Annotated in this window: 108 protein-coding genes, 1 tRNA gene, 1 other RNA gene and 1 riboswitch (2 of these 111 running past the window's edge); of the genes, 57 read left to right on the top strand and 53 right to left on the bottom strand. The window is 55.0% G+C overall.

The features are described 5' to 3' along the window. The 6 genes from JOE25_RS17690 to JOE25_RS17665 form a co-directional block, all read left to right on the top strand. Window positions 1–166: the 3' end of an aminoimidazole riboside kinase gene (locus JOE25_RS17690; protein ID WP_209637392.1), read on the top strand. The gene continues 764 nt to the left of window position 1, outside the view; the window shows 166 of its 930 coding nt (coding positions 765–930); its start codon lies beyond the left edge, outside the window; its stop codon occupies window positions 164–166. 231 nt (window positions 167–397) lie between these two features. After that, window positions 398–1,807, top strand: coding sequence for a carbohydrate porin (locus JOE25_RS17685; RefSeq protein WP_209637390.1), 1,410 nt, complete (start codon window positions 398–400; stop codon window positions 1,805–1,807). 65 nt (window positions 1,808–1,872) lie between these two features. After that, the gene (locus JOE25_RS17680) at window positions 1,873–3,243 is read left to right on the top strand and encodes a sucrose-specific PTS transporter subunit IIBC (protein ID WP_209637388.1); all 1,371 of its coding nucleotides are present in this window, start codon (window positions 1,873–1,875) and stop codon (window positions 3,241–3,243) included. Further along, on the top strand, window positions 3,243–4,652 hold the full coding sequence (locus tag JOE25_RS17675) for a sucrose-6-phosphate hydrolase (protein WP_209637387.1): 1,410 nt from the start codon (window positions 3,243–3,245) through the stop codon (window positions 4,650–4,652). The genes JOE25_RS17680 and JOE25_RS17675 overlap by 1 nt, the downstream gene beginning before the upstream one ends. 21 nt (window positions 4,653–4,673) lie before the next feature. Then, entirely contained in the window at window positions 4,674–5,738 is a 1,065-nt protein-coding gene (locus JOE25_RS17670) for a LacI family DNA-binding transcriptional regulator (protein ID WP_209637385.1), read from the top strand. Between the two features lie 10 nt (window positions 5,739–5,748). After that, window positions 5,749–6,567, top strand: coding sequence for a shikimate 5-dehydrogenase (locus tag JOE25_RS17665; protein WP_209637383.1), 819 nt, complete (start codon window positions 5,749–5,751; stop codon window positions 6,565–6,567). A gap of 48 nt (window positions 6,568–6,615) precedes the next feature. On the opposite strand, the gene JOE25_RS17660 is transcribed toward JOE25_RS17665, so the two are convergent. From JOE25_RS17660 to exbB, 4 genes are all read right to left on the bottom strand, one after another. Then, window positions 6,616–6,897 carry a type II toxin-antitoxin system RelE/ParE family toxin gene (locus JOE25_RS17660; RefSeq protein WP_209637381.1) on the bottom strand — a complete coding sequence of 94 codons (282 nt, stop codon included), beginning with the start codon at window positions 6,895–6,897 and terminating at the stop codon, window positions 6,616–6,618. After that, window positions 6,897–7,157, bottom strand: a complete 261-nt coding sequence (locus JOE25_RS17655; RefSeq protein WP_209637379.1) for a type II toxin-antitoxin system ParD family antitoxin — start codon at window positions 7,155–7,157, stop codon at window positions 6,897–6,899. The genes JOE25_RS17660 and JOE25_RS17655 overlap by 1 nt, the downstream gene beginning before the upstream one ends. Before the next feature lie 138 nt (window positions 7,158–7,295). Further along, window positions 7,296–7,718, bottom strand: a complete 423-nt coding sequence (gene exbD / locus JOE25_RS17650) for a TonB system transport protein ExbD (RefSeq protein WP_037416623.1) — start codon at window positions 7,716–7,718, stop codon at window positions 7,296–7,298. 3 nt (window positions 7,719–7,721) lie between these two features. Then, on the bottom strand, window positions 7,722–8,696 hold the full coding sequence (gene exbB / locus JOE25_RS17645) for a tol-pal system-associated acyl-CoA thioesterase (RefSeq protein WP_209637377.1): 975 nt from the start codon (window positions 8,694–8,696) through the stop codon (window positions 7,722–7,724). Window positions 8,697–9,151: 455 nt separating this feature from the next. On the opposite strand from exbB, the gene metC reads away from it, so the two are divergent. Both metC and JOE25_RS17635 read left to right on the top strand, forming a co-directional pair. Beyond that, on the top strand, window positions 9,152–10,348 hold the full coding sequence (gene metC / locus JOE25_RS17640) for a cystathionine beta-lyase (protein WP_209637375.1): 1,197 nt from the start codon (window positions 9,152–9,154) through the stop codon (window positions 10,346–10,348). A gap of 153 nt (window positions 10,349–10,501) precedes the next feature. After that, the gene (locus tag JOE25_RS17635; protein ID WP_209637373.1) at window positions 10,502–11,164 is read left to right on the top strand and encodes a DedA family protein; all 663 of its coding nucleotides are present in this window, start codon (window positions 10,502–10,504) and stop codon (window positions 11,162–11,164) included. A 56-nt stretch (window positions 11,165–11,220) separates the two neighbouring features. Here JOE25_RS17635 and JOE25_RS17630 read toward each other — a convergent pair whose 3' ends face one another. After that, window positions 11,221–12,138, bottom strand: a complete 918-nt coding sequence (locus JOE25_RS17630) for an AraC family transcriptional regulator (RefSeq protein ID WP_209637371.1) — start codon at window positions 12,136–12,138, stop codon at window positions 11,221–11,223. Window positions 12,139–12,329: 191 nt separating this feature from the next. Between JOE25_RS17630 and yqhD the strand changes: the two genes are divergently transcribed. Both yqhD and dkgA read left to right on the top strand, forming a co-directional pair. Further along, window positions 12,330–13,493, top strand: coding sequence for an alcohol dehydrogenase (yqhD, locus tag JOE25_RS17625; RefSeq protein WP_209637369.1), 1,164 nt, complete (start codon window positions 12,330–12,332; stop codon window positions 13,491–13,493). A gap of 414 nt (window positions 13,494–13,907) precedes the next feature. Next, window positions 13,908–14,732 carry a 2,5-didehydrogluconate reductase DkgA gene (dkgA, locus tag JOE25_RS17620; protein WP_209637366.1) on the top strand — a complete coding sequence of 275 codons (825 nt, stop codon included), beginning with the start codon at window positions 13,908–13,910 and terminating at the stop codon, window positions 14,730–14,732. Between the two features lie 44 nt (window positions 14,733–14,776). Here dkgA and JOE25_RS17615 read toward each other — a convergent pair whose 3' ends face one another. From JOE25_RS17615 to JOE25_RS17600, 4 genes are all read right to left on the bottom strand, one after another. Next, complete coding sequence (locus tag JOE25_RS17615) at window positions 14,777–16,180, bottom strand: GH1 family beta-glucosidase (protein ID WP_209637364.1); 1,404 nt, start codon at window positions 16,178–16,180, stop codon at window positions 14,777–14,779. After that, the gene (locus JOE25_RS17610) at window positions 16,177–16,506 is read right to left on the bottom strand and encodes a PTS lactose/cellobiose transporter subunit IIA (RefSeq protein WP_020828661.1); all 330 of its coding nucleotides are present in this window, start codon (window positions 16,504–16,506) and stop codon (window positions 16,177–16,179) included. Before JOE25_RS17610 ends, JOE25_RS17615 begins: the two co-directional genes overlap by 4 nt. Next, window positions 16,503–17,822: a PTS sugar transporter subunit IIC gene (locus tag JOE25_RS17605; protein ID WP_209637363.1), complete on the bottom strand. Its 1,320-nt coding sequence runs from the start codon at window positions 17,820–17,822 to the stop codon at window positions 16,503–16,505. Before JOE25_RS17605 ends, JOE25_RS17610 begins: the two co-directional genes overlap by 4 nt. Window positions 17,823–17,908: 86 nt before the next feature. After that, window positions 17,909–18,220: a PTS sugar transporter subunit IIB gene (locus JOE25_RS17600; RefSeq protein WP_209637361.1), complete on the bottom strand. Its 312-nt coding sequence runs from the start codon at window positions 18,218–18,220 to the stop codon at window positions 17,909–17,911. A gap of 281 nt (window positions 18,221–18,501) precedes the next feature. Here JOE25_RS17600 and JOE25_RS17595 point away from each other — a divergent pair, with 281 nt between their 5' ends. After that, window positions 18,502–19,107, top strand: a complete 606-nt coding sequence (locus tag JOE25_RS17595; protein ID WP_209637358.1) for a transglycosylase SLT domain-containing protein — start codon at window positions 18,502–18,504, stop codon at window positions 19,105–19,107. Between the two features lie 559 nt (window positions 19,108–19,666). On the opposite strand, the gene JOE25_RS17590 is transcribed toward JOE25_RS17595, so the two are convergent. Further along, window positions 19,667–21,832, bottom strand: coding sequence for a YgiQ family radical SAM protein (locus JOE25_RS17590; RefSeq protein WP_209637356.1), 2,166 nt, complete (start codon window positions 21,830–21,832; stop codon window positions 19,667–19,669). Window positions 21,833–22,014: 182 nt separating this feature from the next. On the opposite strand from JOE25_RS17590, the gene JOE25_RS17585 reads away from it, so the two are divergent. Continuing rightward, a complete protein-coding gene (locus JOE25_RS17585; RefSeq protein ID WP_209637354.1) occupies window positions 22,015–22,884 on the top strand; it encodes a PfkB family carbohydrate kinase in 870 nt (289 codons plus the stop codon). Window positions 22,885–22,919: 35 nt separating this feature from the next. On the opposite strand, the gene JOE25_RS17580 is transcribed toward JOE25_RS17585, so the two are convergent. Both JOE25_RS17580 and xapA read right to left on the bottom strand, forming a co-directional pair. Further along, a complete protein-coding gene (locus tag JOE25_RS17580; protein ID WP_209637352.1) occupies window positions 22,920–24,179 on the bottom strand; it encodes a nucleoside permease in 1,260 nt (419 codons plus the stop codon). 80 nt (window positions 24,180–24,259) lie between these two features. Further along, window positions 24,260–25,081: a xanthosine phosphorylase gene (gene xapA, locus JOE25_RS17575; protein ID WP_209637350.1), complete on the bottom strand. Its 822-nt coding sequence runs from the start codon at window positions 25,079–25,081 to the stop codon at window positions 24,260–24,262. A gap of 131 nt (window positions 25,082–25,212) precedes the next feature. On the opposite strand from xapA, the gene JOE25_RS17570 reads away from it, so the two are divergent. Beyond that, complete coding sequence (locus tag JOE25_RS17570; protein ID WP_209637348.1) at window positions 25,213–26,151, top strand: LysR family transcriptional regulator; 939 nt, start codon at window positions 25,213–25,215, stop codon at window positions 26,149–26,151. Here JOE25_RS17570 and ftsP read toward each other — a convergent pair. From ftsP to parC, 3 genes are all read right to left on the bottom strand, one after another. After that, window positions 26,148–27,563 (bottom strand): cell division protein FtsP, encoded by a 1,416-nt coding sequence (ftsP, locus tag JOE25_RS17565; RefSeq protein ID WP_209637346.1) that lies wholly within the window; start codon window positions 27,561–27,563, stop codon window positions 26,148–26,150. The two genes, JOE25_RS17570 and ftsP, sit on opposite strands and share 4 nt — an antisense overlap. A 257-nt stretch (window positions 27,564–27,820) precedes the next feature. Further along, the gene (locus tag JOE25_RS17560) at window positions 27,821–28,555 is read right to left on the bottom strand and encodes a 1-acylglycerol-3-phosphate O-acyltransferase (protein ID WP_209637344.1); all 735 of its coding nucleotides are present in this window, start codon (window positions 28,553–28,555) and stop codon (window positions 27,821–27,823) included. 364 nt (window positions 28,556–28,919) lie between these two features. Further along, window positions 28,920–31,193, bottom strand: a complete 2,274-nt coding sequence (parC, locus tag JOE25_RS17555; protein ID WP_209637342.1) for a DNA topoisomerase IV subunit A — start codon at window positions 31,191–31,193, stop codon at window positions 28,920–28,922. Window positions 31,194–31,509: 316 nt separating this feature from the next. Here parC and JOE25_RS17550 point away from each other — a divergent pair, with 316 nt between their 5' ends. Both JOE25_RS17550 and JOE25_RS17545 read left to right on the top strand, forming a co-directional pair. Then, window positions 31,510–32,091 carry an NAD(P)H-dependent oxidoreductase gene (locus tag JOE25_RS17550; RefSeq protein WP_209637340.1) on the top strand — a complete coding sequence of 194 codons (582 nt, stop codon included), beginning with the start codon at window positions 31,510–31,512 and terminating at the stop codon, window positions 32,089–32,091. A 33-nt stretch (window positions 32,092–32,124) separates the two neighbouring features. Further along, window positions 32,125–32,433 carry a putative quinol monooxygenase gene (locus JOE25_RS17545; protein WP_209637631.1) on the top strand — a complete coding sequence of 103 codons (309 nt, stop codon included), beginning with the start codon at window positions 32,125–32,127 and terminating at the stop codon, window positions 32,431–32,433. 26 nt (window positions 32,434–32,459) lie between these two features. Here the strand turns inward: JOE25_RS17545 and JOE25_RS17540 are convergent, their stop codons facing one another. The 6 genes from JOE25_RS17540 to nudF all read right to left on the bottom strand — a co-directional run bounded on the left by JOE25_RS17540 (window position 32,460) and on the right by nudF (window position 37,903). Beyond that, complete coding sequence (locus tag JOE25_RS17540; protein WP_209637338.1) at window positions 32,460–33,356, bottom strand: LysR substrate-binding domain-containing protein; 897 nt, start codon at window positions 33,354–33,356, stop codon at window positions 32,460–32,462. A gap of 83 nt (window positions 33,357–33,439) precedes the next feature. Beyond that, window positions 33,440–35,335 (bottom strand): DNA topoisomerase IV subunit B, encoded by a 1,896-nt coding sequence (gene parE / locus JOE25_RS17535; protein WP_209637336.1) that lies wholly within the window; start codon window positions 35,333–35,335, stop codon window positions 33,440–33,442. An 80-nt stretch (window positions 35,336–35,415) separates the two neighbouring features. Beyond that, window positions 35,416–35,991, bottom strand: a complete 576-nt coding sequence (yqiA, locus tag JOE25_RS17530) for an esterase YqiA (RefSeq protein ID WP_209637335.1) — start codon at window positions 35,989–35,991, stop codon at window positions 35,416–35,418. Next, on the bottom strand, window positions 35,991–36,818 hold the full coding sequence (cpdA, locus tag JOE25_RS17525) for a 3',5'-cyclic-AMP phosphodiesterase (RefSeq protein WP_209637333.1): 828 nt from the start codon (window positions 36,816–36,818) through the stop codon (window positions 35,991–35,993). Before cpdA ends, yqiA begins: the two co-directional genes overlap by 1 nt. 27 nt (window positions 36,819–36,845) lie before the next feature. Next, complete coding sequence (locus tag JOE25_RS17520; protein WP_209637331.1) at window positions 36,846–37,271, bottom strand: DUF1249 family protein; 426 nt, start codon at window positions 37,269–37,271, stop codon at window positions 36,846–36,848. Then, complete coding sequence (nudF, locus tag JOE25_RS17515) at window positions 37,271–37,903, bottom strand: ADP-ribose diphosphatase (RefSeq protein WP_037416554.1); 633 nt, start codon at window positions 37,901–37,903, stop codon at window positions 37,271–37,273. Before nudF ends, JOE25_RS17520 begins: the two co-directional genes overlap by 1 nt. Before the next feature lie 283 nt (window positions 37,904–38,186). On the opposite strand from nudF, the gene tolC reads away from it, so the two are divergent. Both tolC and dhaR read left to right on the top strand, forming a co-directional pair. Further along, the gene (tolC, locus tag JOE25_RS17510) at window positions 38,187–39,698 is read left to right on the top strand and encodes an outer membrane channel protein TolC (protein ID WP_209637329.1); all 1,512 of its coding nucleotides are present in this window, start codon (window positions 38,187–38,189) and stop codon (window positions 39,696–39,698) included. Window positions 39,699–39,851: 153 nt separating this feature from the next. Next, the gene (gene dhaR, locus JOE25_RS17505) at window positions 39,852–41,798 is read left to right on the top strand and encodes a dihydroxyacetone kinase operon transcriptional regulator DhaR (RefSeq protein WP_209637317.1); all 1,947 of its coding nucleotides are present in this window, start codon (window positions 39,852–39,854) and stop codon (window positions 41,796–41,798) included. A gap of 8 nt (window positions 41,799–41,806) precedes the next feature. Here the strand turns inward: dhaR and dhaM are convergent, their stop codons facing one another. Genes dhaM through JOE25_RS17485 form a run of 4 tightly spaced genes read right to left on the bottom strand, consistent with a single transcriptional unit; the run spans window position 41,807 to window position 46,123 of the window. After that, on the bottom strand, window positions 41,807–43,240 hold the full coding sequence (gene dhaM, locus JOE25_RS17500; protein WP_209637315.1) for a dihydroxyacetone kinase phosphoryl donor subunit DhaM: 1,434 nt from the start codon (window positions 43,238–43,240) through the stop codon (window positions 41,807–41,809). 11 nt (window positions 43,241–43,251) lie between these two features. Beyond that, window positions 43,252–43,884 carry a dihydroxyacetone kinase subunit DhaL gene (gene dhaL, locus JOE25_RS17495; protein ID WP_209637313.1) on the bottom strand — a complete coding sequence of 211 codons (633 nt, stop codon included), beginning with the start codon at window positions 43,882–43,884 and terminating at the stop codon, window positions 43,252–43,254. 9 nt (window positions 43,885–43,893) lie between these two features. Further along, complete coding sequence (gene dhaK / locus JOE25_RS17490; protein ID WP_209637311.1) at window positions 43,894–44,964, bottom strand: dihydroxyacetone kinase subunit DhaK; 1,071 nt, start codon at window positions 44,962–44,964, stop codon at window positions 43,894–43,896. A 52-nt stretch (window positions 44,965–45,016) separates the two neighbouring features. Beyond that, window positions 45,017–46,123 (bottom strand): glycerol dehydrogenase, encoded by a 1,107-nt coding sequence (locus JOE25_RS17485; RefSeq protein WP_209637309.1) that lies wholly within the window; start codon window positions 46,121–46,123, stop codon window positions 45,017–45,019. Between the two features lie 354 nt (window positions 46,124–46,477). Between JOE25_RS17485 and JOE25_RS17480 the strand changes: the two genes are divergently transcribed. From JOE25_RS17480 to JOE25_RS17465, 4 genes are all read left to right on the top strand, one after another. Further along, complete coding sequence (locus JOE25_RS17480) at window positions 46,478–47,146, top strand: DUF1190 family protein (RefSeq protein ID WP_037416536.1); 669 nt, start codon at window positions 46,478–46,480, stop codon at window positions 47,144–47,146. Between the two features lie 3 nt (window positions 47,147–47,149). Further along, window positions 47,150–48,310: a glutathionylspermidine synthase family protein gene (locus tag JOE25_RS17475; protein WP_209637306.1), complete on the top strand. Its 1,161-nt coding sequence runs from the start codon at window positions 47,150–47,152 to the stop codon at window positions 48,308–48,310. 123 nt (window positions 48,311–48,433) lie between these two features. Next, on the top strand, window positions 48,434–48,997 hold the full coding sequence (locus JOE25_RS17470) for a glucose-6-phosphate isomerase family protein (RefSeq protein WP_209637298.1): 564 nt from the start codon (window positions 48,434–48,436) through the stop codon (window positions 48,995–48,997). Further along, the gene (locus JOE25_RS17465; RefSeq protein WP_209637296.1) at window positions 48,990–49,772 is read left to right on the top strand and encodes a glucose-6-phosphate isomerase family protein; all 783 of its coding nucleotides are present in this window, start codon (window positions 48,990–48,992) and stop codon (window positions 49,770–49,772) included. The genes JOE25_RS17470 and JOE25_RS17465 overlap by 8 nt, the downstream gene beginning before the upstream one ends. A 54-nt stretch (window positions 49,773–49,826) precedes the next feature. Here the strand turns inward: JOE25_RS17465 and JOE25_RS17460 are convergent, their stop codons facing one another. The 5 genes from JOE25_RS17460 to JOE25_RS17440 are packed head-to-tail and all read right to left on the bottom strand — an operon-like array spanning window position 49,827 to window position 54,178. Beyond that, a complete protein-coding gene (locus JOE25_RS17460) occupies window positions 49,827–50,648 on the bottom strand; it encodes a PTS system mannose/fructose/sorbose family transporter subunit IID (RefSeq protein WP_209637294.1) in 822 nt (273 codons plus the stop codon). Beyond that, a complete protein-coding gene (locus JOE25_RS17455; protein ID WP_153858933.1) occupies window positions 50,648–51,448 on the bottom strand; it encodes a PTS sugar transporter subunit IIC in 801 nt (266 codons plus the stop codon). The genes JOE25_RS17460 and JOE25_RS17455 overlap by 1 nt, the downstream gene beginning before the upstream one ends. A gap of 22 nt (window positions 51,449–51,470) precedes the next feature. Next, on the bottom strand, window positions 51,471–51,965 hold the full coding sequence (locus JOE25_RS17450) for a PTS sugar transporter subunit IIB (RefSeq protein ID WP_209637292.1): 495 nt from the start codon (window positions 51,963–51,965) through the stop codon (window positions 51,471–51,473). Between the two features lie 9 nt (window positions 51,966–51,974). Beyond that, window positions 51,975–52,403, bottom strand: coding sequence for a PTS fructose transporter subunit IIA (locus JOE25_RS17445; protein WP_209637290.1), 429 nt, complete (start codon window positions 52,401–52,403; stop codon window positions 51,975–51,977). 5 nt (window positions 52,404–52,408) lie between these two features. After that, a complete protein-coding gene (locus JOE25_RS17440; protein ID WP_209637288.1) occupies window positions 52,409–54,178 on the bottom strand; it encodes a class I mannose-6-phosphate isomerase in 1,770 nt (589 codons plus the stop codon). Between the two features lie 214 nt (window positions 54,179–54,392). Here JOE25_RS17440 and JOE25_RS17435 point away from each other — a divergent pair, with 214 nt between their 5' ends. Beyond that, window positions 54,393–55,418: a LacI family DNA-binding transcriptional regulator gene (locus tag JOE25_RS17435; RefSeq protein ID WP_209637286.1), complete on the top strand. Its 1,026-nt coding sequence runs from the start codon at window positions 54,393–54,395 to the stop codon at window positions 55,416–55,418. Window positions 55,419–55,432: 14 nt separating this feature from the next. On the opposite strand, the gene ygiD is transcribed toward JOE25_RS17435, so the two are convergent. Beyond that, entirely contained in the window at window positions 55,433–56,215 is a 783-nt protein-coding gene (gene ygiD, locus JOE25_RS17430; protein WP_209637284.1) for a 4,5-DOPA dioxygenase extradiol, read from the bottom strand. A 254-nt stretch (window positions 56,216–56,469) separates the two neighbouring features. After that, entirely contained in the window at window positions 56,470–57,123 is a 654-nt protein-coding gene (ribB, locus tag JOE25_RS17425; RefSeq protein ID WP_209637282.1) for a 3,4-dihydroxy-2-butanone-4-phosphate synthase, read from the bottom strand. 110 nt (window positions 57,124–57,233) lie between these two features. Continuing rightward, window positions 57,234–57,395: riboswitch (FMN riboswitch) on the bottom strand. 145 nt (window positions 57,396–57,540) lie between these two features. Here ribB and ubiK point away from each other — a divergent pair. Continuing rightward, window positions 57,541–57,819: a ubiquinone biosynthesis accessory factor UbiK gene (ubiK, locus tag JOE25_RS17420; protein WP_209637280.1), complete on the top strand. Its 279-nt coding sequence runs from the start codon at window positions 57,541–57,543 to the stop codon at window positions 57,817–57,819. A gap of 29 nt (window positions 57,820–57,848) precedes the next feature. On the opposite strand, the gene yjeH is transcribed toward ubiK, so the two are convergent. The 4 genes from yjeH to JOE25_RS17400 all read right to left on the bottom strand — a co-directional run bounded on the left by yjeH (window position 57,849) and on the right by JOE25_RS17400 (window position 64,939). Continuing rightward, entirely contained in the window at window positions 57,849–59,102 is a 1,254-nt protein-coding gene (yjeH, locus tag JOE25_RS17415) for an L-methionine/branched-chain amino acid transporter (RefSeq protein WP_209637278.1), read from the bottom strand. A gap of 122 nt (window positions 59,103–59,224) precedes the next feature. Continuing rightward, the gene (gene hldE, locus JOE25_RS17410; protein ID WP_209637276.1) at window positions 59,225–60,655 is read right to left on the bottom strand and encodes a bifunctional D-glycero-beta-D-manno-heptose-7-phosphate kinase/D-glycero-beta-D-manno-heptose 1-phosphate adenylyltransferase HldE; all 1,431 of its coding nucleotides are present in this window, start codon (window positions 60,653–60,655) and stop codon (window positions 59,225–59,227) included. Window positions 60,656–60,748: 93 nt separating this feature from the next. Further along, complete coding sequence (glnE, locus tag JOE25_RS17405; protein WP_209637274.1) at window positions 60,749–63,586, bottom strand: bifunctional [glutamate--ammonia ligase]-adenylyl-L-tyrosine phosphorylase/[glutamate--ammonia-ligase] adenylyltransferase; 2,838 nt, start codon at window positions 63,584–63,586, stop codon at window positions 60,749–60,751. Between the two features lie 45 nt (window positions 63,587–63,631). After that, entirely contained in the window at window positions 63,632–64,939 is a 1,308-nt protein-coding gene (locus JOE25_RS17400; RefSeq protein WP_209637272.1) for an inorganic triphosphatase, read from the bottom strand. 280 nt (window positions 64,940–65,219) lie between these two features. Between JOE25_RS17400 and JOE25_RS17395 the strand changes: the two genes are divergently transcribed. Then, window positions 65,220–65,840 (top strand): TIGR04211 family SH3 domain-containing protein, encoded by a 621-nt coding sequence (locus tag JOE25_RS17395; RefSeq protein WP_037416495.1) that lies wholly within the window; start codon window positions 65,220–65,222, stop codon window positions 65,838–65,840. Between the two features lie 124 nt (window positions 65,841–65,964). Next, window positions 65,965–67,209, top strand: a complete 1,245-nt coding sequence (locus tag JOE25_RS17390) for a multifunctional CCA addition/repair protein (protein ID WP_209637270.1) — start codon at window positions 65,965–65,967, stop codon at window positions 67,207–67,209. Window positions 67,210–67,248: 39 nt separating this feature from the next. Here the strand turns inward: JOE25_RS17390 and bacA are convergent, their stop codons facing one another. Together bacA and folB are read right to left on the bottom strand one after the other, a co-directional pair. Beyond that, entirely contained in the window at window positions 67,249–68,073 is an 825-nt protein-coding gene (gene bacA / locus JOE25_RS17385; protein WP_209637267.1) for an undecaprenyl-diphosphate phosphatase, read from the bottom strand. A 131-nt stretch (window positions 68,074–68,204) separates the two neighbouring features. Beyond that, window positions 68,205–68,564: a bifunctional dihydroneopterin aldolase/7,8-dihydroneopterin epimerase gene (gene folB / locus JOE25_RS17380; RefSeq protein ID WP_209637248.1), complete on the bottom strand. Its 360-nt coding sequence runs from the start codon at window positions 68,562–68,564 to the stop codon at window positions 68,205–68,207. A gap of 107 nt (window positions 68,565–68,671) precedes the next feature. On the opposite strand from folB, the gene plsY reads away from it, so the two are divergent. Beyond that, window positions 68,672–69,310, top strand: a complete 639-nt coding sequence (plsY, locus tag JOE25_RS17375; RefSeq protein ID WP_209637246.1) for a glycerol-3-phosphate 1-O-acyltransferase PlsY — start codon at window positions 68,672–68,674, stop codon at window positions 69,308–69,310. Between the two features lie 35 nt (window positions 69,311–69,345). Here the strand turns inward: plsY and tsaD are convergent, their stop codons facing one another. Continuing rightward, on the bottom strand, window positions 69,346–70,359 hold the full coding sequence (gene tsaD / locus JOE25_RS17370; RefSeq protein ID WP_209637244.1) for a tRNA (adenosine(37)-N6)-threonylcarbamoyltransferase complex transferase subunit TsaD: 1,014 nt from the start codon (window positions 70,357–70,359) through the stop codon (window positions 69,346–69,348). Between the two features lie 326 nt (window positions 70,360–70,685). On the opposite strand from tsaD, the gene rpsU reads away from it, so the two are divergent. The 3 genes from rpsU (at window position 70,686) to rpoD (ending at window position 74,841) form a co-directional block, all read left to right on the top strand. Next, on the top strand, window positions 70,686–70,901 hold the full coding sequence (gene rpsU / locus JOE25_RS17365) for a 30S ribosomal protein S21 (protein ID WP_001144069.1): 216 nt from the start codon (window positions 70,686–70,688) through the stop codon (window positions 70,899–70,901). Between the two features lie 136 nt (window positions 70,902–71,037). Beyond that, the gene (gene dnaG, locus JOE25_RS17360) at window positions 71,038–72,786 is read left to right on the top strand and encodes a DNA primase (RefSeq protein WP_209637242.1); all 1,749 of its coding nucleotides are present in this window, start codon (window positions 71,038–71,040) and stop codon (window positions 72,784–72,786) included. A gap of 219 nt (window positions 72,787–73,005) precedes the next feature. Continuing rightward, window positions 73,006–74,841: an RNA polymerase sigma factor RpoD gene (rpoD, locus tag JOE25_RS17355; RefSeq protein ID WP_209637240.1), complete on the top strand. Its 1,836-nt coding sequence runs from the start codon at window positions 73,006–73,008 to the stop codon at window positions 74,839–74,841. Window positions 74,842–74,906: 65 nt separating this feature from the next. On the opposite strand, the gene mug is transcribed toward rpoD, so the two are convergent. Next, entirely contained in the window at window positions 74,907–75,395 is a 489-nt protein-coding gene (gene mug / locus JOE25_RS17350) for a G/U mismatch-specific DNA glycosylase (protein WP_209637238.1), read from the bottom strand. A gap of 147 nt (window positions 75,396–75,542) precedes the next feature. On the opposite strand from mug, the gene JOE25_RS17345 reads away from it, so the two are divergent. Together JOE25_RS17345 and aac(6') are read left to right on the top strand one after the other, a co-directional pair. Then, window positions 75,543–75,619 (top strand) — tRNA-Ile (locus tag JOE25_RS17345). A gap of 440 nt (window positions 75,620–76,059) precedes the next feature. Next, window positions 76,060–76,500 carry an aminoglycoside 6'-N-acetyltransferase gene (aac(6'), locus tag JOE25_RS17340; protein WP_209637236.1) on the top strand — a complete coding sequence of 147 codons (441 nt, stop codon included), beginning with the start codon at window positions 76,060–76,062 and terminating at the stop codon, window positions 76,498–76,500. On the opposite strand, the gene JOE25_RS17335 is transcribed toward aac(6'), so the two are convergent. Further along, window positions 76,501–77,217: an HPP family protein gene (locus tag JOE25_RS17335; RefSeq protein WP_209637234.1), complete on the bottom strand. Its 717-nt coding sequence runs from the start codon at window positions 77,215–77,217 to the stop codon at window positions 76,501–76,503. It abuts the gene before it with no gap. A gap of 171 nt (window positions 77,218–77,388) precedes the next feature. Between JOE25_RS17335 and yfcF the strand changes: the two genes are divergently transcribed. Further along, window positions 77,389–78,027, top strand: coding sequence for a glutathione transferase (yfcF, locus tag JOE25_RS17330; RefSeq protein ID WP_209637232.1), 639 nt, complete (start codon window positions 77,389–77,391; stop codon window positions 78,025–78,027). A gap of 70 nt (window positions 78,028–78,097) precedes the next feature. On the opposite strand, the gene JOE25_RS17325 is transcribed toward yfcF, so the two are convergent. The 3 genes from JOE25_RS17325 to JOE25_RS17315 are packed head-to-tail and all read right to left on the bottom strand — an operon-like array spanning window position 78,098 to window position 82,133. Beyond that, complete coding sequence (locus JOE25_RS17325) at window positions 78,098–79,342, bottom strand: amino acid permease (RefSeq protein WP_209637230.1); 1,245 nt, start codon at window positions 79,340–79,342, stop codon at window positions 78,098–78,100. A 58-nt stretch (window positions 79,343–79,400) separates the two neighbouring features. Next, window positions 79,401–80,855 (bottom strand): NAD-dependent succinate-semialdehyde dehydrogenase, encoded by a 1,455-nt coding sequence (locus tag JOE25_RS17320; protein ID WP_209637228.1) that lies wholly within the window; start codon window positions 80,853–80,855, stop codon window positions 79,401–79,403. 12 nt (window positions 80,856–80,867) lie between these two features. Further along, window positions 80,868–82,133 carry a 4-aminobutyrate--2-oxoglutarate transaminase gene (locus JOE25_RS17315; RefSeq protein WP_209637227.1) on the bottom strand — a complete coding sequence of 422 codons (1,266 nt, stop codon included), beginning with the start codon at window positions 82,131–82,133 and terminating at the stop codon, window positions 80,868–80,870. Window positions 82,134–82,254: 121 nt separating this feature from the next. Here JOE25_RS17315 and JOE25_RS17310 point away from each other — a divergent pair, with 121 nt between their 5' ends. Next, window positions 82,255–83,721 (top strand): PLP-dependent aminotransferase family protein, encoded by a 1,467-nt coding sequence (locus tag JOE25_RS17310; protein ID WP_209637225.1) that lies wholly within the window; start codon window positions 82,255–82,257, stop codon window positions 83,719–83,721. A gap of 49 nt (window positions 83,722–83,770) precedes the next feature. On the opposite strand, the gene JOE25_RS17305 is transcribed toward JOE25_RS17310, so the two are convergent. Next, the gene (locus tag JOE25_RS17305) at window positions 83,771–85,390 is read right to left on the bottom strand and encodes an ABC-F family ATP-binding cassette domain-containing protein (protein WP_209637223.1); all 1,620 of its coding nucleotides are present in this window, start codon (window positions 85,388–85,390) and stop codon (window positions 83,771–83,773) included. A 349-nt stretch (window positions 85,391–85,739) separates the two neighbouring features. Between JOE25_RS17305 and JOE25_RS17300 the strand changes: the two genes are divergently transcribed. After that, window positions 85,740–87,761, top strand: a complete 2,022-nt coding sequence (locus tag JOE25_RS17300; protein ID WP_209637221.1) for an NADPH-dependent 2,4-dienoyl-CoA reductase — start codon at window positions 85,740–85,742, stop codon at window positions 87,759–87,761. 39 nt (window positions 87,762–87,800) lie between these two features. On the opposite strand, the gene rlmG is transcribed toward JOE25_RS17300, so the two are convergent. Next, window positions 87,801–88,940: a 23S rRNA (guanine(1835)-N(2))-methyltransferase RlmG gene (gene rlmG / locus JOE25_RS17295; RefSeq protein ID WP_209637219.1), complete on the bottom strand. Its 1,140-nt coding sequence runs from the start codon at window positions 88,938–88,940 to the stop codon at window positions 87,801–87,803. A gap of 230 nt (window positions 88,941–89,170) precedes the next feature. On the opposite strand from rlmG, the gene JOE25_RS17290 reads away from it, so the two are divergent. The 7 genes from JOE25_RS17290 (at window position 89,171) to sstT (ending at window position 94,932) form a co-directional block, all read left to right on the top strand. Beyond that, on the top strand, window positions 89,171–89,461 hold the full coding sequence (locus JOE25_RS17290; RefSeq protein WP_209637217.1) for a type II toxin-antitoxin system RelE/ParE family toxin: 291 nt from the start codon (window positions 89,171–89,173) through the stop codon (window positions 89,459–89,461). Between the two features lie 14 nt (window positions 89,462–89,475). Next, window positions 89,476–89,799: a HigA family addiction module antitoxin gene (locus JOE25_RS17285; protein WP_209637215.1), complete on the top strand. Its 324-nt coding sequence runs from the start codon at window positions 89,476–89,478 to the stop codon at window positions 89,797–89,799. Further along, complete coding sequence (locus JOE25_RS17280) at window positions 89,792–90,304, top strand: M48 family metallopeptidase (RefSeq protein ID WP_209637213.1); 513 nt, start codon at window positions 89,792–89,794, stop codon at window positions 90,302–90,304. Before JOE25_RS17285 ends, JOE25_RS17280 begins: the two co-directional genes overlap by 8 nt. A gap of 50 nt (window positions 90,305–90,354) precedes the next feature. Beyond that, window positions 90,355–91,335, top strand: a complete 981-nt coding sequence (locus JOE25_RS17275) for a Gfo/Idh/MocA family oxidoreductase (protein ID WP_209637211.1) — start codon at window positions 90,355–90,357, stop codon at window positions 91,333–91,335. 1 nt (window position 91,336) lies between these two features. Then, complete coding sequence (locus tag JOE25_RS17270; RefSeq protein ID WP_209637209.1) at window positions 91,337–92,068, top strand: glutamine amidotransferase; 732 nt, start codon at window positions 91,337–91,339, stop codon at window positions 92,066–92,068. A 385-nt stretch (window positions 92,069–92,453) separates the two neighbouring features. Beyond that, the gene (locus JOE25_RS17265) at window positions 92,454–93,431 is read left to right on the top strand and encodes a TerC family protein (RefSeq protein WP_280921279.1); all 978 of its coding nucleotides are present in this window, start codon (window positions 92,454–92,456) and stop codon (window positions 93,429–93,431) included. A 265-nt stretch (window positions 93,432–93,696) separates the two neighbouring features. Beyond that, the gene (gene sstT / locus JOE25_RS17260) at window positions 93,697–94,932 is read left to right on the top strand and encodes a serine/threonine transporter SstT (protein WP_209637206.1); all 1,236 of its coding nucleotides are present in this window, start codon (window positions 93,697–93,699) and stop codon (window positions 94,930–94,932) included. A gap of 74 nt (window positions 94,933–95,006) precedes the next feature. Here the strand turns inward: sstT and JOE25_RS17255 are convergent, their stop codons facing one another. Together JOE25_RS17255 and uxaC are read right to left on the bottom strand one after the other, a co-directional pair. Then, window positions 95,007–96,497 carry an altronate dehydratase family protein gene (locus JOE25_RS17255; RefSeq protein WP_209637204.1) on the bottom strand — a complete coding sequence of 497 codons (1,491 nt, stop codon included), beginning with the start codon at window positions 96,495–96,497 and terminating at the stop codon, window positions 95,007–95,009. 20 nt (window positions 96,498–96,517) lie between these two features. After that, window positions 96,518–97,930, bottom strand: coding sequence for a glucuronate isomerase (gene uxaC / locus JOE25_RS17250; RefSeq protein ID WP_209637202.1), 1,413 nt, complete (start codon window positions 97,928–97,930; stop codon window positions 96,518–96,520). Window positions 97,931–98,317: 387 nt separating this feature from the next. Here uxaC and JOE25_RS17245 point away from each other — a divergent pair, with 387 nt between their 5' ends. The 11 genes from JOE25_RS17245 to JOE25_RS17195 all read left to right on the top strand — a co-directional run bounded on the left by JOE25_RS17245 (window position 98,318) and on the right by JOE25_RS17195 (window position 105,818). Beyond that, window positions 98,318–99,616: an MFS transporter gene (locus JOE25_RS17245; RefSeq protein WP_209637201.1), complete on the top strand. Its 1,299-nt coding sequence runs from the start codon at window positions 98,318–98,320 to the stop codon at window positions 99,614–99,616. 115 nt (window positions 99,617–99,731) lie between these two features. Continuing rightward, window positions 99,732–100,508: a transcriptional regulator ExuR gene (exuR, locus tag JOE25_RS17240; RefSeq protein WP_209637199.1), complete on the top strand. Its 777-nt coding sequence runs from the start codon at window positions 99,732–99,734 to the stop codon at window positions 100,506–100,508. Window positions 100,509–100,694: 186 nt separating this feature from the next. Further along, window positions 100,695–101,129: a hypothetical protein gene (locus JOE25_RS17235; RefSeq protein WP_209637197.1), complete on the top strand. Its 435-nt coding sequence runs from the start codon at window positions 100,695–100,697 to the stop codon at window positions 101,127–101,129. 140 nt (window positions 101,130–101,269) lie between these two features. Continuing rightward, on the top strand, window positions 101,270–101,950 hold the full coding sequence (locus JOE25_RS17230; protein ID WP_037416416.1) for a DedA family protein: 681 nt from the start codon (window positions 101,270–101,272) through the stop codon (window positions 101,948–101,950). Beyond that, a complete protein-coding gene (gene mzrA / locus JOE25_RS17225; RefSeq protein ID WP_061807841.1) occupies window positions 101,950–102,321 on the top strand; it encodes an EnvZ/OmpR regulon moderator MzrA in 372 nt (123 codons plus the stop codon). The genes JOE25_RS17230 and mzrA overlap by 1 nt, the downstream gene beginning before the upstream one ends. Window positions 102,322–102,540: 219 nt before the next feature. Beyond that, complete coding sequence (locus JOE25_RS17220; protein WP_209637195.1) at window positions 102,541–102,912, top strand: DUF1090 domain-containing protein; 372 nt, start codon at window positions 102,541–102,543, stop codon at window positions 102,910–102,912. 164 nt (window positions 102,913–103,076) lie between these two features. Further along, window positions 103,077–103,382 (top strand): YqjD family protein, encoded by a 306-nt coding sequence (locus JOE25_RS17215; protein ID WP_037416411.1) that lies wholly within the window; start codon window positions 103,077–103,079, stop codon window positions 103,380–103,382. 2 nt (window positions 103,383–103,384) lie between these two features. After that, on the top strand, window positions 103,385–103,783 hold the full coding sequence (locus JOE25_RS17210) for a phage holin family protein (RefSeq protein ID WP_061807840.1): 399 nt from the start codon (window positions 103,385–103,387) through the stop codon (window positions 103,781–103,783). After that, the gene (locus JOE25_RS17205) at window positions 103,780–104,067 is read left to right on the top strand and encodes a YqjK-like family protein (RefSeq protein WP_209637192.1); all 288 of its coding nucleotides are present in this window, start codon (window positions 103,780–103,782) and stop codon (window positions 104,065–104,067) included. The genes JOE25_RS17210 and JOE25_RS17205 overlap by 4 nt, the downstream gene beginning before the upstream one ends. A gap of 294 nt (window positions 104,068–104,361) precedes the next feature. Beyond that, window positions 104,362–104,757, top strand: a complete 396-nt coding sequence (locus JOE25_RS17200) for a DoxX family protein (RefSeq protein ID WP_099062123.1) — start codon at window positions 104,362–104,364, stop codon at window positions 104,755–104,757. A gap of 74 nt (window positions 104,758–104,831) precedes the next feature. Beyond that, window positions 104,832–105,818, top strand: coding sequence for a glutathione S-transferase family protein (locus tag JOE25_RS17195; protein ID WP_209637190.1), 987 nt, complete (start codon window positions 104,832–104,834; stop codon window positions 105,816–105,818). A 37-nt stretch (window positions 105,819–105,855) separates the two neighbouring features. Here the strand turns inward: JOE25_RS17195 and JOE25_RS17190 are convergent, their stop codons facing one another. Continuing rightward, window positions 105,856–106,761 carry a LysR family transcriptional regulator gene (locus JOE25_RS17190; RefSeq protein WP_037416398.1) on the bottom strand — a complete coding sequence of 302 codons (906 nt, stop codon included), beginning with the start codon at window positions 106,759–106,761 and terminating at the stop codon, window positions 105,856–105,858. 187 nt (window positions 106,762–106,948) lie between these two features. Here JOE25_RS17190 and JOE25_RS17185 point away from each other — a divergent pair, with 187 nt between their 5' ends. Beyond that, the gene (locus JOE25_RS17185) at window positions 106,949–107,650 is read left to right on the top strand and encodes a pirin family protein (RefSeq protein WP_209637188.1); all 702 of its coding nucleotides are present in this window, start codon (window positions 106,949–106,951) and stop codon (window positions 107,648–107,650) included. 58 nt (window positions 107,651–107,708) lie between these two features. Here the strand turns inward: JOE25_RS17185 and rnpB are convergent. Both rnpB and rsmI read right to left on the bottom strand, forming a co-directional pair. Further along, an RNA gene (gene rnpB / locus JOE25_RS17180) (RNase P RNA component class A) lies at window positions 107,709–108,087 on the bottom strand. Window positions 108,088–108,128: 41 nt separating this feature from the next. Beyond that, complete coding sequence (gene rsmI / locus JOE25_RS17175) at window positions 108,129–108,992, bottom strand: 16S rRNA (cytidine(1402)-2'-O)-methyltransferase (RefSeq protein ID WP_037416395.1); 864 nt, start codon at window positions 108,990–108,992, stop codon at window positions 108,129–108,131. A 62-nt stretch (window positions 108,993–109,054) separates the two neighbouring features. Between rsmI and JOE25_RS17170 the strand changes: the two genes are divergently transcribed. The 4 genes from JOE25_RS17170 to dolP all read left to right on the top strand — a co-directional run bounded on the left by JOE25_RS17170 (window position 109,055) and on the right by dolP (window position 112,772). Continuing rightward, a complete protein-coding gene (locus tag JOE25_RS17170) occupies window positions 109,055–111,082 on the top strand; it encodes a penicillin-binding protein activator (RefSeq protein WP_209637185.1) in 2,028 nt (675 codons plus the stop codon). Next, the gene (locus tag JOE25_RS17165) at window positions 111,079–111,432 is read left to right on the top strand and encodes a YraN family protein (protein ID WP_209637183.1); all 354 of its coding nucleotides are present in this window, start codon (window positions 111,079–111,081) and stop codon (window positions 111,430–111,432) included. Before JOE25_RS17170 ends, JOE25_RS17165 begins: the two co-directional genes overlap by 4 nt. Window positions 111,433–111,596: 164 nt before the next feature. Next, on the top strand, window positions 111,597–112,187 hold the full coding sequence (diaA, locus tag JOE25_RS17160) for a DnaA initiator-associating protein DiaA (RefSeq protein ID WP_037416387.1): 591 nt from the start codon (window positions 111,597–111,599) through the stop codon (window positions 112,185–112,187). A gap of 9 nt (window positions 112,188–112,196) precedes the next feature. Further along, window positions 112,197–112,772 (top strand): division/outer membrane stress-associated lipid-binding lipoprotein, encoded by a 576-nt coding sequence (gene dolP / locus JOE25_RS17155; protein ID WP_037416385.1) that lies wholly within the window; start codon window positions 112,197–112,199, stop codon window positions 112,770–112,772. 40 nt (window positions 112,773–112,812) lie between these two features. Here the strand turns inward: dolP and mtgA are convergent, their stop codons facing one another. Both mtgA and elbB read right to left on the bottom strand, forming a co-directional pair. Next, entirely contained in the window at window positions 112,813–113,544 is a 732-nt protein-coding gene (mtgA, locus tag JOE25_RS17150; RefSeq protein WP_209637181.1) for a monofunctional biosynthetic peptidoglycan transglycosylase, read from the bottom strand. Next, window positions 113,541–114,179: the 3' portion of an isoprenoid biosynthesis glyoxalase ElbB gene (gene elbB / locus JOE25_RS17145; protein WP_209637179.1), read on the bottom strand. Its footprint extends 15 nt past the window's final position; only the last 639 of its 654 coding nucleotides appear in the window; its start codon lies off the right edge, out of view — the gene reads right to left on this strand; the stop codon is at window positions 113,541–113,543. Before elbB ends, mtgA begins: the two co-directional genes overlap by 4 nt.

Genomic DNA, 114,179 nt, shown 5'->3' with positions numbered 1-114,179 from the left:
CGGTTTGCTGGCGGCACTGGCACAGCTTGGTACTCTGCCACAAGAAGAACAGTGGTCAGCAGTCATCGCTCAGGCCCAGGCCTGCGGCGCACTGGCCACCACGGCCAAAGGTGCAATGACCGCGTTGCCACGGACCGACGAGTTGCAAGATTTCCTCCAGCGTTAGTCCGTTAAGCGTACATCCGGCCCCCAATCCCCTCGCCTGAACCATTGGCTCTGGGGGCCAGAGCACACCATTTTCATCATTAGGGTGTAATTTGCGGGTTTGATCACAATAGCTGAATCGGGTTAGCAAACTTGATTGCAAGCCGCCTTTCAACTCACTATCTTCCATCATGAAAAACCGGTTTAGCAATTTAGCAAAAATAATAACAACCTTCCCGGATGATAGAAAATCATGAAGAAACTAAGCTATCTGGCAGTAACAACAGGGCTCCTTATCTCTACCTCTGCGGCAGCAGCAGGCGCCAACGACAGTATCGAAGCGCGTCTGAATGCACTGGAACAACGGCTGCAACAGGCCGAACAGCGGGCCAGTCAGGCAGAAACGCGTGCTACGGCAGCGGAACGCAAGGCCCAGCAATTGGAGCAACGCACCGCCAACACCGAGCGGCAAACCGTGCAGGTGGCACAGCGCACCGCGACGTTGGAAACCCACGCCGCACCAGCCAGCAACCTGCAACTCACCGGTTTAACCGATCTGAAGCTGTACGGGGACGTCGAGTTCAACCTGGACGGAGCCAGCCGCAGCGGCCAGCTTACGTCGCTGAAAGGCAGCGACAATAAAGACTGGAAGCCCGGCAACAAGGAACGTTGGGATATCAACGGCCGTATTCTGGTCGGCGTTGACGGTTACCGCCGCAACCCGGACGGCAATTTCTCCGGCTTTAGCGTGCAGCCGCTGGCGGACATGACCGGCAAGATGAACCTCGACGATGCGGCCTTCTTCTTCGGCAACGAAAAGAACTGGCAGACCAAGATTGGCCGTTTTGAAGCCTACGACATGTTCCCGCTCAATCAGGACACCTTCATCCAGTATTCCGGTAATACCGCCAACGATCTGTACGCAGACGGCTTCGGTTATATCTACATGATGAAAGAAGGCCGTGGCCGCAGCAGCAGCGGCGGCAACCTGATGCTAAGCAAGTACGCCGGTGACTTCTACTTTGAACTCAATACGCTGGTGGAAGACGGCACCTCGTTGTTCCAGGACGACGCCTACCACGGCAACAGCCTGGATAAGAAGAAAAACGTCACCTACCTGCGGCCGGTAATTGCCTGGAAAAAAGACCAGCTCAGCGCGGCCGTCGCGATGGAAAGCAACGTGGTCAACAATGCCTACGGTTATCATGACAACCAGGGACAATTCGTCGATCAGTCCAAACGTAACGGCTACGGCATGACCCTCAGTTGGAACAACACCGCCACCCATCCAGACAACGGCGTGGTCGCCAACCTGAGCACCGCCTATCTCGACGCCTCTGGCGAGCAGGACTTCACCGCCGGAATAAACGTGCTGTGGCGCCGCTTTGAAGTGGGTTATATCTACGCCCACAATAACATCAAAGAGTTCAATACTGCCGGTATGGCGGCCGACATCAGCAACCCGCTGAGCGAGCCGGGCAAATATGACATACACACCATTCATACTTCGTACCAAATACCAAACATCATGAATATGAAGAACTTCAATTTGTATCTCGGCGCTTACGTTTCAATGCTGGAAGCCAATGCTGAGAACAAGATCGCCAACGCCAACAACGATCAGCGCTATGGCGTGCGTGCCAGATTCAAGTACTTCTTCTAACGCTGCTGAACTGATTTCCGCCGCGAAAAACCGCGGCGGTATTTTTATTGATTAAGGGAGTGAACATGGACATTACCGCAACCGCCAACGCGCTGTTGCCGCTACTCGGCGGCAAAGAAAACATTGCCAGCGCCGCCCACTGCGCCACGCGTCTGCGCCTGGTGTTGGTGGATGACAGCAAGGTAGACAAAGTGGCGATCGGCAAGCTGGACGGCGTGAAGGGCTGCTTTAGCAACGCCGGACAGATCCAGGTGATTTTCGGCACCGGTTTGGTCAACAAGGTACACGCGGAATTTATCAAGGCGGCCGGCGTCAGCGAGTCCAGCAAGTCTGAAGCCGCCGACATCGCGGCAAAGAAACTTAACCCGCTGCAACGTATCGCTCGCCTGCTGTCGAACATCTTTGTTCCGATCATCCCGGCGATCGTCGCCTCTGGCCTGCTGATGGGCCTGCTTGGCATGGTGAAAACCTACGGCTGGGCCGATGCCAACAGCGCTGTGTTCGTAATGCTGGACATGTTCAGCTCTGCGGCGTTTATTATTTTGCCGATCCTGATCGGCTTTACCGCAGCACGTGAATTTGGCGGTAACCCCTATCTCGGTGCCACACTCGGTGGCATTCTTACCCACCCTGCGCTGACCAACGCCTGGGGCGTCGCCGGCGGTTTCCACACCATGGATTTCTTCGGGTTGGAGATCGCCATGATCGGCTATCAGGGCACGGTGTTCCCGGTGCTGCTGACAGTGTGGTTTATGAGCATGCTGGAAAAGCAGCTGCGTAAAGTGATCCCCAACGCGCTGGATCTGATCCTGACGCCGTTCCTGACGGTGGTCATTTCCGGCTTCGTCGCCATGCTGTTTATCGGCCCTGCCGGCCGTGCGCTGGGTGACGGCATCTCCTTTGTCCTCAGCACGCTGATCACCCATGCCGGCTGGTTTGCCGGTTTGCTGTTCGGCGGCCTGTATTCCGCCATCGTGATCACCGGTATTCACCACAGCTTCCACGCCGTCGAAGCCGGGCTGCTCGGCAACCCGAATATCGGCGTCAACTTCCTGCTGCCGATCTGGTCGATGGCCAATATTGCCCAAGGCGGTGCCTGTCTGGCGGTCTATTTCAAAACCCGCGACGCCAAGATTAAAGCGATTGCGGTGCCTTCAGCCTTTTCCGCCATGCTCGGTATTACCGAAGCCGCGCTGTTCGGTATCAACCTGCGTTTTGTGAAGCCCTTCCTGGCGGCGCTGGCGGGCGGTGCGCTCGGCGGTGCCTGGGTAGTGGCCAATCACGTCGGTATGAACGCGGTCGGGCTGACCGCAATCCCGGGGATGGCGATCGTGCAGGCCAGTTCACTGGTGAGCTATATCATTGGCCTGGTGATCGCCTTCGGTAGCGCCTTTATTCTCTCATTACTGCTGAAATACAAAACGGACAGTGAATAATGGAAGAACACGACTTAATGAAACAGGCTGTTCAAGCCTTGATGAGCGGCATGCCAAAGGCGCTGCGCGACCCGCACCGCCCGGCGTGGCATTTGGCGCCTAGCGTCGGCTTGCTTAACGATCCCAATGGGTTCATTCAGCATAACGGCGTCTACCATCTGTTTTATCAGTGGAATCCGCTGGGCTGCGATCACCGCAACAAATGCTGGGGCCACTGGCAATCGACGGACCTGGTCAATTGGCAGCATCAGCCGGTAGCCCTGGTGCCGGGTGCCTGTTACGACAGCCACGGCTGTTATTCCGGTTCGGCGGTTGTGGCGGACGGCAAGATCACGCTGGTCTATACCGGCAACGTGAAATACGCCGAGGGTTCTCGCACCGCTTATCAGTGCCTGGCGCAAGAGAATACGCAAGGCGGCTACGACAAACTTGGCCCAGTGTTGCCACTGCCAGCAGGTTATAGCGGCCACGTCCGCGATCCAAAAGTTTGGCGCCATCAGGACGCGTGGTACATGGTGCTCGGCGCACGCGATCTGCAAGATCGTGGCAAAGTCCTGCTGCTGCGTTCCGACGATCTACGCAGTTGGCAATTGCGGGGGGAAATCGCCGGTTCGCAGCTTAACGGCATCGGTGACTTCGGCTATATGTGGGAATGCCCTGACCTGTTCACGCTGGACGGTGTCGAGGTGCTGATCTGCTGCCCGCAAGGGCTTGAAGCGCAGGCCGAACGTTACCTCAACGTTTATCAGGCTGGCTATTTCACGGGTAAGCTGGATTATCAACGGGCCACTTTTGACCATCAGGACTTCCACGAGTTGGATGCCGGATTCGAATTCTACGCACCGCAGACCACCCTGGCCGAAGACGGCCGCCGACTGCTGGTGGGTTGGATGGGCGTGCCAGAACAGGACGAGGATTATCATCCGACGCGGCAGTATGGCTGGATCCACACCATGACTTGCCCGCGCGAACTGTCATTGCAGAACGGCAAACTGTACCAACAACCGGCACGCGAACTGCAACAGCTGCGAGGCACAAGCCAACAATGGCAAGGTGCCGCCGACAGTGCGCCGTGCTTGCCTGTCGATAGCGCGGAGCTGCTGCTGACACCGCAAGGGAGGTTCAGCGCTAACGTCGGCGATGCCATTGTGCTGGACTGGGACGGTGCCTTGCTGCGGCTGACGCGTAACAACCTGCGCGACGGGCAGCCGGAACACCGCTACTGGCGCGGTGATCTGGCCCACTTGCAGATACTGTTTGACCACTCCAGCGTGGAGATCTTTATCAACCACGGCGAAGCGGTCATGAGTGCACGCTACTTCCCCGGCCCGCAACCGCTGTTGCAACTCGGTGGTGATGCGCACCTGGCGCTCGAACACTGGTCGCTGGCGCCATGCATGCTAGAATGACGCATCCTTCGATGAACTCAGATGCCGTCAGTGAAAAAAAATAAACGCATAACCATCAGTGATGTTGCCGCACTGGCCGGCGTGTCTAAATCGACCGCCAGTCTGGTGCTTAACGGCCGCAGCAAGGAATACCGGGTGTCTGATGACACCCGCGATCGTATCTTGGCACTCGCGGCCGAGCACCACTACCAACCCAGCTTCCACGCCCGTTCGCTGCGTTCTACGCGTAGCCATACGTTGGGGCTGGTGGTGCCGGAAATGACTAACTACGGTTTTGCGGTAATCTCACGCGAGCTGGAAACCCTGTGTCGCGAGGCCGGTTTGCAGTTGCTGATCGCCTGCACCGATGAGAATCCGGCACAAGAAATGATGGCGGTGAACAGCCTGGTACAACGCCAGGTCGACGGTCTGATTGTCGCCTCCAGCCAGCTCACCGATACCGAGTATCAAAAAATCAATGCTGGCCTGCCGGTGGTGCAGATGGACCGTCTGATTACTGGCTCCGACCTGCCGCTGGTGATCACTGACTCGCTGACATCGACCGCCACCCTGGTTGAAAACGTGGCGCGCCAACACCCGGACGAGTTTTATTTCCTGGGCGGACAACCGCGCATCTCACCAACACGTGACCGGCTGGCCGGTTTTCAGCTCGGCCTTGAACGTGCCGGAGTCGTCTGTAAACCAGAATGGATCATCAACGGCAATTATCACCCCAGCTCCGGCTACGAGATGTTCGCTCAACTGTGCGCACAGCTAGGCCGGCCGCCAAAAGCGTTGTTTACCGCCGCCTGCGGCCTACTGGAAGGGGTATTACGTTACCTGAACCAGCACCAGTTGATGGAAAGCGATTTGCATCTGTGCAGCTTCGACGATCACTATCTGTTCGACGGCCTAACGCTGAAAATCGACACCGTGGCGCAGGACTGCCGCGCGCTGGCACAACACAGTTTCGACATGGTCAGCGCACTGATTGACGAGCGGCCATTAGAACAGAATGCGCTATACCTGCCGGGCAGTATCCACTGGCGGCATGCCGGTTCTAAAGCACTGCTCGACCAGCACCCGGTTTTTCCTTTTCCCGGTTAAGGAGCTCAACATGAGCCGTGAGATTAATAAAGATACCCAGCTGTGCATGTCGCTGGCAGGCCGCCCAGGCAACTTCGGTACTCGTTTCCACAATTACCTGTATCAGGAACTGGATCTGAACTTCATCTACAAGGCGTTTACCACCCAAGATATTCAGGCTGCGGTGGGCGGCGTTCGCGCATTGGGTATTCGCGGCTGCGCGGTATCGATGCCATTCAAAGAGAGCTGTATTCCCTTCCTGGACGCGTTGGATGCTTCCGCCACGGCGATTGAGTCGGTCAATACTATTGTCAATGACAACGGTTTTCTGCGGGCTTACAACACCGACTATATCGCCATTGCCAAACTGTTGGCGCAACATCAGATCCCGGCAGAAACATCCTTTGCCCTGCGCGGCAGCGGCGGCATGGCGAAAGCGGTCACCGCAGCACTGCGTGACGCCGGTTTCAAAAACGGCCATATCATCGCCCGCAACCCGGAGGCTGGACAGGCTCTGGCTAGCGCATACGGCTACCAGTGGCTGGCAGAAGTGGGTGAGTTACAGGTGGATATGGTGATCAACGTAACGCCAATCGGCATGGCCGGCGGTGTAGAAGCGGAGCAACTGGCCTTCGCGCCAGCGACTGTCGATGCAGCGAAAATCGTCTTCGACGTCGTGGCGCTACCCGCGGAAACGCCGTTGGTTCGTTACGGGCGTGAACACGGTAAACGCGTGATTACCGGGGCAGAAGTGATTGCATTGCAGGCGCTCGAGCAGTTTGTGCTTTATACCGGCGTACGCCCAACCGATGAGCAAATCGCTCGCGCTGCGGCGCACGCTCGCGGCTAAAGGGTGTTGAACGTTAGGGGCTGAGCAGATGAGCCAGCGCTTAACGTTCTAACGACAAGCCAGCAAACGCAAAATATTCCTCGCACCGTGGAATACTCGCTGGATCCTGACGTTATGTTGCATCGCAGTAAAAACGATAAGGTATTTGCCATAGGCGCTAATCCTGACGTTCCGGCCAAGCTCAGGGCGCTTTTGATAGGTGTCCGGCGACTCGCCGATACGCTGGCATTGGCTATACAAACTCAGCGCACGCACCGGATTTTCCTGCGCAATAGAGTCGCCAATATTTTCAATGTCACATATCGCCGCCGACGATATTGTTAGCCCCATTAGCCACTTCCATTATCCACCATCCGTTGGTATTTAGTCCGTAAACGCGCAAATGCTTCCTCCGCCGGGACTCCCTCACCACTTTCGATTCCCTGCGCAATAGCGACTCGCAACTGTTCAATTTTCATCGCCCGCTCATGCTCTTCGAGCAGGCGTAGACCTGCTCGAATCACTTCACTGACGTTGCCATAACGCCCGCTGTCAATTTGCTCATGAACGAACCTTTCAAAATGAGGGCTTAAAGCAATGCTCGTTGGCATGTCCGACCCAGGAAAGTAGTGTTAATTACTATCTATTAGTATTTTCATGTGTTGAAGGCGCGTCATGCTCATGTACAAAATTCAGGCAATAAAAAAGGGCGCCTGAGCGCCCTTCCAGCCATTGGTGATGTCAGCCCGTTATTTGGCGGCGCCTTCCATCCCCACCAGCCCCACTTTCAGGTAACCGGCTTTACGCAGCGTATCCATCACGCTCATCAGCGTTTCATAGTCCACGCTCTTATCCGCCTGGAAGAAGATAGTGGTCTCTTTGTTCGCCTGCGTCCGTTGATCCAGCACCGACGTCAGTTGATCTGCACTGACAGCTTGCTCGCCAACATAGAGCTGTTTGTCCGCTTTCACCGACAGGAACACCGGTTTTTCCGGGCGCGGCTGCGGTTTGGCGGAGGACGCCGGAAGATCGACACGGATATCTACCGTTGCCAGCGGCGCGGCCACCATAAAGATGATCAACAGCACCAGCATAACGTCGATAAACGGCGTCACGTTGATTTCATGCAGTTCGCCGCTGTCGTCCAAATCTTCATTTAAGCGCATCGCCATAACTCACCCCACCCGCAGTTGGTGTGAATGCTGTGAACGTTTGGCTTCCGCCGTGGCGGCCAGATCCAAATCGCGACCCAGCAACAGCAGAACCTGCGCCGCTACGTCGCCAACCTGTGCACGGTGGCCGCTGATCACGCGGGCAAAGATGTTATAAATCACCACCGCCGGGATCGCGGCGACCAAGCCCAGAGCGGTGGCCAGCAGCGCTTCTGCGATGCCGGGTGCAACGACTGCCAGGTTGGTGGTCTGCGAGTGGGCAATGCCGATAAAGCTGTTCATGATGCCCCAAACGGTACCGAACAGACCGACAAACGGCGAAATGGCACCGATGGTCGCCAGGAAGCCATTGCCACGGCCCATATTACGGCTGTAGCCCGCTACGCGGCGCTCCAGACGGAAACCGGTACGTTCCTTGATGCCGTTGTTGTCGTTGGATGCCGCCGACAGCTCCAGCTCGTTCTGTGCATCGTTCAGCAATACGGAACTGATGCTCTCATCCGAGAAGCTTTGCGCCAGCTCAGAGGCTTCGTCCAGCGAGCGGACGTTGGCTAACGCCAACTGTTCACGGCGCAGACGGCGCTTGGCGCGGAACAGTTCGCTGCCTTTAGAGAACAAGATGGTCCAGGTGACAATAGATGCCAGCACCAAACCGATCATCACGATTTTTACCACGATGTCCGCATGTTGGTACATGCCCCAAACGGACAGGTCCATACCGCGGGTTTCTGGCGGTTGGATGGTCGGTTGTGGGTTCACCGGCGTGACATTTTCCGGCGTGGCTGCAACAGCAGGCGCCGCAGCCGGAGTAACGCTTTCGGTAACGGCTGGATTAGCCGCCGGTGCTGCCTGAGCGCTACCGGCCAGACCCACCACTAATACCATTGAAGCGATCAGACCGCGGCCGAATGCCTGGCCCCATTGCGCCCGGCCCTGACCGAACGATCCTTGATTTAAATTCTTGCCAGCCGTTTTCACGCTGTGCCTCCACCCGTTACCAATCAAAATTGAGGAATAATTCAGCGTGCGATCATATCAAACCACTCAGGGATTGATAGTAGTTCTCATTATTATTTACCAAATAATCGGGAAAATTATCGCCACGGCGTCCGCAACGCTCTCCCGCTAACCCATTCGCGACCTGTTCGGCCCTATAAGCACCTTTTATAAGGTTTTTCGTCACTTTTACGGCACAGGGCTGCAACAACGTCATCGTTTTATCGCATTTTGTCGTCACATCACGAATTTACCGATAAATCCGCTTGGTCATTGCGGCCCTGCAGAAGGATGACGTGCAGGAACAGCATCGGGCAGAGGATTGCATCCGTTTCTGCATTTGGCGGTTAAAACGTCTGGATGGCTATTAAATGTCATGCTAACGTAAGGACTCTCGTAAATGGCCCGTGAAGACCCAATAAGGTGAGCCCGCTCCCATGACGTCAAAGAACATCGAAACCACCCTGATCGGCGCCGGGCGCAGCAAGCGCTATACACAGGGCTCCGTCAATCCCGTCACCCAGCGCGCTTCTTCACTGGTCTTTGATTCCGTCGCAGCCAAAAAACACGCCACCGCCAAGCGTGCTCATGGCGAGCTGTTTTATGGCCGGCGCGGCACCCTGACCCATTTCGCGTTGCAAGATGCGATGGTCGAACTGGAAGGCGGAGCGGGTTGTGTGCTTTACCCTTGCGGTGCGGCGGCGGTTTCCAACGCCATCTTGTCCTTCGTCAGCGCTGGGGATCACCTGTTGATGACCGGTTCTGTCTATGAACCAACGCAGGATTTTTGCACCCATATCCTGAGCCGTATGAACGTAACGACGACCTATTTCGATCCATTAATAGGCGCCGATATCGCCGGGCTGATTCAGCCCAATACGCGCGTGGTGTTCCTTGAATCGCCGGGTTCGATCACCATGGAGGTTCAGGATATCCCGGCGATGGTGCAGGCTATTCGTGCTGTGGCGCCGGACGTGGTGATCATGATCGATAACACCTGGGCAGCCGGCGTACTGTTCAAGGCGCTGGATTTCGACATCGATATTTCGATTCAGGCGGGCACCAAATACATTATTGGTCATTCCGATTACATGCTGGGCACTGCCGTAGCAAACCCACGCTGTTGGGATCAATTGCGTGAATACTCTTATTTGATGGGCCAAATGGTGGATGCCGATACCGCTTATATGGCCAGCCGCGGGCTGCGCACGCTGGGTGTGCGTCTCAAACAACACCAACAGAGCAGCATTGAGGTCGCTAACTGGTTGGCCGACAGGCCTGAGGTGGCCGTGGTCAATCACCCCGCGCTGCCCAGTTGCAAAGGCCATGAGTTTTACCGTCGTGACTTCAGCGGCTGCAACGGCCTGTTCTCTTTTGTACTGAAGCAGCGTCTCAGTGACGTGCAGTTGGCCGATTACCTGGATAACTTCAACCACTTCAGCATGGCGTATTCCTGGGGAGGCTATGAATCACTGATCCTGGCTAACCAACCGGAAGAACTGGAAGCCATCCGTCCGGCGGGCGGCGTCGATTTCTCCGGCACGCTGGTGCGCCTGCATATTGGCCTGGAAAACGTGCAGGATCTGATCGCCGATCTCGCCGCCGGGTTCGAGCGTATTACCAACGCGCACTGATACATCGCCTGTTACAGCGGTAATTTTATTCGCCTCGTTTAATGTGTGCTTAAGCTATTAGCGGTACACTAGGCGGGTAACTGTCAGATACGGTCAACACCGCATCCTGGGGTACGTGGCTCCAGGCGCAACCGGCATGCAACAGGATATATAATGGATGTATTACGAGAGATTGTTCATGCGCTTTGGCAGCAGGACTTCATAGCCCTTGCCGATCCAAGCGTCATTTGGGTGGTTTATGCTGTACTTTTCACCACGCTATTCTTAGAAAACGGATTACTGCCAGCTTCCTTCTTACCCGGTGACAGCTTATTGTTGCTATCTGGCGCATTGATCGCCAAAGGCGTAATGGCCTTTGTGCCTACGCTGATCATTTTGACCCTTGCCGCCAGCCTTGGTTGTTGGCTGAGCTACCTGCAAGGCCGTTGGCTGGGCCACACTAAACTGGTAAAAGGCTGGTTGCTGCAGCTGCCCGCCCAATATCACCAGCGGGCGCACAACCTGTTTAACCGTCATGGCCTGATGGCACTGGTGATTGGCCGTTTTCTGGGCTTTGTCCGTACCTTGCTGCCCACCATGGCCGGCATCTCTGGCCTGAACAGCACGCGTTTTCAGTTCTTTAACTGGTTGAGCGCCGTAATTTGGGTGGGTGCCGTAGTTGGCCTCGGCTACGCCTTCAGCCAGATCCCGTTAGTGAAACGCTACGAAAGCCAGGTGATGACAGGGCTGATGATCCTGCCGCTGGTTCTGTTGCTGGCTGGCCTGCTGGGTGCCATGTTGGTTATCTGGCGCAAAAAACGCGCAGCCTCTTCCTGATGCGTTAACGGGCGGCAGTTGCCGCCCGTACAGTTCAATCCGCATTCACCTGCAATCTACCCTTCCATCATCAGCGGAGGGTTGTCGCGCAGCCGGGCCACTTCGTCGCTCGGCGTCACGCCGAAGAAGCGTTTAAATTCGCGACTAAACTGCGAAGCGCTCTCATAGCCAACGCGGATCGCCGCGGTGCTGGCCTTTAAACCATCATGCACCATCAGTAAACGGGCTTTGTGCAACCGATAGGATTTCACATACTGCAACGGCGAGGTATTCGTCACCGCTTTGAAGTTATGGTGGAACGCCGAAATGCTCATGTTCACCTCACCCGCCAGCTGTTCGACGTTGAGGCTGTCCGCGTATTGGTTCTCAATGCACCGCAGCGCCTTGGCGATTTGGCTAAAGTGGGTATGGCGATTAACCAGCTCCTGCAGCGACGCTCCACAGGCACCACGCAATATGTAATACAGGATTTCACGTACAATCTGTGGCCCCAGCACCCGCGCGTCGAGCGGTTTGGCCATCACATCCAACAAGCGTTCGGTGGCGCACAATAGCTCTTCCGATAATTCAGCCAGGTTCACCCCACTGCTTTCTCGGCGCGGTTTCATCAGGTAGTCATCGTCGCCGATGTCGATCAGCAAATCCTGCAGCATCTGGCTATCGATATTCACGGATAACCCCACCAGTGGCAATTCTGGGCTGGCAAAGGTTTCACATTCGAAGGGCAAGGGTACCGTCATCAGCAGATAATTACGCGGGTCGTATTGGAATACCCGGTTACCGCAGTAACCCACCTTGTGACCCTGGAAAATGATCACTACCCCGGGTTCGTACATCACCGGTTGACGTGGGCAATGGCGGTCGACGTAGAGGATTTTCACCAGTGGCACTGGCGAGGGCGTATAACCGTTACTCTCGGCAAAACAGGCTGCCTGGCGCGCCATGCGGCTGCGCAGCTCATCAATGTCACTCACAGAAACACCCTCTTACACTAAGAATAATCCGGCATAAATAATAGTTTAAAACTCTATTTTTCTACAACGCTTTGTAGAAATAGGCAAGACTCGGGCAGGAATGTGCATTGTGCTGCGGGGCCAAGTTACTGACAATACCCCTCAGATATTTTGCGCCACCGGCGCTTGTCTTATGCAGAAGAGAAATAACCATGCAAAACTTTATTCTTCATACCCCAACCAAAATTCTGTTCGGCCAAGACCAAATCGCGGGTCTGGCGCAACAAATCCCTGCCGACGCCCGCATTTTGATCACCTACGGTGGTGGCAGCGTGAAGAAAAACGGTGTCTTGGATCAGGTCTATGCCGCGCTGGCGGGCCGCAATGTCCTGGAATTTTCCGGCATTGAGCCTAACCCAACCTACGAAACGCTGATGAAAGCGGTCGAGGTCGTGCGTGCAGAAAACATCGACTTCCTGCTGGCTGTTGGCGGCGGCTCCGTCGTGGACGGCACCAAGTTTATCGCTGCTGCAGCCCGCTACACCGCAGATAACGATGCCTGGCATATCCTGAAAACCGTCGGCAGCGAGATCAAAGACGCAGTGCCTATGGGTTGCGTACTGACATTGCCGGCCACCGGTTCTGAATCCAACAGCGGCGCAGTGATCACCCGTAAAAGCAGTGGTGATAAGCAGCATTTCTTCTCGCCACACGTACAGCCTTTGTTCGCCGTGCTGGATCCGGTCGTGACCTATTCACTGCCTCCGCGCCAAATCGCCAACGGTGTGGTCGACGCCTTTGTTCACACCCTCGAGCAGTACCTGACCTATCCGGTTGACGCCAAGGTGCAAGATCGCTTTGCCGAAGGCCTGCTGCTGACCTTGCTGGAAGATGGCCCACGTGCGCTGGCTGAGCCGGAAAACTATGCGGTGCGCGCCAACGTGATGTGGAGCGCCACTATGGCGCTGAACGGTTTGATCGGCGCGGGTGTGCCGCAGGATTGGGCAACCCATATGCTGGGTCATGAACTGACCGCCATGCACGGCCTGGATCATGCCCAAACGCTGGCGATTGTCCTGCCTGCGTTGTTGATCGAGAAAAAAGCACAAAAACGCGAAAAACTGCTGCAGTATGCCGATCGCGTTTGGGGTCTGCGTGACGGTAGCGAAGACAGCCGCATTGACGGCGCTATTGCCGCCACTCGCGCCTTCTTCGAAAAAATGGGCGTGCCGACCCGCATGTCAGATTACCAGCTCGACGGCAGCTCAATCCCAGCGCTGCTCGATAAGCTGCACCAGCACGGTATGACCGCGCTCGGCGAACACCAGGACATTACCCTGGAAGTGAGCCAACGCATTTATGAAGCGGCGCGTTAATCGCAAACTCGCGATTTACTGCTAGGCTTTAGTTTCAACGACCCTCCTGCGCCCGACCGATCACGCTCGCCGGGCGCAGTGCCAAGCACGATTCCGATATCGTTGAAATTTGCTTAGCGAACTCAGCACTACCCCTGTTTGCCAGCTAGAATCTACTGATATAGCCTAAATAATTCGAGTTGCAGGAGGGCGGCAAGAGCGTGCATCCCGATGAGCTTACTCAAGTAAGTGATTTGGGATACAAATCTGCCGGGAGCAGATTTGAACGCTGCTTGCAGCGGCCCCTTTAGGGGCGTGGCCCACGGATGGGCCACGTAACCGTTTGCAGCCTACACCGCTGTAGCTTGAAGTATGACGGGTATCGCTGTTCCTGGTGCATGCAGCACCGGGCAATCCGTTGACAAGGAGATACGCATGACAACGCAACAACCCATCATCAAACTCCACGATGGTAATCTGATGCCGCAGTTGGGTCTCGGCGTTTGGCAGGCGAGTATTTCAGAAACCACCAATGCGGTGCTTAAAGCGCTGGAGGTGGGCTATCGCTCGATCGATACCGCTGCGATCTACAAGAACGAGGAAGGGGTCGGCGCAGCGCTGCAAACCTCCTCGATTCCCCGCGATGAACTGTTTGTCACCACCAAACTGTGGAATGACGATCAGGGCGACCCACAGGGCGCGCTGGAAACCAGCCTGGAAAAGCTCAAGTTGGACTATGTCGACTTGTATTTGATCCACTGGCCGAAACCCCAGCAAGACCAATACGTGGACGCCTGGCGCGGGCTGATCAAACTGCGCGAACAAGGGCTGGTTAAAAGTATCGGGGTATGTAATTTCCATACCCCGCATCTCCAGCGCCTGCTGGATGAAACCAATGTCGCCCCGGTGATTAACCAGATCGAACTTCACCCACTGCTGCAACAACGCCAATTGCGTGCCTGGAATGCGACGCATCACATCGCTACCGAATCCTGGAGCCCTCTGGCACAGGGTGGTGAAGGGGTATTCGATCAACCCGTCATTAAATACCTGGCAGAAAAATACGAGAAAACACCGGCGCAAATCGTGGTGCGTTGGCATCTGGACAGCGGTCTGATCGTGATCCCGAAATCGGTCACGCCTTCCCGCATTCGTGAAAACTTCGAGGTCTTTGATTTCAAACTGGATAAAGACGAACTGAGCGAAATCGCCAAGCTGGATATCGGCAACCGTCTCGGGCCGGATCCAGACTCACTGTAATCTGACTCGGCCCTCTCCGCCTGAGAGGGCCACTTTATTCCCCGCTACAGCTGCTCACCGTTGGTGGCAATCACCCGCTGATACCAGCCAAAGCTCTGCTTTTTCTTGCGGGCCAGATTGTTGTCGTGATCGACATACACAAAGCCGTACTGTTTCTGATAGCCGTTAAGCCATGAGAGCAAATCGATAAACGACCAAGGGTAGTAGCCGCGTACATCAGCCCCCTGTTCGATCGCCGCACCGATCGCCTGAATATGATCGCGCAGGTAGTCAATCCGTGGTTGATCACGCACTTCTCCCTCGACGATCGGATCTTTGGCGCCCAATCCGTTCTCGGTAATGTAAATGGGGATGTTGCCATAGCGTTTGACGATACGCCCAATAGCATCGGTTAGCCCCTGTGGGTACACTTCCCAGTCCCAATCGGTGTAAACACCGTTCGGATTGCGTACCAGTTTGAACAGCCCTTTGAAACCCAATTCACGCCCGCTGCCCTTTTGGCCACTGGTGTTGATGGCATAGCCGTCCACGTCGTCGTTATGCGCCACCATTTCACGCTTGTAATAATTCAGGCCGATAAAATCTACGATGTTCTCCTTCAGCAGTACCTCATCGCCAGGTGCAAAATAGGGTACGCCAAAGGCCTGCTGCGCCATCGCCAAGAGCTCAGCCGGGTATTCCCCTTTTAGCACCGGATCGTACAACCAATGCGTGAAGATCCCTTCAGCGATCTCGCAAGCGCGCCGATCCTCCGGTGAATCGCTGATCGGATCGTTCGGTTGCAACACGTTGACGAAGCCGATCTGCCCCTTGATCTGCATTTCCCGGAAGCTTTTCACCGCACGGGCATTCGCCAAAAACACATGGTGGCAGGCCTGAATACCCTTCTTAGGATCGGTTAACTTGGGCGGATGCGCCCCGGTGATATAGCCCATACCGATAAACACGATGGTTTCATTAAAAGTGGACCAAAGCTCAACCCGATCGCCAAAACGTGCATAGCACAGACGCGCATATTCATCGAAAGCATCGACGATCTCTCGCGATTCCCAACCGCCAAAAGATTCTTGTAGCGCTTGCGGCAGATCCCAGTGGTACAGGGTGATCATCGGCTTAATATTGTGCTTAAGCAATTCGTCGATCAAGTCGCTGTAGAATTGGATCCCTGCTTCGTTCACTTCTCCCCGGCCCTGCGGCAACAGCCGTGGCCAGGAGATCGAAAATCGGTAGGTCTGCATACCCAATTCGGCCATTAGCGCCACATCTTCGCGGAAGCGATGGTAGTGATCGACCGCGACATCGCCGTTGGTACCCTGATAAGTGGTGCCGGGCAGATGGGAGAAGAGATCCCAGTTGGACAGGCCTTTACCGTCAGCATCAAAACCGCCCTCAACTTGGTATGATGCCGTCGCGGCCCCCCAGAGAAAATCCTTCGGAAATACGCTCATTGGTTTTTCACCCCGTTCTGTTCCAGTAATCGGTAAATTCTCACCAGCTCCTCCACCAGATCGCGCGCTAGCATGGCGTTCATGATGTGATCCTGTGCATGCACCATAATCAGGTTGACCGGTAACTTGCCTTCCCCCTCGTCAAATCCAATCAATTCAGTTTGAGTGGCATGGGCACGCTTGGCCGCCAACTGCGATTCCGCCAGCAAAATGTCTACCTGATCCCACTGGTATTTACGCGCAGCGTACAGCGCCTGCATGGCACAGCTGCGCGCTTCACCGGCGTTGATGATCAACTCCATGACTGCCGTTTCCATATCCATCATTCTGTGACTCCTTGCGTCTGTTCTATCTGATCCGCTTCGCTCACTTCCTGGTCCAACAGCTGTTGCTCATAGACCTTGAAGAACGGGTAATAAATCAGTGCTGATACCGCAGCCAACAACAGCACCAACAGCGCCGCGCGGAAATCCCAACCGGTGGCCCAGGCCGCACCAATCGGGGCGGGTGCCGTCCAGGGCACTACCGAGATCACTCTGCCGATCAGATCCAGTTTCACCGCCGCATAGGCGATGATCGAATTGACGATCGGCGCGGTGATAAATGGGATAAAGAAGGTGGGATTCATGACGATCGGTGTGCCGAAGATCACCGGTTCATTGATGTTGAAGCAACTGGGCACCAGGCTCAGCTTGCCGATCGAACGCAGATGCGCCGACCGGCTGCGCAGATAAAGCAGCACCAGTCCGAAGGTGGCGCCAGATCCGCCGATAACGATAAAGAAGGTCCAGAAGGCTTCCATAAAAATGTGTGGCATCGGCTGGCTGGCGGCCAACGCGTCCTGGTTGATACCCAGGTTGGTGAGCCAGAACGCCTGCAGCATGCCAGAGACGATCACCGCACCATGTATGCCGGCAAACCACAGCAAGTGGCCAATCAGCACAGCCAGCAGGATCGCCGGCAATGAGTCGGCGGCGGAAATCAGTGGCTGGAACAACGCCATGATCGCCTGCGGCAACAACAGGTTGAATTGGTGCTGCACCAGCAAACTAAGTGGATACAGCGTGATCACCACCGCCAGGATCGGAATCAGCAGATCGAACGATTGCTTGATCTTGGCTGGCACCTGTTCCGGCAGTGAGATACCGATGTTTCGCACCTTGAGAAAACGGATCAACTCAGTGGTATAGATCGCCACCAGAATGGCGGTGAAGATCCCCACCCCGCCCAAGGCCGCCGTCGGTAACATCTTCTCGGTTTGCGGCGCGGCGACCAATAAAAACGACATCAGGGCCAGCATCGCCGCCATAAAGGGATCGAGTTTATAACTTTGCGCTAAATTGTAAGCAATCGCAGCCGTTATATAGATGGACATGATCCCCATCGTCATATTAAACGGGGTAAGAATGGCAACCTGATGTTTTTCTGCCGTACCCAACCACCATTGGGCTATTCCCCAACTGCTGTCAGCAGAAAAAGGCGGATACGCGAAAACCAGTAAAAATGAGCCGACGATCATAAACGGCATGGCGGAAATAAAACCGTCGCGGATCGCCATAATATGTCGTTGAGTCGATAATCTACCGGCAATCGGGCTGATGCGGTTTTCAATAAAATTGAATGCGGCCTGGCTGATACTCATGGTTCAACCCTCGGGACGTTCTGAGTCAATGGTCACAGGGCGAGAAAGCCTACGGCAGCGCGCTGCAGCAGGCGGCCCCGGTAGGATTAGCGTGGTTCAATCATCGCCAACGCTTCGGCAAGGATTTTATCGCCACGCATCATGCCGTAATCCATGCTGTTTATAACCGCAATGGGTTTATTTTCCCTGTCGGCGATCTTTTTAAAGTCAGCCAATTTATATTTAATCTGCGGACCAAGCAGGCAGCACTGGTAATTTTCCAATGTTGCTTCAAATTCATCTATACCGACGGCGATAATATCAACCTCAATACCCTGCTGTTCGGCAGACTTTTTCATTTTATTCACCACCATGCTGGTCGACATCCCGGCTGCGCAGCATAAGAATATTTTTTTCATCCGTTCTCCTGGGGTCAATAGGTGAAAATGATTCAGTTGAGGAATGAGTATGGTTTCAAAAATGAAAAAACAGCAACCGGTTTCAGTAACCGGTTACAGTGTTTGAACAGGTTCTGTGAAGGAGATCCAAAATTGCTGCCGATACCTCATTCATCCTGTCGAAAGCGCCCGATCCCCCTGTTTTTTACTAAAGATCTTTCCGGCAGCTGACGTTATGATGGCGGCACCCGGCCCCGTCCGCCGGCCCAATACCGTTAAAAATAGATAACGCACGGAGCACAATGAAATCTTCCCTATCACAGTGGTCACGCCTGAGCATACTTTGCGTCATGCTGATCCTGGCCGGTTGTTCCAGCAAAAAGCCACGTACCAGCTACGATGCTCATGCTTTTGATGATGCGATCGAAGATGCTGCGGATAAATACAACGTCGATAAGAAGCTGATCACGGCAATGATCAAAGTAGAATCCAGCTTTAACCCAGCCGCAATCAGCCGATCCAATGCTATCGGTTTAATGCAGTTGAAAGCAGATACCGCGGGGTGCGATGCCTATCGCTACAAAGGTAAGCGCGGTTGCCCGGACGATGACGATTTGCTGGATCCTGATACCAACATCGATCTTGGTGCAGCCTATCTGGCCGTCTTGCAAAAACAGCAGCTTAAAGGCATCAACAATCCCGTCACCCTGCGTTATGCCACCATTATCGCCTACGTCAACGGCACGGGCGCACTGTTACGGACGTTCTCCAGTAACCGTCAGCAAGCCATTTCGATGATTAATAATCTGTCGCCAGAAGCCTTTAACTGGCATGTGCGTAAGTATCATCCAGCCCCGCAGGCACCGCGCCATTTGATGAAAGTGGAAGCCGCCTACGATCAATTGTGATTTTCAGACGTAAAGAGAAAACCTTGGGGTGAATGCCGATCGGTTAAGGTGTTTTTAGCAAGTTCAGCGTTCTTTTCGGTCGATAAACGCGCAAAGCACCATGAGGCTCTTGCGCCTCGACCGAGCAAGGGGCCGTAAGCACGGCCCCTTGCAACCCGCGCTCTTGCCCACTCAGACGGTTGGCTACGCCAACGGCTCTCACTTCATCACGCCGCATCACGGCCGGCTATGACAGGCGTCCATGGCGGTTTCGCCTATGCGTTGTGCTTGCGTTCGACGTCTTCAGGGCGCCCAACCGCGTGCTCATCTCATCATTTCCACTGTATTTCATCGCGCGACGTCAAACTGAGGCACAGGATGCTCAGTGGCTACCAATGTGGGTGGGGTAAAGGGGCCACGCCTTCGGCCCCTCCAATTGCCGTTCATTGTGGCTACAGAGAAATAGAGGGTATTTACGGCAATCCTACCTGCACTGAACCTACAGAAACCGAATAAAAAAATGCCGACCAGCTTTAACTGATCGGCATTAAACCTAGGGACTGAAGCCAATACCTACCCGTTACGGCTTACCATTACGGATAGGCTTACGCGGTGGCTTATTGGTCGGTGTTCGCTGACGGGTGATATCAGTATGCTTGGTCAGCGCTGGACGAGTATGGCGTTGCAGACGCTTCGCTTCACGCTGTTCGTCGATGGTCGGTGCCGGCACCAGGCACTCGCGACGGCTGCCGATCAGGTGCTTCATGCCCATCTCTTCCAGCGCGGTGCGGATCATCGCCCAGTTGGCTGGATCGTGATAACGCAACAACGCTTTGTGCAAGCGACGCTGACGATCGCCCTTAGGTATCACGACGTCTTCACTCTTATAACCCACCCGGCTCAACGGGTTTTTGCCGCTGTAATACATGGTGGTGGAGTTAGCCATCGGTGACGGATAGAAGTTCTGCACCTGATCAAGGCGGAAACGGTTTTTCTTCAGCCACAACGCCAAATTCACCATGTCCTCATCACGGGTGCCCGGATGTGAGGAGATGAAATACGGGATCAGGTACTGTTCTTTGCCTGCCAGCTTAGAATAATGGTCAAACAGCTGTTTAAACCGATCGTAGCTGCCCATGCCCGGCTTCATCATTTTCGACAGCGGGCCTTCCTCGGTGTGTTCCGGGGCAATCTTCAGGTACCCCCCCACGTGGTGGGTCGCCAGCTCTTTGATATAACGCGGATCTTCCACAGCCAGGTCATAACGTACGCCAGAGGCAATCAAGATCTTCTTGATGCCCTCCAGTGAGCGAGCACGGCGGTACAGCTTGATGGTTGGCTCGTGATTGGTGTCCATGTAGGTACAAATCTCTGGATACACACACGAGGCGCGGCGGCAGGTCTGCTCAGCGCGCGGATTGGTGCAGCGCAGCATGTACATGTTTGCCGTCGGACCACCCAAATCGGAGATTACGCCAGTAAAGCCCGGCACTTTGTCACGAATTTCTTCGATTTCGCGAATAATGGAGTCTTCTGAACGGCTCTGGATGATGCGCCCTTCATGTTCGGTGATCGAACAGAATGAACAACCGCCGTAGCAGCCACGCATGATATTCACCGAGAAGCGGATCATGTCATAGGCTGGAATGGTTTCCTTGCCATAGGACGGATGCGGGATACGCTGGTACGGCAGGGCAAATACGCTGTCCATTTCCGGCGTAGTCAGCGGGATCGCCGGTGGGTTAATCCACACGTAGCGATCGCCATGTGACTGCATCAGTGCACGCGCACAGCCCGGGTTGGTTTCGTGATGCAGAATACGCGAGGTGTGCGCATAAAGCACCTTGTCGGCCTTCACTTTTTCAAAGGACGGCAGCAACACATAGGTTTTTTCCCACGGCTTGGGTTTGGCTGCGCGTACGGTCACCGGCTTGGCTTCCGGCTCCGGCTTGCCACCGTCTGCGCACGGCAGATCGTCACCGTAAGGATTTGGAATTGGCTCAATGCGGCCCGGCTTGTCCAGACGGGTAGAGTCCACACCGGTCCAACCCGGCAACGCACCTTTGCGCATCACCGCCGTATTGCGGATATCGTGGATCTCGCTGATTTTCTCGCCCGCAGCCAGACGGTGTGCCACTTCCACTAACGGACGCTCGCCGTTACCGTAAATCAGCATGTCAGCTTTAGAGTCCACCAGCACCGAACGACGCACGGTATCCGACCAGTAATCGTAGTGAGCGATGCGACGCAGGCTGGCTTCGATGCCGCCCAGCACGATCGGCACGTCTTTATAAGCTTCTTTGCAGCGTTGGCTGTAAACCAGCGTCGCACGATCCGGGCGTTTACCGCCCACGTTGCCGGCGGTATAGGCATCATCGTGACGCAGTTTACGGTCGGCGGTATAACGGTTGATCATCGAATCCATGTTACCGGCAGTGATGCCGAAGAACAGGTTCGGTTTACCCAGGCGCATAAAGTCTTCTTTATTGCTCCAGTCCGGCTGAGCAATGATGCCAACGCGGAAGCCCTGCGCTTCCAGCATGCGGCCGATGATTGCCATACCAAAGCTTGGGTGATCGACATAAGCATCACCGCTGATAATGATCACGTCACAGCTATCCCAGCCCAGTTGATCCATCTCTTCGCGCGACATGGGTAAAAATGGCGCAGTGCCATAACATTCGGCCCAATAAGGCTTATAGGAAAATAATTCACGATCGGGTTGGATTAGGCTGGTGGTGCTCATTCTCGTGCTCTTTTACAGGTTAATTAATCGCCGGGCGGCGATTATACGCACTAGTAGCAAAAAGAGCATGGTTATTTCACACATTAGTCACATCACAACGGGCTTGCCTCTCGACTCTGCACGCCTGCGCCGTCATCATAGCGCATTCTGTTCGGCCCACCGGTCGGCAGCGGAGGACATGAATGAATGAGTTTTTAGCAGTAAAGCCGGTCCTGGTACTGGGCAGTGCGATCGGTGAAGTGGCGCTCACGCAGGAACGGAAGATTGGCGGCAGTGCGTTTAACATTGCGCGAGCACTGATGCATTTGCAGGTGCCGGTGATCAACGGCATGCCAGTCGGCAACGGTGACTGGGGGGCCGCGATTGAAGCAGAAATGGAGCAGATGGGCCTGCCGGTGCTGCTGCGCCACGGCCAAATGGACAATGGCCAGTGCCTGATACAGGCGTCGTCCAACGGAGAGTCGGTTCTTGTTATCGAGCCCGGCTGCGAAACCCAGTGGAATAAAGCCCAGCTGTCCACCCTCCCGTTGACTGAAGACACCCTGATCTACATCAGCGGTGAGCAATTGGTTGGGGACAACGGTGAAGCATTGCGCGATTGGCTGACGCGCCTCCCCTTCGACCAGCGCCGTCTTATCGTTCCGGGTTCCTATGTCGGCCAACTCGATGAAGATTTCTTCGCCATGCTCAGCGACAGCCACAGCCTGCTGATGTTGAACCGTAGCGAAACGACCACATTGTGCGGTACAGGTGATGTACTTGCCGCTGCCCGAGGGTTCGCCAGCGCTCATAACCTGACGCTGATTTGCCAATTGGACCGCGATGGTATCTGGCTTTGTGATGGCGACGCCCAAGCGCTGCAAATTGCCGGCGGTTCGGTTGAAGACGCCAGCCCAAGCGACGCTCGCTGCGTCGGTCTGTTGGCTGGGCTGTCGGCCGGTTGGTCCGTGCCACAGGCCGTCGATCTGGCCAACCGTGTCGCTGCTGAATGGGGAGCAAATCCGGGCTCTGTCGAGGTACCGAGCAGGCAACAATGCTTTCCTCACGTTTGAATCAAAATGGGCGCATCCAGGCGCCCGTTTCATTTTTAATGTGCCCGTTGTACTGGCCCCGCATGCTCCTCGGGCCGATGCTGATAATTAAAGGTCAGCGCAAAAACGATGCCCAAGACCAACGTATACAACGCGAAGATCAACCAGATACTCTGCCAATCTTTTATGCCGTTGCTAGTGAAGTAATCCACGACTTCGCCGCTGGCAATCGCCCCCACATAAGCCCCGATCCCGTTAACCATGGTCATAAACAGCCCCTGAGCACTGGCGCGGATACGATGGTCCGCCTCTTTCTCAACAAAAATAGCCCCCGAAATATTAAAGAAATCAAAGGCACAGCCGTACACGATCATCGACAGCAGCAGTAAGACAAAACCGAAACCGGCTGGGGTGCCATACGCCAAAAACAAGAAGCGCAGCGTCCAGGCCGCCATACTGATCAGCATCACCTGTTTAATGCCGTATCGGCGCAGGAAGAACGGGATTGTGAGGATGAAGAACACCTCGGAGATTTGTGACAACGACAACAGCACCGCCGGGTATCTGACGCTTATGCTGTCTTGATACAGCGGATTGCTCGCAAAATCGTGCAAGAAGGGATTACCGAAGGTGTTAGTCACCTGCAGCGCAGCGCCCAGCAGCATGGCAAACAGGAAAAATAACGCCATGCGTCGCTGACGGAATAGCACCAGAGCGTCCAGCCCCAACACGCTGAGCACACTTTTTGATGTTTCCACCCTGCTGGTCGGACAGTTCGGTAACGTCAGCGAATAGAAAGCCAACAGTAGCGATACCCCAGAGGCCAAATACAGTTGCATATTGCTGAGTTCAATCTTGCTAAAACCGACCAACCACATCGCGACAATAAAACCGACGGTGCCATAGACCCGTACCGGCGGAAAATCTTTCACCGTGTCGTAACCCTGTTTCTCCAGGCAGAAATAGGAGATGGCATTGGAAAGCGAAATCGTGGGCATATACACCATGGCATTGAACAGCATGACCCAGAACATCACCATAGGCTGATCAACCTGCGCCGCGCAGTAAAGTGCTCCTGCACCGAGCAAATGGCACAATGCATACAGGTAGTTGGCTTTGATCCAACGATCGGCCAGGATGCCCGCCAATCCTGGCATAATCAGCGCTGCGATCCCCTTCGCGCTGTAAACCATGCCCACCTGCAGCCCACTGAAATGCAGGGTGTTAATCATGTAAGATCCCAGCGTGACCAGCCAGGCTCCCCAAATAAAGAACTGCAGAAAAACCATCACCTTCAGTCGCGTTTTTATAGCCATCACCATCACCTTATTATTTTGATTAAAACGATGATTTGCACGGCAAGGCCCCTGTGCCCTGCCGCGAAGGGACTAGAGCATTACAGCGTTTTGAAGAACTCACGGATCAGGCGCATAAAATCCTCTGCCGCCAGTACAGCGCAGCTCAGGGTTTGCTCATGAGACAACGGCGTATCGGACAACCCTTCGGCGTAGTTGGTCATCGCGGACACCACCAACACCTTCAGCCCGCAATGGCGTGCAGAAAGCACTTCCGGCACGATAGACATACCCACCACATCACACCCCAGCGTTTGCATCATGCGGATTTCCGCTGGGGTTTCGAAGTTAGGCCCGGTGTAAGCGGCAAAGACCCCTTCTGCCAGCGGGATACCCACGCGTTCAGCCACCTGAGCCAGTTGGCTGCGCAGTTCGGGATCGTAAGCGTTCGCCAGGCTAAAGAAGCGCGGGCCGAAACGCTCATCATTGTCACCGACCAATGGCGATTCAGGCATGAAGTTGATGTGATCGGTAAGCGCCACCAGGCTGCCCGGCGGTACCGATTGACGCAACGAACCGGCGGCGTTGGTCGCCAGCAAGAATTCGCAACCGAGCAATTTGAAAGTGCGCACGGCAGTGGTCATCACCTGCATGCCGCGGCCTTCGTAGTAGTGTCCGCGCCCTTTCATGCACAAGACTGGTACGCCCTCCAGCCAACCGGCAACCAGTTGCCCAGCATGGCCCACTACACTGCTTACCGGGAACCCCGGCAGCTCAGCGTAGTCGATGGTCACCGTGTCGGTCATGACCTCTGCCAAAGCACCCAGCCCCGAGCCCAGTATCAGCGCCGCTCGCGGTTGGAAACCCGGCAAGCGGGTGCGGATTACATCAGCACAGGAAAAAGCATCTTCTTGATTAAACATTGTATTCTCTTCTGTGAGGGGGGTAGTCACCCCATAGTAGAGAGCGATGTCCAACGGCGACCAATACATTATTGGCAGCCTATTTATTCCATTTACCTATAAATTGGCAGTCACAGGAGGCCATCATCAGCATGAAGCAGCCCCAGCAAATGCCCGATCCGAGCCGGATTAATTTCCGCCTGTTGCACTATTTCCGCGTCGTGGCAGAGGAGATGAACTTCACTCAGGCGGCACTCCGGCTAAATATTTCGCAGCCGCCGCTTAGCAAACACATCAAAGATCTGGAGAGCCAGCTGGGCGTCGCATTATTCAAACGCACCACACGCTCAATGGCGCTGACACTGGCTGGCCGAACGCTGTTTCGCAACGTGGAAATGTTGTTGGATCAAGCCGGGCATGCGCTGAATCAGGTTCAGCAATTGGGCCGCGGTGAGGCGGGCCACATGGTCGTTGGCATGGTCGGTACCTCGATATGGGGCGGGTTGATACCGGCACTCAAGCGCTTTGCCGGGCAAACGGCCAATATCACCTGGGCTTTAAACGAACTGACGCCCAGCCAACAGATCACGGCACTGCAAAAGCGTCATATCGATATTGGCGTCTGGCGGGAAGCCAGAGAACAAGTATTACCGGGGTTGGCGAGTCAATTACTGGCGCGGGAGAATATTGCGGTGGTGCTGCCACTGGAACACCCACTGGCGCACGCAGAAAGCCTCCCGCTCTCGGCGCTGAGGCATGAAAAGTTCATGGTATTGCCGCCACACGAGGCCAGCCTGGGCTTGTACCTGCATAACCTCTGCCTGCAGCATGGGTTTAAACCCGATATCGCCTATCAGGTCAACGAACCGCAAACCCTGATGGCGCTAGTGGCCGAAGGTTACGGCATCACACTGCTGCCGGACAGCTATGGGCGCATTCCGTGGCCTGGCGTGCGTTTTTGCCCGCTACAGCAGGCGCCATCGGCAGATTTGTATGCCATTTATCATGCAGACAGCGCAACGCCGGTCGTACAGGCATTTCTGGACATGCTGCGTGCGGGTACGCAAGAGGAGTCCACACAACATGCTTAAAGTGCCGGCTGCACCATAAACTGACCTGCGCTACCGCGATCCGCCATTTCAAGCGTCTGGCTGTAGAAAAGGAACGGGAAGTGCTCCGAAGTGGACTGATTGAAATACACCAGCAGCTCGACGTCGCCATCGACCCATACCGTGTCCTTCCAGCCGCGATCTTCTGCCATCGGCTGCGCGCCGTTGACGCGTTTCACCAGGAACTGTACGCCCTGAATATGGAACGCCTGCGGCGTATCCGCATGGATATTCCAGCGTTCCCAGCTGCCTTGTTGCGTTTGAACATCAATGCGGTTCATGTCCCAGATCGCCCCGTTGATCCCAGCCTGGCTGTCGCCCAAACGGAATTCGCGGGTACGGCTGACGCTACCATCCAGCAGTTGATCCGCCAGCAGGCGCATTGGCAAATTATCGGTCACCAGTGGCAATAACCCTGTCGGTTTCAACGTCAACACCTGGGTTGAAACCAGAATACTCGACGGCTCAAACAGCCCGCGCAGACGATCCATAATACCCGCTGCTTCACCGGCGGTGATTGTCACCTCATCGCCTTTAGACATGTCGATAAGCACTTCACGGCGCTCACCGGGTGCCAACGAAAGCTGTTGTACCGCAACCGGCGCAGGCAGAAAACCCTGATCGCTGGCGATAACGTTAAGTGGCCGGCCATCACTCAATTGCAGCATGTAGCGACGCGAATTGGAGGCATTAAGCAGACGCAAACGCACCCAACCACGTGATACTTCAACGTACGGGTTTTGCACACCGTTAACCAACAGCGTATCGCCAACAAAACCGCCCTGTGACGGCGGATCGTATTCCGGCGTACCGAAGTTATCTAATCGCTTGTCTTGAATAATCAGCGGGAAATCATCAACGCCATAATGATTTGGCAGCGGCAGCGCCTTGCTGACTTCATCTTCAATCAGCCACAGCCCTGCCAAACCGTTGTAGACGTGAGGTGCCATACGGTTAGGCGTGCTGGCGTGATACCAGCAGGTGGTTGCGTTCTGGCGGATAGGCAGCACAGGTGACCAGTCAACGTTAGGCGACATCATGCGGGGGGCACCGCCCACCAGCGTCCCCGGTACCTGCAGACCGCTGATGGTCATCGCCACCGGCTCTGGCAGACGGTTGCTGTAGATCAGCTTTACGTCATCACCGTTATAAACCCGCACTGTCGGCCCAAGATACATGCCGTTAATCCCCCACACCGAGGCTTTACGGTTATCCATAAATGCCCAATGGGCACGCTGCAGCGTTAAAAACAGCGGCTGTCCACGACGGGATTCAAGCAGGGGGGGAATAGGTAACGGGGTCTGCATTCCGCTCGCCTCAGCCCTCAGCGGCACGGATCCTGCGCACAGCGCCAAGCCCGATGCCTGAATAAACTGACGTCGACTGAGTGACATATTTTCTCCATGAAAAACAATAACTACACCCAAAATACTCGGCGTTCCATCAAGGCAGTAAGAGCGAGAATCCCCAAGAGCCTACGCAAATCAGTGGCTGAGGTAAGCGCGCGTCGCCAACACAGATGCAACGTTTACTATAACGGGTATAAACCGTGTGCAAAGACCGGGCCCCTGACCATCAGATTAGCAGGAGCCCGGGCGTTAACGGCATTTGACGCCGTTTAAAAGTTCATTCTTTGAAGCCGGTAGGAATATTATTTTCCGGCTGCGTTGCGCTGGGCCACTTCTGCATCCAGCTCGGCAATTTTCGCCAGCATTAGCGCATGGCAATGGGCCGCCAGCTCACGCACATTTTCTTTACTGTAATGACTAATATCGACCGGCTCTAACATTTCGACGATCGCATGGCCATTATTCCAACGGTTAAGATTAATTTTACCGCTGGTCGTGGAAACGCAAATCGGCACAATTGGCACCCCAGCGGCAATCGCCGCGTGGAATGCACCCGTTTTAAACGGCATTAGCCCGCGCCCGCGGCTACGGGTGCCCTCTGGAAACATCCAGATCGAAATATCGCGTTTTTTAAACTGTTCGGCTACCTGTGCAATGGTGCCATGTGCTTTGGCACGATTATCACGGTCAATCAGCAAGTTACCCGTCAACCAATACAATGGGCCGAAGAAAGGAACCCACAGCAGGCTTTTTTTGCCCACGGTCACGGTGCGCGGCTGCACCGCCTTGGCGGCCGTCACCATATCGTAGTTATTCTGGTGGTTGGCGATGTAAATGCAGTTGCCGTTTTTGGCCGCATCGGCCGGCACGCGAACTTCCACCTTCAAACCGAATAACCCGGACAGGCGGCCAAACAGGTGACCGAAGGTCGCCACATGGCGGGGATCACGCGGGCTGAACAAACAATAAATAGAACCGAAGATGCACACCAAAATACAATACAGAGTGGCAAGAATGGCACGCAAAATTAATAACATAACAACCTCATTAGCACACTGCCGACGCAGCCTGATGCGCTGCGTAGATCCCTTTTTCCCTTCATACTTGAAGTTACATCTGTGTTGGCTGCGTCCGCGCCCCCCAGTCACTTAGTTTACTAAGCTCCCAGGGATTTACAGCCTTGCCGCCTTGATGCAACTCCAATTATTTTGGGTAAACTCATTCTTTGATTGCAGGGGCTGAAAACCTGCCCTGCATTTTTTTGCTATTTTCCCGCCAGCCGGCGATACGCACAATAATTTTATGCAGAGAAATGTTAACTATTTGAAAATAATTGCCGATGGTGGGAAATCAAGCGGGCGCAGCATGCTGCGCCCGCTTTGTTATCCTGCTGCAGTGAGCTTACTCTTCGCTGTCACCTGTAGGGGCGCGCGCCGGTGCGTCAATCTCTACGCGATCGATTCGCTGCAGCCCGCGTGGCAGTGAGGTACCTTTACGGCCGCGCTCCGCACGGAATTTCTGCAAATCTTCCGGACGCAACGTCAGCTTACGTTTGCCCACATGCAGAGTCACAGAGGTTTGCGGCGGCAGCACGAACAACCACGCTAACTTGTCTTCACCCGATGCGGCCTGCGCTGATGGGATAGAGACAATCTTGTTGCCCTTGCCCTTCGACAACTGCGGCAGATCTGCAACCGGGAACAATAACATGCGCCCTGCCGCGGTGATCGACAACAGCATGTCGTCGTTACCGTGAATCTCCATCGGTGCCAGCGCCTTGGCGTTATCCGGCAGGGTAATCATCGCTTTGCCGGCACGGTTACGCGCCACCAAATCGTTGAAGGTACAGACGAAGCCATAGCCGGCATCGGACGCCATCAGCAGCTTCTGATCGTCTGCCGCCATCAGCACTTGCTCAATGGTCGCACCCGGCGGTGGCGTCAGCTTACCGGTCAATGGCTCGCCCTGACCACGTGCCGAAGGCAACGTCAGCGGATCAAGCGCGTAACTGCGGCCTGTGGAGTCGATAAACACGACCGGCTGGTTGGTCTTGCCGCGGGCCGCACTGCGGTAGCTGTCACCGGCCTTGTAGCTCAGACCACTTGGATCGATATCATGGCCCTTGGCACTACGCACCCAGCCCATTTCAGACAGCACGATGGTCACCGGCTCAGACGGCACGAAGTCATGCTCGCTCATCGCCTTGGCTTCTGCACGCTCGGTAATCGGCGAACGACGATCGTCGCCATAAGCCTGCGCATCTGCCTGGATCTCTTTTTTGATCAGAGTATTCAGCTTGCGCTCGGAGGCCAGTAACGCCTGCAGTTGATCGCGCTCTTTCGCTAACTCATCCTGCTCACCACGGATCTTGAACTCTTCCAACTTCGCCAAGTGACGCAGTTTCAGTTCAAGAATAGCTTCTGCCTGCGTATCAGAAATGCCAAAACGCTGCATCAGCACCGGCTTGGGTTCGTCCTCACTGCGGATGATGTGGATCACTTCATCGATATTGAGGAACGCCACCAGCAAACCTTCCAGGATATGCAGGCGTTTCAGGACTTTTTCCAGACGGTAGTTCAAGCGGCGGCGCACTGTGTCACGGCGGAATGCCAGCCATTCGGTCAGGATTTCCACCAGCCCTTTAACTTGCGGGCGGTTGTCCAGGCCGATCATATTCATGTTGATTCGGTAGCTTCGCTCCAGATCGGTCGTGGCAAACAGGTGATTCATCACCTGCTCCAGATCGATACGGTTGGAGCGCGGCACAATCACCAACCGCGTTGGGTTTTCATGATCGGATTCGTCACGCAGGTCTTCAACCATTGGCAGCTTTTTGGCGCGCATTTGGCTGGCGATCTGTTCCAATACCTTGGCACCGGAAACCTGGTGCGGCAACGCGGTGATCACCGCACTGCCGTCTTCTTTCTTCCAAACGGCGCGCATGCGAACTGAACCGCGGCCATTTTGATAAATTTTGCGGATTTCGTCGCGCGGCGTAATGATCTCGGCTTCCGTTGGGAAGTCCGGCCCCTGTACGAACTCGAGCAAGTCTTCAAGCGAAGCACCCGGCTTGTCGATCAATGCCACCGCGGCGGCGGCCACTTCACGCACGTTATGCGGTGGAATATCGGTCGCCATACCGACGGCAATGCCGGTAGTGCCGTTCAGCAGAATGTTGGGCAGGCGAGCCGGTAACATCTTCGGCTCCTGCATGGTGCCGTCAAAGTTCGGTACCCAGTCAACGGTACCTTGACCCAATTCGGCCAACAACACTTCCGCATACTTGGACAGGCGGGATTCGGTATAACGCATCGCGGCGAAGGATTTCGGGTCATCCGGTGCACCCCAGTTCCCTTGGCCGTCGACCAGCGGATAGCGATAAGAGAACGGCTGGGCCATCAACACCATCGCCTCATAACAGGCGCTGTCGCCATGCGGATGGTATTTACCCAGCACGTCCCCCACGGTACGGGCAGACTTTTTGAATTTGGCGCTGTTATTCAGCCCCAGCTCAGACATGGCGTAGATGATGCGGCGTTGTACCGGCTTCAAACCGTCACCAATGTACGGCAACGCCCGATCCATGATGACGTACATGGAATAGTTCAGATAGGCGTTTTCAGTAAACGTGTGCAGCGGTAAACGCTCTACACCGTCATGAGTCAGATCACTCATTACTCAATTATCCTCAGACCGTGGCTTGGCAATCCCTGGACGACAAAGGGTTGATTCTGTCCGCGATAGTAACTCATCAGCGGGGTGGCTGTCACAGATGGCGCAGCAATCGTCCGGTAAAGCCCGCTCATCCGCTCGTTTTATTCGAAATCCCGTCATTTGACGCGCATTTGTTGACTCAGAGTCAACACTGTTGTGCGCTGGATCCCATTTTTACTTACACGGCTAACAATTACACTCCCTATCAGCGAAAAGCTTCCCGCCCCTCTGGCGCGGAAAGCATCACATATTTTCATTCTGACAGGTGCCGTGAAAAATGAGCAATATCCTGATTATCAATGCGAAAAAACAGTTTGGTCATTCTAATGGCGAACTCAACCAGACCATGAGCGACGTCGCGGAAAGCTTCCTTCGCGATGTGCAACATGAGGTACAGGTCACCGTCGTCGATGAAGGTTACGATATCGACGCCGAAGTGCAAAAATACCTGTGGGCAGACGTGGTTATTTACCAGATGCCGGGTTGGTGGATGGGCGAACCCTGGATCTTGAAAAAATATATCGATGAAGTGTTTACCGCCGGGCACGGTAGCCTGTACGCCAGCGACGGTCGCACCCGCTCCGATGCCAGCAAGAAATACGGCTCAGGTGGCCTGATCCAAGGCAAGAAATACATGCTGAGCCTGACCTGGAACGCGCCACTGGAAGCCTTTACCGACCCAGATCAGTTTTTCCATGGCGTCGGGGTCGACGGGGTGTACCTGCACTTCCATAAAGCCAATCAATTCCTGGGCATGGAAGCGCTGCCGACCTTCATCTGTAATGATGTGATTAAACAACCGGATATCGACAGCGACATCGCACGTTATCGCGCGCATCTGACAGAAATTTTTGCTTAACTGGCAGGATGCATGTCAATCAATGAGGTAGTGATGATCACCGTAATTGCAGAAATCAAGACCAAACCCGGCCACCGTGAAACCGTGCTGAAAGCGATTGAGAAACTGGTCCCCTTAGTGCTGGCGGAAGACGGTTGTAGCGAATATACGCCGATGGTAGACAGCCACACGCAGGCACCTTGGCAGAAGTTATCGCCAGATTCGGTGTTTATGCTGGAAAAGTGGGCCAGTCAGGCGCATCTGGAAAAACACCTGGATATCGCTCACATGCATCGCCATCGTGACACCATCAAAGACAGCGTGTTGGGCGTAACCATTCACGTGCTGGGTAACGCACTGTAAGCCCTTCAGGGGCCGCCTGACGGCCCCTACAATGTCTGCGTATCAATATGCGCGCTGACATAGTCCAGAAAACAGGTAATACGCGCTGCCAATTGGGTATTGCGGTAATACACCGCATTAATGGGCTGACGCACGTCCAATGTCTCCGATGCCAGTAATGGCACGAGCCGCCCGTTACGTTGATCGTCTCTCGTCATAAAATCAGCCAACTGCACGATCCCTTCACCACGCAAGGCCAACTGACGCAGCGTTTCACCGCTGGAGGCGGATATTGTCGGTGTAATGGCAAAATGCTGTGCCTGCTGATAGCGCAGCGGCCACAGATTGAGCGATTCCGGCTGCGTGAAACCGAGCAGGCAGTGGTCACGTAACGCCTCGACACTGCCAGGGATGCCATTACGGGCAAGATAGTCTGGGCTGGCTAAAATGCGTAAGCGGCTGGTACCCAACAAACGTGCATGGATGGTCGAATCTCTCAAGGCACCAATACGAATGGCAATATCGGTACGTTTCTCGAGCAAGTCGATAATCAGATTGTCGGTATTGAGCTCCAGCTCAATCTGCGGAAAACTGTGGCGAAACCCTGCGACCAACGGCACGATCACGTGCTCCATAAAGGGTGCGGCGGCGTTGACTCGCAGCTTGCCGGCCGGGATCAGCCTGCGTAGCGCCATCTGTTCTTCCGCATTCTCCACCGAGCGGATAATGTCTCGCGCATGACTGAGAAAGTTTTGCCCTTCTTCAGTCAATTCCAAGCGACGCGTGGTGCGGCGCATAAGGGTCGTTTCGAGTTTTTTTTCCAACCGGCTGAGCGCCCGGCTGATACCGGAGGTGGTTTGGCCGAGCTGTTCGGCGGCGGCGGTGATGGAGCCGCTGTCGACAACCGTGGTAAACGCCAATAATTCTTCGAGGGTGATTTTCATGCATTCCGCCCTGAGTGGTCAAGCGCCACACGCAACGCCCCTACGGGAAGAAGGCCCGGCAAGGTGCCGGGCCTGACAGTCGGTCAGACAGAGAGCTCTGCCATATCGCCTTTGTCTTGCAGCCAGTTACGGCGGTCTTCAGAACGCTTCTTGGCCAACAGCATGTCCATCATCGCCAGCGTTTGATCCACGTCATCCGCATCCACCGTCAATTGCACCAGTCGGCGGGTATTAGGATCAAGTGTCGTTTCACGCAGCTGCAATGGGTTCATCTCGCCCAGCCCTTTAAAGCGCTGAACGTTTGGCTTGCCCTTTTTGCGTTTCAACTGATCCAACACGCCCGCCTTTTCTTCTTCATCCAGCGCGTAGAACACCTCTTTACCAAGGTCGATACGGTACAGAGGTGGCATAGCCACATATACGTGGCCGCCTTTGACCAGCGAGCTGAAGTGGCGCACGAACAACGCACACAGCAATGTAGCAATATGCAAACCGTCGGAGTCCGCATCCGCCAGGATACAGATCTTACCGTAACGCAGTTGGCTCAGGTCTTCACTGTCGGGATCAATGCCGATCGCTACGGAAATATCGTGTACTTCCTGCGAGGCCAACACTTCGTCCGAAGACACTTCCCAGGTATTCAGGATTTTGCCTTTCAGCGGCATGATCGCCTGATACTCGCGATCGCGCGCTTGCTTGGCTGAACCGCCCGCCGAGTCCCCTTCTACCAGGAACAATTCGGTCATGTTCAAATCTTGAGAAGTACAGTCGGCCAGTTTACCCGGCAGTGCCGGGCCGCTGGTCAGCTTCTTACGGACCACTTTCTTGGCGGCACGCAGGCGGCGTTGGGCGCTGGAAATAGCCAGTTCAGCCAACTGTTCCGCCGCTTGGATATTCTGATTCAGCCATAGGCTGAAGGCGTCTTTCACTACGCCGGAAACGAATGCCGCACACTGACGCGAAGACAGACGCTCTTTGGTCTGCCCGGCAAACTGCGGATCCTGCATCTTCACCGACAGCACATAGGCGCAGCGGTCCCAGATATCTTCAGCAGACAGTTTCACGCCACGCGGCAGGATATTACGGAACTCACAGAACTCGCGCATGGCGTCAAGCAGGCCCTGACGCAAACCGTTAACGTGGGTGCCGCCTTGCATTGTTGGGATCAGGTTCACGTAGCTTTCGGTTAACAGCTCACCGCCTTCCGGTAGCCACAACAGCGCCCAGTCTACCGCTTCGGTATCGCCGGAGAAGTTACCGACGAACGCCGCTTCCGGCAACGTGATCAGGCCGTTGACGGCTTCCATCAGGTAGTCGGTCAGGCCGTCCTGATAGCACCAGCGTTGCTCGGTGTTGTTCACCTTGTCGATGAAATAGATTTCGACCCCAGGGCACAACACCGCTTTGGCTTTCAGCAAGTGACTGAGGCGCGATACCGAGAAACGAGGGCTGTCGAAGAACTGTTCGTCAGGCCAGAAATGGATGCTGGTACCGGTATTGCGCTTGCCGCAGCTGCCCGTCACCGCCAATTCCTGCACTTTATCGCCGTTTTCAAAGGCAATGCTGTAGACGTTGCCGTCACGCTTTACGTTAACTTCCACCCGCTTCGACAGGGCGTTAACCACAGAGATCCCTACGCCGTGCAGGCCGCCGGAAAACTGATAGTTCTTATTGGAGAATTTACCCCCCGCATGCAGACGACACATGATCAACTCAACCGCAGGCACGCCTTCTTCAGGGTGGATATCCACCGGCATACCGCGGCCATCGTCGATCACTTCCAGTGACTGATCGGCGTGCAAAATCACGTCGATGCGCTTGGCGTGACCGGCCAACGCTTCATCGACACTGTTATCTATCACCTCTTGACCAAGGTGATTGGGGCGCGTCGTGTCGGTATACATGCCGGGACGACGGCGCACTGGTTCTAGACCGCTGAGTACTTCAATGGCATCAGCGTTATAGCTGGATTGAGTCATCGTTGATTATTTTTTCGTGGTTAAAGGAAGGTGCCGGAAGCGTCTGCTCGATTCCCTTCGTGGTTCAAACCGCAGCCGGGTTATAGCCCTAAAAAATCCACAATCTGGGGGAAGTAGTGCTCGAAACCGACGAAGGCATGGTTTCCACCCGACTCCACCGTCTGTCGGCACGCGGTGTAATAGGCGACCGCTTGCCCATAATCGAGAATTTCATCGCCCGTTTGTTGCAGTAACCAGATTAAATCCGGTGACTCCAAGGGATCGATCTGCATCGTTTTCAGATCGTAAACGTGACGTGACTCTAACACATATTGCTGACCGGTGTAGGGGTTCTCGTTTTCGCCAAGGTAGTCAATCAACAGCTCAAACGGCTTCACCGCAGGGTTAACCACTACCGCTGGCAGTGAAAAACACTGTGAAAGCCAGGTCGCGTAGTAGCCTCCCAGTGAAGAACCGACCACGCCTATCGTCTGCCCGGCACGCTCCATCACCATGTTCTCGATCATCTCGGCGGCATCCGCCGGGAAAACCGGCAACTGCGGCACCAACATCTCAATATGCGGATGATGCTCAGCCAGCCACGCCTTGAAGGACGTTGCCTTCGCCGAGAGCGGTGAACTGTTAAAGCCGTGCAGGTAGAGCAATGTAGAAGGCATCAATATCCATCCGAATCCATGTCGGGGCGGAAATCGTCGTTTTCCAACCGGAAAACCTGTGTCTCGATGCAACCATCGGGCAGCAAGTCAAGGTAGCGCCAGCCGGGCGAAACGTCGTCGATAGTAAAGTTGGTGCAATGTGGTTTGAATTGCACGCACGTAGACGGCGACGCCAATAAACGCCGCCCCTGCCACTCCAGATCCAGCTCCTGGTGAATATGTCCACACAGCAGCGTGTTCACTTTCGGGTAACGCAGCAATACTGCCCCCAGCATATGCGGGTTACGCAGGCTGTGTTGATCAAGCCAGGTGCAGCCGGAAGGCAGCGGATGATGGTGCAACAGCATCAAAGTATAGCGATCGGGGTAGGCCTGAAGACAGCGCTCCATCCATTCGAGCTGGTATTCACTCAGTTCACCGTGCGGTACACCGAATACCTGGCTGTCCAGCAACAACACCTGCCAGTGATCGCCCACCAGTACGTGTTTTGACGGGGCAATGCCCGCGGCGGCCAGCGCGTCGACCATCGCTGGCTGAAAATCATGGTTACCCGGGAGCCAAACGCAAGGCGCCGGCAATCGTGCAATACCTTCAGCAAAATGCCGGTAGGCAGCCAATGAATGATCCTGCGCCAAGTCACCGGTGGCGACGATCAGATCAAAATCACGCTGTTGCGCCTTGATAGCGTCCAATACCGCATGATAGCTACGATAGGTATTGATGCCGAGCAACGTCTCATTTTCGCCGGCAAAAAGGTGGGTATCTGTTATTTGTAGAATCCTGACCCTGGCCCCACTTGCCACGGTCGGTTTAAACAGGCTTTCCAAATGGTGTCCTTTGTTATCTCAGTCTGTCTAACAAACCGGAACCGCCATCGCTCCATGCGCCAAACAGTAGCGCAACCAATCAGCAAGAAACTGGTTAATTTGATGCTTTTCGTCGCGTTGATGCAACTTTTTGTTGGGATAATCATAACGTGCTTTAAAGCGATAGATCTGCTGACTTGAACACACTTCCGCAACCATCGCATCATGATAGAGCCTTACCGTCATCGCAGGCAGGCTCCAATAGCTTACCGCCGGTGCGGTCTGCTCAATCTGCACCAGCGAGGTATAGCGCGTGGATTCAACAATAGTCAGACGATAACTGGCGCCGTTCACCTGATAAGTCACCGTTTCACCCACTTCATCATTGCGCGGCAGCAAGCGGCGCAATTGCGCGAAGTTGGTTTCGCACACTCTCATCATCTCGGGGAAATCAGGGGTATAGCGCTGTTTCATTAGTTGGCCCACTCTTTTCTTAACGATTCATGGTGCAACGCCAGCCACTGCAAAGCAATCACTGATGCCGCATTATCAATCGCGCCCTCTTCAACCCAGCGGTAAGCCTGTTCGCGGCTAACCACATGGACACGGATATCTTCATGTTCCTCTTCCAGTCCATGGATACCTTCCGCTGTGGTAGCGTCCACCTCACCCACCATGATCGACAGACGTTCACTGGTGCCGCCAGGGCTGGCCAGGTAGCTCAAGACGGGCTTACAACGTCCAACCACAACGCCGGCTTCTTCTTGCGCCTCGCGGCGGCAGACGTCTTCGACACTCTCACCGGTTTCGATCATACCCGCCACCATTTCCAGTAGCCAGGGCGAACTACTGGTATCGACCGCAGCGATCCGCAGTTGTTCAATCAGCACCACTTCGTCGCGTACCGGGTCGTAAGGCAGCAACACCGCCGCATGCCCACGCTCGAAAATTTCGCGTTTAATCTCAGGGCTCATTTCACCGTTGAACAAGCGGTGGCGAAAGCGATATAAATTGAGTGAAAAAAAACCACGATAAAGCGTCTCACGTGCAATAATTTCTACATCATTTTTATCGAGAGTAACGGGCGATGGCTGTGAGTGGCTCATAAGCGAATTCTCCTGCATGAGTATGCCGATAAAATAAACAGTTTTGATGACAGAAACGGCGGGATAATCTTCCGCGGCTTTATGTTAGATTGTGAGCCATGATATCAGGTGTGACGTGCGCAGCCAGTTGAACTAAGGTAAACAGGCGCCCTGAAAGGTAAAAGTTACGCAAGATGGCACATTCAGCCACCTGAGGCGTACAAGAGACTCTGCTAGAATCGGCAACTATTTCGTCTATCGTCAGCGCTAACATAGCAATATTGCTGCACAACAAGGAATGCAAATGAAGAAACTGCTCCCCCTTCTTATCGGACTGAGCCTGGGCGGCTTCAGTGCAATGAGCCAGGCAGAGAACCTGCTGCAGGTCTACAAACAGGCTAGGGAAAGTAACCCGGATCTGCGCAAAACCGCCGCTGACCGTGACGCCGCATTCGAAAAAATCAATGAAGCGCGCAGCCCGCTGCTGCCGCAGTTGGGTTTGAGTGCCGGTTACAATTACAATAATGGCTATCGTGACAGCAATGGCGTCAACAGTAATGTAGCCAACGGCTCGCTGGCCCTGACCCAGACTATTTTCGACATGTCCAAATGGCGCGCGCTGACGCTGCAGGAAAAAACCGCCGGGATTTCCGACGTGACTTTTCAAACCGCCGCGCAAACGCTGATCCTCAACACCGCTACGGCTTATTTTAACGTGTTGAGCGCCATTGATACGCTGTCTTATACCCAGGCGAATAAACAAGCGGTTTATCGTACCCTGGATCAGACCACTCAACGCTTTAACGTGGGTCTGGTAGCGATCACCGACGTGCAGAACGCCCGTTCATCCTACGACACCGTGTTGGCGGCAGAAGTGACCGCCCGTAACAACCTGGATAACGCGCTGGAATCCCTGCGCCAGGTGACCGGCACTTTCTATCCGGAACTGGCATCGCTGAATACCGCGTCCTTTAATACCAAGCGCCCGGAAGCCGTCAACAACCTGCTTAAAGAAGCCGAAAGCCGCAACCTGAGCCTGCTCTCAGCCCGTCTGAGCCAGGATCTGGCGCGTGAGCAAATCCGCTCGGCGCAAACTGGCTACATGCCAACGGTGAACCTGAACGCATCAACCGGTATTACCAATACCCAATACAATGGTTCGGTGACCCACAACAACGAACGCTACAGCGACTCTAACGCAGGTCAAAACCAAATTGGCGTATCGCTGAGCTTGCCACTGTATAGCGGCGGCCAAACCAACTCACAGGTGCAACAGGCGCAGTACAACTTCGTCGGTGCCAGTGAACAACTGGAAAGCGCGCACCGCAGCGTCGTGCAGACAGTCCGTTCTTCGTTCAATAACGTGAACGCGTCTATCAGCAGCATCAACGCATACCAACAGGCCGTTGTTTCTGCGCAAAGTTCATTGGACGCAACCGAAGCCGGTTATCAGGTGGGCACCCGTACCATCGTTGACGTGCTGGACGCAACCAGTACGCTGTATAACGCCAAGCAGCAGCTTTCCAGCGCGCGTTATACCTACCTGATCAACCAATTGAACATCAAGTCTGCACTCGGTACCTTGAACGAGAACGACCTGATGCTGCTGAACGGTGCACTGGGCAAGCCAATTTCTACGTCGCAAGACGTGGTCGCGCCACAGACCACCGCACAGGACGCTTACGCCGAAGGCTATAACGGCAACGCACCTGCGCCACAAACGGCAGCACCGGTTGCGGCCACCCGCGCCTCTGCGCCAGCAGCAAGCACCACGACCCAGCCAGTACGCAATAGCGGTAACCCATTCCGCAATTAATACGCGCACGACGCTGAAAACGGAGTTCGGCCTTTGCCGCACTCCGTTTTTTTTTGTTTTGTCACGGCTTCTGCCAGCCGTCTCACAGCCCGCCCCCCACCCGGTGGTGGTATCATTAGGCAATGGCTTTATACCCAAAATAAACGGGATCAGATGGATAACACTTCGCGTTGGCAACGCCTGATAGAAGGTGAACTGCCTACGGCACAACGCCCTGCCCCCACCATTTATGCGTCCTGGCTGCGTTGCCGCAGCCTGATGCAACCGGCGGTCTGGAAAGCGCCGCACTGTGCGCTCGGTGCTACTTTCAACTCCATCTGTCAGCGTAAGAATGACCTGCTGACGCTCGGCCAGGCGGCGTTGGAAGACGCCTGTGAATACATGGAACAGCGCCGCTGCTTGCTGATGATCCTCGACGAAAGCGGCTGCATGCTATGGCTGTGCGGCGATCCCCTGACGCGCGAGCGTTTGCAGCTATTGGGTTTCACCCCCGGTGCCTATTGGGCCGAAGGGGATATAGGCACCAATGCGCCGTCGCTGGCGGCGGCGGAGGGGCATCCGGTCCAGGTGCGAGGCAGCGAACATGTGCGCCAGGCGCTGCACGACTGGTCCTTCTGCGCCACGCCGGTTTATGACAACAGCGGCCGTCAGCGCGGCTCCATTGCGCTGGGCTGCCTGCTGGCCGACTGTGCCGCCGGCGATCTTTCTCTGACGCTGGCACTGGCACGCGAGATCGGCAATTCACTGAATGCTGACAGCCTGCTGGCAGAGTCCAACCGCCATCTGAACCAGCTTTACGGTCTGCTCGATGGGGTGGATGACGGCGTCATGGCCTGGGATCATCGTGGCTACCTGCAATACATCAATCAGCGTGCCGCGACGCTGCTGAAGCTCGACGAACAGCACAGCCAAGGCAAACCACTGACACAGTTACTCACGTTACCCGCCTTACTCAATCGGGCCATTGCCCAGCGTCAGCCACTGCAACATGTTGAAGTGACCTTCGAAAGCCAGCGGCAGTTTATCGCCGCGCTATTAACGCTAAAGCCGATCTTCGACGGCGAGCGCTGTAGCTTTATCGCCCTGTTGCACCCCATTGAACGGCTGCACCAGTATGTCAGCAGCCAATTGGGGCGCGTCAGCCACAGTTTTGAACAGATGCCGTCCGCCTCATTGGAGATGCGCCGGTTGATTCGTTATGGCCAACAAGCGGCAAAAGGCCAGCATCCCATCTTGCTGTGCGGCGAGGAAGGTGTCGGCAAGGAGCTGCTCAGTCAGGCAATCCACAATGCCAGCGAGCGCGCCGCCGGGCCTTATATCGCCATCAACTGCCAGTTATTGCCGGAAGCACAAGGGCTTCGCGAACTGCTGGGTAGCGATGCCAACGAAGAAGAAGCGGGCCAACTGAGTAAGTTTGAACTTGCCAATGGCGGCACACTGTACCTGGAGCAGATAGAGTATCTGCCGGCAGAAATGCAATCGGCTCTGCTACAGGTGCTGAAGACTGGCGTGGTGATGCGGCTCAACTCTAACCGCGTGATCCCGGTTGATGTACGGGTGATCGCCAGCAGTGCAGCTAATCTCCCGTTGCTGGTGCAGCAGAACCGCTTTCGCCGCCAACTGTTTTACAGCCTGCAGGCGTTTGAGATCCAGATCCCCGCACTGCGCCAACGGCTTAGCGACATTCCACTACTGGTAAAGCACCATTTGCGCACGCTGGAGCAACACTTCCAGTGTCGCTTCCGGGTGGATGATGAAGTCATGGCCCAGCTTGGGCTGTATTTGTGGCCCGGGAACGATCTGGAGTTGAAAGGCATCGTCGAACGCACGGCGATGATGTGCCACGGCCACCACCTTCAATTGGCGGATTTACCTGAGCACCTGCTGAGCCACCAACCTTTGTTAGAAAGTGAACCACAACCGGGTATGCCGCTGTTAACGCTGGCGGAAATGGAGCGCCAGGCGATTATCCGCGCGGCTAAAATCAGCCGCGGGCAATTGAACGAAATGGCGCAGCTACTGGAGATTGGCCGCACCACGCTGTGGCGGAAAATCAAACAATATCAGATTGATATCCGCCAGTTTAAGCTGCGTGCCTGAACGCCCTCTCAGTGGCTGAGTTGCAGCACACCGCGTGCTGCATCCAGCATCGCTTTCTGGCCGTTACGGGTTTTACTCATACAGTCGTTCATACCCACCACCATCGGTATACCCATCGCCTTGGCGAGGATCGCGCTGTGTGACAGTGCATTGCCACCACTCAGGCAGATGCCAAGCACTAAACGACGATCGAGCATGACCACATCAGACGGCATCAGTTCATCCATCACCAGAATTGCCGGGGCTGTGAGTGTAATCGGCGGCAATGGCTGCTGCTGCAGATGGCTCAGGGTGCGGCGCAGCATATCGCGAACATCCAACTCACGCGCCCGCATATATTCGTCGTCCAGCGCACGGTATTCCTCGGCTATTGCGTCCATTTCCTGCTGCCAGGCCTGCTCGGCGCTGCATTGCTGGCGGGCAATACGGCTGTAGGCCGCCTGCTGCAGATCCGGATCGTCCAGCAGCATGCTGTGCGCACCAAAAATCGCCGCCTGCGGTTTACCAATTAATGAGCCGGTACGTTCCGCCAACCGATTCAGATCACTCAACGTATGCTGTAGCGCCTGCCGTAACCGCTGTTGTTCATTCAGTACGTCGTCGGCACCAATCTGGCGTTCCACACCCTTCGGCCAGAAACTGTAGGCCTGCCATACTGGCCCGCTGGTTACGCTTTCCGCCACCGGAATGCCGTGTAACGAAGGCAGGCTCTGCTCAGAAACCGTTTCGCCAAAGTGCTGCTCTGCCAATGCGCGAAACGCCGCCAGCGCCTGTTCGGCCTGCACTCCATCTGCAATCAGTTGGATGGTGTCGCCGTGGCGAACCTGCAAAAGTGCCAGTTGGTTAAGGCTACGCGGGTTGGCATACTGGCCTTGCTTTTCCAACACCAGTTCTGCATCAAAAGGTGCCAGTACTTCCGCCAACCGTGCCGCTGGGCGCGCATGCAGCCCATGCGGGTTCTGCACCGTCCAACTCACACGTTTTCCCTGGATCAACGGTACTTCAACCTTTGAGGTGGCCGGCGCTGCTGCTTCGCCTAACTGCGCCTGTTTGGCCTGTAACGCCCCCTGTGCTTCAGCCAGTACCTGTTCTAACCCCGCACCGGCATTAGCGGCGACCACGGCCGCCAATGTGCCTTCAACCAGCGGTGCCGAACACAGCCTGACTTTAGCGGCCAAAGCCGGATCCAACAGATCAATTGCAGTTTCAGCGCTCAGCAATGCGCTGCCCAAATCCATCAGCACCACAATGCCCACGCCGTCGGCCACTGACTCGATCGCTTCCATCACTTTGATCGCATCCGTACCTATCGGGTTATCCACATCATCGACACCCGCCGCCAACACCAGTTTGCAACCCTCGCCGCGCATCATCTGCAACGACAGCTCCTCAACGCCGCGCGCCAATTGCGCACTGTGTGAAACTACAACGATATTGATCATCTCGCCTCCTGCTATTGACCCGCGACCTCTGCCAGCGTTTTCATCATCAACATTACGGACGTCGCCCCCGGATCCTGATGACCGATACTGCGCTCACCCAGATAGCTGGCTCGCCCTTTCCGCGCCTGCATGGTGATCGTACTTTCGACCGCCTGTTCTGCCCGTTCGCCGGCACGTTGCAAAGCTTCCGCCACGCTCAGCTGCTGTTGCGCTGACTGGCCGAGGCTTTCAACGACAGCCCACCAAGCGTCACACATGGTTTTATCACCCGGCTCTGCCTTGCCACGCATCACCACGCCATCAACGCCTTCCTGCACCATTTGATGCAGCTCAGCCAAATCCAGGCTCTGTTTGGCGTTCGCCGCCTGCGCCGCCCGAATAAAGAATGTGCCAAACAGTGGGCCACTGGCACCACCGACACTGGACAACAGCGTCATGCCGGTGTTTTTCAGGATAAAACCAATGTCTTTGTCCGCGACCGAAGGCAATTTCTCCACGACCTTATTGAAGCCACGATTCATGTTCAGCCCGTGGTCGGCATCGCCGATTTCGGTATCTAACTGGGTTAAAAAATCGCGCTGCTGGGTAAATACCTCACCGCAGCGCATTAGCCAATCGACCACCTGTTGTTTGGTTAACGCCATGATTCCTCCTCAGCAACCCCAACGCAGCGCAGGCGTTTTCACCGGCGCATCCCACAAGGACAACAACTCGTCATCCACCTTCAGCAACGTGATAGAGACCCCTTGCATATCCAAAGACGTGCAGTAGGAACCCACCAGGCTGCGCTCAACGATCATCCCAGCTTCTGCGCAACGCTCTGCCAAGCGGTGATAAACGCCATACAATTCGGACAGGGGTGTCGCGCCCAGGTTATTGACCAATGCAATCACTCGGTCGCCGCGCGTCAGCGGTTGTTTGGTCTGCACTTCATCGCGCCATTCCCCCTGCTGGCGATCCCAAACGCGAATCGTACGCTGGTAGTGGCCGTGCTCGATCAGCGTATGGAACATGTCGTCCACCGCCGCATTGAGTGTGGTGAAGGGACGCCGTGCAATGCCCGGTTCGCCATGGATACCGACACCGAATTCCATCTCGTTTTCCGCCAGCACAAACGACGGCTTACCCGCTGCCGGGACGGTACAGGCACCCAGCGCAATGCCGATCGAATGTCCGTGGTTATTGATGCTGTGGCCCAATGTCACGATGCTATCCAAATCGTCACCGCGCGCCGCAGCAGCACCGAGCAATTTTTCCATCAATACGGTATTCGCCACCCCGCGCCGTCCTGCGGTGAACAGGCTGTCTTTAACCGCGACATCGTCGTCGACCAGCACCGTCGCCACCTGGGTACCGCTGTCATGCAGCAGTTCGGTCGCCGTTTCAAAGTTCAGTACGTCGCCGGTGTAGTTTTTAATCAGCAACAATACCCCGGCACCACCGTCAATCGCCTGACCACATTCGTACATTTTGTCCGGCGTGGGTGACGTGAAAATCTCACCAGGGCAAGCCCCATCGAGCATGCCTTCGCCGACAAAGCCACAGTGCATCGGCTCGTGGCCACTGCCACCACCGGACAGGATCGCCACCTTGCCCGCAACCGGCGCGTCAGCACGGGTGACAAACACCGGCTCCTGATGCACCAACAACTCAGGATGTGCCTCTGCCAACCCCAGCAGTTGCTCTTCCAGTACCGACTCAACGTTATTGATCAGTTTTTTCACGGTTATTTCCTCATGTGAGCAATGGGGCGCAGCCTGCTGCGCCCCTGCGCGATTAGCGTGAGTGTTGTTGCAGCCAGGCGCTGCCCAGGCGATCTGCCGTCAAGATTGCTGCCTGCACGCTGGCCGGCGTGACCTTGAACGGCATATTGTGGATAGTTTCGCCGGCAGCGCAGCTCGCCTCTGCAACGGCCATGATTTTCTCTGCCGGATCGCCACTAACCCCCATCTGCGCCAGCGTGATTGGCAAGCCCAGGCGCTGGCAGAAGTCCAACACCGTTTCGATCTGCGCCATGCTGCTGTTTTGCAGCACTAACTGCGACAACGTACCAAATGCGACTTTTTCGCCGTGATACAGGTGATGACACTCTTCCAGCACGGTGAAACCGTTGTGGATAGCATGCGCGGCAGCCAGACCACTGCTTTCAAAACCGATGCCACTCAAATACGTATTGGCTTCAATAATGCGCTCGACCGCCTCCGTTACCACACCGGCCTCAACCGCCAGTTTGGCCTTAACACCCTCCGCCAACAGCGTTTCGTAGCACAAACGTGCCAGGCTGAGCGCCGCCAACGTTGACTTGCCGCCCGCCATGCTGGTGGCCTGCGCATCAAAACACGCCTGCGCCTCAAAATAGGTCGACAGTGCATCGCCCATGCCCGCCACCAGCAGCCGCACCGGCGCCTTGGCAATAATCGCGCTGTCCATCACTACCATGTCAGGGTTGCGTGGGTAGATCAGGTATTCGGCAAATTCGCCCTGTTCAGTGTAAATCACTGACAGCGCGCTGGTTGGCGCATCGGTAGACGCAATCGTCGGGATCAACACCACCGGCAAATGCTGGTAATGCGCGATGGCCTTGGCGGTGTCCAGCGTTTTACCCCCACCAACACCGATCACGCCACGGCAGCCATGGGCCTTCAACTCTTGGCCCAACCGGTCGATTTCCTTATGGCAGCATTCGCCGTTGAACACGCAGGCGTGATGCTTCACCCCGTGGTGTTGCAAGCTGCCCATCAGGGTATCGCCCGCCAGCTTCATCACGAAGTCGTCGGCAATCACAAAATAATGGTCGGCAAGGGCTTTAGCGTATTCGCCCACGGCGGCCAATGCGTTGGCACCCTGGATGTACTTGCCTGGAGACTGGATGATTCTCAACATAACCGGATCCTTTTTGGGAAATTGGCGATGGTAACGTTCAGATATCAGGTGATGGTGCGCCGGGCCTTGTGCCGTCGCGTTGTTATGGACTGACTATAGAGCCTGCCCGCCGCTTTGCGATCTCTCGTCTTTTTCGTTCCAAAGTGGAACGCCACTTTACCCATGACGTTTCATAATGGAACTCTTACGCGGCTTTTTTAGCCAGTAAAGCGAACTGGCGCACAGCCTAACGTATAGCTGCGTAAAGAGTGGATTCTATGGGCGTTTCAGCTTTAATTTTAACCATCTTTCCCCTATTCTTACGGCCACTACTGGGAAAGGGCGAAAACAGCCCGACTGATGGGATTAATAACGATGAAACGGACAAAAAACATCAACCAAGAGACGTTCCGCAAATCCTGGCGCAACTACCGTGTTGCGCCCGTAGCCTTGGCGATCAGCGCAGTCTTTATGCTGGCCGGCTGCGAGAAAAGCGATGAAACGGTCTCGATGTATCAGAATGCCGACGACTGTTCGCGCACCAACCCTTCCATGAGCGAGCAGTGCACCACCGCCTATAATAACGCCCTGAAAGAAGCCGCAAAAACCGCGCCAAAATACGCCACCCGTGAAGACTGCGTCGCCGAGTTCGGTGAAGCTCAGTGTACTCAGGCACCGGCTCCGGCACAGGCCGGCATGGCCGCTGAATCACAGAGCAGCGGCAGCTTCTGGATGCCACTGATGGCAGGTTACATGATGGGCCGTATGATGGGCGGTTCCGGCTTTGCTCAGCAGCCGCTGTTCACATCTAAAAACGCCGCCAGCCCGGCCAACGGTAAGTTCGTTGACGCGACCGGTAAGAGTTACGGCCCAGCCACCGCCGGCGGCCGCACCATGACGGTACCAAAAACCGCAATGGCGCCAAAACCAGCAGTGACAAATACCGTTACCCGCGGTGGCTTTGGTGAGTCCGTAGCCAAGCAAAGCAGCATGCAACGCAGCAGCGCAACCTCCAACTCCAGCTCTCGCAGTATGGGCGGCTAATACATGAAACGCGTTGCGATTACCGAGCGTCCGGACTGGCGCGAAAAAGCCACCGAATTCGGCTTCCGCTTCCACACCATGTACGGCGAACCGTACTGGTGTGAGGATGCCTATTATCAATTTACGCTGGCGCAGATTGAAGAGATTGAAAGCGCCACTGCTGAATTGCACCAGATGTGTCTGCAGGTCGTAGAAAAAGTGATCGGCAGCGATGCGCTGATGGCCAAGTTCTGCATCCCGAAACACACCTGGGATTTCGTGCGCAGCTCATGGCGTACTAACCAGCCTTCACTGTATTCGCGTCTTGATCTGGCCTACGACGGTGTTAACCCACCCAAGCTGCTGGAAAACAACGCCGATACGCCTACCTCGCTGTACGAGGCGGCCTTTTTCCAATGGCTGTGGCTCGAAGATCAGATCAACGCCGGCAATCTCAGCCCGGAGTCCGATCAATACAACAGCCTGCAGGAAAAACTGATCGAACGTTTCGCCGATCTGAAAGCACACCACGGTTTTGGCCTGCTGCATCTGGCCTGTTGTCAGGACAGCGAGGAAGACCGCGGTACCGTGCAATACCTGCAAGATTGTGCGCTGGAAGCGGGAGTCCCGACCGAATTCCTGTTTATGGAAGACATTGGTCTGGGTGAAAAAGGCCAGTTTACCGACCTGCAAGACCAGGTCATCGGTAACCTGTTCAAACTTTACCCGTGGGAATTCATGCTGCGCGAGATCTTTTCCACCAAGCTGGAAGATGCTGGCGTGCGCTGGCTGGAGCCGGCGTGGAAAAGCATTATCTCCAACAAGGCACTGTTGCCAATGCTGTGGGAAATGTTCCCGGATCACCCAAACCTGCTGCCAGCATACTTTGCACAAGATGAGCACCCACAGCTCGATCACTACGTGACCAAGCCACTGTTCTCACGCGAAGGCGCTAATATCCAGATCGTGCAAAACGGTCAGGAAGTGGCACGCGTTGACGGCCCTTACGGTGAAGAAGGCATGATCGTGCAGCAGTTCCACCCACTGCCCCAGTTCGAAGGCAGCTATACGCTGATCGGCAGTTGGCTAGTTGACGATCAACCCTGCGGTATCGGTCTGCGTGAAGACCGCGAAATGATCACCCAGGATCTGTCGCGTTTCTACCCGCATATTATTCTCGGTTAACGCTCACATTCGTGAGTAAAAGGCGCGACAATGTCGCGCTTTTTTTATGTCTTCCTTCTGGTGATTAATCGATTAACCTTTTATACTCGATATGTCTGTTCTCCTCGGGCGGAGCAACCAGATATGAAACTGACGTCCATTATTCCACCACAGGTCAACCTGGCGAACGGATGCTTTACCGCGCCTGATATTCAGCGTAAATCCACAACCTTGGGCAGTTTGGCGGGGATCTTCGCCGATCCCGTCGCATGGGGCGCAATGCCTGTGGAGCTTGCCGTCTATCAGGTAGAAATGCTGCCCTCCATCCAGCAAGAAGGCGAGCTGTTTGTTGGTACCACTCACCTACAACCGGGCCGGGTGGGTAACGAATTCTTTATGACCCGCGGGCATTTCCATCAGCGCCCTGAACAGGCTGAATTTTATTTTGGCCTGCGCGGTCAGGGCTTGTTGTTGCTGCAACACCGGGACGGTGATTGCGTGCTGGAACAGGTTTTCCCCGGCAGCGTTCACCATATCCCTTCCTTTACCGCTCACCGCCTGATCAATACCGGTAATGATGTACTCTCTGCGCTGGCCGTCTGGCCAACGGTTGCCGGTCATAACTACGATGCGTTGCAACCCCAGGGCTTCAAGCTGCGGGTCTTTGCCAACGCCGAAGGTTGGCAAGCGGAGGCGCAATATGAGTGAGTCGATGCTGCGATTTGGTCTTGATGTACACATAAACGACAACCCGATGGGGTTTGGCTACGGGGATGAAGTGATTGGGCCATTGCCAGAGATTCGGACGTTGGAACACATCCGCCGTTCGTTACGTGATCCGGACTGCAGCGGACCAGAACAGGTCTATGCCATCGCCATGGACGTCGCCAAACAGCGGCATTTGGCTGAATTAAAGAAACGCATGTTGTTGTTCGGCATTGTCACCTATGCCAAAGGCCAATTGGGTCAGGAGCCGGTACGCAGCCAGGGGCATATACACCGCATCAGCGCCCACAGCGGCTGGTCGCCGCCGGAGCTGTATGAGATCTGGCAAGGGAAGGCGATCATTTATATGCAAGAACGCGCGGAGCATGATCCTGGCCGCTGTTTTGCCGTCCATGCCGGCCCTGGCGAGAAAGTGCTGGTACCACCGGGATGGGCGCACGCCACAATTTCAGCCGACCCCGGTCAACCACTGACCTTCGCCGCCTGGTGCGATCGTGAATATGGCTTTGAATATGATGCGGTACGCGCATACAAAGGGCTGGCGTGGTATCCGTTATTACAGGGCAATAATATTATCTGGCAGCAAAACCCGCGCTATCAATCCGGTAGGCTACATGCCATCGGGCCACGCCAATATCACGAATTCGGTCTGAGCGACGACCCTTTGTACCTACAGTTTGAAGTCGATCCAGCGCGTTTCCAGTTCATTTCCAAACCGGGTAACGTAGCAGAAAAATGGCAACGATTTGAGCCGTGAAAGAGAAAGGGGCGAATTTATTCGCCCCTACGCGTCAGTCATTATTGCTATAGCTTACGAGAACAAACCGCAGGCTACACCGGCCGCTGCCAACACTAATAACCCAAGCATCGCTTTCACCGGAGAAAGCCCTCGCTTCGCCATCAGATACCAGGTCACCAGCACCACCATCAGCGGCATCAGGTTAGGGAAAATGCCGTCCAGCATTTGCTGCAGGTGAATATTCACCCCATCTTTGGTAACAAACTCCAAACCCGTCCCCAGTTTGACGTAACTCGCCGCGACGCCGCCCATGACAAACACGCCCAACAGGGAAAGGGCTTCGCGCAGCCGCGAGGACTTGCTACTGACCAACATCTCCACCGAGCCGGAACCCATATGGTAGCCTTTCATAAACAGCCAGTAGGAGCCTGGAATGACGATCAAACTAAACGCGATGATGTAAAACAGCGGGCCAATCACACTGCCACCGGCCGCCAGCGCCATGCCGATACTCAATAAAATCGGGATCAGCATGCCCGGCACCATCGAGTCGCCAATACCGGCCACCGGCCCCATCAGCCCCACTTTGAGCGTGTTGATGGTTTCCCCGTCGATCGGCTCGCCGTTGGCGCGTTTCTCTTCCAATCCAATCACCATGCCGTTAACAATCGCGCCCAGCTGCGGCTCGGTATTGTAAAACGAGGTATGGCGGCGAATGGCCTCAATGCGCTGTTGCTTGTCCTGATAGAGCTTTTTCAACGCGGGCATCATGCTCAGACAAAAACCGTAAGATTCCAGGCGTTCAAAGCTCATCGATGACAGGTTGTACATCATCCAACTGCGCCAGCAACGGCGCAGATCCTGCTTATTCAGTTTTGGTGTTGGCGTATCCATCAGAATTCATCCTCATCATCAGCCTGAGGCGCGGCCTGAGCGGCAGCCACCTGTGGCTCTGGCTTATAGTTGTAGTGAATAAGTGCCAGCAGCGCGCCGACGATGACCAGCGCCACCATATTCAGCTTAAGGAAAACAATGCAGATGAACCCCACCAGGAAGTAAATCAGCATGCTGTAGCTTTTAATGATCTGTTTGAGAAGAATGGCGATGCCGACTGCGGGCAGAATACCCCCCACCACGTTCATGGTGGTCAGCACCAACGCCGGCAAGCTGTCCATAAAGGCGTTGATATAACGCGCCCCAAAAAAGACGGCGATAAACGTCGGCACAAAACGCAGCAGGAAGTTGGTAACCTGCGGCCAGATAGCGCTATTGAGGTAAATCCCTCGCTCATCTCCGCGTTCTACGGCCAGATCTGCACGGTGATTCCAGTAAGAATTGAGTACCATCATGGCATTGAACAGCACGGTCCCCATGATTCCAATCGTCGCCGCCAGCGCGACCGCCACCTCCGTCCCTTTACCGGAGAGGATCCCCAGCGCGATCGCCGGGAACGCCACAAAGTTGAGATCGGCCGGCATCGATCCACCCGGCGTTACCATGGCGATATACACCGCCTGTACCGCAACACCGATGATAATGCCGGTCTGTACATCGCCGAGAATAGCCCCCACCAGCATGCCGGAAACTAACGGGCGGCTGAGAATATACCAGCCTCCGGTCAGCCCCAGCAGCCAAGGGCTGCTCAGCGCGCCGAGATAACACAGAATCCCGATAAGCGTCGCTTCAAACCACATAGTTAACTCCTGCCGTTTAGGCTTATTTGAGTTTCTTTTTTGCGTCCAACCAACTGAAATGACTGGCGTCAGGGACCAAACGGAATTCAATGGCATGCCCGTGTTCGGTCAGGAAATCAAAAGCAGCGGCCTCTGTGGCACTCACTGATTGATTCGGGCCAATCGTCACCGTTTCCTTACGGGCAGACATAGGTCCAACGTTAATCTTCTTGTTCCTGTTACTGAGATCTATCCCTGCTTCCATCAACCTACGCAGCGTGACCGGAGATTTGCCAATCACAAAATATTGCTTGTCACTGGCGATCACTTTCGGCAATTTTTCTATTGCCTGCTGTACGGTAAATAACCACACCTTGGTGTCCTGTACCGCCCCTTTCATCACCGATGACAGCAGCGGATCGGCCGCCACCTCATCATCGATCGCCACGATGCCGTCACAGGGCAATTCCTTTGCCCAGCGGGTTACCAGCTGACCGTGGATGACCCGGTCGTCGATACGTACAAATGAAATGGCCATATTCTTTCCTCAGAAATCGTCCAATTGCGCCGTTGGTACCGGACGGGCAAGGGCTATTGCCTCTCCCCCCTGCGCCACCAGCTCCTGTGCCGCCTGTTGAACATCCTTCCCCTCCAGCAATTCGGCGCTCATCAACAACATTGGGAAATTCACCCCCGTTACCACGGCCATTGGCACCGGCGTCTCGGGGTCAAAAGCGTGGCGGCAGGCCACGTTGTAGGGCGTGCCACACAGCATGTCGCACAGCACCAGTACACCCTCCGCGCCGGTGCTCACCCGGCGCAGTTCGACAGCAAAATCGTGTTTAAAAGCCTCAATACCGGCGTTTTCACTCAGGCCGACATGGCTGGTTCCAGGCAGCTCGCCATAAACCATACGTGCGCTGCTTATCAGCGCTTCAGCCATTGGGCCATGAGAAATCACAATCACTTTCAACATGATACTTATCCCCTTACCCAAGCTTTAATCGTGCCAAGGGTTTTACCCAAGCTACGGCCATGAGGGCGAATGCGATACGCGCCTACGGCGGCCGGTACGATAAAGGTTTCCGCGTAATGCACCACAAAGGGAGCAAAATGCCCGTCGGGGCTTTCGATCACCGCCTCTTCGCCTTCGACCAAGTTCAGCACATTGACCCGGCCCTCTGTATGGTGCAGCACCGGCTCACTAAACCAGTGGCGTCGCGTTTCGATAAATTCACGCTCATGCAGACCCGTCCGTTCCTCTTGCCAGCCTTCTCCCTCGGCAACGGGTTCAATGCGGTTCACCAGATGCTTCGTTGCCCAGTCGGTATCACATTGCCAGTTAATCACTTGCTCGCCGTGCCGTAGATGCACGGGGCGTGGTTGACCATCTAATCCCAGGCGGCCCCAATCCCACAATTTGAAAGTGAAAATGTATGGCGTAGCGCTGATCTCCAACACCATGGAGCCTGCGCCTGAGCAATGCACCGTCCCCGCAGGGATTAAGAAGTGGTCGTGTTTACGCGCCGGGAACCGGTTAACAAAACGCCGATCATCAAACGCCTTTTCGCCTCGTTGGGCCGCGGCAAGATCGGCCATCATCGCTTGCGGGTCTGTGCCATTTTTTATACCCAGGTACACGTCAGACCCCGGCTCAGCGGCAAGAATGTAATAGCTTTCATCCTGGGTATAATGCATACCAAAGTGCTGTTGGATGTATTCCGTCAATGGGTGAACCTGGAAGCTAAGGTTCTGCCCACCGACCGTGTCCAGCAGGTCAAAACGAATGGGGAATTCGGCACCAAAGCGGGCATGGACCTGCTCACCGAGTAAAGACTGCGGATACAGCAGTACCAAATCCTGTGAGGGGATCTCGACCCGAACGTCACCAAAACGCATTAGCAGGCTGTTTTCCTCGGGCACGCAGTCAAAACACCACGCGTAGTTGGCTGCCGTCGGGTCGAGATCAAACTGGTGTTTCATCCACTGGCCGCCCCAAATACCGGGGTCAAAAAACGGCACTACGCGGAATGGGCGTTGAGTCGCCTGCTGTAATCCGGCATGGAATGCCGTACCGGACACTAACGTTGGTTTACCGGCCTGGTTCGTGTCCAGTACAAAATCCGCATGCTGAAGCAACGGAGTTTTATGGCGATCGAAGACCCGCCATTCCACAAAGAATGCCCGCTTGTAGCGGCGTAACACATCTTCATCCACATTGCCCGCACCCCAGTTACCCAGCTCGCCACGGCGGAAACGCTGCTGGATTTCCCAACGGGCCATATCGGCATACACCAGCACGTCCCCTTCGGCGATCAACGCGGCGCCCGGCCCGTAGACCACGACCAGCCCATTATCGACACGTTCGATCTGGTCACGTAACCGCTGTACACGCGCAGTATCAAAAAATTCGGGCATTTCATGGCACGACAGCACGCCAAAAACACGATCATCCGTTAAATTACGCTCTATCATCGCGTGAATATGCGGTTCATCATATTTGGCCGACTCGGCGTTGATACTGCAGGCCGGTTGCAGAGGATTGATGAAATGCTCTGTGAGCTCTGCCAGATTGACCCCATGGTAGCAATCCACGATCAACAGCGTTTTGCGCAGCCCAAGAGCGGTAACTTTGCGACTGACAGCCTCGGTCACCGCCTGCCAACCTTGCCAGGCGGCGTCGTCATACCCCTGGACGGCCACTTCCGGGAACTTGTCGTAGCGCGTAGCCTGATATTGTTGCTCTGCCATATTGTTCTGCCTATGAACTGAATACATGGCAAAAGATTAATCGATTAACCTCATTTCAAACAGGCTGATTAACGAGATTAACCTCATATAACCGATAATAAACGCGTAAAAAACCGAAATCCCGTGACAGCCATCACGAATTATTTGCGCTATTTTACAAATTAAGGTTAATCGTTATACCTTAGTTTGATAGGCAGTACCCACAGGACATAAAATGAGCACAATCACCTTGGCGGACGTCGCCGCACATGCAAAAGTTTCCACCGCCACGGTATCGATGGTATTGCGCAACCGTGGGCGTATTTCGGATGAAACCCGTAAACGCGTACTGAGCGCCATTGACGAACTGGGCTACGTTTATAATCAGACCGCCGCCAACCTGCGCAACCGCAGCAGCAACCAGGTCGGCCTGCTGCTGCACGATATCACCAATCCGTTTTATGCCGAGATGACCGCAGGGTTGAGCCAGGAGATGGAACGTCATCAGTTGATGCTCTTTCTCGCTAACAGCGAAGAGTCGGCTGACCGACAGCAAAAGTTTGTCGACTCGCTGCTACAGAACAGTGCCAGCGGTATGGTGCTGTGTGCCGCCCGGCAAACGCCTACCCTGTTTTTTGAAACACTGAAACGTCGCAAGATACCGGCCATCATGGTGGTCCGCCCGGTGGCCGATGCGCACTTTGACTTTGTCGGCACTGATAATTTCCTGGGTACCCAATTGGCGACTCAGCACCTGTTGGATTTGGGGCACCGTCATATCGCGTTTATTGGGGGCTCCATCAATTCCACCACCCGCGCACAGCGGCTCGGCGGCTACACCAGTAAGCTGGTTGAACAGGGTATTGGGGTAAAAGGGGAATGGATCGTAGACAGTGAAGCCAGCCAAAGCTCAGGCGCCAAAGCTGCAGAACAGTTATTGATGGCCCACCCTGAAATCACCGCAGCGCTGTGCTATCAGGACATTGTTGCGTTGGGTGTGATGCAGACATTACGCAAGTTCAACCGTCAAATCGGCAGAGACTTTGCGCTGATTGGGTTTGATGATATTACCGAAGCGTCGTTGGTGCAGCCGGGTTTGACCACCGTATCGGTGGCCTCACGCGAGATTGGCCGTAAGGCTGGGGAATTGCTGTACAGCCGTATTCAAGGCAATGATGAGCCGCCAAAACGCATCATTCTGCCACCGTCATTGGTGATCCGGGAATCTTGCGGTTTTGCCGATAAAGCCACGCCAGCCTAAGCTGGCGGGGCAAATTAGCCGACCTGTACCGACAGCATGCTCAAAGAGCTCATCTCGATGCCATCTACCGGTATGGTGATTTCTTCCTTACCGTCCCATCCACCGAGCACATACAACAGCGGCAGATAGTGTTCCGGCGTTGGGTTCGACAGCGCCGCCCCTTCGTGCTGCATAAAATTCACCAGCGGATGGTTATTCCCCTGATAAGTCAGGTTATCCCGCACGAATTTATCAAACGATGTTGCCCACGGATACGGACTCGCTTCGCCCTGCCATTTGACCATCCGCAGGTTATGCACCACATTGCCGCTGGCGACGATCATCACCCCTTGATCACGTAATGCTGCCAGCTTGCGGCCTAGCTCATAATGATATTCTGCCGGTTGGGTACCATCGATGCTGAGCTGTACAATCGGGATATCCGCTTCAGGATACATCTTGATCAGCACACCCCAGGTACCATGATCCAACCCCCACTCGCTGACGTCTGCGGTGACGTTGACTGGCGCCAGCAGTTGCTGGATTTGCGCCGCCAATTCAGGTGAACCCGGTGCCGGATACTGCGTATCAAACAACGCCTGTGGGAACCCACCAAAATCATGGATAGTTTTCGGCTTTTCCATCGCCGTCACCGCGGTGCCACGGGTGTACCAGTGGGCAGAAACAGCGACGATAGCTTTTGGACGCGGCAACGTTTGACCCAGCCGCCGCCATGCCTGGGTATAGCGGTTTTCTTCCAGTGCGTTCATCGGGCTACCGTGACCGAGGAAAAGTGCAGGCATACGAGAGGTGTTCATACAGGATCCTTGGTTAGTCACAATATATTCTGAGGACTAGACTACGCCGTTTGTCACTGCGGCACAGCCGGATAACCGTGATGATGATTTTCAATAAATTTGAATGATTAAAGCCATAGAAGCAACCCGCAGTATCAGCCTGCGCAACTTCCCAGGTTTTTCTACCGACGTTAGCGGCAGCATCAGTTCATTATTTTCAGGCACAAAAAAGCCGCATTACGCGGCTTTTTCATATTCAGAATATCAGTCTGATATCAGCTGGCTTTCTGTTCGTGAGACTGGCGATAAGCCACCAGATCTTCGATAGTCAGCACAGTCATGCCATGCTGTTTGGCAAACAGGATAACTTCAGGTGCATGCGCCATGCTGCCGTCATCGTTTGTCAGTTCACACAACACACCGGCAGGTTTGAAACCCGCCATTGCCACCAGATCAATCGTCGCTTCGGTATGGCCACGACGGCTCAGCACGCCACCCGGCTGCGCACGCAGCGGGAACACGTGGCCAGGGCGATTCAGATCGCTCGGCTTGGCGTTATCAGCGATAGCCGCGCGGATCGTGGTCAGGCGGTCGGAAGCAGAAACACCGGTAGTCACGCCCTGCGCCGCTTCGATAGTCACGGTGAAAGCCGTCTGGAACTGACTGGAGTTGTTAGTCACCATCATCGGCAGCTCAAGCTGCTGACGGCGGTCTTCAGTGAGACACAGGCACACAATGCCGCTGCCGTGACGAATGGTCAGCGCCATCTGCTCAACGGTCATGGTTTCTGCGGCGAAGATCATATCACCTTCGTTTTCACGATTTTCATCATCGAGCACCATCACACCGCGCCCGTTGCGCAATGCTTCAAGAGCGCGTTCTACGCGTTCTACCGGCGTGCCGAAATCTGAAAGTAGGGTCTGATTCATGGTAAAAAACCTCATTAAAAAATTATGGATTACCAGAACCAGGGCGAACTTGAGGAGTAGCTAGCAATAGCTAAAAAAATAACGCAAGCGGGCGCAAACCCGACAGATACCGTTACTCTCTCCCATCCGGACTATAACCGTCGGCCCCGGAATTACACCGGATCTGCTGACCTCTAACCAAACTGCAAGAGATTGGCTGAGCGCTCGCGGGCTTTCACCGTAACAGGTGATTTACCGCCGGTGGGGACTTGCACCCCGCCCTGAGAATAAGCCTCTCGACTATAACGCTAATGATTAATCAGGGCAATTGGCAAAAGCACAATTCGGCCAGCGTCAGGGAATGCGGTTAATGGTTTATCCGGCGGGCAACTCGCATTACACTAAGGGAAAGCTATTAAACTCTGAAAGGGATACGCCATGATTGACCCGAAAAAAATTGAACAGATCGCACGCCAGGTACATGAGTCCATGCCTAAAGGCGTGCGTGAATTCGGGGAGGATGTTGAGAAGAAAATCCGTCAGGTATTGCAGTCACAGCTCACCCGTCTGGATTTGGTCAACCGCGAAGAGTTCGACGTGCAAACCCAGGTGCTGCTGCGCACCCGTGAAAAACTGGCGTTGCTGGAACAGCGTATGAGCGAGCTGGAAAGCAAGCTGAACGCCGCACCGGTAGCACCGCAGCCTGACGCAGAGTAAGTTATTGATAAGGGCGCAGTACCGCGCCCTTATTGCTGTTTCAACGCTGCCTTCGACGTCAATTGCAATACCAGCCCAATCAGCGCAAACATCCCCAGCGCATACAGGCTTTTCCAGCCGATGATCACCATCAACAGTACACACAACACCAGCCCCGTCAGCGCCATTAAGCGCGAACGTCCATGCAGAATCCGACAGCCCGCCAGCATGCACAGCAAATAAATGAACACGAAGATCCCATTGGCGTACACCAGCAACGTATCCAGCGGCAGATTCAATGTATAAATCAGCAAGGTGAATAACAGGCAGCTGCCGACCACTGCGCTGAGTGCGTTGACCGGTGCCTGCCCGGCGGACAGTTTGGCCAGCGCACTGGAGGGACGATCTTGCGCCTGCGACCACACCAGCCGGGCGAAACTTTGTGTATAGATATTCACGCTGGCAAAACAGGCCAGATAACCAATGATACAGGCCACCCACAGCGCATGCTGGCCAAACAGTTGCACCACAATACCTGGCAACGACGCAGCCGCCGCCTGATGCTCACCGTAGGCGTGAAAATGCAATACCGCCACGGTACATCCCCAGTACACCGCCCCGGCGACCAACATGCCAAACAGCAGCGCACGCGGGAAATCGCGCTCCGGGTTACGGAATTCTGTCGCCAAATGCGCAAACGCTTCCAAACCAACAAAACACCAGAACATCACTGCCAGTGCATGGAACAGATTAGGGGGAGAAATTTCGATGAACGTCGGCCAGGGAATTTGAGTCGGTGAGATCTCGCCTCGCCACCAAATAGCGGTGACCAGCGCCACCACCAAAATAGCGATCAACGTTTGAATATTGGCGCTGGAACCGGCACTGCGCATGCCCAGCAACCAGATAACAACCAGCGTGGCAATTTGCACCAACAGCAGGCCGTTGGCGCTCCAGCCGAAAGTGGCCTGCCAAAAACCGGCTGCAATCTGCAATGCCGCCGGCAATCCTACGGGGATTACCGACAAAAACAGCCAGCCGGTCACTTTCGCCATGCGCGGACCAAAGGCCAGGCCGACGAAGTGCGCAGCCCCCCCGGCACTGGGGAAATGACGCCCCAGAGCCGCAAAGGTAATAGCAATAGGGAAAACCAGGGCAATCAGCACCGGCCACGCCCACAGGCTATCGCCCTGCGCCACCTGAGCCGCCAACGCCGGAACGGCAAATACGCCGGTACCCAGCAGTGAAGTGGACAATAGCCCAACGCCCTGCGCCAAACTCAGCTCTTGCTTCAGTCCACTCACTGCTCACCGCCGTTTATCCGTCATACTTCAAGTGGCATCCGCACACATGGCCAGTAACTCGCTCAACCTCGTAGCGAATCAGCCGGTGCCACCTTGATACCACTCGAATTATTTAGGCGAAATTAGCCACGTCCGTCTTTGATTGCCTTGATGATGTTGGTGGTCGACAGGCCGTCTTCAAAGTTCAGCACTTTGACGTCGCCGCCATTGGCCCACACCTCAGTGCTACCGGCGATATCTTCAGGCTTGTAGTCACCGCCCTTCACCAGCAGATCTGGCAGGATATCGGCGATCAGGCGTTGTGGCGTGTCTTCTTCGAAAGGCACCACCCAGTCCACAGCTTCGAGTGCACCCAGTACAATCATGCGGTTTTCCAAGGCGTTAACCGGGCGGGTTTCGCCCTTCAATCGTTTGGTAGAAGCATCACTGTTTACCGCTACGATCAGGCGATCGCCCAGTTTGCGGGCATTCGCCAGATAAGAGACATGACCGGCATGCAGAATGTCGAAGATGCCGTTGGTCATCACAACTTTCTCTCCGCGCTGACGAGCTTGCGCCACAGCGGTTTTCAACTGGGCTTCGGTCATCACGCCAAAGCCGGTTTCAGCCCGACCGCGTACCGCATTTTCCAGTTCTATCGGTGAAACGGTAGACGTACCCAGCTTGCCCACTACCACACCGGCAGCGGCATTAGCCAGGAAACAGGACTCTTCCAGTGTGTTGCCGGCAGCCAGTGCCGCCGCCAGTACGCCGATAACCGTATCGCCGGCACCGGTAACGTCGAACACTTCCTGCGCCAACGTTGGCAAATGCAGCGGTGCAATACCCGGCTGCAACAGCGTCATACCGTGTTCGGAACGGGTCACCAACAGGGCAGAAAGCTCAAAATCCGCGACCAGCTTCATGCCGCGTTCAACCAGTTCAGCGTCGTCTTTACAGTGGCCTACCACCGCTTCGAATTCGGACAGGTTTGGCGTCAGCAGCGTCGCGCCGCGATAACGTTCGAAATCAGATCCTTTAGGATCGATCAGCACAGGGACTTTGGCAGCACGAGCCAGTTGGATCATGCTCTGCACCTGGCTCAGCGCACCTTTGGCGTAATCTGACAGTACCAACGCGCCAATCTGCGGCAATGCCTGCTGAATACGTTCCAACAGTGGCTGCGGATCGACGTTAGAAAAGCCTTCTTCGAAATCGAGACGAATTAATTGCTGATTACGCGATAGCACGCGCAGCTTGGTGATGGTCGGGTGCGTCGGCACCGAGACAAAATCACAGCGCACGTTCACTTCGTTCAATTTGGCGCTCAGCGCACGCGCCGCATCGTCAATACCCGTCAGGCCTACCAAGCGTGAGTTAGCACCCAGCGAAGCAATGTTCATCGCCACGTTAGCCGCACCGCCAGGACGCTCTTCAATGGTTTCAACCTTGACCACCGGCACCGGCGCTTCCGGTGAAATGCGGCTGGTCGGCCCATACCAATAGCGATCCAACATGACGTCACCCACCACCAATACCCCGGCGCGGCGAAAATCAGGCAGTGTAACTTTCATCCGATAACTCCAAAAAAGTACAAAATTTTAGTGGCGCAGATATTACCACAGACGTTTGTAATAGCGGCAAAACGTATTGCGCAACTGGCCTGCTCAGCCCAGCCACTTCGCCCAACTGGCGCGGACTTGCTCACGTTCGGCAACGAATTGCCCATTACTGACCTTGCTGGAATGCTCTTGCAACGCCAGGTGGTGGATCTCATCGCGCATGGTGACATACGCCTGAGTCAGCGCACGCGCTTCCTCTTCCGGCATGATGTCGTAATTGGCCATCAGTTCGAAAATACGCACGTTATCAGACCAGCGCGTCAGGCGCGGTTCAGCCCCCGCATAGCCTAAGACCAGATACTGGGCAATAAATTCGATATCGGTGATCCCGCCTTCATCCGCTTTGATATCAAAGAGATCGCGTTGCTTGCTGCCAAGATGATTGCGCATTTTCTCCCGCATCTCGCGGACCTCGCGCCGTAGCGTTTCCGCATCACGCGGTTTGCACAGGATCTCACGACGGATAATGTCAAACTGCTGATGCAACGCCGGATCGCCATGCACAATGCGCGCCCGCACCAGCGCCTGGTGTTCCCAGGTCCAGGCTTCGTTTTGCTGATAATCCGCAAACGCCTCGACGGTACTGACCAACATGCCCGCCGCACCCGATGGCCGCAGGCGGGCATCAACTTCATACAATATGCCCGACGAGGTACGGGTACTGAACAGGTGCATCACACGCTGTGCCAGACGCAGATAAAATTGGCGACCATCGATGCTACGCTCCCCGTCAGTCATCACTTCCGGTGGGCAATCCAGGATAAATACCAAATCAAGATCAGAACTGTAACCCAGCTCCCACCCGCCCAGCTTGCCGTAGCCAATTACCGCAAAACCGCGCCCTTCGCGCTCTTGCAAATGCGTCGGCTGGCCATAACGTGAAACCATGTCATTCCACGCCTGCTGCACCACCGTATCGATGATGGCTTCAGCCAGATAAGTGAGGTGATCGCTCACTTTCATTACCGGCAACGCGCCCGAGATATCTCCTGCGGCAATGCGCAATTGTTGGGCCTGCTTGAACTGGCGTAACGCCTCCAGTCTCTGCTCTTCGTCGTCTTCGGGTACCCGTAATAGGTATTGGCGTAGTTCGCTACGATAGGCATCCGGGGCCACCGGCTGGTACAGCGTCGCCGGGTCCAGTAGTTCATCCAACAGCAACGGATAGCGCGACAGTTGGTTGGCAACCATCGGCGAAGCCGCGCACAACCGAATCAAATGGCTAAGTGCCGCATGGTATTCCACCAGCAGTTCAAGGTAGGTGGTGCGGGTCACGATACTCAGTAATAACTGAGTCAAACGCAGCAAGGCCGTCGGCGCATCCTGACGCGGGCACACTTCCGCCAGTAATCGCGGCATCAGTTGGTCAAGCACGTCTCGACCACGTGGCCCTATGGTGCGTTTGTCGACGTCATGACGGAATTCAGCAATGGTGCGCAACATTTGCTTGCGCGCATCTTCGTCCAGGTGCGGCGTCAACGGCGCCAATTCGTTTTCTTCCAAGGCATCCTGCCACAAGCTGTGGTAGTTCTGATAATCAGGATCTTCACCAACATCCGGGCTATCGTCGCCAATCAAGTCGTTAAATACGGCCCTTACCGCTTGCATATGCCCGTCGAGCGTGGCCAGCAGTGCAGACCAATCGCCGAACCCCATCCCCCAAGCCAAACGCGCCTGATCGAGTTCATCTTGCGGCAGTGTTTGTGTCTGTTGATCGGCAATCGCCTGCAGCAGGTTTTCCAACCGACGCAGGAACAGGTAACTGGCGCTCATTGCCTGTACCTGTTGGGGTTCCAGTAATCCCAATTCCCCCACGGCCTGTAACGTCGGCAGCAGCGAGCGCCCCTGCAATGCAGGCTCACGCCCACCACGGATCAGTTGGAACACCTGAGTGATAAATTCAATTTCGCGAATGCCGCCGGCGCCCAACTTGATATTGTCTTTCAGCCCGCGCCGCCGCACCTCACGCGCAATCATGCCTTTCATATTGCGCAGTGACTGGATCACGCTGAAGTCGATATAGCGACGGAAGACAAACGGCCGCAGGGTTTTGCGTAACTCCTCGCTGTAAACGTCTTCTGAACCGCCCATCAGCCGCGCCTTCACCATCGCATAACGTTCCCAGTCGCGCCCTTGCTCCTGGTAATAGTCCTCCAGCGCGGCAAAGCTCATCACCAACGGGCCGCTGTCGCCGAATGGCCGCAGCCGCATGTCCACGCGATAAACAAAGCCGTCGATAGTTTGTTGATCCAGCGCTTTGATCAGCCGCTGCCCCAGACGGGTGAAGAACTGGGCGTTATCCAGTTCACGCCGTCCGCCCTGAGTTTGGCCGTTTTCCGGGTAAGCAAAGATCAGATCGATATCGGAGGAAAAATTCAGCTCGCCGCCGCCCAACTTCCCCATACCGAGGATCAGCAACGGCTGTGGCACGCCCTGCGCGTTGCACGGCGTTCCCCATTCACGGCAGCAAGTTTGGTACAACCAATCGCGAGCGCTGACAATTAGCGTCTCCGCCAACCCACTCAGCTGCAACAGCGTCTCTTGCGTGCTGCATAGCTCTTGTGCCTGCGCCCAAGCGATCCTCACCAGCGTCTCGCGGCGGAACAGGCGCAGTACGCGCATCAATTGCGCTTCGTCGCGAACCTCTTCCAAATCATCCTGCAGCCAGGCGGCGTAATGCTGCCACTCGCCCGCCACCGGCGGTTGTTTGCGCAACGTCTCTAGCCATTCCGGCTGATTGAGTAACATGTCACAGACAAAGTCACTCGACGCTAAAACCCGCTGTTCCTGATCGCTGAGCGCGCAGCCCGCGCCCTGAGTTTCCTGAAAACGCTGCACAATGTTCTGTGCCTGAGCCTGTAACGCTGCTGAGAGTGGCAACATAATGAATGATCCGTTTTGCGGCCCGCGCCTCGCAGGCCAGCTTAATTAGCGGAGCGCGCCATTTAACCAGAATGGCGCATGCAATAAGGCTTGCTTGCGGCTACCTTCGTACCAGCCCTGGCGCCGCTCGGCTATCGCCAGCTGCAGCTCACGCCAGCCGTCGATATAGGGGCCGGTTTCGTCGTCAGGGTAAGCACCTGACAGCAGGATAAATGCCGAGATCTGACGCGTCAGACGCGGCAACTGTTCTTCGTATTCATCATCGTTCAGCGTACGGGTAAAAGCGTCTTTCAGCTCCGCAGCGCTACGCCCCAGCATAATGTCACTGAAACGTTTGAAAGAACCGTCAAGTTTGGCCTGCGCCTTGGCGTCAATGAACGGGCGCCATGCGCCAGTCACCAACCAAGATGTGAGCGCCAACTTACATTGTAGATACTCTGCGCTGTAGCACAGCACCTGTGGCTGAGTGGTTTTATCGATCAGCAGCGGCTCCAGCGCCGTCAATCGGGCGCGCAGATCGGCGCTGGCCTTGCGCGGAACCAGGCCGCCGAAGATCACCAGAGCCTGACGGATCAGCGCAATCGCCTCCATAACGGAACGGCGTGCCTGAGCATCGCCGCGCAACCACAGTTCTTCGTGGTACTGCCAATGGCTCAAACCCCATTCAAAACTGGCGATCATCCCTTGTTCAACGCTGGACTTGGCGGCAGGCTTCAATACCGCCAAAGGGCGTCGCTCGCGCGGGGCATTGCCTTGTGCCAAATGATAACCGCGCGCCGCTTTACTCAGGCTACCCTGGCGCAGGCCGCCGTGTTCTGCCAATGCGTTGGCCAGCGCCAGCAAATCTGCGGTATTCCCGGTTTTAAGCTCAAGTTCGATCTCACACAGCGCTTCGCTCAGCTCACCTGCCTTCACTTCACCCTGGTCAAGCCCCACTTCTATCTCGCTCTTACCGTAAGTGACCACCCACTTTTCACGCACAAAATCGGTACGGAACAGCGGTTGGAGCGCCTGTTGCAGAGCGTTGATATCACAGCCCTGTGGCCAGATATCTGCCGGAAACTGTGCCAGTGCCAGTTCTGGCGTGGCAATCGCGACATTGTATTCCGGGCGCTGATGCAAGCCTGCGACGACTTTACCGGCGGTTTTGATGGTCATTTCATAGCTGTCATCAAACCCGCGGATACGCAGCCCCATGTCATGACCACGCAGAAAATTATCCGCGGTTTCGAAATAAATATTGGTCAGTTTTTGCGGTGCGGAATGTTGGTTCGGCCAAACCGCCAGTTGCTGTGGCAACGCGGCAACGGCATCCGGGGTAGCAATAAATTTCAGTTCTATTTCAACGGTCATAAGTCTTTAACACCAATAAGTTACGCATTCGCGTCAGCCTTCACGGCGGCAAGCCTTACCTGCCACGTTCTGCCCGGCGACGCACAGTTACCCTTATCTTACCGCGATTCCCGGCGCCTTAACCCTGCTAACTGCAGAAAAAACCTGTTACGTTATAAAACACCGCGCAACTCACAGAATCTGCCACAGTAAGATAGTTCTCATTCCGGTTTTTGCGTTGCGTCGTCAGACTGAACGCTCTACTATCGTTCCCATAAATTCACACAGAAACGATGAACTAATGCAGAAATTACGCCTAATTTGCCTTGCCGTGCTGAGCTTCAGCATCACTTGGGGCGCACATGCCGAAGATAAGCGCTATATCTCCGATGAACTGAATACTTACGTCCACAGCGGCCCGGGTAATCAGTACCGTATTGTCGGTACCTTGAACGCCGGTGAAGAAGTGACCCTGTTGAGCGTAAATGACAGCACTAATTATGGCCAGATCCGCGATGCCAAAGGCCGCACGACCTGGATCCCACTGGATCAACTTAGCCAAACGCCAAGCCTGCGTACCCAAGTCCCTGCGCTGGAGCAACAGGTAAAAACCCTGACCGACAAGTTGGCTAACATCGACAACAGCTGGAACCAACGCACTGCGGAAATGCAGCAAAAAGTGGCGGGCAGCGACAGCACCATCAGCGGCCTGCAACAGGAAAACCAGGATCTGAAAAACCAGCTGGTCGTCGCACAGAAAAAGGTTAACGCGGTTAACCTGCAGCTTGACGACAAACAGCGCACCATTATCCTGCAGTGGTTCATGTACGGCGGCGGTGTCGCTGGCGTAGGCTTGCTGCTTGGCTTGTTGTTGCCACACCTGATCCCACGTCGTAAAAGCAACAACCGCTGGATGAACTGATTTTCAGTCTCCTTCGGTTTGAAATCGGGCGCCTGTGGGGCGCCCTTTTTATTGGCGCCAACATCCAGCCACCAATTCATGTAATCTGATAGACAGAGCCTTAAGAAAAATTCAGGAGTTAACCGTGAAGATTTACCTGGTCGGCGGCGCTGTCCGCGACAGCTTGCTTGAGTTACCGGTGTTTGATCGCGACTGGGTGGTGGTGGGTGCCGCGCCCTCAGAGCTGATAGCACTGGGGTATCAGCAGGTCGGTAAAGACTTTCCGGTTTTTCTCAACCCGGAAACTCATGAAGAATATGCGCTGGCCCGTACCGAACGAAAGTCCGGCCAGGGCTACACCGGGTTTACGTGCTACGCCGCACCTGACGTCACGCTGGAAGAAGATCTGCAACGCCGCGATTTGACCATCAACGCCATCGCTCGAAGCGCCGACAGTGAACTGATCGATCCTTTCCACGGCGTAGCCGACCTACAAGCACGCGTACTGCGTCATGTGTCTGACGCTTTTGGTGAGGATCCCTTGCGAGTGCTGCGCGTGGCGCGCTTTGCCGCCCGTTTTGCTCATCTGGGCTTTACCATTGCCCCAGACACCCTTGCGTTAATGCGTCAAATGGCACGCAGCGGCGAATTGGTCGCGTTGACGGCCGAACGGGTATGGAAAGAAACGGAGAAGGCGCTGCAAAGCCAAAGTCCGCAGGTGTACTTTCAGGTGCTGCGAGACTGTGAGGCACTGAGCGTGCTGTTCCCAGAGATCGACGCTTTGTTCGGTGTGCCGGCCCCCGAAAAATGGCACCCGGAGATCGACACCGGCATTCACACGCTGATGACGCTGGCTATCGCTGCCCAGCTTAGCACTGAAGTTGACGTTCGTTTTTCGGCGCTGTGCCATGACCTCGGCAAGGGGCAAACGCCAAAAGAACACTGGCCACATCACCATGGCCACGGGCCAGCCGGTGTTTTGCTGGTCGACGCTCTCTGCCAGCGGCTGCGGGTTCCTAATCCAGTGCGCGATCTGGCTAAATTGGTCGCCGAATATCACGATCTGATTCATACCGTAAACAAGCTGCGCCCAGAAACGTTGTTGAAGCTGTTTGACGCGATCGACGTCTGGCGCAAACCACAGCGCCTGGAACAGATGATCCTCACCAGTGAAGCAGATGCCCGTGGCCGAACCGGATTTGAAAATAACCCTTATCCGCAGGGCGACTATCTGCGCCGGGCTTTCCAGGTGGCAAATGCCGTCTCGGTAAAAGAGGTGGTGGCTAGCGGACTGCAAGGGTTAGCCATCCGCGACGAACTCAAACGTCGACGCCAGCAGGCACTGGCAGACTGGAAGCAAACGCTGGATACTCCACAGGATCAGGCATAAAAAAACCCCGCAATGCGGGGTTTTTTATTGGCGAATCGCTTACATGAAGACCATGTAAACCACTCCGGCAACGATAAAGCGATAGATAGCGAACGGCACAAACGAAATACGTTTGATCAACGACAGGAACGTCTTGATCGCAATCAGCGCCACAACGAAAGCGGTGGCAAAACCGACCGCGAACATCGGTAAATCGCCCATGGTCAGGAAGTGCAAGCTCTTGTACAAATCCAACGCGCTGGCACCAATCATCATCGGCACTGCCAGAATGAAAGAGAACTCCGCAGCCGCGTAACGGTTCACCCCGACCAACATACCACCGGCAATGGTGGAACCTGAGCGAGAGAACCCCGGCCACAGTGCCAGGCATTGGAAGCAACCAATCATAAATGCCTGTCGATAAGTGATGTCATCCAGCCCTTCCGCACTCGGTTTCTTCGGTTTCAGCCATTCTGCAGCCAGGAGCAGGAAACCACCGACGACCAGCGCATACATCACGTTTTTCGGCGCGAACAGCGATTTGATGAAATCATGGAGCAACAGCCCCAGCACCACCGCAGGGATCATCGCCAGCAAAATATGGCCCAGTTTCAAATGGCCCGTCGTTTTGCCTTCGTGCTCAACCGGTTTGCCACCAAAATGAATGCCGATCAACCCAAACAGACGGCGCCAGAACATCACCACCACTGCCAGAATTGACCCCAACTGGATGATTACCTCAAAGGTTTTAGCCTTATCTCCGGTAAAACCCAGCCACTCGCCCACAATGATCATGTGTCCGGTAGAAGATACGGGTAAAAATTCAGTTAATCCTTCGACAACCCCAAGAACAAACGCAATAAACAGTGAATGCATGTCCGCCATGTGCTTCGATCACCCTATAAATTTACGGCTATAAACATAAAAAAGCGGCAGTGTTCAATACATTGCCGCTAAAACTATTCTCAGGTTCGGACCAAATTAACGGTCTTAAGTTGCATCTTTATGACAGAACGTCACGCCGGGCGAGTACCGCGCTCAATGATCACCCCAACCCGGTTGGCATGTGCAACTGCGCCCGGTTTGCTGACCTTAATACGGACCCACGGGGAATTGAAGCGCTGGAGTAATATTTCAGATATTTCCTCTGCAACCCGCTCTACCAGCGCAAAGCGATTGGGCTCCACGTGTTGGATGATGGCTTCACTAATATCGGCATAGCTCAGGCAGTCATTCACATCGTCACTGGCAGCAGCGCGACGGTTGTCCCAGCCCATTTCGATATCGAACACCAACTTCTGGCGAATGTTTTGTTCCCAGTCATAAACGCCAATGGTAGTAATTACGGTAAGCTCTTCTATAAATACGATATCCATCACGTCATTCTCTGTTTTTGGCCTTGCCGGATACCACTTCCAGCGGAATATGCGTATTATCCATATATGTTGCGAGTAAAACGACCCTTATTAAACGGAACCGCGTTATGAGTGCTACCGCGCTTGGCATGATTATCTTCGCGTATCTGTGTGGCTCAGTTTCCAGTGCGATCCTGGTTTGCCGGATCGCCAGGCTGCCCGATCCGCGTGCAAATGGCTCAGGGAATCCAGGGGCTACCAACGTCCTGCGCATCGGCGGTCGTGTCGCCGCGGCGGCAGTGCTGGTGTTCGATATTTTAAAAGGGATGCTGCCGGTCTGGCTGGCATACAAGCTCAATGTCCCACCGTTGTACCTGGGGCTAACGGCGATCGCCGCCTGTCTGGGGCATATCTATCCCGTATTCTTCCACTTCCGCGGTGGCAAAGGCGTAGCAACGGCATTTGGCGCCATCGCGCCGATCGGCTGGGATCTTACCGGCCTGATGACCGGCACCTGGCTGCTGACCGTGTTGCTCAGCGGCTACTCTTCACTCGGTGCCATCATCAGCGCGCTGATTGCTCCGTTCTACGTCTGGTGGTTCAAACCGCAATTTACCTTCCCCGTGGCCATGTTGTCGTGCCTGATCCTGATGCGACACCATGACAATATCCAGCGCTTGTGGCGCGGCCAGGAAGGGAAAATTTGGGGTATCTTCCGCAAAAAGAAAACCGATGCGGTAGAACAGGACGAGAAAAAAGAAGAGTGATCAAAAAGGCCGGAACTCTCCGGCCTTTCTCATATTTATACTGCAGGCAGTTCCGCCAGCGGCCAACGCGGCCGTACCGAAACACCCAGCTCCGGGTTGGCTCCGCTTTTCAACCGCACCAGGCCTGCATAAGCGATCATCGCGCCGTTATCCGTGCAGAACTCCGGACGGGCATAGAACACTTCACCGCCACGTTTTTGCATCATTTCCGCCATTTTGACCCGTAGCGTACGGTTGGCGCTGACGCCGCCGGCCATGACCAAACGTTTAAAACCGGTGTGCTCCAGCGCGCGTTTGCATTTGATCGCCAACGTATCGACAACGGCATCCTCAAACGCCCGCGCGATATCCGCCCGCGTCTGATCGTCATTGCCGCTGGAGCGGATAGTATTGGCCGCAAAGGTCTTCAGACCGGAGAAGCTGAAATCCAGACCGGGACGATCGGTCATCGGGCGCGGGAAGGTGAAACGACCCGCAGTACCCTGTTGCGCCATTTTTGACAGCATCGGGCCGCCAGGATAGTCCAGCCCAAGCAGCTTGGCGGTTTTATCGAAGGCTTCACCGGCCGCATCGTCCACTGACTCACCCAGCAGTTCGTACTGACCAATGCCGGTCACGCTGATAAGTTGGGTGTGACCACCGGAAACCAGCAGTGCAACAAACGGGAAAGCCGGAGGATTATCTTCCAGCATCGGGGCCAACAGGTGACCTTCCATGTGATGCACCGGCACCGCCGGCACATTCCAGGCAAACGCCAATGCGCGACCAATGGTAGCGCCGACCAGCAGCGCACCGACCAGGCCTGGCCCGGCCGTATAGGCAACGCCGTCGATATCGGCTGCAGTCAAGTTCGCTTCCTTCAACGCCGCCTGAATCAAAGGTACGGTTTTACGCACGTGATCGCGGGAGGCCAGTTCCGGTACCACACCGCCATAATCGGCATGCAGCTTCACTTGGCTGTATAATTGATTGGCTAATAAACCGGTCTGATCGTCATACACTGCAATTCCGGTTTCATCGCAGGATGTTTCTATACCCAGTACTCGCATTACATTTCCCATCATTCACGTGCGGCCGTCAGTTTAGCACAATCAGGCCTGTTTACCGCCAGCACAGCGCATCTTGTCCGAGGTTATAGGCTATGTTGATGATTCCAGCCATAAATGCCGGTTTGATTAAAAACGAGCATTTTTTTCTGATTAGTCTATAATCAGCGCCCGATGCAAAATTGCGCATGTTTTACCAGGGTGGCCGCAGGTTTCAATTTGCTGTGGTGCTTTACAAAGCAGCATCCGTTGAAGTAAAATTCCGCACCATTTTGAAATTGCTGGCGCTTGGCCAGCAGCAAACCGAATTTTATTGAGGTGAGAGGCACATGCCTGTAATTAAAGTACGTGAAAACGAGCCATTTGACGTTGCTCTGCGTCGTTTCAAACGCTCTTGCGAGAAAGCAGGCGTTTTAGCTGAAGTTCGTCGTCGTGAGTTCTATGAAAAACCGACTACCGAACGTAAGCGCGCTAAAGCTTCTGCTGTGAAACGTCACGCGAAGAAACTGGCTCGCGAAAACGCACGCCGCACTCGTCTGTATTAATTCTTCGGGGGTAACCCCGCCGCGTGAATTTCTGATTTTAAAAATCGCGCAGACTGAGTAGTTGCATACGAAGGCCGTGCTTTCCGAAAGGAATGCGCGGCTTGTTCTCGTTTATAGGCTAGTAAAGTAAGGGCTTATGGCTGGACGAATTCCGCGCGTATTTATCAATGACTTGCTGGCTCGCACCGACATCGTCGATCTGATCGACGCACGTGTAAAGCTCAAAAAGCAGGGCAAGAACTATCACGCGTGCTGTCCGTTCCACCACGAAAAAACGCCTTCATTTACTGTTAATGGCGAAAAGCAGTTTTACCACTGTTTTGGTTGTGGTGCGCACGGTAATGCCGTCGACTTTCTGATGAATTACGACAGACTTGAGTTTGTTGAAACCATCGAGGAGCTGGCGACCATGCACGGACTGGAAGTGCCTTACGAGGCAGGTTCCGGGCCAACCCAAATCGAACGTCATCAGCGCCAGAGCCTGTATCAACTGATGGAACAGCTCAGCGCGTTCTATCAACAGTCACTGCATCAACCTTCCGGTGCGCCGGCGCGTGATTATCTGCAACAGCGCGGGTTGAGTGACGACGTTATCCGCCATTTCGCTATCGGCTTTGCACCTGCCGGTTGGGATAACGCCTTAAAGCGTTTTGGTCGCGATGCCGACAGCCGTAGCGCATTGAACGATGCCGGCATGTTGGTGACTAACGATCAAGGACGTTCGTACGATCGTTTCCGTGAACGCGTGATGTTCCCTATCCGCGACAAACGCGGGCGAGTGATCGCCTTTGGCGGTCGCGTATTGGGTGACGGTATGCCGAAATACCTGAACTCGCCGGAAACTGAAGTATTCCACAAGGGTCGTCAATTGTACGGCCTTTATGAAGCACAACAGAGCCACCCTACCCCGCAACGGCTGCTGGTAGTGGAAGGTTATATGGACGTGGTGGCGTTGGCGCAATACGGCATCGATTATGCCGTCGCCTCGCTTGGGACTTCAACGACAGCTGAACATATTCAGCTGCTGTTCCGCGCCACCGATAACGTTGTCTGTTGCTATGACGGTGACAGAGCCGGCCGTGAAGCGGCCTGGCGTGCGCTGGAAACTGCGCTGCCCTATCTCAACGATGGGCGTCAGCTGCGGTTTATGTTTTTGCCTGATGGCGAAGACCCGGACACCTTGGTACGCAAAGAAGGTAAAGAGGCCTTCGAACAACGAATGGAGCTGGCGCAGCCGCTTTCCACTTTCCTGTTCGAAACCTTGATGCCACAGGTTGATTTGAGCAGCCCGGACGGTCGCGCCAAGCTGAGTACGCTGGCACTACCCCTGATCACTCAAGTGCCGGGCGAAACGTTGCGCTTGTACCTGCGCCAACAGCTCGGCAGCAAGCTGGGTCTGCTGGACGATAGCCAGCTCGACAAGCTGATGCCCAAGCAGGCTGAAAATGCGAATACTTATCAGGCGCCCCAGCTAAAACGCACAACCATGCGTATACTAATAGGGCTACTGGTACAAAATCCGCAACTGGCTACACTTATCCCTTCACTCGAGGGGTTAGAGCAGACTAAACAGGCGGGGTTACCGCTGTTTGTCGAGTTGGTGCAAACCTGTTTGGCCCAGCCAGGCCTGACAACCGGTCAGTTGTTGGAGCAGTATCGCGACAACAAATTGAGCCAACAGCTTGAAACCTTGGCGACATGGAACCATATGATCGTTGAGGACAGGGTCGAGCAGACCTTTTTGGATACCTTAGCTAGCCTCTATGACTCGGTACTGGAGCAACGGCTGGAAACATTGATCGCGCAGGCCAGAACGCACGGCCTCAGCCCAGAAGAACGTGAAGAAGTCCGTTCTCTTAACCAAGTGTTAGCAAAGAAAAACTAATTTTTGACCAAAATGATTCATGTTTAGGCTGCCAATAACGCCGCCAAAACGTGAAGAATAAAGAATACAACGGCTTAAGTGCCGATAAATGCGAGGGCAGAGCCCTGCAATATGCCGCCACAGTGGGCCGCGGCAACAACAAAAACGCCCCAAATGCTATTGTTGGCGGTTTCGCCGACCGACACCAACCCAAATACTCTGAAGTGTGGATACCGTCTTATGGAGCAAAACCCGCAGTCACAGCTAAAGCTACTTGTCACCCGTGGTAAGGAGCAAGGCTATCTGACCTATGCTGAGGTCAATGACCATCTGCCGGAAGATATCGTCGACTCCGACCAGATCGAAGACATCATCCAGATGATTAACGACATGGGCATTCAGGTTCTGGAAGAAGCGCCAGACGCTGATGACCTATTACTCGCTGAAAACTCAAACAGCACAGACGAAGATGCGGAAGAAGCTGCCGCTCAAGTGCTGTCGAGCGTTGAGTCTGAGATTGGCCGTACCACCGACCCGGTGCGCATGTACATGCGCGAAATGGGTACCGTTGAACTGCTGACGCGTGAAGGTGAAATCGACATCGCCAAGCGTATTGAAGACGGTATCAACCAGGTTCAGTGCTCCGTTGCCGAATACCCTGAAGCCATCACCTATTTGCTGGAACAGTACGATCGCGTCGAAGCAGGCGAAGCTCGCCTGTCCGATCTGATCACCGGCTTCGTTGATCCTAATGCGGAAGAGGACATCGCCCCTACCGCTACCCACGTGGGTTCTGAGCTGTCGACCGAAGAGCAGAACGACGACGACGAAGAGGAAGACGAAGAGGAAGAAGAAGACGACAACAGCATCGATCCTGAGCTGGCGCGTCAGAAATTCGCCGACCTGCGCGATCAGTACGAAGCGACCCGCATCGTCATCAAAAAGAACGGCCGCAGCCACGCCAGCGCAGCAGAAGAAATCCTGAAGCTGTCTGAAGTGTTCAAGCAGTTCCGCCTGGTGCCAAAACAGTTCGACTTCCTGGTCAACAGCATGCGCACCATGATGGATCGCGTTCGTACTCAAGAACGTATCATCATGAAACTGTGTGTTGAACAGTGCAAAATGCCGAAGAAAAACTTCGTCACTCTGTTCGCCGGTAACGAAACCAGCACCACGTGGTTCGAAGCGGCACTGGCAATGGCTAAGCCATGGTCAGAAAAGCTGAAAGACGTAGCGGAAGACGTACAGCGCAGCCTGCAGAAACTGCGTCAGATCGAAGAAGAAACCGGCCTGACCATCGAGCAAGTGAAGGACATCAACCGTCGCATGTCTATCGGTGAAGCGAAAGCCCGCCGTGCGAAAAAAGAAATGGTTGAAGCCAACTTGCGTCTGGTTATTTCTATCGCCAAGAAATACACCAACCGCGGCCTGCAGTTCCTGGATCTGATCCAGGAAGGTAACATCGGTCTGATGAAAGCCGTAGACAAGTTCGAATACCGTCGTGGTTATAAGTTCTCAACTTACGCCACCTGGTGGATCCGTCAGGCTATCACTCGCTCTATCGCCGACCAGGCGCGTACCATCCGTATCCCGGTGCACATGATTGAGACCATCAACAAGCTCAACCGTATTTCGCGCCAGATGCTGCAAGAGATGGGCCGTGAGCCAACGCCGGAAGAGCTGGCTGAACGTATGCTGATGCCGGAAGACAAAATCCGTAAAGTGCTGAAGATCGCTAAAGAGCCGATCTCCATGGAAACGCCAATCGGTGATGATGAAGATTCACATCTGGGCGATTTCATCGAGGATACCACCCTCGAGCTGCCACTGGATTCTGCGACATCAGAAAGCCTGCGTTCTGCAACGCACGACGTATTGGCTGGCCTGACTGCACGTGAAGCGAAAGTGCTGCGTATGCGTTTCGGTATCGACATGAACACGGACCACACGCTGGAAGAAGTGGGCAAACAGTTCGACGTTACCCGTGAGCGTATTCGTCAGATCGAAGCCAAAGCTCTGCGTAAACTGCGCCACCCTAGCCGTTCCGAAGTGTTGCGTAGCTTCCTGGACGACTAAGGTTTCGCTGCTTGCAAAAAAACCCCGGCATGCCGGGGTTTTTTATTGCCTAAAATCCGCAGGACTCATTCCAATGCCAGAAACAGTTCGTGATAGCTCGCCGTAAGTTGCTCCAGCGTGGCACGGTTCAATCCGCTTGGGTTAGGTAATACCCAGACCTCCGTTTTGCCAATCGTCATCTCTTGACGCCCCCAGAGCGCGTTACGCACGCCAAAAGCGCTACTGAACGCCTGTTTGCCCAAGATCGCCAACGAACGCGGCTGGTAACGCAGAATCTTTTCTTTTAACGCTTCGCCACCGCTGAGTAACTCGCCACGCGTCACTTCACTGGCGGCTACCGTCGGTCGCGCCACCAGCGCCGTGATGCCACAGCCCGTATCCTGCAGCTGCTGCCACTGCTCCGGGGCAAGCTGACATTCGGTGAAACCGGCCTGATGCACCACCTTCCAGAAGCGGTTGCTGCCGTTAGCAAAAGGGTAGCCTTGATGGGCGGAAGAAAGGCCGGGGTTGATGCCGCAAAACACCACCCGTAGGTTTGGCGCCAAGAGTTCCATAGGGTTTGCGCGTCCATTAAAAGGATTTACAGCGGTTATCGCAAAATCCGTCAGTAATTACAACAGGCTAGAACTGCTTATAAAAGCAACATACAGATGGGTAACAGTAGACCTGCGCCGAAAGATTACCGTATAATCTCGCCGCTTGGCCCCTTAGCTCAGTTGGTTAGAGCACGCGACTCATAATCGCTTGGTCACTGGTTCAAGTCCAGTAGGGGCCACCAAATTTTAGCTGATATAACAGCGTCAAAAACCACCTCTTAGCAGGTGGTTTTTTGTTTCCGCAGGCTCAGCGCTGCCAAAGCGAATCCCGACCTTCCCGACGGACATCGCAAGATCGCAATCCGATATCACGCAATTGCCAGCAACGCATGGCATCCAAAGACTTTCTGCCAGCAGAATTAAAACTTCGACGCCGCCAATACTGGCACCAATTGCACCATAGGCTCCACCGCTGCGATTTACTGTCGGCGCGCAAACTCTCTGTATTTTTCATTGCCTTCCCCCGTTTGTCACTCAGGGATATAGGGTGACTCAAGTCACAAAAACAAGACAGATTCACCGAGTTACTATAATCATCATACAGATCGAGCCGCGGTGATTCTGTATGGTACCCTGCATCCCCCTTTGTACCGGTCTGCTGTCCCATAAAACAGGAAATCCCATGATCGTCATTTGTAACAACGCCAATTTTAATGCCTGGCTGACACTGCGAAGTGCATTGTGGCCAACTTGCCCACAGGAAGAACACCGGGCAGAAATGAATGAGATATTGGCTTCGCCACATCACACCGCGTTTATGATCCAAACCAAGGATGATGCTTTTGTCGCCCTTGCTGAAGTCGCGCTGCGCCATGATTACGTCAACGGCTGCGAATCATCGCCGGTGGCCTTTCTGGAAGGGATTTATACTGCGGAATCAGCTCGTCACCAGGGCTGCGCATCGCGATTGATTGCACAGGTTCAGCAATGGGCCAAACAGCAAGGGTGCAGCGAACTGGCGTCCGATACTGACATAGCCAATCTCGACTCCCAGCGCCTGCATGCGGCACTGGGTTTTAGCGAAACAGAACGCGTCGTGTTTTACCGAAAAACGCTCGCGTAATCAGGCTTTTCCAGCCTGCCTCTGGTGCGCCAACTGTTCGGCACGCAGCAGAATGTCCTGCAAATCGTCCTCATCGATATCAAAGAGTTCGCCCTGCATCAGCGCCTCGTGCAGATCGGCGCGGGTAATAGACACCGCATCAATCGGCAGATTGGCCGGTTTTGTCTCTGTCGGTGCCAAAGGGTGCGGGTAACGTCGTCCTGCCAGGTTATTGAAGATAATCGCCAACAGCGCCAATAACACTGAGTTAAGCAGCACTGGGTACAGCACGAAGCTATAACCGAGTTGGTGAATGCCCGGCCCACCGAGGATGGCCGTCAGTGCCACCGCGCCGCCGGGCGGATGCAAACAACGCAGCTTGAACATCAATCCAATCGCCAGCGCGGCCGCTACCCCACAGGCCAAACCAGGATCGGGAATCAACAAACCGGTACTCACCCCCACCGCAGCAGCCGACATATTGCCACCCACGATGGACCAGGGTTGCGCTAACGGGCTATTCGGTACACCAAAAAGCAGCACAGCAGATGCACCCATAGGTGCGATAAACCACAGGTTCACCTCGCCCAGCACAAAATGACTGATCCACCCCGCAATCATCAACCCCAGCCCGGCGCCGAGGCTGGAAAGTACAATCTCTTTTTTGCCTACCGCCAGAGGATGTGGCCACAAACGTGCACAGCCCACTTTCAATCTTGCTTTCAACGACATCTTCATGTTACTTCGCACTGCCAAATTCAACTTAATGGCAACAAATATATCACAACGCAGGCCTCTGCTGCTTACCGCACCAAACTCGCCAGAAATAACTTTAAGCTAACAGATTGATCTTTAGCCACTCCTCGTCAATTATCAAAGTTCGCATCCCTTTGCCTTGAGGAAAACCCAATGTCTCAGCCGATTGCCGAACTCTATACCGATGCTGAATTTTTCAGTCCTTATGCCATGTCGGCGTTTATTACGTTGACGGAAAAAGGCATCCCCTTCACCGTAAAGCCGGTCGACCTGGCACAGGGGAAAAACCAAGAAGCAGCCTACGCGGCGCTGTCCTTGACGCGCCGTGTGCCTACGCTAGTGGTCGGCGAGTTTCAGCTTTCGGAATCCTCAGCCATTGATGAATACCTCGATGAGATCCATCCGGCCCACCCAGTGTACCCACGCGATGTCAAACAACGTGCCAAAGCCCGCGAGGTTCAGGCATGGTTACGCAGCGATTTACAGGCCCTCCGCGCCGAGCGCCCCACCGAGGCGGTATTCATTAACAGTAAGTTTCCGCCGTTGTCCGCCACGGCGCAGGCTGCCGCCAACAAACTGATCGCCGCGGTCGAAAAGTTTCTGAGCCACGGCCAGGATAACCTGTTCAGGGAATGGTGCATTGCCGATACCGATCTGGCCTTGATGCTGAATCGGTTGGTGATACACGGCGATACCGTACCCGAAAGTATTCGCCACTATGCACACAAACAGTGGCAACGCCCTTCGGTGCAGGCCTGGTTGGCGCTGCCGGGGAAAATAAGCGGGGAGTAAAAAATCGGCGGCCACGACGCCGCCGTTCTCAATGACCGAGAAACAACATCACTTCTTGAGGGAAGGCAAGTCACCATCCAGAGGGCAGATAACCTAATAACGAGGCAATGGCATATCCCGCGCTGGACAGATACAGCAACACAATGCTGATCTGCAAAATCGGATGAGTGATCCAGCTACACTGCCAACGCGGCGTCTGATCGCCGTGCTTACGCGCACCACGCAGGATCAACATCGGCATAATCGACAAGATCACCCCGCTGAATACCCCCGCGAAATACAGCGCATTGACGAACGACACCAGCCCGCTATAAGCCAACACAAACGGCGGCAATACGACCAACATCAACACACCGAAGCGGCGCAGCGGCTGCTCGTCGTTGCCCAACCTGAACTGGTCAAAAATATTGGTCAGGAAGCTCCCGCCCAGTCCCCAGTAAGACGTCAGCATCGCACACAGCGCAAAAATGTTGGCTGAGAAGAAGGCCCACTGCCCCAACGCCTGTCCCCATGAAATGGTTGCCACGTCAGAGATACCATTCAGCCCACTGAGGGCGATCACCGACATCGGTACCGCTGCCAACAGCACGAAGGTCACCGCCATGCCGACCATAATCGCTTTTGGCAGTTGCTCTGGTTTGTCAGAGAAGCCGCGCGCCATTTCTGGCACGATGTATTGCGCAGAGAAGCAAAACACCACCACGTTAAATACCGGCACCATAAAGCGCCAATCACCGTCCAGCAGGTTGCGCATCTGGGTGGTGTCCTTGACCAGCGTGGCCGTCACCAATGCGGTCAACATCACCACCATGCCGATACTGATAAACTTTTCACCGCGGCCAATCGCTTTAAGCCCCAGGTACAGCACCCCTGCCGCCGGCACGAAAAACAGCAGGCTGCCTATCGCCGGGGAAATGCCAAACAGGGATTGCAACAGCTTGCCGCTGCCGGTCATATAGGCGGTCAAGGCCCCAACGCTGTTGACACAGACAGAAGCAAACATCAGCCAGGCACCGATACCGCCGACATAACGTTTCGCCAACCCGCTCAGCTGCAAATGAGCGCGGGTACGCAGGGTCGATTCGGCGACGTACAGCATGGTGATCGTGGTCAAACTCCCCACTAACACTAACCAGAACAACAGGGGTAAAAAACCGGCCTTGCTTGAGGCATAAGCGATAGACAGTACGCCGGCCCCAATATTGGTGCCGACAATCATCGCTACCCCTTCGAGGAAGCTCAGTGATTTGGTGGGTGCAGACGTTCGCACCCCGGCGGCAAGCGCCGGAGAAATAGCGGTATTATCAGAAGACATGCGGCATCCTTTGTCTCCCGGTAGCGCTGGCCACCGGGGTAGGTTAGTTTCCCGGTGGTTAACAGCTCACATCGATACACAGGTATTTCAGCTCCAGATATTCTTCAATCCCGTAACGCGATCCTTCGCGTCCGAGCCCTGACTGCTTCACGCCGCCGAACGGCGCAACTTCATTGGAAATCAACCCGGTATTGATCCCGACCATGCCGTATTCCAAGGCTTCCGGCACCCGCCATTGGCGCGACGCATTCTGCGTGAATACATAGGCCGCCAGGCCGAATTCAGTATCGTTGGCCATCGCGATGGCTTCCGCCTCATCATGGAAACGGAACAGCGGCGCTACCGGTCCAAAGGTTTCTTCTTTGGCGAAACGCATTTTTTGCGTCACGCCTGTCACCACCGTCGGTTGGAAGAAGGTACGGCCCAGCGCGTGCGGCTGCCCCCCCGTTGCGATCTGTGCGCCTTTGATCAACGCGTCGTCAATGTGGTTCTGCACTTTTTCAACCGCATCCTGGTCGATCAACGGCCCCTGTGTGGTGCCTTCCTGGCTGCCGTCACCGACGTTAAGTTGCTCAACCGCCGCCACCAGCTTGTCCACCAAACGGTCATAGATACCGTCCTGCACGTAGATGCGGTTGGCGCAGACACAGGTTTGGCCGCTATTGCGGAATTTAGAGGCCATAATGCCCGCTACCGCGGCATCCAAATTCGCGTCGTCAAAGACAATCACCGGGGCATTACCGCCCAGCTCCAGTGACAGCTTCTTAATGGTTGGCGCACACTGCGCCATCAAAATACGGCCGACTTCGGTCGAACCGGTAAAGCTCAGTTTGCGCACCACCGGGCTGTCGCACAGTACTTTGCCCACTTGGGCTGCGTCGCCGGTCACTACCTGCAGGACGCCGGCAGGAATACCCGCGTCCTGCGCCAATTTGCCCAACGCCAGCGCAGTCAGCGGCGTTTGTTCGGCCGGTTTGACGATAATGGCGCAACCTGCCGCCAATGCCGGTGCCACTTTGCGGGTAATCATCGCAGCCGGGAAATTCCACGGTGTGATCGCCGCACAAACGCCGATCGGTTGCTTCACGACGACCAAGCGCTGTGAGGCTAACGGCGCCTGCAAGACCGCTCCGTCGACCCGTTTGGCTTCTTCGGCAAACCAGGTGATAAACGAGGCCGCATAAGCCACTTCGCCACGCGCCTCCGCCAATGACTTGCCCTGTTCAGCCGTCATCAACTGCGCCAAATCCTCTTGCGCTGCCAGCACCTTATCGGCCCAGGCCTGCATCAATGCGGAACGTTGCTTAGCGGTCAGCTGCTTCCAGCTTTGCTGTGCCACCTGCGCAGCATTGATCGCCTGTTGGGTCTCTTCGCCGCTGACCAGCGGTATGCTGGCCAGTTCAACACCGGTTGCCGGGTTGATGACCGCTTCGCGTTTACCACTTAACGCATCACACCACTCACCATTGATCAGGCACTGGCTGCGTAACAGTTCAGGATTAGTCAGTTTCATCGTAGCCACTCCTTATTGAGCCAGTGCGCGAGAAAGAATGCCCAACGCCTTGGTGAACTGGTCTTCAGGGATGGTCAGCGGATACAGGAAGCGGATTACGTTGCCGTTCACACCGCAGCTCAGCAGCAGCAGTCCTTCTGCCAGTGCTTTCTGCTGTACCTGGCGGGTAATCTCCGCCGATGGCTTACCGGTGGCCGGATCATTAAACTCCACCGCCACCATCGACCCCTGTGCGCGAATATCCGCAATCGCCGGGCTGGTTTGACGCGCCTGCTGCAATACCTCCACCAGATGCTGGCCCAGGCGTTGCGAACGCTGGCACAGCTGTTCTTCTTCAATCACGTCAAGTACTGCCAGCGCAGCCGCAACCGCCAGTGGGTTACCGGCATAAGTACCGCCCAATCCACCCGGAGCTGGGGCGTCCATCACGTCGGCACGACCCGCCACCGCGGACAACGGCATACCCCCTGCCAGGCTTTTCGCCATGGTGATCAAATCGGGTTTAACGCTGTAATGATCCATCGCAAACAGCTTGCCGGTACGGGCAAAACCGGTCTGCACTTCATCGGCAATCAGCAAAATGCCATGTTCGTCGCACAGCGTACGTAACGCCTGCATAAACTCGGCGGGGGCGATATTGAAGCCGCCCTCTCCCTGCACCGGCTCCAGCACGATAGCGGCGACCTGCTTGGGATCGATATCCGCTTTAAAAATACGTTCCAGGCTGTTCATCGCGTCTTCGGTGGTGACGCCATACAAGGCATTCGGGTACTGCCCGTGGAACACCGACCCCGGGAATGGCCCAAAGCCCAACTTGTAAGGTGCCACTTTACCGGTCAACGCCATGGTCATGTAGGTACGCCCGTGGAAACCGCCACCAAAGGTGATCAACCCCGGACGGCCTGTATGGGCACGCGCAATTTTGACGGCGTTTTCTACCGCTTCAGCACCGGTGGTGAAGAACGCGGTTTTGCATGGGCCGTCGATCGGTGCGCGTTGGTTGATACGTTCAGCCAGCGTAACGTAGCTTTCGTAAGGAACAATTTGGTACGCGGTGTGGGTAAAGGCCTTCAGCTGCTTTTCAATGGCAGCGATCACCTTCGGGTGGCGGTGCCCGGTATTGAGCACTGCAATACCGGAAGCAAAATCGATAACCTCATTGCCTTCGACGTCCCACAGCGTGGCGTTCTCTGCACGCTCAGCGTAAAAACCACACATCACACCTACCCCACGCGGAGTGGCATCCTGACGACGTTGATTCAATTCTGCGTTTTTCATGTTGTTCTCTCCGGTCGGTGCCTGTTGTACGTTTTGTTCACATTCGTGAAACAATGACGTTTATTTACACAGGATGTGGCCCTATAATCGAGAGCCAGTTACGATTAATTGAGGGATCCAATTGCGCTCACTGAGTGGTGACCTGTTATTGCAACGGCTTGGCGAACAGCCCGAAGATAAGCTGCATAAACGGCTATATAACGCGATTCGCACCAGCATTCTGGACGGCAGCCTGCCGCCCTCCAGTCGCTTGCCTGCCTCACGGGATTTGGCGCAGGAACTTGGCCTCTCACGTAACACTGCATTAACCGTTTACGAACAATTATTGGCAGAAGGATATGTTCTGGCTCGTGCCGGGAGTGGCACATTCGTCGCCGAAACCGTGCCGGATAGTTGTTTATCCACTACGAGTGCGCCAGCAGGCAGTGACGGGGAGCAACGGCGTATAGAGCTGTCAGCGCGCGGTAGCACCCTGCTGCACCACGCCAGCGCCAGCCCAAAACAGTGGGGGGCATTTATTCCCGGCGTCCCCGACGTTAACGCCTTTCCACACCAGTTATTCAGCAAAATCCAGGCGCGCATCAGCCGCCGTCCGACACCACAACGGCTGACATACAGCAATCAGGGCGGCAGCCCGGAACTGCAACATGCCCTGGTGGATTATTTACGGGTGGCACGCTCGGTCCGCTGTTCACCAGAGCAAATTCTGATCACGGAGGGCATTCATCAGGCGATAGATCTGGTGACACGCATGTTGTGCAATCCGGGTGACGATGCGTGGATTGAAGAGCCAGGTTACTGGGGGATCCGCAACATCCTGCGGATGAACGACGTAAATATCTGCCCGCTAGAGGTTGATGAAGCCGGTATGGTACCGCCGGAAAAACCCACTGTGGCACCACGGCTCATCTTCGTTACGCCGTCGCACCAGTATCCGCTGGGATCCGTGATGAGCCTGGCGCGACGGCAACGGCTGTTGGCTCTCGCACGCAACGGCGGCAGTTGGATTGTGGAAGACGACTACGACAGCGAATTCCGTTTCTCCGGTCAGCCGATACCGGCACTGCAGGGGCTGGAGGCCGACGCGCCGGTAATCTACATCGGCACCTTCAGTAAAACGCTCTATCCAGCGCTGAGGTTGGGTTACGTGGTCTTGCCAAAGCCGCTGATGGCTGCGCTGAAAACGGCGCATGCCGAACTGTATCGTGGGGGCCACTTACTGATCCAAACCGCGTTGGCGCAATTTATTCAGGAAGGCCATTACACGGCGCATATCCGCCGTATGCGGCTACTTTACGCCCGGCGCCGAGCCTTTCTGACCGCGTTGATCGAACAGCATCTGGGTAAGCAAGCGCTGAGCGAATTTAACAACAATGCCGGGTTGCACCTGATCCTTAATCTGCCGGACGAGGCTGACGATGTGGCGATCGCCGCCGCTGCCAACGCACGCGGCGTACTGGTGCGACCGCTTTCACGTTACTACATGCTGCCCAACCATCGTCGTGGCCTGCTGATGGGCTTCGCTTGCGTGCCGGAAGAACAAATGGCCGCCGCCTTTACCCTGCTGTTGGAATGCATTCATCCCTGAAAAAAAAAAGCGGCCGCCAAGGCCGCTCTGCAGATTCAACTGGCTTGTATCACCAGGCTTGAAGTTGCCACTCTCCCTCCTGCCACTGTAAACGATGAGTCAATTTCAGCGCCTGCAGAAAGTTTTCATCGTGAGACACCACCAGCATCGCGCCAGGGAAACCGGCCAGCGAGGCCTCGATCGCCAAAGACGACGCCAGATCCAGGTGGTTAGTCGGCTCATCCAGCAACAGCAACTGCGCAGGCTCCCGCCGCCACAACATACAGGCAAGTGCCGCCTTTAATCGCTCGCCACCGCTCAGCGCGCCCATCGGCAGCAGCACATGATCGGCATTTAACTGCAGCTGTGCCAGTTGACTGCGTACCACGCCTTCATTAAGCGGTGAGTCCTGTAGCCCCAGGTGCTCAACCACGGATAAGGATAAATCGAGTTGTGAGAGACTTTGATCGAGGTAACCCGTTGGCAGCGGGCAGTGACAACTGCCGGCTCTCGCCGCCAACTGGCCCAGGATCACTTTCAGCAACGTCGACTTCCCGCAGCCGTTTGGGCCTGTCAGTGCCACACGCATCGGGCCATCAATGCGTAAATTCAGCGGTGGCATAGTGATAAAAGGCAGTTCCACCTGTTCGAGCACCAGTACCTGTTTGCCCGCCGCCACGGCGCTGCCCGGCAGCGTGAGCATCACCGGGCTGTCCTCTTCCACCCGCTGGTAAGCGTCGCGCACTGCGACATCAAGAGCACTCTTTTGATCCTGATGCTGCTTGCGCAGCGTACCGAGGCTTTCTTTGGCCGCCGCCTTGTAGGCCACCCGCTCAAAAGACGCGATATTCAACGTATCGACGGTTTTAAGTGTCTGTGCAGAGCGTCGCTGGCTGATGTCGTGTTCTTTTTGCTGCCGTGCGCGGGTGCGGCGGCGTTCCTGTCGCGCATGCTCCAACCCGGCACGCGCCGCCTGCTGTTCCAAATCACGCTGTCGGCGATAGTCATGGTAGTTGCCGCCGTAACTGTGCAGAGCACCGGGCGTCAATTCAACGATGCGCTGCATACGCGCCAACAGTTGCCGATCGTGGCTGGCCACCAGCAAACCACCGCGCCACTGTTCTAACTGTTGATGCAACCAATCACGCCCCGGGGCATCGAGATGGTTGGTCGGTTCGTCCAGCAAAAGAAAGTCCGCATCGCTCAACATCGCCCCGCACAATGCAGCACGCATGCGTTCGCCGCCGCTCAAATCATGTGCCGGTCGTTGTGGATCGAACGCTGGCAGCCCAGCGGCGGTAAAGGCGATCTGTAGACGATCGATCAGATCCCACTGCCCTTCAAGACGATCGATATCGTCCGCCAGTGGGCGTCCCTGCTCGATACGGGCTAGTGCTGCGAACGTCTCACCGTAACCCAGCAGTTGCGCTAGCGTGGTGTGCGATGAAATTTCTGGCTGCTGTGCCACATAGGCCAATGAGGCATGAGATTCAACATGCCCGCCGCCAGGTTGATCTAGCCCCGCGATCAGGCGCAGCAGCCGCGTTTTACCGACGCCGTTGCGCCCAACCAGGCCGCAGTGTCGTTGATCAAACGTGAGATCCAATGGGCCGAACAGCGTTTCGCCGTCAGCAAACTGGCAGGTCAGTTGGTGTAAAACAAAATGGGGGGACTGCGCAAAATGAGCCATAAGCACTCCTGAATGAAATCAAAACATCCCCACAACGCACGAATACGTGCAGCGCAGGACAAGATATCAGCAGGTGTGTGTGTTCATTTTCGGTAATGGCTCCGCAGAGGGCAGGAATTTCAACGCGCAAATGCTAACCGATTTGCTGTTCACTATGCAAACAACAATAAAGATTCATGACATCTATCACATTCAGCGCAACACAGATTCCCAACGGCAGAGACAACGGCTAGATTTGTCTCATCCGACCACTTAGCGTCGCAACATAATAATAACAACTAATCATACCCAATCATTTGCAAGCGGTAACCCGTTTGAAAGAGGCAGGGGATGAACGATGGAGACTGCAATGAGCAACTACCCGCATCTGCTGGCACCGCTGGATCTCGGCTTCACGACCCTGAAAAACCGGGTGCTGATGGGATCAATGCACACCGGCCTGGAAGAACTGCCTAATGGCCCTGAGCGCATGGCGGCCTTCTATGCCGAACGTGCGGCGGCTGGCGTAGCGCTGATCGTCACTGGCGGTATTGCCCCCAATGAAAAAGGCGTGGTGTACCGCGGTGGTTCCACCCTCAGCCACCCGCAGCAAGTCGATCACCATCGCATCGTTACCGATGCCGTCCATCAGGCCGGTGGCAAAATTGCGCTACAGATCTTGCATGCCGGTCGCTACAGCTACCAACCACAGCCAGTAGCCCCTTCCGCATTGCAAGCGCCGATAAATCCCTTCGCCCCGACAGCGCTCAGCGAAGCGGAGATCGTGCAGACTATCGCCGACTTCGCCCAATGTGCCGCGCTGGCACAACAGGCCGGTTACGACGGCGTTGAAGTCATGGGTTCTGAAGGTTATCTGATCAATCAATTTCTGGTGTCGCGCACCAATCAACGCGATGACCAATGGGGCGGCAGTTTCAGCAACCGTATGCGTTTCGCCGTGGAGATCGTCCGCGCGGTACGCCAGGCGGTCGGCAACGACTTCATTCTGATTTACCGTCTCTCGATGCTCGATCTGGTGGAAGACGGTTCCAGCTGGCAGGAGATAGAGCAGTTGGCGCTGGCGGTTGAACAGGCAGGCGCGACCATTATCAACACCGGTATTGGCTGGCATGAGGCGCGTATTCCAACCATCGCCACCATGGTGCCACGCGCAGGTTTCAGTTGGGTGACCCGTAAGCTGATGGGGAAAGTACGCATCCCACTGATCACCACCAACCGCATCAACGATCCTGCGGTAGCAGAACAGGTATTGGCGGACGGCTGTGCAGACATGGTATCGATGGCCCGCCCGTTCCTGGCGGACGCTGCCTTTGTACAAAAAGCCGCAGAGGGGCGTGCCGACGAGATCAACACCTGTATTGGCTGCAATCAGGCTTGTCTCGACCAGATTTTTGAGGGCAAGCTCACCTCTTGCCTGGTTAATCCGCGCGCCTGCCGCGAAACCGAGATGCCGTTACTCCCGACAGAGAAACCAAAAAAACTGGCGGTCATCGGCGCAGGGCCTGCCGGGCTGGCATTTGCCACCACGGCTGCCAGCCGTGGCCACCGGGTGACGTTATTCGACGCTGCCGATCAGATTGGCGGTCAATTCAATATCGCCAAGCAAATTCCTGGCAAAGAGGAATTCCATGAAACCCTGCGCTACTTCCGCCGCCAACTGACGCTGCTTGAGGTGACGCTGAAACTGGGTACCTGGGTGACGGCAGCCGATCTGGCAGAATTTGACGAAGTGATCCTCGCCTGCGGCATAATACCGCGTACCCCGGACATCCCCGGCATCGATAGCGCCAAAGTACTGACCTATCTGGACGTGCTGCGCGACAAAAAACCGGTCGGCCAACGGGTCGCGATTATCGGTGCCGGCGGTATCGGCTTTGATACCGCCGAGTACCTCAGCCAGCACGGCGTGTCGAGCAGCCTCGATCAGGCTGAGTTTAATCGTGAATGGGGCATCGACGGTCAGCTTAGCCAACGCGGCGGGCTAGCAGCACAGGGGCCGATCGCCGCGCACGCGGCCCGACAAATTTATCTGCTGCAACGCAAGACCAGCAAAGTCGGTGAAGGCTTGGGGAAAACAACGGGCTGGATCCACCGCACCAGCCTGGCGATGCGCGGTGTAAAAATGCTCAACAGTGTGAATTATCAGCGTATTGATGATGAAGGGCTGCATATCTTGCGCGCCGAGCAGGAAAGCTGCTTGCCGGTAGACACGGTGATTATCTGCGCCGGGCAAGAGCCACGTCGCGAGTTGCAGCAACCGCTGTTGGAAATGGGGAAAAGGGTGCATTTGATTGGCGGAGCGGATGTTGCCGCCGAGCTGGATGCGCGCCGCGCTATCGATCAGGGCACGCGGCTGGCGATGGCACTGTAGTGACAATAAGGGGCGCATTCACTGCGCCCCTTGATCGACTCAGTAACGTGCGCCAGATTTCACCGCTTTCAAGATCACGAACTTCTTGTTTGAGGCTATCAAGGTGCAATTACCGAACAAGCGTTTCAGCTTCTGGTAATAATCCAGATGGCGATTACCGACAATGCGCAGTTCGCCGCCCACCTGCAGGCACCGCTTGGCGTCACAGAACATCTGCCAGGCCGTGTGATCGGTGATCGCATGCTGCTGGTGGAACGGTGGATTACACAGCACCGCACGCACACTTTCACGTTCAATCCCCGCCAGCGAGTTGTTCACTTCAAACTGACAACGATCCATATCCTGCGGCAGGTTATGCTCCACGTTCCGCTCACTGGAAGCCACCGCCATATAGGACTCATCAGCAAAGGTCACCTGTGCTTGCGGGTTCTGCATCAAGGCAGCCATGCCGATGATGCCGTTACCACAGCCGAGATCGATGATATGGCCTTCAAGGTCATGCGGCAGATGATCCAGGAACAAACGTGCACCAATATCCAGGTTGCTACGTGAGAACACGTTAGCGTGGTTGTGAATGATCCAATCCGTACCGTCCAGCACCCAATTGGTGGTTTCCGGCGCGGCTGGTGGCACGATGTCTGCAACTTCACAGAAGATTAACCGTGCTTTCTTCCAGGCCAGGCTAGTACGCGTCGGACCAAGCACCTTTTCAAACAGCTGCATGGTCGAGGTGTGTACGTCACGTGCCTTGGCGCCAGCGATAATCACCGTGTCCGGCGCCACCACATTGCGCAGCGCACGCAGTTGCTGTTCCAGCAAGGCCAGTGCCTTAGGAATACGGATCAATACCACCGCCGGTGATGCCGGCAGTTCGGCAAGGCTGTCCAACAGCGTAACCTGCTCTGGATCCAGTTCGTTGAGCTTCAGGTTATGGCGCGTTGCCAACTGGCTCATGTACGAATCGCTGATGCTGTATGGCTGATGACGGTGCAACGCACAGGCCAAAGTGCCAAAGTTGTCGTTGAAAATCAGCACCGGACGACCGTCGATGTTCACATTTTCAAGCTGTTGCAGCAGATATTCGTCCGCCGCTTCCCACGCCTGTAATTGGGTGGATTCTTCCTGTTGGGGATAACGTTCCAGCTCAAGTTGCTGTGTTCCCAGATCGAGTTGGCTCATTGCCCCTCCTGACTGATAAAATTTGGGCTGTTTATCCCCTAAAAACGTCCGGCAGTAAAATGTTTTTTCGGATAAATTGCGCATTCCCTCGCATCGCGTAAAACCAATCCCGATTTTCGCTTCTTTAAGCTATAGCATTCATTCCGCTTATTCTGAGTTGAACAATTTTCAACCTGACGTGATGTAACTTTAAATGTTACACTCATTCACCCAATGGAATGGGGAAGGAAATGATTTCATCTTTCCGAGACGGATACCTGGCGCAATTTTATAGGGAGGGTCGGCGCGATCGTTTGATCCCCTCAACCATTGAGCGCCAACTGGCTAGAAAACTCGATATGCTGGCTGCCGCGCAAAAAGAATGTGATTTATATAATCCGACCGGCAATTATTACAAACGTCTGTCCGGCCCCTTTCAAGGCTGGTCTAGTATGCGGGTGAATATTCAATGGCGTTTAATGTTTCAATGGCGCCATGATGCTGCTGAGCAAATTTACCTGGACCCGCACCAAGATACCTAGGCAACGGAGAACATATGTTAGAGACCTCAAGCCGAAAACCCACCACGGTCGGGGAAGTGCTGCAAGAAGAGTATTTAACACCACTGGGTATTGGCCAAGAAGATCTTGCAAGGGTCTTGGGAATCACCCGTGCGACGGTCAATCGCTTATGCAATGGGCATCGCCGCCTTAGCGTTGCAGAAGCGAACCTGTTTGCCGACCTGTTCGAAACCACCGCCGATTTCTGGCTAAACCTGCAAGCGGCCCACGACCGTTGGGAAGCCCGACAGGCCAATGTGCAGCGCGAGCGCCTGCGTCCGATCATGGAAATATTGGGGCGTAATATTACCCATGCGTAACATAGAACTGACCTACCTGCAGGGCTACCCTGAACATCTGCAAAGCCAGGTGCAACAGTTGATCGACCAACAACGGTTGGGGGATGTGCTGTTGCAGCGCTATCCGCAGGTGCATGACTGCACCACCGACAAATCGCTTTATCAGTTTACCGTCGATCTGAAAAACCAATACCTGCGCAACGCCCAGCCACTGAGCAAAGTGGCCTATGACGGTAAAATCCAGGTGATGAAACACGCGCTTGGCATGCACACCGCCATTTCTCGCGTACAGGGCGGCAAGCTGAAGGCCAAAGCGGAAATTCGCGTGGCGACGGTATTCAAATTGGCACCGGAGCCGTTTCTACGCATGATCGTCGTGCATGAGCTGGCACACCTGAAAGAGAAGGACCATAACAAAGCTTTCTACAGCCTGTGCTGCCATATGGAACCCAATTACCATCAATTGGAGTTCGATACCCGGCTGTACCTGACTCACCTCTCCGTGTTTGGCGATCTGTATACCTGACGAGCCCCTGTGATACTCTGATTTCTAACGTCTGGGAACTGGAGATATCTATGATTCGTTTTGCTGTTGTTGGCACCAACTGGATTACGGAACGCTTTATCGACGCCGCACACGAAAGTGGCAAACTCACGCTGACCGCTGTCTATTCACGCAAGTTAGAACAGGCCCAGGCGTTTGGTGCCAACTACCACGTCAGTGCGTTTTTCGATTCCCTTGAGGCAATGGCCCAGTCAGACGTGATAGATGCAGTTTACATCGCCAGCCCTAACGCCCTGCACTGCTCGCAGGCGCTGCTGTTCCTGAGCCATAAAAAGCACGTCATTTGCGAAAAGCCGCTGGTATCCAACCTGCGCGAAGCCGAAAAGTTGGTGGCCTGTGCCCGCGAGAATCAGGTGGTGCTGTTCGAAGCCTTTAAAAGCGCTCACCTGCCGAATTTCTTGGCGTTACGGCAAGCGCTGCCGAAAATTGGTCGCCTGCGTAAAGCCTATATCAATTACTGCCAATACTCTTCACGCTATCCGCGCTATCTGGCAGGAGAGAACCCGAATACCTTCAATCCGCAGTTTTCCAACGGTTCGATCATGGACATTGGCTATTACTGTTTGGCCAGTGCCGTGGCGCTGTTCGGTGCGCCAAAGTCGGTCATTGCCAGCGCGTGTTTGCTGGACACCGGCGTTGATGCTCTCGGCACAGCTTGCCTCAACTACGGTGATTTCGACGTGACCATCTCTCATTCCAAAGTCAGCAATTCGGACATTCCAAGTGAGATCCAGGGTGAAGATGGCACGTTGGTGATTGAGAAAATCTCGGAGTGCCAGAGCGTAGCGCTAACGCCCCGCGGGGGACATCGTCAGGATCTGACCCAGCCACAGCACATTAACACCATGCTGTATGAGGCACAGGTGTTCGCCGATTTGGTGGAGAAACGGCAGGTAGAGCACCCTGGGTTAGAAAATTCGTTGATTATCGCCAACTTGTTGACCGAAATTCGCCGCCAGACTGGCGTCGTGTTTCCTGCCGATGGAGAATGACATGAAGCCATTATTACTGATGCAAACCGGCGATGCCCCAGACATTATTCGCCGGGAGAAAGCCAATTTTGACGGCATGTTCCTGCAACAGGGAAACATTGACGCCGATCGTGTGCAGATCGTGCATCTTCCTGCAGGCGAACAACCTTTGCCCCCGCAAAACTATTCTGGCGTGGTGATTACCGGTTCACCGGCCATGGTCACTGAACAATTACCCTGGAGCGAGCAGGCTGCCGAGTGGCTACGCCAGGCGATGCTCATTAAGCTGCCTATTTTTGGCGCCTGTTATGGCCACCAACTGCTGGCCTACGCGCTCGGCGGCGAAGTCGGCTACCACCCGCAAGGCATGGAGGTCGGTACGCTGGACATCGAACTGTTGCCCGCCGCCGCCAATGACCGGCGGATGGCAATGTTGCCACCGCGCTTCAAGGCGAACCTGATCCACTCCCAGAGCGTATTAACGCCCCCTGCCGGCGCCGTAGTGCTGGCACGTTCCCAGCAGGATGCTTATCAGATCCTGAGTTATGGCGATAACGTGCTGACGACTCAGTTCCACCCAGAGTTCAACGGCGCAGTGATGCACCAGTATCTGAGCTGGCTCGGCGAGCTGTACCCAGAACAACATGCGGAGTATCAGCTTAAGCAACAGCAGGTTAGCGATACGCCGTTCAGCCGGCTGCTGTTGCAAGGGTTTGTCGTCAGTTTGGGTGCGCAAAAAGCCTTGGCCGGGTAACGCAATAAACGTTGACCACTGACACATTTTGCATTACTTTCTGCCCTGCAAAGGGGAGTAACTTTTATACCTAATAGATTTCAAGGTGCGGCAAGGCGGCAACCGAAGGAATCCTCAGGAGCTTACTTAAGTAAGTGACTAGGGTGACAGAGGGAAGACAACGCAGCAGCGGCTTGAAAGATGAAGGGTATCTTGCCGGTCAATCGTCATTACGGTGCGTAAGCACCCGGTTACCGGGCAACCTGATGTCAGGGCGCACTTTCGGTGCACCTTCATCAACGTTGTAAGTGAGACCTTGCCGGAAGGCGAGGTTTGCTTGCAGCGTTCATAAGAGCGGCTAGCGTCTTCCGACGTTGGCCGTTTTTGTTTTTGAAGGATACCTCTGATGATGAATACCGTTGGCACACCTTGGTTATGGGGCAGCTTTGCCGCCATCATAGTTGTGATGCTCGCAATCGACTTACTGCTGCAAGGCCGCAAAGGCGCACACACCATGACGCTAAAGCAGGCCGCCAGTTGGTCGCTGGTGTGGGTCAGCCTGTCTCTGCTGTTCAACCTGGGTTTTTGGTACTACCTGAACCAGACCGCAGGGCGCGCTGTTGCCGATACTCAGGCGCTGGCCTTCCTCACCGGTTATCTGATCGAAAAAGCGTTGGCGGTTGATAACGTCTTCGTCTGGCTGATGCTGTTCAGCTACTTTGCCGTACCAGCCAACCTGCAGCGTCGGGTATTGATTTTCGGCGTACTGGGCGCGATTGTGCTGCGTACTATCATGATTTTTGCCGGTAGCTGGCTGGTAACCCAGTTCCAGTGGTTACTGTATTTGTTCGGCGCTTTCCTGCTGTTCACCGGTATCAAGATGGCGCTGGCGAAGGAAGACGATTCGGCGATTGGCGACAAACCCTTGGTGAAGTGGCTGCGCAGCCACCTGCGTATGACCGATAACCTGGAAGGTGAGCGCTTCTTCGTGCGCCGCAACGGCGTGTTGTTTGCGACACCGCTGGTATTGGTACTGATACTGGTGGAGCTGAGTGACGTGATCTTTGCCGTCGACAGCATCCCGGCAATCTTTGCCGTCACTACGGATCCGTTTATCGTTCTGACTTCTAACCTGTTCGCCATCATGGGGCTGCGTGCTATGTACTTCCTGCTGGCTAACGTGGCAGAACGTTTCTCGATGCTGAAGTACGGCCTGTCGATCATTTTGATGTTTATCGGCGTCAAAATGTTGATTATCGACTTCTTCCATATCCCGATCGGCGTTTCGCTCGGTGTCGTGGCCGGTATCCTGACGCTGACCCTGCTGATCAACGCCTGGGTTAACCGCCGTAACGACCGTTTGGCTAATAATAAAGCACCATAATCTGTTATCCGGGGCGCTAGTCGCCCCGTGATTGTTTGGCAATTCATCCCAAACGCCAAATGTTATTGCGATCACACAAATGTAATCAGAATGTTATCAAGAGTTGATCCGCCCTCAGAATTTCACCGCTGACCCTTTCCAACCCCATCCGTTTACTGAATACTGATTAAGCAAACACACTTGGTTACAGATTCAAATAAAGTTGTCCGGTGGCGTTCCCGCCGAGGTGACAAAGTCTGTACGCAACATCATCGGGAAAAGCATCATGCAAAAATTACTACAACGGATCGTACAGGGCAGCCTGGTTAAACAAATCATGATCGGCCTGGTGGCCGGCATCATTGTTGCGTTGGTCTCACCGGCAACGGCTTCAGCCGTTGGGCTGCTGGGCGCGCTGTTCGTCGGGGCATTAAAAGCGGTAGCGCCTGTGCTGGTGCTGGTATTGGTTATGGCGTCAATCGCCAACCATAAACACGGCCAGAAGACGAACATCCGTCCGATCTTGTTCCTTTATCTGTTGGGCACCTTCGCTGCCGCGCTGGTGGCGGTTGTCGTCAGCTTTATGTTCCCGTCCAATCTGGCGCTGGTGGCCGGTAATGCGGATATCAACCCGCCGGGCGGTATTATTGAAGTGCTAAAAGGCCTGTTACTGAGCGTGGTTGCCAACCCATTCCAGGCACTGATTAGCGCCAACTATATCGGCATTCTGGCTTGGGCCGTGGGCCTGGGCCTGGCACTGCGCCACGCTTCCGAAACCACTAAATCGCTGATTAACGATCTGTCACACGCGGTAACCATGGTGGTGCGCGCGGTGATCCGTTGCGCACCGCTCGGCATCTTCGGTCTGGTGGCCTCGACGCTGGCGGACACCGGTTTCGGTGCGCTGTGGGGTTATGCCCAACTGCTGGTGGTGCTGATCGGCTGTATGTTGCTGGTAGCGCTGGTGCTGAACCCGCTGATCGTTTACTGGAAAATTCGCCGTAACCCTTATCCGCTGGTCTTTGCTTGCCTGCGTGAGAGTGGCGTGACCGCGTTCTTCACCCGCAGCTCAGCCGCCAATATTCCCGTGAATATGGAGCTGTGCAAAAAGCTGAATCTGAACGAAGACACCTACTCAGTTTCTATCCCGCTGGGCGCCACTATCAATATGGCCGGTGCGGCAATCACCATTACCGTGCTCACGCTGGCTGCGGTCCACACTCTGGGAATTCCCGTTGATATTCCGACTGCACTGCTGCTGAGCGTTGTCGCTGCCGTCTGTGCCTGTGGTGCTTCCGGCGTGGCCGGCGGTTCGCTGCTGCTGATTCCATTGGCCTGTAACATGTTCGGTATCCCGAACGATGTGGCCATGCAGGTCGTTGCTGTCGGCTTTATTATCGGTGTACTGCAAGACTCCGCCGAAACGGCACTGAACTCCTCTACCGACGTGCTGTTCACTGCTGCGGCCTGCCAGGCAGAAGACCAGCGTTTGGCGGATGAAGACCCACTGAGAGTGCGTTAATTCCTGATACGATTGTACAAGGCGCCCGTTATCGGGCGCTTTTTTTCGGCGCCAGCAAAGCAGATACCGCAGCTTTACAATGTCACCCCGCTTTTAAAAATCGCTAATTCACGAAAGTCATTCACTTCGTTACACGTCTCCTGACCATTGGCGATCGCCACGATGAGATCGACAAACTCCTCCAGTAGGCTGTCCATTGATGTCCCGTGGATCAACTTGCCGGCATCAAAGTCGATCCAGTGGGGCTTCTTCGTCGCCAATTCGCTGTTAGTGGCCAACTTAACCGTAGGAACAAAGCCACCATAGGGCGTACCACGCCCGGTGCTGAACAACACCATGTGACAGCCCGCCCCCGCCAACGCACTGGTCGCCACCGCATCATTGCCGGGGGCACTCAGCAAGTTTAAGCCAGGTTGCCGCAATCGCTCGCCATACTTGAGTACATCCACGACCTGACTCTGCCCCGCTTTCTGCGTGCAACCGAGGGACTTCTCCTCCAGCGTGGTGATACCACCCGCTTTGTTGCCCGGTGAGGGATTTTCATAAATGGGCTGATTATGAGCGATAAAATACTGTTTAAAATCGTTAACCATGCTGACGGTCTTTTCGAAGGTTGCCCGATCGCGGCACCGGCTCATCAAGATCCGCTCGGCACCAAACATCTCTGGTACTTCTGTCAGCACCGTTGTGCCACCGTTAGCGATCAGGTAATCGGAAAAACGGCCCAGCAACGGGTTGGCGGTGATGCCTGATAAACCGTCCGAACCACCGCATTCCAGGCCAAACTTCAACTCACTCAGTTTACCTGGCTGCCGGCGATCATCGCGCATCACCTGATACAACGCATGTAGCTGCTCGAGGCCCGCTTCCACCTCGTCATCCTGTTGTTGGCACACCATAAAGCGCACCCGCGATTCATCGATTGCACCCAGCGTACTGCGGAAAACATCTACCTGATTGTTTTCACACCCGAGTCCAATCACCAACACCGCGCCCGCGTTTGGGTGTCGCACCATATTTTGCAGCATGGTTCGGGTATTGTCGTGATCCTGCCCCAGTTGCGAACAGCCAAACGGGTGGCTGAACAGATGCACGCCGTCGATCCCCGCCGCATTTTGGGTTTCCTTTAAAAAACGCTGTTGGATCTGCCGAGCAATACCGTTAACACAGCCAACGGTCGGCACAATCCACAACTCGTTGCGGATCCCGACCTCTCCGCTGCTACGACGATAAAGATGTACCTTTCGGTCTGCTGACTGCGGGGGCAGTGATGGAAAAGCAGGTTGGTACTGATAACTGTCCAGATCGCTCAGATTGGTTTTGGCATTTTGTGAGTGGATATGCTCACCGGGTGCGATAGCGTCCAATGCATGCCCGATCGGCAAACCGTATTTGGTGATCGCCTCACCGGCCGCTATGGGTTTCAGCGCAAACTTGTGTCCGCGAACCACCGCTTGCGACAGCACAATGTCCTGAGCCTCTACACGCAGCGTTTCGCCTGCGGCCAGGTCACGCAGTGCCACCGCGACATTGTCCAGTGAATGAATTTTTACCGTGCTTTGCATAATCCCGCCTTGGGCAACCGCTATGCCAGTTCAATGGCAAAATAGTTTTTGGCATTGTCGAAGCAGATATTTCTCACCATCTGACCCAGCAGCGTGATGTCCGCCGGGGCTTCCCCCTCTTCCACCCAACGACCGATCATCTGGCACAGGATGCGACGGAAGTATTCATGGCGGGTATAAGACAAGAAACTGCGGCTGTCGGTCAGCATGCCGACAAAACGGCTCAATAACCCCAGTTGCGCCAACTGTGTCATCTGCCGCTGCATACCGTCTTTCTGATCGTTGAACCACCAACCGGAACCAAACTGCATTTTGCCCGGCGTGCCTTCTCCCTGGAAGTTACCGACCATGGTGCCGATCACCTCGTTGTCGCGCGGATTGAGGCAGTACAGGATCGTTTTCGGTAACCCACCTTGACGCGCCTGGGCGTCCAGCAAGCGTGAAAGCGGCTCCGCCAGCGGCCGATCGTTAATCGAGTCGAAGCCGATGTCCGGTCCCCGGCTTGCCAGCATGCGGCTGTTATTATTACGCAAAGCACCAATATGGTACTGCTGCACCCATTCACGGCGTTGATATTCAGCAGCCAGGAACACCAGCACTGCGCTTTTAAACTGGGCGCTTTGCTCCGGTGTCGGCAGTTTGCCACTCAGACGTGCCGCTAAAATAGCGTCTAATGTTGCTTCGTCCGCTTCGCCATACACCACCACATCCAGCGCATGGTCAGCCACCTTGCAGCCGTGGGCAGCAAAGTGATCCATACGCTTTTTCAATGCGTCACACAGGGCACTGAAACGACCAATATTGATATCCGCCGCCGCTTCCAACTTTTGCAGGTAATCATTGAAACCCGGCGCATCAATATTGAACGCCTTATCCGGTCGCCAGCTTGGCAATACTTTGATATCGAAACTGCCATCGGCGGCAATGGCTTTGTGGTGGCGCAGATCGTCGATGGGATCATCTGTCGTGCCGACCATTTTCACGTTCATTTGCTGCATGATGCCACGCGCCCTGAAATCATCCTGCGCCAGTAACGCATTACCGCGCTGCCAGATATCGTCCGCCGTCGTCGGGGAAAGTAACGTTCCTGTGATACCGAACGGGCGGCGCAGCTCCAGGTGTGTCCAGTGGTATAGCGGGTTACCGATGGTGTGAGGCACAGTGGCGGCCCAAGCGTCGAATTTCTCACGATCGCTGGCATCCCCGGTACACAACCGTTCCGCTACGCCGTTAGTGCGCATCGCGCGCCATTTGTAGTGATCGCCTTTTAGCCAGATCTCATACAAATTATTGAAACGGGTATTCTCGGCAATCTGTTCCGGGGGTAAATGACAGTGATAGTCAAAGATCGGCTGGTCCGCAGCATAATCATGATACAAACGCCGGGAGAATTCGGTATCTAACAGAAAATCTTCACTTAAAAACGTCGCCATATCTGGCTCCTCACCTTGCTTGTCGTTCTGCGACTCTGTTCAATGCGCCAAAGTTATCACACCAATTTAACCGAGCGTCCAGCAAAATATCACTCTGCGTAGCGACTAGGCCCTCTTCAAAAGGCCATTAACCGGCATTTTTGCGGCAAAAAACGGCACAAATCGCATAATTATCCCGCAAACAGTATTGCCCAATTGAAAAACGGCTTTTGTGATATCACTCAACTTTTAAATCTGTATGACAAGTTATTGTCTCGCCACCCAGTCGTTCATGCGGCGGGAATACGTCGGTGACGGACAGGCCGGCGCAGAACAACGAAAAGGGATCACCCCCTACACGCTGCTGCCATCTCGGCACTGCCTATTGAAGACTGGGAGACATTTCGGATGCGTAAAATTAAAGGGTTACGCTGGTACATGATCGGCTTGGTGACCATCGGCACCGTGCTGGGTTACCTGACCCGCAACGCCATTGCCGTCGCGGCACCGACGCTGGAAGGCACCTTACATATCACTACGCAGCAGTACTCATACATCGTCGCGGCCTATTCCGCCTGCTATACCCTGATGCAGCCTGTGGCGGGATACGTACTGGACGTTTTAGGGACCAAAGTGGGATACGCCATGTTCGCTATCCTGTGGGCTCTGTTTTGCATGGGCACCGCGCTCGCCAACAGTTGGGGTGGGCTAGCGCTGGCACGCGGCGCCGTGGGTATGGCGGAAGCAGCGATGATCCCCGCCGGGCTGAAAGCCAGCAGCGAATGGTTCCCAGCCAAAGAACGATCCATTGCTGTGGGTTATTTTAACGTAGGTTCGTCGATCGGCGGCATGCTCGCCCCGCCGTTAGTGGTCTGGGCCATCGTTGCGCACAGCTGGGAAATGGCGTTTATCATCACCGGTGTGCTAAGCCTGATCTGGGCCATCTGTTGGCTGATTTTCTACAAACACCCGAAGGATCAGAAGAAACTCAGCAATGAAGAGCGTCATTACATCCTTAATGGCCAGGAAGCTCAACACCAAACCGATAATGCCAAGAAAATGTCTGCCTGGCAGATTGTGCGCAACCGCCAGTTCTGGGGCATCGCGCTCCCGCGATTTTTGGCGGAGCCTGCCTGGGGTACGTTCAATGCCTGGATCCCGCTATTCATGTTCAAAGCCTACGGTTTTAACCTGAAAGAGATCGCCATGTTTGCCTGGATGCCGATGCTGTTCGCGGATCTCGGCTGCATCGTTGGTGGATATCTGCCACCGTTTTTCCAAAAGCACTTTAAGGTGAACCTGATCGTGTCGCGCAAACTGGTGGTCACTCTGGGTGCGGTGCTCATGATTGGCCCCGGCATGATCGGTTTGTTCACGAGCCCTTATGCGGCTATCGCGCTGTTATGCGTCGGCGGTTTTGCTCATCAGGCACTGTCCGGGGCACTGATTACCCTGTCTTCTGACGTCTTTGGTCGCAACGAGGTCGCCACCGCCAATGGCCTGACCGGCATGGCTGCCTGGACCGCCAGCACGCTGTTTGCTCTGGTGGTCGGTGCATTGGCAGACACTCTGGGGTTCAGCCCATTGTTTGCAGCGCTGTCGGTATTCGATATTCTCGGCGCCATTGCTATCTGGACACTCTTGCAAAATCGACCGGCAACCCCGCCGACAGAAGATGCCCTGCAACCGGAACCCGCACGCAGTTAATCCCGCCGCCCGGCCACCGCGCCGGGCGCTCCCTAGCCGTCACTGGTAGCTCCACCGGATAAGTGGTATAACAAATCTATGGTTATGCCCCCTCTCTACCCTAAGAGCATTCACTATGGAATTCACTGAAACCAGACGCCTGTACCAACAACTGGCCGCCGAGCTTAAGCAACGTATTGAAAGTGGCCGATACCCTGTGGGCGATAAACTGCCGGCCGAGCGTTACATTGCCGAAGAAATGAATGTCAGCCGTACCGTAGTGCGGGAGGCCATCATCATGCTGGAAGTGGAAGGCTACGTTGACGTACGAAAAGGCTCCGGGATCCACGTGATGTCCAACCAGCAGAAAAATCTGGTCGTGCCGGGCGACAGCATTGAGTTCGCCACCGCCGGCCCCTTTGAGCTTCTGCAGGCGCGCCAACTGATCGAAAGTAATATTGCGGAATTTGCGGCTACCCAAGTCACCAAGCAAGACATCGTTCAATTGATGGAGATTCAGGAGCAAGCCCGTAAGGAAGATCGCTTTCGTGATTCACAGTGGGATCTGAAATTCCACGTGCAGGTGGCGCTCGCTACCCAAAACACCGCCATGGCCACAATCGTAGAAAAAATGTGGGTGCAACGCGTCAATAACCCTTATTGGATCAAGCTGCATGAACACATCGACGATCGCTCAATTGCCAGTTGGTGTGACGATCACGATCAGATCCTTAAGGCGTTGATTCGCAAAGATCCCCATGCTGCCAAACTGGCCATGTGGCAACACCTGGAAAACACCAAGCAGATGCTGTTCAACGCCACCAGCGACGACTTCGAATATAACGCTGACCGCTATCTGTTCGCCGATAATCCGGTGGTGCATCTGGACAATGCACCCGCAGAAAATAAATAGCCCAGGCGGTCAAAAATCGTCGGGTTATGTCAGGTATTGTAAAATCCGCTGAATCGATGCCTGAACCGCAGTTTGCCGTGTAGTATTTCACCGATGGCAACGTAGATTTCCCTGTTGCCAATCGTGCTATTTTGTTAGAGTTGAGCCACTTTTTTTACCCTCTGCTACGGGGCGGGACGCGAATAAATGCGCTGGTTGTTTGCCATGCTTATTGCTCTTTTCTGCTGGACCGGTTCGGTCTCCGGCCAAAAGCTATGCGCGACGACTCCCACAGCATTGAACAGCCAGCCATTGCTCACTGATACAACGCTTTCCTCTTCTGACTTGGTTTACCAGTCACCTGCAGAACTGCGGCGCAAACCGCCCGGCAAGGTGCCGCTCCTGTTGCCGCGGGTGCATTCTTACCCCGGTTCATTGACAGCCTCAGCCCAATGGCTGCCGGTCTATACTCAGACCACAACCTTAGGCTACCGCACTCGGCTCCCGCGCCAGACCTCACCTGCGCTAAACCGGCTTGCCCAGGTCAATTGGGCACTGCACGCCCCGCAGCGGCAGAACAGGCTGGGTGGCTGGAAAGAAAGTAATATGCTTTACCGTGGCACGCTGACTTACCACTCTTGACCGGTGTCGCACCGATTAGAACCCACTAAAAAGCAACGCCGTTTCATCGTTACCAGCAGTCAGGATCGCCCGCGCGCTCTTCGCCCACTTCCGATCCGCCGCTGAGACACAAACAAACAATGACGTTTTAGGAACACCGGATGGACATCATTAAAGAACTGTTACATGCCTTATGGCAGCAGGATTTTGAGACGCTGGCGAACCCTTCGCTCGTGTGGACCCTCTACGTCCTGCTGTTTATGATCCTGTTCCTGGAAAATGGCCTGCTGCCCGCGGCGTTTCTGCCGGGCGACAGCTTGCTGATCCTGGTTGGCGTGTTGATCGCCAAAGGCACCATGAATTTCCCGCTCACCATTTTTATCCTGACCGTCGCCGCCAGCCTGGGGTGCTGGGTCAGCTACATACAAGGTAAGTGGCTCGGCAATACGCGAACGGTGCAGGGCTGGCTATCGCATCTGCCGGCGCACTATCACCAACGCGCGCATCAATTGTTCCACCGTCACGGGCTTTCCGCCCTGTTGGTTGGTCGTTTCCTGGCGTTTGTCCGTACCCTGCTGCCAACCATTGCCGGCCTCTCCGGTTTGAGCAATGCGCGTTTCCAGTTCTTTAACTGGATGAGTGGCCTGCTGTGGGTGGTGATCCTGACGTCTCTGGGCTTTGCGTTGGGCAAGACCCCCGTGTTTCGCAAATATGAAGACCAGTTAATGTTCTGCCTGATGCTGCTGCCGTTAGTGTTACTGGTTGTCGGGCTGGTCGGCTCGTTGATTGTGCTGTGGCGTAAGAAACGCTCAGACAGCCAAAATCAGGGGAAAGGGGCGTGATGACAAAGCGCCCGCGCTGGCAGTATGTTCTGCTGATTGCGCTCGCTTTGCTGGCGCTCGCCACGCTCTTGGTGCCTTGCATGGTGCGCACTGAAAGCGAACTTCGCATTCGTGCTGGCCAGCAAGGCCTTTCGCTGCCCGACGGTTTTTATGTTTATCAACGCTTGGATCAGCGTGGTATTCGCATCAAAAGCATTACCCCGGAGGGCGATGGTTTGGTGATTCGCTTGGACTCACCCGAACAACAATTGTTGGCACGTGAGGCACTGCAAACCATTCTGCCGCCGGGATACATTATCGCCCTGAGCGAATCACCTGTTCCTACCCATTGGGTGCGTGAATTTGCGCGCGCCCCACTCAATCTGGGATAATACCCCTTCATATGAAGGGTTTTCCTTTCATATCGTCCGCAGCTCAATTAATCACCAATCAAGACTCAACTGTGGCGGATTCTTTGGGGTCTTCACGATTTATGGCTATGCTAAAGGTTAGCGTCAGTCAGCAGCGTAAGACTCCTGTCGCACTGCCTTTGTGGCAGTCTGGAACGGTGGATGTGTGCCAATGCATCCCATTAACAAGGAACTGATAGCATGAAATTACGCCAATCGATGTTACTGGCTCTCCCATTATTCGCCCTCCCTGCCCTGTCGTTTGCAGCAGAGGACGGCTGTGCCATCAAGGCACAAAATATTCAACAACAGATCGATTACGCTACCCAACACGGTAATACCCAGCGTGTTGCCGGTTTGAAGAAAGCGTTGAATGAAGTGCAAACCCATTGCACACCGGCCAGTCTGCAGGCCGATCGTCAGAAAAAAATTGACGAAAAACAACGCAAAGTGACTGAGCGTCAGCAAGAGCTGAAAGAAGCTCAGCAGACCGGCAATCTGGAAAAAGTCGCCAAGAAACAGAAAAAGCTGGCTGAAGCTCAAGCAGAGCTTAAGCAAGCCCAAGCGGAATAATTTTTTTACACCAGCGGATTTATCGCTGAGAGCCGCGTCATACGGGATTTTCATTGCATATAAAATGGATGCTTAGTGATATCAGCTACCCATCCGCCCTTTGCTCCGGCGAAAAAATCCGCTATGTTGAAAGTCTGTCGAAGTTAACGTTAAGGAATAATCACATGGCACATGATTCAAATGCAGAGAACTTACGCGCTGAACTTAAATCCTTAGCCGATACGTTGGAAGAAGTGTTGAACTCTTCCACCGATAAGCCAAAAGCAGAACTGGAAAAACTGCGTTCCAAAGCAGAAGGCGCATTGAAAGATACCCGCGCACGCCTGAGCGATGCTGGCGACAAAATTGCCTCTCAGACCAAACAGATCGCAGGTCAGGCCGACGATTACGTGCGTGATAATCCGTGGACCGGCATCGGTATCGGCGCTGCCGTTGGCGTGGTGTTGGGCGTTCTGCTCGCGCGTCGTTAATTATGGCTGAACAACCACAAGGCCGCGAGGGCCCCGCTAAAGGGGTCCTGGACATCGGGCAGCGCATCATCACTATTCTGGTCGGTATGGTGGAAACACGCGTACGACTGGCCGTGGTCGAGCTGGAAGAGGAGAAAGCCAACCTTATTCAGTTATTGATCATGGCCGGTATGACGCTGTTGTTCACGGCATTTGGCCTGATGAGCCTACTGATCCTGATATTCTGGGCTATCGATCCGGTTTACCGCTTGATCGCATTAGGTACCACCACTGGCGTACTGTTGTTCCTGGCCATTGTCGGCACCATTTGGACGCTGGTCAAAGCGCGGCGCTCTACGCTGCTTGGCGCTTCGCGCAAACAATTGGAAATAGACCGTTCCCAGTTGGAGGGTGAACAATGAATCGCCGCCGCTATCTGGAATGGAGGAAAGAGAAGCTGATTAACAAGATCCAGCAGCAAAGGCTGGATCTTGCTGACAACAAAACTCTGTGGCTGGAAAAGACCGAACGTATCGATCGCGGCTGGCAAACCATTTTTGGCCTGCGTAAATATCTGGTGGTCGGTTCAAGTGTGATGGCACTGTACGGTGTACGCCATCCCAGCAAGCTGATTCGCTGGTCTCGTCGCGCCTTTGCCGCAATTAGCACTATCCGATTGATCCAGAAAACCTTTTCCTCGAAATAACCTGTCTCACTTTCTTCAAAACTTCCGTTGTTAAGCCCGCCTTTTCACAGAAACATCACGTTTCTGTCGGTGAAGGTTGGGCAACATTCTGATTACCCTCCATTTGTTAGCAGGCTAAAGATTCAGTTTTTTTGAAAAAATACGACAGTTTTACTTGCTAACAAAGCATCCGCTTCCCGATTAACATTCACTCCATCGATACGAAACGGGCAGGACAGGGTCAGATACCCGGCATACCACCCACTGACATGAAAACGCCAAGACTGGCAAACAAAAATTACTTTGGAGTAGATGATGAAAAAATTAGAAGATACAGGTTTGCTGGTTGCTCGTATTCTGATGCCAATCCTGTTTATCGTGGCAGGCTACGGCAAAATGGGTGATGCCTATGCCGGTACCCAACAGTATATGCAATCGATGGGCGTCCCTGGCTTCTTGCTGCCATTGACCATTCTGCTGGAGTTTGGCGGCGGTCTGGCAATTCTGTTCGGCTTCCTGACCCGTACAGTGGCACTGTTCACCGCCGGTTTTACCATCCTGACTGCGCTGTTGTTCCATACTAACTTTGCAGAAGGCGTAAACCAGCTGATGTTCATGAAAAACCTGACCATCGCCGGCGGCTTCATCGTCCTGGCCGTAGCAGGCCCAGGCGGTTTCAGCATCGACCGCATTCTGAACAAAAAGTGGTAAGATTTTAAGACCGATTCAGGGTCCGGCATGCCGGACCCTTCTGCTTTTTTCACTCGGACACGAAGGAGATTCCCATGGGACAACTCGTCGATGGCGTTTGGCAAGACATCTGGTATGACACCTCATCTACCGGAGGCCGTTTCAAACGCTCAACCTCTCAGTTCCGCAATTGGGTGACCGCTGACGGTCAACCGGGCGAACACGGAGTCGGAGGTTTTAAAGCGGAGAAAGATCGTTATCACCTGTACGTTTCCCTCGCCTGCCCTTGGGCACACCGCACTCTGCTGATGCGCAAATTGAAAGGGCTCGAGCACATCATTCCCGTTTCCGTGGTGCATCCGCTGATGTTGCAAAACGGCTGGACCTTCGGCACCGACTTCCCGGAGGCGACAGGCGACAGCCTGTACCACTCGGATTTCCTCTACCAGCTTTACTTGCGCGCCGACAAACACTATACCGGCCGCGTGACGGTACCGGTGCTGTGGGATAAACAACAGCAAACCATCGTCAGTAACGAATCCGCCGATATCATCCGGATGTTCAACAGCGCATTTGATGGCGTAGGCGCACGTGCTGGCGATTACTACCCGGCAGAGCTACGCGGAAAAATCGATGAGTTAAACGGTTGGATTTACGATCAGGTCAATAACGGGGTGTACAAAGCGGGTTTTGCCACCAGCCAGGCAGCCTATGATGAAGCGGTAAACGGGGTATTTGATGGGCTCGCACGGTTGGAGCAAATCTTGGGGCAACAACGCTATCTGACCGGTGAACGCCTTACCGAGGCTGACCTGCGCCTGTGGACCACGCTAGTGCGTTTCGATCCGGTGTATGTCACCCACTTTAAATGCGACAAACACCGCATCAGCGATTATCTCAACCTCTATGGCTTCCTGCGGGACATTTATCAGATGCCCGGCATTGCCGAAACGGTCAGTTTGCCGCACATCCGTAATCATTATTACCGCAGTCACGCCACCATCAATCCGCACGGTATTATTTCCATCGGCCCGGCACAGGATTTGGACGAACCCCATGGTCGGGACACGCGTTTCGGCTAAAACATTCCCCCTCGCCTTACCGGCGAGGGGGAATGAACTACTGTCGTTCCAACTGCGCAAACAGCCGCGGAATTTCGCGCAGGAACCAGGCTTTTGCCTCTCCCATGCTGTCACGCCGCCAGGCCATGATGATATCAGCCTCACGGCTGTATTCCGGCCCCACAACGCGCAGGCGCCCCTCTTCAATGTCCTTTTCGACCATCGGGTAAGGCATGGTCGCCACACCCAAGCCTGCCAGCAGGGCCAGACGCTTGTCTTCAATGGTGCTGACCGTCAGCCGCTGCTGTTTATCCAACAGTTGCACCGTCAATACCGGCCGTTCCCGGGCGGTATCCGCTACCGCAATACCGCGGTACTTCACTCGCGTCAATTCGGATAACGGCTCAGGCTCAAGGTGGATCGGGTGGTTCGGCGCGGCAACATATACGCTCATCACTTTGTACAGCTTACGGGTGTTGATTTCTGACGAAGCGCGGAAATGCATGTCCGGGGCGATAACGATATCGGCACGCCCCTGCTCCAGCCTTTCCCAGGCACCTGCCAGCACCTCGGTGAAAATTGACACCTGGGTATTCGCCTTTAGGGCTAATTTGTCGACCAGCGGAAATAACTTGCTCGGCGGCGACAGCGCTTCGCTGACGATCGTCAGATGGGTTTCCCAACCGCGCGCCAAGGCTTCGGCATCCGTAGTCAGCTTGTCTGCGGCTTCCAACAGTACCCGACCACGCTCCAGCAACATGCGCCCAACATTGGTGAACTTGGTACGGTGACCGGAACGGTCGAACAGCACCACGTCCAATTCTTCTTCCAATTTTTGCATGGTGTAGCTGAGTGCCGACGGCACGCGCCCCAGCTCATCAGCTGCCGCAGCGAAGCTACCACGTCGGTCGATCGCATCCATAACCCTTAACGCTTCTAGCGTTAACGCCCGATCTCTGGCCATCGAATCTCTCTGTCAGGAAATTTGAATATGCCGACCAGATTAACTGGCTAACAATCCGGCGTCCAGATGCTTACCATCTTAATATACCCAATAGGTTTCTGGCGGCAGCGAGACAGTGGTCGAGATAAGCCAAAACAGCAGCAACCAGAACGATGAAGGGAAGAATAAATTTAGAGAGCCGATTGCCATGATTACATGCAGAACAGCACAACAATGCGGGCAAGCTGACTTTGGTTGGCTGCAGGCTCGCTACACCTTTTCTTTTGGACATTATTTCGATCCCAAGCTGATGGGCTACGCTTCGCTACGGGTGCTGAATCAGGAGGTGCTGGCGCCAGGTGCGTCATTCCAGCCACGCACCTATCCCAATGTGGATATCCTGAATCTGATCTTGCAGGGGAAGGCCGAATACCGCGACAGCGACGGCAACACGGTGAATGCTCAGGCTGGTGAAGCCTTACTGTTGTCCACACAGCCTGGTCTGAGTTACAGCGAGCAGAACATCAGCAACGATACGCCACTGACCCGTTTGCAACTCTGGCTGGACGCCTGCCCAGAGCGCAGCAACGAGCGTGTACAGCGCCTGATGCTGCCAGAGGCCGGTCTGACGCTGCTGGCTTCGCCTGATGGCGCACAGGGCAGTCTGCAACTGCGCCAACAAGTGTGGATTCATCATTTGGATTTACAACCCGGCGAGCAGCAGACACTGGCGCTGAACGGACCGCGTGCCTATTTGCAGTCGATCCACGGCACCATTGAAGCCCATGGCGAACGTCACGACGGCCAACGGCTAACCTGCGGTGATGGAGCGTTTATCCATGAGGAAAACCGACTGACTATCCGCGCTAAAACGCCACTGCGCGCACTGTTGATCGATTTGCCGGTGTGAATGATCTTCTGAATGGAAAAAACCCCGCGTAACGCAAGTTACGCGGGGTTTTCTTTATAGAGGGAGTTGACCGGTAAGCCGGGTTCTGTCGTGGACAGTCATTCCTCTAGGCCAGCAATCGCTCACTGGCTCAAGCAGCCTACCCGGGTTCAGTACGGGCCGTACCATGTGAACCCCTATTTGGCCTTGCTCCGGGTGGAGTTTACCGTGCCACGAACTGTTGCCAGTCGCGCGGTGCGCTCTTACCGCACCCTTTCACCCTTACCTGATCCCGCTTGCGCGGGCCATCGGCGGTTTGCTCTCTGTTGCACTAGTCGTAGGCTTGCGCCTCCCAGGCGTTACCTGGCACCCTGCCCTATGGAGCCCGGACTTTCCTCCCCTCCACCTGTCTCCCCCGAAAGGGACGGCAGTGAAGCGGCGACTGTCTGGTCAACTCCGGCGCGGATAGTAGCGTCGTGCTCACGGCAGGTCAACCGCTTTACTGTTCTTGTTGCTCTAACGCGTACTTATACAACGCATTTTTCTTCACGCCGTGGATTTCTGCCGCCAGCGCTGCCGCTTTTTTCAATGGCAGTTCTTTTTGCAGCAATGCCAGCGTACGTAGCGCCTCCAACGGTAATGCATCTTCCTGCACCTTGTGACCTTCTACGATAAGCACCATTTCGCCGCGGCGACGGACTTCATCTTCCTGCACCCAGGCCAGTAGCTCGCCAACCGGTGCGCCGGTGATCGATTCCCAGGTTTTGGTCAATTCACGCGCCAATACCACATAGCGTTGTGGCCCCCACACGGTCACCATGTCCTGCAAACTTTCCAACAACCGGTGAGTTGATTCGTAGAAAATCAACGTGCGCGGTTCCTCTGCCAGCGCCATCAGCGTATCCTTACGCCCCTTGGTTTTCGCCGGCAGGAACCCTTCGTAACAGAAGCGGTCTGAAGCAAGGCCTGCAGCGCAGAGTGCGGTGGTTGCCGCGCAAGCCCCTGGCAAGGGGACGACCCGAATGCCGGCTTCACGACAACGGCGTACCAGGTGGTAGCCGGGATCGTTGATCAAGGGGGTACCTGCGTCGGAAACCAGCGCGATGCTCTGGCCTTCCTGCAATTTCGCCAGCAGTTGATCGGCTTTTTGCTGTTCGTTATGGTCGTGCAGCGCAAACAACCGCGCGCTAATCGCAAAGTGTTGCAGCAGCAACCCGGTATGGCGCGTGTCCTCGGCCGCAATCAGATCAACGCTTTTCAGTACCTCTAACGCACGATGGGTTATATCCCCTAAATTGCCGATTGGGGTGGGCACCACATACAGTGTTGATGCAGAAATGACTGATTGTTGGTGTTGATTCATTGTTTCATCCGAGTTGCCGATTTAATATTAAGCATCTTGAAAAAAACATCACTGGATACAGTATGCTTTCCTCAACATTCGTTCGTACCAAAGCAGGGCGTTCAAAGCCTGTCCGACTTACCGCAGTTATCGCGGCAGCTCTTTTCCTCGCAGGCTGCCCGAGTCAGGCCCCGCAGACGCCGCCCGCTAATATACAGGACGAAGCGAGCGCCAGTTCCGATTACTATCTGCAGCAGTTGCAGCAAAGCAGTAATGATAACAAGGCTGACTGGCAATTACTTGCTATTCGCGCGCTGTTACGCGAAGGGAAACTGCCGCAAGCCAGTGAACAACTGAACCAGCTGCCAAAAAACCTGAGCAACGTGCAGCAGACCGAACGCCAACTGCTGAGTGCTGAGCTCCAAGTGGCGAACAAAAGCTATGTCAGTGCCCGCAGTACATTAGGCCATCTGGATACCGGCTCGTTGTCTGCCAACCAGTTGGTGCGCTTCTATCAGGCGCAGATCGCCGCCAATCAGGGCAAACCTTCTCTGCCGCTCATCCGTGCTTATATTGCACAAGAGCCCTTGCTGACCGGCAAAGCACACCAAACTAACCTGGATCAAACCTGGCAGGCATTGTTGCAGCTGACACCCCAGGATATGAACAGCCTGGTGATCAACGCCAATGAGAATGTGCTGCAAGGCTGGCTTGATCTGTTGCGTGTTTATCAGGACAACAAACAGGATCCTGATCTACTGAAGGCAGGCATTAAAGACTGGCAAAACCGTTACCCGCAGAATCCGGCGGCAAAAACGTTGCCGACCCAATTGAACCAGGTGCTTAACTTTACCCAGGCGTCTACATCAAAAATTGCGCTGCTGTTACCGCTGAACGGCCAGGCTAAAGTGTTCGCCGACGCGATCCAAAAAGGTTTTGAAGCGGCGAAGAATGGCGTGACGTATTCGGCACCGGTGCAACAGCAGCAACAACCTGTCAGCGCCCCCGATCAGGCACCTGCCCCAACGGACCAAAACGCCAATGGTGCGGTAAGCACCTCTGCACCGTCAGCTGAAGCTGCTCCGGTCACCGCCGCACAACCGTCTACAGCGTCCACTGCGCCTATTACGCCGCCACAAGCCGCTAATGCACAGATTAAGGTCTATGACACTACCAGCCAGCCACTGGCCGCGTTGCTGACGCAGGCACAGCAGGATGGCGCAACCCTGGTGGTCGGTCCGCTGCTGAAAGAAAATGTCGACCAGCTGGCCAGCAGCACGACGACGTTGAACGTACTGGCGCTCAATCAGCCGGAAACGCCGAAAGACAACCCAAATATTTGCTACTTCGCACTTTCACCGGAAGACGAAGCCCGTGATGCCGCACGCCACATCTGGGAACAGCAGAAACGGCAACCGCTGTTGCTGATCCCGCGTGGTGCCTTCGGCGATCGCGTTGCTAAAGCCTTTAATCAGGAGTGGCAGAAACTGGGTGGTCAGACCGTGTTGCAACAAAACATCGGGTCACCGGGTGAATTGCGTCAGATGGTGAACAGCGGTGGCATTCGCATGTCCGGCACCCCCATCTCTGCGGCACCTGCGCCACAGGCGGTAACCATTGCCGGGCTGACCATTCCTGCACCGCCAAGCGACACGCCTGCAACCAGCGGTGGCGGCGTGGACGCGGTCTATATCGTAGCGACACAGTCTCAGCTGACACTGATCAAACCGATGATCGACATGGCTACCACCTCGCGCAGTAAGCCGGCCATGTACGCCAGCTCACGCAGCTACCAGGCCGGTGCCGGCCCGGACTTCCGTCTGGAAATGGAAGGTCTGCAGTTCAGCGACATTCCATTGTTGGCCGGTTCCAACCCGCAATTGTTGCAGCAGGCAAGCAGCCAGTTCCGTAGTGATTATTCGCTGGTACGTCTGTACGCCATGGGGATGGATGCCTGGACATTGTCCAACCACTTTGCTGAAATGCGCCAACTGCCTGGCTTCCAGGTCTCAGGCACGACGGGTGTGCTCACATCCTCACAAGGTTGTGTGATCAACCGAAAACTGCCTTGGCTGCAATACCGTCAGGGTATGGTCGTTCCGGTCTCTTGAGTCAACGCGCCACAGGGGCGGGCTATGAGTTACAAGCCCGCCACTATCTGGAACGCGCCGGACTCACCTTCTTCGCCGCCAACGTGGCGGTGCGTGGCGGTGAGCTCGATCTCATCATGCGCGAGGGTAAAACCTGGGTGTTCGTAGAAGTCCGCTACCGCCGCAACGACACTTTTGGTGGTGCGGCAGCCAGCGTCACTTATCGTAAGCAACAACGGTTGTTGCATGCCGCCGCCGTTTGGTTGGCGGGGCGCGGAGCCAGTTTTGACACATCATCTTGCCGTTTTGATGTTTTGGCCATCACCGGTAGCCAGTTAGAATGGATACCCAACGCCTTCAATGCGGATTAAACATTATTTATACCCTATGGATTTCACGTTGCAGTTAGGCAACCTGCGCACTCATCCCAAGCGCTTACCAAAGGGTGAGTGAGTGCAGAGAACAACGCTACAGCTTGAAAAACGACGGGTATACCGGTGCCAAGTGGCCCTTTGACTGAGTGGATTAATACAACGTGCTGGATAGAATTAAAGCCTGTTTTACCGAAAGCATCCAAACCCAGATTGCGGCGGCGGAGGCTTTACCCGACGCCATTTCGCGAGCAGCGATGACGCTGGTCCAATCTTTACTTAACGGTAATAAAATTCTTTGTTGCGGTAATGGCACCTCGGCAGCCAACGCACAGCATTTCGCCGCCAGCATGATCAACCGCTTTGAAACCGAGCGCCCAAGCCTGCCGGCAATTGCTCTCAATGCCGATAACGTGGTGCTGACGGCGATCACTAACGATCGCCTGCACGATGAAGTTTATGCCAAGCAAGTCCGCGCGCTCGGCCATGCCGGCGACGTGTTGTTGGCAATTTCCACCCGCGGCAACAGCCGTGATATTGTAAAAGCAGTTGAAGCCGCAGTGACGCGTGATATGACCATTGTCGCGCTGACCGGTTACGACGGCGGTGAATTGGCCGGCTTGCTCGGTCAGCAGGATGTCGAAATCCGCATCCCCTCGCACCGCAGTGCACGCATTCAGGAAATGCATATGCTCACCGTAAATTGCCTATGCGACCTGATAGATAGTACGTTGTTTCCCCACCAGGACGATTAAGGAACTGAGATGAAGCTGAAAGCCACATTTGCAGTGCTGTCCAGCGCCCTGCTGTTACAAGGTTGTATTGCAGGCGTTGTCGTTGGCAGCGCCGCTGTTGCCACCAAAACCGCCACCGACCCACGTAGCGTGGGTACTCAGGTAGACGACGGCACGCTGGAAGCCCGGGTTGAGAACGCCCTAAGTAAAGATCAGCAGTTGAAAAAAGATGCACGCGTCGTCGCAACGGCTTACCAGGGTAAAGTGTTATTGACGGGTCAGGCGCCAAGCACCGATCTGGCCGCACGCGCCAAACAAATCGCGATGGGTGTTGAAGGTACGACTGAAGTGTATAACGAGATCCGCCAAGGTACCCCGGTCAGCCTGAGCACGGCCTCTTCCGATACCTGGATCACCACCAAGGTACGTTCACAGCTGCTCACCAGCGATACGGTGAAGTCATCGAATGTGAAAGTCACCACAGAAAACGGTGAAGTGTTCCTGCTGGGCCTGGTGACACCACAAGAAGGGCAGTCAGCGGCACAAATCGCCAGCCAGGTGAGCGGTGTGAAACACGTCACCACGGCCTTTACTTCAGTGAAATAACCCGCGGCGCCGGATAAGGCACTTGCCTTTATCCGGCACGTTAATCCAGATTATTCTCTTTCAAAAACGCGTCCCCGCCCAGTTGGCGCATCTGGCGCATAATCCATTGCTGCCGTTGTATCACGTAACCCGAAGGGGCATTCGCCTTGAAACGGTGCGGGTTCGGCAATACCGCTGCCAGCAATGCAGCCTCTGATGCGGTCAGCCGCTTGGCCGGTTTATTGAAGAAACGTTGTGATGCCTCCTCCACACCGAAAATACCGTCGCCGAACTCGACGATATTCAGGTACACCGTCAAGATACGCCGCTTGGTCCATACCAGCTCAATACCCGATGTCAGCCCGGCCTCAAGCCCTTTGCGCAACCAGCTGCGGCCATCCCACAAAAACAGGTTCTTGGCGGTTTGCTGCGACAGCGTAGAGGCACCGCGGATGCGCGTCGGGCGCTTCTCGTTGTGGCTGAACGCCTTTTCTATCGCCGCCACGTCAAAACCCCAGTGGTCAGGGAATTTCTGATCTTCGGCTGCCATCACCGCCAGCGCCATCTGCGGGGAAATATCGTCCATCGACACCCAGTCGGAGTGTGCCACGTAGCTAAAATCCCCCCTCAACCAGGCCCCCACCTGCCGTTCCACCATGACGGAAGAAAAAGGCACTGGCAGGAAAGCAAAGGCGACAATCCCTAATAGCCACACCCCGACCAGAACAAGAAGTCCACGTTTCAGCCAAAACCCCAGCCGGGATAAAATCGATTTTCCCGCAGACTTTCTCATTCAGCCAAATCCAGCACCCGTGAAACCAGCTTATCAATCCCGCTGGCTGCTTCACCGATAGATTTCGCCAGCATATAGGCCGGTGTCGTTACCACTTTGTTTTCACTGTCCACCACGATGTCATCGACTGGGCAAATCACCGGTTCACCGCCCATGGCATCAATCACTTCACCCAGGTCTGGATCGTTGCCAATGGTCAGCCGCACTTGTTGATCCAGCAACTTTGGCAGCAACGCAGGGGCAATGCACATAAAACCGATTGGTTTATTTGCCTTATGCATTTGCTGCGTTAACTTAACCAAATCCTTATCAATCCAGCATCCCGCGCCTTCGCTTGCAAAACTGCTGAGGTTCTTCGCGGCACCAAATCCACCTGGGACGATCAGGGCGTCCAACTGACTGGCATCGGCGTGTGAAAGCGGACGGACCTCGCCTCGGGCAATGCGTGCTGACTCCACTAAAACATTGCGCTGCTCTGGTACTTCATCGCCAGATAAGTGATTAATAACATGAAGTTGAGGTTTATCAGGTGCAAAGCACACTGCTTTCGCTCCTGCGCGGTCCAACGCCAACAGTGTCAGAACGGCTTCATGGATCTCCGTACCGTCATAAACCCCGCAGCCACTTAGCACTAC

The sequence above is a fragment of the Serratia sp. PL17 genome, assembly GCF_017832355.1.
In the GTDB taxonomy this organism is placed as follows: domain Bacteria; phylum Pseudomonadota; class Gammaproteobacteria; order Enterobacterales; family Enterobacteriaceae; genus Serratia.
The sequence above is the reverse complement of the archived record's forward strand: the minus strand, read 5'-3'. Positions and strand labels throughout refer to the sequence as shown.

Excerpts from the sequence above, each read along its gene's own strand:
- exbD (WP_037416623.1), bottom strand. The coding sequence starts at position 7,718 with ATGGCGATGCGCTTAAATGAAGATTTGGACGACAGCGGCGAACTGCAT.
- JOE25_RS17545 (WP_209637631.1), top strand. The coding sequence starts at position 32,125 with ATGATCACCGTAATTGCAGAAATCAAGACCAAACCCGGCCACCGTGAA.
- JOE25_RS17400 (WP_209637272.1), bottom strand. The coding sequence starts at position 64,939 with ATGACCGTTGAAATAGAACTGAAATTTATTGCTACCCCGGATGCCGTT.
- sstT (WP_209637206.1), top strand. The coding sequence starts at position 93,697 with ATGCAAAAATTACTACAACGGATCGTACAGGGCAGCCTGGTTAAACAA.
- JOE25_RS17485 (WP_209637309.1), bottom strand. The coding sequence starts at position 46,123 with ATGTTGAGAATCATCCAGTCTCCAGGCAAGTACATCCAGGGTGCCAAC.
- JOE25_RS17395 (WP_037416495.1), top strand. The coding sequence starts at position 65,220 with ATGCAGAAATTACGCCTAATTTGCCTTGCCGTGCTGAGCTTCAGCATC.
- JOE25_RS17540 (WP_209637338.1), bottom strand. The coding sequence starts at position 33,356 with ATGAAAATCACCCTCGAAGAATTATTGGCGTTTACCACGGTTGTCGAC.
- yqhD (WP_209637369.1), top strand. The coding sequence starts at position 12,330 with ATGCAAAACTTTATTCTTCATACCCCAACCAAAATTCTGTTCGGCCAA.
- JOE25_RS17475 (WP_209637306.1), top strand. The coding sequence starts at position 47,150 with ATGAAACGCGTTGCGATTACCGAGCGTCCGGACTGGCGCGAAAAAGCC.
- JOE25_RS17660 (WP_209637381.1), bottom strand. The coding sequence starts at position 6,897 with ATGGGGCTAACAATATCGTCGGCGGCGATATGTGACATTGAAAATATT.
- JOE25_RS17445 (WP_209637290.1), bottom strand. The coding sequence starts at position 52,403 with ATGTTGAAAGTGATTGTGATTTCTCATGGCCCAATGGCTGAAGCGCTG.
- rsmI (WP_037416395.1), bottom strand. The coding sequence starts at position 108,992 with ATGAATCAACACCAACAATCAGTCATTTCTGCATCAACACTGTATGTG.
- yfcF (WP_209637232.1), top strand. The coding sequence starts at position 77,389 with ATGTCTCAGCCGATTGCCGAACTCTATACCGATGCTGAATTTTTCAGT.
- dhaM (WP_209637315.1), bottom strand. The coding sequence starts at position 43,240 with ATGATCAATATCGTTGTAGTTTCACACAGTGCGCAATTGGCGCGCGGC.
- JOE25_RS17200 (WP_099062123.1), top strand. The coding sequence starts at position 104,362 with ATGAAAAAATTAGAAGATACAGGTTTGCTGGTTGCTCGTATTCTGATG.
- glnE (WP_209637274.1), bottom strand. The coding sequence starts at position 63,586 with ATGTTGCCACTCTCAGCAGCGTTACAGGCTCAGGCACAGAACATTGTG.
- JOE25_RS17285 (WP_209637215.1), top strand. The coding sequence starts at position 89,476 with ATGTTAGAGACCTCAAGCCGAAAACCCACCACGGTCGGGGAAGTGCTG.
- parC (WP_209637342.1), bottom strand. The coding sequence starts at position 31,193 with ATGAGTGATCTGACTCATGACGGTGTAGAGCGTTTACCGCTGCACACG.
- exuR (WP_209637199.1), top strand. The coding sequence starts at position 99,732 with ATGGAATTCACTGAAACCAGACGCCTGTACCAACAACTGGCCGCCGAG.
- JOE25_RS17235 (WP_209637197.1), top strand. The coding sequence starts at position 100,695 with ATGCGCTGGTTGTTTGCCATGCTTATTGCTCTTTTCTGCTGGACCGGT.
- dkgA (WP_209637366.1), top strand. The coding sequence starts at position 13,908 with ATGACAACGCAACAACCCATCATCAAACTCCACGATGGTAATCTGATG.
- JOE25_RS17665 (WP_209637383.1), top strand. The coding sequence starts at position 5,749 with ATGAGCCGTGAGATTAATAAAGATACCCAGCTGTGCATGTCGCTGGCA.
- JOE25_RS17680 (WP_209637388.1), top strand. The coding sequence starts at position 1,873 with ATGGACATTACCGCAACCGCCAACGCGCTGTTGCCGCTACTCGGCGGC.
- tolC (WP_209637329.1), top strand. The coding sequence starts at position 38,187 with ATGAAGAAACTGCTCCCCCTTCTTATCGGACTGAGCCTGGGCGGCTTC.
- dhaR (WP_209637317.1), top strand. The coding sequence starts at position 39,852 with ATGGATAACACTTCGCGTTGGCAACGCCTGATAGAAGGTGAACTGCCT.
- ygiD (WP_209637284.1), bottom strand. The coding sequence starts at position 56,215 with ATGAACACCTCTCGTATGCCTGCACTTTTCCTCGGTCACGGTAGCCCG.
- JOE25_RS17185 (WP_209637188.1), top strand. The coding sequence starts at position 106,949 with ATGATTACATGCAGAACAGCACAACAATGCGGGCAAGCTGACTTTGGT.
- JOE25_RS17595 (WP_209637358.1), top strand. The coding sequence starts at position 18,502 with ATGAAATCTTCCCTATCACAGTGGTCACGCCTGAGCATACTTTGCGTC.
- rpsU (WP_001144069.1), top strand. The coding sequence starts at position 70,686 with ATGCCTGTAATTAAAGTACGTGAAAACGAGCCATTTGACGTTGCTCTG.
- JOE25_RS17435 (WP_209637286.1), top strand. The coding sequence starts at position 54,393 with ATGAGCACAATCACCTTGGCGGACGTCGCCGCACATGCAAAAGTTTCC.
- JOE25_RS17255 (WP_209637204.1), bottom strand. The coding sequence starts at position 96,497 with ATGCAAAGCACGGTAAAAATTCATTCACTGGACAATGTCGCGGTGGCA.
- JOE25_RS17215 (WP_037416411.1), top strand. The coding sequence starts at position 103,077 with ATGGCACATGATTCAAATGCAGAGAACTTACGCGCTGAACTTAAATCC.
- JOE25_RS17210 (WP_061807840.1), top strand. The coding sequence starts at position 103,385 with ATGGCTGAACAACCACAAGGCCGCGAGGGCCCCGCTAAAGGGGTCCTG.
- dhaL (WP_209637313.1), bottom strand. The coding sequence starts at position 43,884 with ATGGCGTTAACCAAACAACAGGTGGTCGATTGGCTAATGCGCTGCGGT.
- JOE25_RS17605 (WP_209637363.1), bottom strand. The coding sequence starts at position 17,822 with ATGAGTATCAGCCAGGCCGCATTCAATTTTATTGAAAACCGCATCAGC.
- JOE25_RS17670 (WP_209637385.1), top strand. The coding sequence starts at position 4,674 with ATGCCGTCAGTGAAAAAAAATAAACGCATAACCATCAGTGATGTTGCC.
- tsaD (WP_209637244.1), bottom strand. The coding sequence starts at position 70,359 with ATGCGAGTACTGGGTATAGAAACATCCTGCGATGAAACCGGAATTGCA.
- JOE25_RS17230 (WP_037416416.1), top strand. The coding sequence starts at position 101,270 with ATGGACATCATTAAAGAACTGTTACATGCCTTATGGCAGCAGGATTTT.
- mug (WP_209637238.1), bottom strand. The coding sequence starts at position 75,395 with ATGGAACTCTTGGCGCCAAACCTACGGGTGGTGTTTTGCGGCATCAAC.
- JOE25_RS17300 (WP_209637221.1), top strand. The coding sequence starts at position 85,740 with ATGAGCAACTACCCGCATCTGCTGGCACCGCTGGATCTCGGCTTCACG.
- JOE25_RS17290 (WP_209637217.1), top strand. The coding sequence starts at position 89,171 with ATGATTTCATCTTTCCGAGACGGATACCTGGCGCAATTTTATAGGGAG.
- JOE25_RS17635 (WP_209637373.1), top strand. The coding sequence starts at position 10,502 with ATGGATGTATTACGAGAGATTGTTCATGCGCTTTGGCAGCAGGACTTC.
- JOE25_RS17245 (WP_209637201.1), top strand. The coding sequence starts at position 98,318 with ATGCGTAAAATTAAAGGGTTACGCTGGTACATGATCGGCTTGGTGACC.
- JOE25_RS17570 (WP_209637348.1), top strand. The coding sequence starts at position 25,213 with ATGAAGCAGCCCCAGCAAATGCCCGATCCGAGCCGGATTAATTTCCGC.
- JOE25_RS17480 (WP_037416536.1), top strand. The coding sequence starts at position 46,478 with ATGAAACGGACAAAAAACATCAACCAAGAGACGTTCCGCAAATCCTGG.
- JOE25_RS17205 (WP_209637192.1), top strand. The coding sequence starts at position 103,780 with ATGAATCGCCGCCGCTATCTGGAATGGAGGAAAGAGAAGCTGATTAAC.
- JOE25_RS17195 (WP_209637190.1), top strand. The coding sequence starts at position 104,832 with ATGGGACAACTCGTCGATGGCGTTTGGCAAGACATCTGGTATGACACC.
- JOE25_RS17585 (WP_209637354.1), top strand. The coding sequence starts at position 22,015 with ATGAATGAGTTTTTAGCAGTAAAGCCGGTCCTGGTACTGGGCAGTGCG.
- parE (WP_209637336.1), bottom strand. The coding sequence starts at position 35,335 with ATGACTCAATCCAGCTATAACGCTGATGCCATTGAAGTACTCAGCGGT.
- nudF (WP_037416554.1), bottom strand. The coding sequence starts at position 37,903 with ATGAGCCACTCACAGCCATCGCCCGTTACTCTCGATAAAAATGATGTA.
- JOE25_RS17685 (WP_209637390.1), top strand. The coding sequence starts at position 398 with ATGAAGAAACTAAGCTATCTGGCAGTAACAACAGGGCTCCTTATCTCT.
- dnaG (WP_209637242.1), top strand. The coding sequence starts at position 71,038 with ATGGCTGGACGAATTCCGCGCGTATTTATCAATGACTTGCTGGCTCGC.
- JOE25_RS17615 (WP_209637364.1), bottom strand. The coding sequence starts at position 16,180 with ATGAGCGTATTTCCGAAGGATTTTCTCTGGGGGGCCGCGACGGCATCA.
- xapA (WP_209637350.1), bottom strand. The coding sequence starts at position 25,081 with ATGTTTAATCAAGAAGATGCTTTTTCCTGTGCTGATGTAATCCGCACC.
- JOE25_RS17675 (WP_209637387.1), top strand. The coding sequence starts at position 3,243 with ATGGAAGAACACGACTTAATGAAACAGGCTGTTCAAGCCTTGATGAGC.
- JOE25_RS17460 (WP_209637294.1), bottom strand. The coding sequence starts at position 50,648 with ATGGATACGCCAACACCAAAACTGAATAAGCAGGATCTGCGCCGTTGC.
- JOE25_RS17220 (WP_209637195.1), top strand. The coding sequence starts at position 102,541 with ATGAAATTACGCCAATCGATGTTACTGGCTCTCCCATTATTCGCCCTC.
- metC (WP_209637375.1), top strand. The coding sequence starts at position 9,152 with ATGACGTCAAAGAACATCGAAACCACCCTGATCGGCGCCGGGCGCAGC.
- JOE25_RS17610 (WP_020828661.1), bottom strand. The coding sequence starts at position 16,506 with ATGATGGATATGGAAACGGCAGTCATGGAGTTGATCATCAACGCCGGT.
- plsY (WP_209637246.1), top strand. The coding sequence starts at position 68,672 with ATGAGTGCTACCGCGCTTGGCATGATTATCTTCGCGTATCTGTGTGGC.
- JOE25_RS17170 (WP_209637185.1), top strand. The coding sequence starts at position 109,055 with ATGCTTTCCTCAACATTCGTTCGTACCAAAGCAGGGCGTTCAAAGCCT.
- folB (WP_209637248.1), bottom strand. The coding sequence starts at position 68,564 with ATGGATATCGTATTTATAGAAGAGCTTACCGTAATTACTACCATTGGC.
- JOE25_RS17320 (WP_209637228.1), bottom strand. The coding sequence starts at position 80,855 with ATGAAACTGACTAATCCTGAACTGTTACGCAGCCAGTGCCTGATCAAT.
- JOE25_RS17450 (WP_209637292.1), bottom strand. The coding sequence starts at position 51,965 with ATGGCCATTTCATTTGTACGTATCGACGACCGGGTCATCCACGGTCAG.
- JOE25_RS17305 (WP_209637223.1), bottom strand. The coding sequence starts at position 85,390 with ATGGCTCATTTTGCGCAGTCCCCCCATTTTGTTTTACACCAACTGACC.
- ribB (WP_209637282.1), bottom strand. The coding sequence starts at position 57,123 with ATGAATCAGACCCTACTTTCAGATTTCGGCACGCCGGTAGAACGCGTA.
- mzrA (WP_061807841.1), top strand. The coding sequence starts at position 101,950 with ATGACAAAGCGCCCGCGCTGGCAGTATGTTCTGCTGATTGCGCTCGCT.
- hldE (WP_209637276.1), bottom strand. The coding sequence starts at position 60,655 with ATGAAAGTTACACTGCCTGATTTTCGCCGCGCCGGGGTATTGGTGGTG.
- JOE25_RS17335 (WP_209637234.1), bottom strand. The coding sequence starts at position 77,217 with ATGAAGATGTCGTTGAAAGCAAGATTGAAAGTGGGCTGTGCACGTTTG.
- rlmG (WP_209637219.1), bottom strand. The coding sequence starts at position 88,940 with ATGAGCCAACTCGATCTGGGAACACAGCAACTTGAGCTGGAACGTTAT.
- JOE25_RS17580 (WP_209637352.1), bottom strand. The coding sequence starts at position 24,179 with ATGGCTATAAAAACGCGACTGAAGGTGATGGTTTTTCTGCAGTTCTTT.
- JOE25_RS17275 (WP_209637211.1), top strand. The coding sequence starts at position 90,355 with ATGATTCGTTTTGCTGTTGTTGGCACCAACTGGATTACGGAACGCTTT.
- JOE25_RS17655 (WP_209637379.1), bottom strand. The coding sequence starts at position 7,157 with ATGCCAACGAGCATTGCTTTAAGCCCTCATTTTGAAAGGTTCGTTCAT.
- JOE25_RS17600 (WP_209637361.1), bottom strand. The coding sequence starts at position 18,220 with ATGAAAAAAATATTCTTATGCTGCGCAGCCGGGATGTCGACCAGCATG.
- bacA (WP_209637267.1), bottom strand. The coding sequence starts at position 68,073 with ATGGCGGACATGCATTCACTGTTTATTGCGTTTGTTCTTGGGGTTGTC.
- JOE25_RS17455 (WP_153858933.1), bottom strand. The coding sequence starts at position 51,448 with ATGTGGTTTGAAGCGACGCTTATCGGGATTCTGTGTTATCTCGGCGCG.
- JOE25_RS17315 (WP_209637227.1), bottom strand. The coding sequence starts at position 82,133 with ATGAAAAACGCAGAATTGAATCAACGTCGTCAGGATGCCACTCCGCGT.
- ubiK (WP_209637280.1), top strand. The coding sequence starts at position 57,541 with ATGATTGACCCGAAAAAAATTGAACAGATCGCACGCCAGGTACATGAG.
- JOE25_RS17280 (WP_209637213.1), top strand. The coding sequence starts at position 89,792 with ATGCGTAACATAGAACTGACCTACCTGCAGGGCTACCCTGAACATCTG.
- yqiA (WP_209637335.1), bottom strand. The coding sequence starts at position 35,991 with ATGCCTTCTACATTGCTCTACCTGCACGGCTTTAACAGTTCACCGCTC.
- JOE25_RS17265 (WP_280921279.1), top strand. The coding sequence starts at position 92,454 with ATGATGAATACCGTTGGCACACCTTGGTTATGGGGCAGCTTTGCCGCC.
- JOE25_RS17465 (WP_209637296.1), top strand. The coding sequence starts at position 48,990 with ATGAGTGAGTCGATGCTGCGATTTGGTCTTGATGTACACATAAACGAC.
- rpoD (WP_209637240.1), top strand. The coding sequence starts at position 73,006 with ATGGAGCAAAACCCGCAGTCACAGCTAAAGCTACTTGTCACCCGTGGT.
- dolP (WP_037416385.1), top strand. The coding sequence starts at position 112,197 with ATGAAGCTGAAAGCCACATTTGCAGTGCTGTCCAGCGCCCTGCTGTTA.
- JOE25_RS17190 (WP_037416398.1), bottom strand. The coding sequence starts at position 106,761 with ATGGCCAGAGATCGGGCGTTAACGCTAGAAGCGTTAAGGGTTATGGAT.
- JOE25_RS17325 (WP_209637230.1), bottom strand. The coding sequence starts at position 79,342 with ATGTCTTCTGATAATACCGCTATTTCTCCGGCGCTTGCCGCCGGGGTG.
- JOE25_RS17560 (WP_209637344.1), bottom strand. The coding sequence starts at position 28,555 with ATGTTATTAATTTTGCGTGCCATTCTTGCCACTCTGTATTGTATTTTG.
- JOE25_RS17470 (WP_209637298.1), top strand. The coding sequence starts at position 48,434 with ATGAAACTGACGTCCATTATTCCACCACAGGTCAACCTGGCGAACGGA.
- mtgA (WP_209637181.1), bottom strand. The coding sequence starts at position 113,544 with ATGAGAAAGTCTGCGGGAAAATCGATTTTATCCCGGCTGGGGTTTTGG.
- uxaC (WP_209637202.1), bottom strand. The coding sequence starts at position 97,930 with ATGGCGACGTTTTTAAGTGAAGATTTTCTGTTAGATACCGAATTCTCC.
- JOE25_RS17590 (WP_209637356.1), bottom strand. The coding sequence starts at position 21,832 with ATGAGCACCACCAGCCTAATCCAACCCGATCGTGAATTATTTTCCTAT.
- JOE25_RS17270 (WP_209637209.1), top strand. The coding sequence starts at position 91,337 with ATGAAGCCATTATTACTGATGCAAACCGGCGATGCCCCAGACATTATT.
- ftsP (WP_209637346.1), bottom strand. The coding sequence starts at position 27,563 with ATGTCACTCAGTCGACGTCAGTTTATTCAGGCATCGGGCTTGGCGCTG.
- JOE25_RS17440 (WP_209637288.1), bottom strand. The coding sequence starts at position 54,178 with ATGGCAGAGCAACAATATCAGGCTACGCGCTACGACAAGTTCCCGGAA.
- JOE25_RS17520 (WP_209637331.1), bottom strand. The coding sequence starts at position 37,271 with ATGAAACAGCGCTATACCCCTGATTTCCCCGAGATGATGAGAGTGTGC.
- JOE25_RS17550 (WP_209637340.1), top strand. The coding sequence starts at position 31,510 with ATGAGCAATATCCTGATTATCAATGCGAAAAAACAGTTTGGTCATTCT.